This window comes from Nocardia iowensis, from assembly GCF_019222765.1.
GTDB lineage: Bacteria > Actinomycetota > Actinomycetes > Mycobacteriales > Mycobacteriaceae > Nocardia > Nocardia iowensis.
This window is the reverse complement of the sequence record NZ_CP078145.1, coordinates 6648103-6763445: the sequence shown is the minus strand read 5'-3', so window position 1 is coordinate 6763445 and position 115343 is coordinate 6648103. Positions and strand designations below refer to the sequence as shown.

Annotated in this window: 97 protein-coding genes (2 of these 97 only partly in view); 65 read left to right on the top strand and 32 right to left on the bottom strand. The window is 67.4% G+C overall.

Annotation, left to right across the window (positions count from 1 at the left end; genetic code table 11):
* The 4 genes from KV110_RS31180 to KV110_RS31165 all read right to left on the bottom strand — a co-directional run.
* A protein-coding gene (locus KV110_RS31180; protein WP_218470752.1) for a non-ribosomal peptide synthetase crosses the window boundary here: on the bottom strand, nucleotides 1-9040 show its 5' portion. Its footprint begins 4541 nt before the window's first position; only the first 9040 of its 13581 coding nucleotides appear in the window; the start codon lies at nucleotides 9038-9040; the stop codon falls past the left edge of the window.
* A 195-nt stretch (nucleotides 9041-9235) separates the two neighbouring features.
* The gene (locus KV110_RS31175; protein ID WP_218470751.1) at nucleotides 9236-9694 is read right to left on the bottom strand and encodes an AMP-binding protein; all 459 of its coding nucleotides are present in this window, start codon (nucleotides 9692-9694) and stop codon (nucleotides 9236-9238) included.
* A gap of 142 nt (nucleotides 9695-9836) precedes the next feature.
* On the bottom strand, nucleotides 9837-10934 hold the full coding sequence (locus KV110_RS31170) for an ABC transporter substrate-binding protein (protein ID WP_218470750.1): 1098 nt from the start codon (nucleotides 10932-10934) through the stop codon (nucleotides 9837-9839).
* Between the two features lie 142 nt (nucleotides 10935-11076).
* Entirely contained in the window at nucleotides 11077-11880 is an 804-nt protein-coding gene (locus KV110_RS31165) for a VOC family protein (RefSeq protein WP_218470748.1), read from the bottom strand.
* 250 nt (nucleotides 11881-12130) lie between these two features.
* Here KV110_RS31165 and ctaD point away from each other — a divergent pair, with 250 nt between their 5' ends.
* The 10 genes from ctaD (at nucleotide 12131) to KV110_RS31115 (ending at nucleotide 21804) form a co-directional block, all read left to right on the top strand.
* Entirely contained in the window at nucleotides 12131-13873 is a 1743-nt protein-coding gene (gene ctaD / locus KV110_RS31160) for an aa3-type cytochrome oxidase subunit I (protein ID WP_218470747.1), read from the top strand.
* Nucleotides 13874-14013: 140 nt separating this feature from the next.
* Nucleotides 14014-15231: a phosphoserine phosphatase SerB gene (gene serB / locus KV110_RS31155; protein ID WP_218470746.1), complete on the top strand. Its 1218-nt coding sequence runs from the start codon at nucleotides 14014-14016 to the stop codon at nucleotides 15229-15231.
* 92 nt (nucleotides 15232-15323) lie between these two features.
* Nucleotides 15324-15770, top strand: coding sequence for a protease inhibitor I42 family protein (locus KV110_RS31150; RefSeq protein ID WP_218470745.1), 447 nt, complete (start codon nucleotides 15324-15326; stop codon nucleotides 15768-15770).
* Nucleotides 15771-15823: 53 nt separating this feature from the next.
* Nucleotides 15824-16576, top strand: a complete 753-nt coding sequence (locus KV110_RS31145) for an aminoacyl-tRNA hydrolase (RefSeq protein ID WP_246634807.1) — start codon at nucleotides 15824-15826, stop codon at nucleotides 16574-16576.
* A 165-nt stretch (nucleotides 16577-16741) separates the two neighbouring features.
* Nucleotides 16742-16909, top strand: coding sequence for a transmembrane 9 family protein (locus tag KV110_RS31140; protein WP_218470743.1), 168 nt, complete (start codon nucleotides 16742-16744; stop codon nucleotides 16907-16909).
* A gap of 62 nt (nucleotides 16910-16971) precedes the next feature.
* Nucleotides 16972-17805 carry an ABC transporter ATP-binding protein gene (locus KV110_RS31135; RefSeq protein ID WP_218470742.1) on the top strand — a complete coding sequence of 278 codons (834 nt, stop codon included), beginning with the start codon at nucleotides 16972-16974 and terminating at the stop codon, nucleotides 17803-17805.
* Between the two features lie 118 nt (nucleotides 17806-17923).
* Nucleotides 17924-18694, top strand: coding sequence for an NUDIX hydrolase (locus KV110_RS31130; protein WP_246634806.1), 771 nt, complete (start codon nucleotides 17924-17926; stop codon nucleotides 18692-18694).
* Between the two features lie 58 nt (nucleotides 18695-18752).
* On the top strand, nucleotides 18753-19529 hold the full coding sequence (locus tag KV110_RS31125) for an enoyl-CoA hydratase-related protein (RefSeq protein WP_218470740.1): 777 nt from the start codon (nucleotides 18753-18755) through the stop codon (nucleotides 19527-19529).
* 119 nt (nucleotides 19530-19648) lie between these two features.
* On the top strand, nucleotides 19649-20626 hold the full coding sequence (locus KV110_RS31120) for a class I SAM-dependent methyltransferase (RefSeq protein ID WP_218470739.1): 978 nt from the start codon (nucleotides 19649-19651) through the stop codon (nucleotides 20624-20626).
* Nucleotides 20626-21804 carry a class I SAM-dependent methyltransferase gene (locus KV110_RS31115; protein WP_218470738.1) on the top strand — a complete coding sequence of 393 codons (1179 nt, stop codon included), beginning with the start codon at nucleotides 20626-20628 and terminating at the stop codon, nucleotides 21802-21804. The genes KV110_RS31120 and KV110_RS31115 overlap by 1 nt, the downstream gene beginning before the upstream one ends.
* 11 nt (nucleotides 21805-21815) lie before the next feature.
* Here the strand turns inward: KV110_RS31115 and KV110_RS31110 are convergent, their stop codons facing one another.
* Nucleotides 21816-23111 carry an outer membrane protein assembly factor BamB family protein gene (locus KV110_RS31110; RefSeq protein ID WP_218470737.1) on the bottom strand — a complete coding sequence of 432 codons (1296 nt, stop codon included), beginning with the start codon at nucleotides 23109-23111 and terminating at the stop codon, nucleotides 21816-21818.
* 377 nt (nucleotides 23112-23488) lie between these two features.
* Between KV110_RS31110 and KV110_RS31105 the strand changes: the two genes are divergently transcribed.
* Nucleotides 23489-24241, top strand: coding sequence for an acyltransferase (locus tag KV110_RS31105; RefSeq protein ID WP_218470736.1), 753 nt, complete (start codon nucleotides 23489-23491; stop codon nucleotides 24239-24241).
* Nucleotides 24238-24783, top strand: a complete 546-nt coding sequence (locus KV110_RS31100; RefSeq protein ID WP_218470735.1) for a DUF1697 domain-containing protein — start codon at nucleotides 24238-24240, stop codon at nucleotides 24781-24783. The genes KV110_RS31105 and KV110_RS31100 overlap by 4 nt, the downstream gene beginning before the upstream one ends.
* 7 nt (nucleotides 24784-24790) lie before the next feature.
* Here the strand turns inward: KV110_RS31100 and KV110_RS31095 are convergent, their stop codons facing one another.
* The 3 genes from KV110_RS31095 to KV110_RS31085 all read right to left on the bottom strand — a co-directional run bounded on the left by KV110_RS31095 (nucleotide 24791) and on the right by KV110_RS31085 (nucleotide 28608).
* Entirely contained in the window at nucleotides 24791-26044 is a 1254-nt protein-coding gene (locus tag KV110_RS31095) for a glycosyltransferase family 4 protein (protein WP_218470734.1), read from the bottom strand.
* Nucleotides 26041-27639, bottom strand: a complete 1599-nt coding sequence (locus tag KV110_RS31090) for a 1,4-alpha-glucan branching protein domain-containing protein (protein ID WP_218470733.1) — start codon at nucleotides 27637-27639, stop codon at nucleotides 26041-26043. Before KV110_RS31090 ends, KV110_RS31095 begins: the two co-directional genes overlap by 4 nt.
* A 150-nt stretch (nucleotides 27640-27789) precedes the next feature.
* The gene (locus tag KV110_RS31085) at nucleotides 27790-28608 is read right to left on the bottom strand and encodes a class I SAM-dependent methyltransferase (protein WP_218470732.1); all 819 of its coding nucleotides are present in this window, start codon (nucleotides 28606-28608) and stop codon (nucleotides 27790-27792) included.
* 279 nt (nucleotides 28609-28887) lie between these two features.
* Here KV110_RS31085 and KV110_RS31080 point away from each other — a divergent pair, with 279 nt between their 5' ends.
* Together KV110_RS31080 and KV110_RS31075 are read left to right on the top strand one after the other, a co-directional pair.
* Nucleotides 28888-29673, top strand: a complete 786-nt coding sequence (locus tag KV110_RS31080; RefSeq protein ID WP_218470731.1) for an electron transfer flavoprotein subunit beta/FixA family protein — start codon at nucleotides 28888-28890, stop codon at nucleotides 29671-29673.
* Nucleotides 29674-29709: 36 nt separating this feature from the next.
* The gene (locus KV110_RS31075; RefSeq protein WP_218470730.1) at nucleotides 29710-30666 is read left to right on the top strand and encodes an electron transfer flavoprotein subunit alpha/FixB family protein; all 957 of its coding nucleotides are present in this window, start codon (nucleotides 29710-29712) and stop codon (nucleotides 30664-30666) included.
* Between the two features lie 221 nt (nucleotides 30667-30887).
* Here KV110_RS31075 and KV110_RS31070 read toward each other — a convergent pair whose 3' ends face one another.
* Nucleotides 30888-31745 carry a LysR family transcriptional regulator gene (locus KV110_RS31070; RefSeq protein WP_218470729.1) on the bottom strand — a complete coding sequence of 286 codons (858 nt, stop codon included), beginning with the start codon at nucleotides 31743-31745 and terminating at the stop codon, nucleotides 30888-30890.
* Between the two features lie 111 nt (nucleotides 31746-31856).
* Between KV110_RS31070 and KV110_RS31065 the strand changes: the two genes are divergently transcribed.
* The 3 genes from KV110_RS31065 (at nucleotide 31857) to KV110_RS31055 (ending at nucleotide 35264) form a co-directional block, all read left to right on the top strand.
* Nucleotides 31857-33149, top strand: a complete 1293-nt coding sequence (locus KV110_RS31065; RefSeq protein WP_218470728.1) for an NAD(P)/FAD-dependent oxidoreductase — start codon at nucleotides 31857-31859, stop codon at nucleotides 33147-33149.
* A gap of 250 nt (nucleotides 33150-33399) precedes the next feature.
* Entirely contained in the window at nucleotides 33400-34227 is an 828-nt protein-coding gene (locus tag KV110_RS31060) for a GNAT family N-acetyltransferase (RefSeq protein ID WP_218470727.1), read from the top strand.
* Nucleotides 34224-35264 carry a lysophospholipid acyltransferase family protein gene (locus KV110_RS31055; RefSeq protein WP_393538031.1) on the top strand — a complete coding sequence of 347 codons (1041 nt, stop codon included), beginning with the start codon at nucleotides 34224-34226 and terminating at the stop codon, nucleotides 35262-35264. Before KV110_RS31060 ends, KV110_RS31055 begins: the two co-directional genes overlap by 4 nt.
* Nucleotides 35265-35386: 122 nt before the next feature.
* Here the strand turns inward: KV110_RS31055 and KV110_RS31050 are convergent, their stop codons facing one another.
* Nucleotides 35387-36919, bottom strand: coding sequence for an alpha/beta hydrolase (locus KV110_RS31050; protein WP_218470726.1), 1533 nt, complete (start codon nucleotides 36917-36919; stop codon nucleotides 35387-35389).
* A 139-nt stretch (nucleotides 36920-37058) separates the two neighbouring features.
* Nucleotides 37059-37544: a carboxymuconolactone decarboxylase family protein gene (locus tag KV110_RS31045; RefSeq protein WP_218470725.1), complete on the bottom strand. Its 486-nt coding sequence runs from the start codon at nucleotides 37542-37544 to the stop codon at nucleotides 37059-37061.
* Between the two features lie 171 nt (nucleotides 37545-37715).
* On the opposite strand from KV110_RS31045, the gene KV110_RS31040 reads away from it, so the two are divergent.
* The 7 genes from KV110_RS31040 to KV110_RS31010 all read left to right on the top strand — a co-directional run bounded on the left by KV110_RS31040 (nucleotide 37716) and on the right by KV110_RS31010 (nucleotide 46553).
* Nucleotides 37716-38606 (top strand): RNA polymerase sigma-70 factor, encoded by an 891-nt coding sequence (locus KV110_RS31040; RefSeq protein WP_218470724.1) that lies wholly within the window; start codon nucleotides 37716-37718, stop codon nucleotides 38604-38606.
* Between the two features lie 248 nt (nucleotides 38607-38854).
* Nucleotides 38855-40084, top strand: coding sequence for a cysteine desulfurase family protein (locus KV110_RS31035; protein WP_218470723.1), 1230 nt, complete (start codon nucleotides 38855-38857; stop codon nucleotides 40082-40084).
* Nucleotides 40084-41205 (top strand): tRNA 2-thiouridine(34) synthase MnmA, encoded by a 1122-nt coding sequence (mnmA, locus tag KV110_RS31030; protein ID WP_218470722.1) that lies wholly within the window; start codon nucleotides 40084-40086, stop codon nucleotides 41203-41205. The genes KV110_RS31035 and mnmA overlap by 1 nt, the downstream gene beginning before the upstream one ends.
* A 112-nt stretch (nucleotides 41206-41317) precedes the next feature.
* Entirely contained in the window at nucleotides 41318-42454 is a 1137-nt protein-coding gene (locus KV110_RS31025; RefSeq protein WP_218470721.1) for a methionine synthase, read from the top strand.
* Nucleotides 42455-42593: 139 nt separating this feature from the next.
* A complete protein-coding gene (ligA, locus tag KV110_RS31020; RefSeq protein WP_393538255.1) occupies nucleotides 42594-44708 on the top strand; it encodes an NAD-dependent DNA ligase LigA in 2115 nt (704 codons plus the stop codon).
* A 118-nt stretch (nucleotides 44709-44826) separates the two neighbouring features.
* Nucleotides 44827-45522 carry an SDR family oxidoreductase gene (locus KV110_RS31015; protein WP_218470719.1) on the top strand — a complete coding sequence of 232 codons (696 nt, stop codon included), beginning with the start codon at nucleotides 44827-44829 and terminating at the stop codon, nucleotides 45520-45522.
* Nucleotides 45519-46553 (top strand): S-adenosylmethionine:tRNA ribosyltransferase-isomerase, encoded by a 1035-nt coding sequence (locus tag KV110_RS31010; RefSeq protein ID WP_218470718.1) that lies wholly within the window; start codon nucleotides 45519-45521, stop codon nucleotides 46551-46553. Before KV110_RS31015 ends, KV110_RS31010 begins: the two co-directional genes overlap by 4 nt.
* A 45-nt stretch (nucleotides 46554-46598) precedes the next feature.
* Here KV110_RS31010 and KV110_RS31005 read toward each other — a convergent pair whose 3' ends face one another.
* A complete protein-coding gene (locus KV110_RS31005) occupies nucleotides 46599-46946 on the bottom strand; it encodes a hypothetical protein (RefSeq protein ID WP_218470717.1) in 348 nt (115 codons plus the stop codon).
* A gap of 262 nt (nucleotides 46947-47208) precedes the next feature.
* Here KV110_RS31005 and KV110_RS31000 point away from each other — a divergent pair, with 262 nt between their 5' ends.
* The 3 genes from KV110_RS31000 (at nucleotide 47209) to KV110_RS30990 (ending at nucleotide 49405) form a co-directional block, all read left to right on the top strand.
* Complete coding sequence (locus tag KV110_RS31000) at nucleotides 47209-48453, top strand: AAA family ATPase (protein ID WP_218470716.1); 1245 nt, start codon at nucleotides 47209-47211, stop codon at nucleotides 48451-48453.
* 33 nt (nucleotides 48454-48486) lie between these two features.
* Nucleotides 48487-48831: a hypothetical protein gene (locus tag KV110_RS30995; protein WP_218470715.1), complete on the top strand. Its 345-nt coding sequence runs from the start codon at nucleotides 48487-48489 to the stop codon at nucleotides 48829-48831.
* 64 nt (nucleotides 48832-48895) lie between these two features.
* Nucleotides 48896-49405, top strand: a complete 510-nt coding sequence (locus KV110_RS30990) for a GNAT family N-acetyltransferase (protein ID WP_393538037.1) — start codon at nucleotides 48896-48898, stop codon at nucleotides 49403-49405.
* A gap of 67 nt (nucleotides 49406-49472) precedes the next feature.
* Here KV110_RS30990 and KV110_RS30985 read toward each other — a convergent pair whose 3' ends face one another.
* Nucleotides 49473-50123: an ACT domain-containing protein gene (locus KV110_RS30985; RefSeq protein WP_218470713.1), complete on the bottom strand. Its 651-nt coding sequence runs from the start codon at nucleotides 50121-50123 to the stop codon at nucleotides 49473-49475.
* Between the two features lie 450 nt (nucleotides 50124-50573).
* Between KV110_RS30985 and gatC the strand changes: the two genes are divergently transcribed.
* Together gatC and gatA are read left to right on the top strand one after the other, a co-directional pair.
* Entirely contained in the window at nucleotides 50574-50873 is a 300-nt protein-coding gene (gene gatC, locus KV110_RS30980) for an Asp-tRNA(Asn)/Glu-tRNA(Gln) amidotransferase subunit GatC (protein ID WP_218470712.1), read from the top strand.
* On the top strand, nucleotides 50870-52342 hold the full coding sequence (gene gatA, locus KV110_RS30975) for an Asp-tRNA(Asn)/Glu-tRNA(Gln) amidotransferase subunit GatA (RefSeq protein ID WP_218470711.1): 1473 nt from the start codon (nucleotides 50870-50872) through the stop codon (nucleotides 52340-52342). Before gatC ends, gatA begins: the two co-directional genes overlap by 4 nt.
* Nucleotides 52343-52424: 82 nt before the next feature.
* On the opposite strand, the gene KV110_RS30970 is transcribed toward gatA, so the two are convergent.
* The gene (locus tag KV110_RS30970; protein WP_218470710.1) at nucleotides 52425-53270 is read right to left on the bottom strand and encodes an SDR family NAD(P)-dependent oxidoreductase; all 846 of its coding nucleotides are present in this window, start codon (nucleotides 53268-53270) and stop codon (nucleotides 52425-52427) included.
* Between the two features lie 108 nt (nucleotides 53271-53378).
* On the opposite strand from KV110_RS30970, the gene KV110_RS30965 reads away from it, so the two are divergent.
* Nucleotides 53379-53963: a TetR/AcrR family transcriptional regulator gene (locus KV110_RS30965; protein WP_218470709.1), complete on the top strand. Its 585-nt coding sequence runs from the start codon at nucleotides 53379-53381 to the stop codon at nucleotides 53961-53963.
* Nucleotides 53964-54055: 92 nt separating this feature from the next.
* Here the strand turns inward: KV110_RS30965 and KV110_RS30960 are convergent, their stop codons facing one another.
* The 3 genes from KV110_RS30960 to KV110_RS30950 are packed head-to-tail and all read right to left on the bottom strand — an operon-like array spanning nucleotide 54056 to nucleotide 56887.
* On the bottom strand, nucleotides 54056-54499 hold the full coding sequence (locus KV110_RS30960) for an SRPBCC domain-containing protein (protein ID WP_218470708.1): 444 nt from the start codon (nucleotides 54497-54499) through the stop codon (nucleotides 54056-54058).
* Between the two features lie 25 nt (nucleotides 54500-54524).
* Nucleotides 54525-56084, bottom strand: coding sequence for an alpha/beta-hydrolase family protein (locus KV110_RS30955; protein ID WP_246634097.1), 1560 nt, complete (start codon nucleotides 56082-56084; stop codon nucleotides 54525-54527).
* The gene (locus KV110_RS30950; protein WP_218470707.1) at nucleotides 56081-56887 is read right to left on the bottom strand and encodes a hypothetical protein; all 807 of its coding nucleotides are present in this window, start codon (nucleotides 56885-56887) and stop codon (nucleotides 56081-56083) included. Before KV110_RS30950 ends, KV110_RS30955 begins: the two co-directional genes overlap by 4 nt.
* A 167-nt stretch (nucleotides 56888-57054) precedes the next feature.
* Here KV110_RS30950 and KV110_RS30945 point away from each other — a divergent pair, with 167 nt between their 5' ends.
* Both KV110_RS30945 and KV110_RS30940 read left to right on the top strand, forming a co-directional pair.
* Nucleotides 57055-58263, top strand: coding sequence for a sensor histidine kinase (locus KV110_RS30945; protein WP_246634096.1), 1209 nt, complete (start codon nucleotides 57055-57057; stop codon nucleotides 58261-58263).
* Nucleotides 58264-58304: 41 nt separating this feature from the next.
* Nucleotides 58305-58970 (top strand): response regulator, encoded by a 666-nt coding sequence (locus tag KV110_RS30940; RefSeq protein ID WP_218470705.1) that lies wholly within the window; start codon nucleotides 58305-58307, stop codon nucleotides 58968-58970.
* Nucleotides 58971-58986: 16 nt separating this feature from the next.
* Here KV110_RS30940 and KV110_RS30935 read toward each other — a convergent pair whose 3' ends face one another.
* Complete coding sequence (locus KV110_RS30935; RefSeq protein WP_246634095.1) at nucleotides 58987-59859, bottom strand: serine hydrolase; 873 nt, start codon at nucleotides 59857-59859, stop codon at nucleotides 58987-58989.
* A 297-nt stretch (nucleotides 59860-60156) separates the two neighbouring features.
* Between KV110_RS30935 and KV110_RS30930 the strand changes: the two genes are divergently transcribed.
* Complete coding sequence (locus KV110_RS30930; RefSeq protein WP_246634094.1) at nucleotides 60157-62034, top strand: serine/threonine-protein kinase; 1878 nt, start codon at nucleotides 60157-60159, stop codon at nucleotides 62032-62034.
* A 10-nt stretch (nucleotides 62035-62044) separates the two neighbouring features.
* On the opposite strand, the gene KV110_RS30925 is transcribed toward KV110_RS30930, so the two are convergent.
* The 3 genes from KV110_RS30925 to KV110_RS30915 form a co-directional block, all read right to left on the bottom strand.
* Nucleotides 62045-64537, bottom strand: a complete 2493-nt coding sequence (locus tag KV110_RS30925; RefSeq protein ID WP_218470703.1) for an FtsX-like permease family protein — start codon at nucleotides 64535-64537, stop codon at nucleotides 62045-62047.
* Nucleotides 64534-65226 (bottom strand): ABC transporter ATP-binding protein, encoded by a 693-nt coding sequence (locus tag KV110_RS30920; protein ID WP_246634093.1) that lies wholly within the window; start codon nucleotides 65224-65226, stop codon nucleotides 64534-64536. The genes KV110_RS30925 and KV110_RS30920 overlap by 4 nt, the downstream gene beginning before the upstream one ends.
* A gap of 69 nt (nucleotides 65227-65295) precedes the next feature.
* A complete protein-coding gene (locus tag KV110_RS30915) occupies nucleotides 65296-65616 on the bottom strand; it encodes a hypothetical protein (protein ID WP_218470702.1) in 321 nt (106 codons plus the stop codon).
* A gap of 158 nt (nucleotides 65617-65774) precedes the next feature.
* On the opposite strand from KV110_RS30915, the gene KV110_RS30910 reads away from it, so the two are divergent.
* The 9 genes from KV110_RS30910 to gatB all read left to right on the top strand — a co-directional run bounded on the left by KV110_RS30910 (nucleotide 65775) and on the right by gatB (nucleotide 78153).
* Nucleotides 65775-67103, top strand: coding sequence for a sensor histidine kinase (locus KV110_RS30910; protein WP_218470701.1), 1329 nt, complete (start codon nucleotides 65775-65777; stop codon nucleotides 67101-67103).
* Nucleotides 67100-67795 (top strand): response regulator, encoded by a 696-nt coding sequence (locus tag KV110_RS30905; protein ID WP_218470700.1) that lies wholly within the window; start codon nucleotides 67100-67102, stop codon nucleotides 67793-67795. The genes KV110_RS30910 and KV110_RS30905 overlap by 4 nt, the downstream gene beginning before the upstream one ends.
* 136 nt (nucleotides 67796-67931) lie before the next feature.
* On the top strand, nucleotides 67932-70316 hold the full coding sequence (locus tag KV110_RS30900) for a serine/threonine-protein kinase (protein ID WP_423710056.1): 2385 nt from the start codon (nucleotides 67932-67934) through the stop codon (nucleotides 70314-70316).
* Complete coding sequence (locus KV110_RS30895; protein ID WP_246634092.1) at nucleotides 70306-71196, top strand: hypothetical protein; 891 nt, start codon at nucleotides 70306-70308, stop codon at nucleotides 71194-71196. The genes KV110_RS30900 and KV110_RS30895 overlap by 11 nt, the downstream gene beginning before the upstream one ends.
* 111 nt (nucleotides 71197-71307) lie before the next feature.
* Entirely contained in the window at nucleotides 71308-73164 is a 1857-nt protein-coding gene (locus tag KV110_RS30890) for a protein kinase domain-containing protein (RefSeq protein WP_218470698.1), read from the top strand.
* 71 nt (nucleotides 73165-73235) lie between these two features.
* Nucleotides 73236-74270: an ATP-dependent 6-phosphofructokinase gene (locus KV110_RS30885; protein WP_218470697.1), complete on the top strand. Its 1035-nt coding sequence runs from the start codon at nucleotides 73236-73238 to the stop codon at nucleotides 74268-74270.
* Nucleotides 74271-74345: 75 nt separating this feature from the next.
* Complete coding sequence (locus KV110_RS30880) at nucleotides 74346-74789, top strand: hypothetical protein (RefSeq protein WP_218470696.1); 444 nt, start codon at nucleotides 74346-74348, stop codon at nucleotides 74787-74789.
* Nucleotides 74790-75047: 258 nt separating this feature from the next.
* The gene (locus tag KV110_RS30875) at nucleotides 75048-76433 is read left to right on the top strand and encodes an alpha/beta hydrolase family protein (protein ID WP_218470695.1); all 1386 of its coding nucleotides are present in this window, start codon (nucleotides 75048-75050) and stop codon (nucleotides 76431-76433) included.
* A 214-nt stretch (nucleotides 76434-76647) separates the two neighbouring features.
* A complete protein-coding gene (gene gatB / locus KV110_RS30870) occupies nucleotides 76648-78153 on the top strand; it encodes an Asp-tRNA(Asn)/Glu-tRNA(Gln) amidotransferase subunit GatB (protein WP_218470694.1) in 1506 nt (501 codons plus the stop codon).
* A gap of 353 nt (nucleotides 78154-78506) precedes the next feature.
* Here gatB and KV110_RS30865 read toward each other — a convergent pair whose 3' ends face one another.
* Nucleotides 78507-79607 carry a PQQ-dependent sugar dehydrogenase gene (locus KV110_RS30865; RefSeq protein ID WP_218470693.1) on the bottom strand — a complete coding sequence of 367 codons (1101 nt, stop codon included), beginning with the start codon at nucleotides 79605-79607 and terminating at the stop codon, nucleotides 78507-78509.
* 197 nt (nucleotides 79608-79804) lie between these two features.
* Here KV110_RS30865 and KV110_RS30860 point away from each other — a divergent pair, with 197 nt between their 5' ends.
* Nucleotides 79805-80662, top strand: a complete 858-nt coding sequence (locus KV110_RS30860; protein ID WP_218470692.1) for a DoxX family protein — start codon at nucleotides 79805-79807, stop codon at nucleotides 80660-80662.
* A 275-nt stretch (nucleotides 80663-80937) separates the two neighbouring features.
* On the opposite strand, the gene ilvD is transcribed toward KV110_RS30860, so the two are convergent.
* Nucleotides 80938-82779 (bottom strand): dihydroxy-acid dehydratase, encoded by a 1842-nt coding sequence (gene ilvD / locus KV110_RS30855; RefSeq protein WP_218470691.1) that lies wholly within the window; start codon nucleotides 82777-82779, stop codon nucleotides 80938-80940.
* A 378-nt stretch (nucleotides 82780-83157) separates the two neighbouring features.
* Entirely contained in the window at nucleotides 83158-83859 is a 702-nt protein-coding gene (locus KV110_RS30850) for a PH domain-containing protein (RefSeq protein WP_246634091.1), read from the bottom strand.
* A 338-nt stretch (nucleotides 83860-84197) separates the two neighbouring features.
* Here KV110_RS30850 and KV110_RS30845 point away from each other — a divergent pair, with 338 nt between their 5' ends.
* From KV110_RS30845 to ilvC, 3 genes are all read left to right on the top strand, one after another.
* Complete coding sequence (locus tag KV110_RS30845) at nucleotides 84198-86129, top strand: acetolactate synthase large subunit (protein WP_218470690.1); 1932 nt, start codon at nucleotides 84198-84200, stop codon at nucleotides 86127-86129.
* On the top strand, nucleotides 86126-86629 hold the full coding sequence (gene ilvN, locus KV110_RS30840) for an acetolactate synthase small subunit (protein WP_107658505.1): 504 nt from the start codon (nucleotides 86126-86128) through the stop codon (nucleotides 86627-86629). The genes KV110_RS30845 and ilvN overlap by 4 nt, the downstream gene beginning before the upstream one ends.
* Before the next feature lie 145 nt (nucleotides 86630-86774).
* A complete protein-coding gene (gene ilvC / locus KV110_RS30835) occupies nucleotides 86775-87776 on the top strand; it encodes a ketol-acid reductoisomerase (RefSeq protein ID WP_218479118.1) in 1002 nt (333 codons plus the stop codon).
* A 98-nt stretch (nucleotides 87777-87874) separates the two neighbouring features.
* Here the strand turns inward: ilvC and KV110_RS30830 are convergent, their stop codons facing one another.
* Together KV110_RS30830 and KV110_RS30825 are read right to left on the bottom strand one after the other, a co-directional pair.
* Nucleotides 87875-88174: a hypothetical protein gene (locus KV110_RS30830; RefSeq protein ID WP_218470689.1), complete on the bottom strand. Its 300-nt coding sequence runs from the start codon at nucleotides 88172-88174 to the stop codon at nucleotides 87875-87877.
* Nucleotides 88175-88576: 402 nt separating this feature from the next.
* Nucleotides 88577-88750: a hypothetical protein gene (locus KV110_RS30825; RefSeq protein WP_218470688.1), complete on the bottom strand. Its 174-nt coding sequence runs from the start codon at nucleotides 88748-88750 to the stop codon at nucleotides 88577-88579.
* 384 nt (nucleotides 88751-89134) lie between these two features.
* Here KV110_RS30825 and KV110_RS30820 point away from each other — a divergent pair, with 384 nt between their 5' ends.
* Complete coding sequence (locus KV110_RS30820; protein ID WP_218470687.1) at nucleotides 89135-89587, top strand: SRPBCC family protein; 453 nt, start codon at nucleotides 89135-89137, stop codon at nucleotides 89585-89587.
* Between the two features lie 18 nt (nucleotides 89588-89605).
* On the opposite strand, the gene KV110_RS30815 is transcribed toward KV110_RS30820, so the two are convergent.
* Nucleotides 89606-90022, bottom strand: coding sequence for a PPOX class F420-dependent oxidoreductase (locus tag KV110_RS30815; protein WP_218470686.1), 417 nt, complete (start codon nucleotides 90020-90022; stop codon nucleotides 89606-89608).
* Between the two features lie 50 nt (nucleotides 90023-90072).
* On the opposite strand from KV110_RS30815, the gene KV110_RS30810 reads away from it, so the two are divergent.
* Nucleotides 90073-91020, top strand: coding sequence for an AAA family ATPase (locus KV110_RS30810; protein ID WP_218470685.1), 948 nt, complete (start codon nucleotides 90073-90075; stop codon nucleotides 91018-91020).
* 337 nt (nucleotides 91021-91357) lie between these two features.
* Nucleotides 91358-92782 (top strand): vWA domain-containing protein, encoded by a 1425-nt coding sequence (locus KV110_RS30805; RefSeq protein ID WP_218470684.1) that lies wholly within the window; start codon nucleotides 91358-91360, stop codon nucleotides 92780-92782.
* Nucleotides 92783-92935: 153 nt separating this feature from the next.
* Here KV110_RS30805 and KV110_RS30800 read toward each other — a convergent pair whose 3' ends face one another.
* Nucleotides 92936-94237 (bottom strand): DNA cytosine methyltransferase, encoded by a 1302-nt coding sequence (locus tag KV110_RS30800; protein WP_218470683.1) that lies wholly within the window; start codon nucleotides 94235-94237, stop codon nucleotides 92936-92938.
* Nucleotides 94238-94442: 205 nt separating this feature from the next.
* Here KV110_RS30800 and KV110_RS30795 point away from each other — a divergent pair, with 205 nt between their 5' ends.
* Both KV110_RS30795 and KV110_RS30790 read left to right on the top strand, forming a co-directional pair.
* The gene (locus KV110_RS30795) at nucleotides 94443-94946 is read left to right on the top strand and encodes a very short patch repair endonuclease (RefSeq protein WP_281427696.1); all 504 of its coding nucleotides are present in this window, start codon (nucleotides 94443-94445) and stop codon (nucleotides 94944-94946) included.
* A gap of 35 nt (nucleotides 94947-94981) precedes the next feature.
* A complete protein-coding gene (locus tag KV110_RS30790) occupies nucleotides 94982-95758 on the top strand; it encodes an NgoMIV family type II restriction endonuclease (RefSeq protein WP_218470681.1) in 777 nt (258 codons plus the stop codon).
* Between the two features lie 213 nt (nucleotides 95759-95971).
* Here KV110_RS30790 and KV110_RS30785 read toward each other — a convergent pair whose 3' ends face one another.
* Entirely contained in the window at nucleotides 95972-96754 is a 783-nt protein-coding gene (locus KV110_RS30785) for a hypothetical protein (RefSeq protein ID WP_218470680.1), read from the bottom strand.
* 309 nt (nucleotides 96755-97063) lie between these two features.
* Here KV110_RS30785 and KV110_RS30780 point away from each other — a divergent pair, with 309 nt between their 5' ends.
* From KV110_RS30780 to KV110_RS30770, 3 genes are all read left to right on the top strand, one after another.
* The gene (locus tag KV110_RS30780) at nucleotides 97064-97762 is read left to right on the top strand and encodes a hypothetical protein (RefSeq protein ID WP_246634089.1); all 699 of its coding nucleotides are present in this window, start codon (nucleotides 97064-97066) and stop codon (nucleotides 97760-97762) included.
* A 71-nt stretch (nucleotides 97763-97833) separates the two neighbouring features.
* Nucleotides 97834-99276: a ParB N-terminal domain-containing protein gene (locus KV110_RS30775; protein ID WP_218470679.1), complete on the top strand. Its 1443-nt coding sequence runs from the start codon at nucleotides 97834-97836 to the stop codon at nucleotides 99274-99276.
* A 56-nt stretch (nucleotides 99277-99332) separates the two neighbouring features.
* Complete coding sequence (locus KV110_RS30770) at nucleotides 99333-101114, top strand: DEAD/DEAH box helicase (protein WP_246634088.1); 1782 nt, start codon at nucleotides 99333-99335, stop codon at nucleotides 101112-101114.
* Nucleotides 101115-101913: 799 nt separating this feature from the next.
* On the opposite strand, the gene KV110_RS30765 is transcribed toward KV110_RS30770, so the two are convergent.
* From KV110_RS30765 to KV110_RS30755, 3 genes are all read right to left on the bottom strand, one after another.
* Nucleotides 101914-102732: a hypothetical protein gene (locus tag KV110_RS30765; RefSeq protein WP_218470677.1), complete on the bottom strand. Its 819-nt coding sequence runs from the start codon at nucleotides 102730-102732 to the stop codon at nucleotides 101914-101916.
* 332 nt (nucleotides 102733-103064) lie between these two features.
* Nucleotides 103065-104084 carry a Gfo/Idh/MocA family protein gene (locus KV110_RS30760; RefSeq protein WP_218470676.1) on the bottom strand — a complete coding sequence of 340 codons (1020 nt, stop codon included), beginning with the start codon at nucleotides 104082-104084 and terminating at the stop codon, nucleotides 103065-103067.
* 61 nt (nucleotides 104085-104145) lie between these two features.
* Nucleotides 104146-105150 (bottom strand): LacI family DNA-binding transcriptional regulator, encoded by a 1005-nt coding sequence (locus KV110_RS30755; RefSeq protein WP_218470675.1) that lies wholly within the window; start codon nucleotides 105148-105150, stop codon nucleotides 104146-104148.
* A 263-nt stretch (nucleotides 105151-105413) separates the two neighbouring features.
* Here KV110_RS30755 and KV110_RS30750 point away from each other — a divergent pair, with 263 nt between their 5' ends.
* The 11 genes from KV110_RS30750 to KV110_RS30700 all read left to right on the top strand — a co-directional run.
* Nucleotides 105414-106304 carry a TIM barrel protein gene (locus KV110_RS30750; protein WP_218470674.1) on the top strand — a complete coding sequence of 297 codons (891 nt, stop codon included), beginning with the start codon at nucleotides 105414-105416 and terminating at the stop codon, nucleotides 106302-106304.
* Between the two features lie 18 nt (nucleotides 106305-106322).
* Nucleotides 106323-107318 (top strand): sugar ABC transporter substrate-binding protein, encoded by a 996-nt coding sequence (locus KV110_RS30745; protein WP_218470673.1) that lies wholly within the window; start codon nucleotides 106323-106325, stop codon nucleotides 107316-107318.
* A 17-nt stretch (nucleotides 107319-107335) separates the two neighbouring features.
* Nucleotides 107336-108388, top strand: coding sequence for an ABC transporter permease (locus KV110_RS30740; RefSeq protein WP_218470672.1), 1053 nt, complete (start codon nucleotides 107336-107338; stop codon nucleotides 108386-108388).
* Complete coding sequence (locus KV110_RS30735) at nucleotides 108385-109215, top strand: ATP-binding cassette domain-containing protein (protein WP_246634087.1); 831 nt, start codon at nucleotides 108385-108387, stop codon at nucleotides 109213-109215. Before KV110_RS30740 ends, KV110_RS30735 begins: the two co-directional genes overlap by 4 nt.
* The gene (gene iolC, locus KV110_RS30730; RefSeq protein ID WP_218470671.1) at nucleotides 109212-110150 is read left to right on the top strand and encodes a 5-dehydro-2-deoxygluconokinase; all 939 of its coding nucleotides are present in this window, start codon (nucleotides 109212-109214) and stop codon (nucleotides 110148-110150) included. The genes KV110_RS30735 and iolC overlap by 4 nt, the downstream gene beginning before the upstream one ends.
* 19 nt (nucleotides 110151-110169) lie before the next feature.
* Complete coding sequence (locus tag KV110_RS30725) at nucleotides 110170-111078, top strand: Cgl0159 family (beta/alpha)8-fold protein (RefSeq protein ID WP_218470670.1); 909 nt, start codon at nucleotides 110170-110172, stop codon at nucleotides 111076-111078.
* A gap of 8 nt (nucleotides 111079-111086) precedes the next feature.
* Nucleotides 111087-111974, top strand: a complete 888-nt coding sequence (iolB, locus tag KV110_RS30720) for a 5-deoxy-glucuronate isomerase (RefSeq protein ID WP_218479111.1) — start codon at nucleotides 111087-111089, stop codon at nucleotides 111972-111974.
* The gene (gene iolD, locus KV110_RS30715; protein ID WP_218470669.1) at nucleotides 111971-113812 is read left to right on the top strand and encodes a 3D-(3,5/4)-trihydroxycyclohexane-1,2-dione acylhydrolase (decyclizing); all 1842 of its coding nucleotides are present in this window, start codon (nucleotides 111971-111973) and stop codon (nucleotides 113810-113812) included. Before iolB ends, iolD begins: the two co-directional genes overlap by 4 nt.
* Nucleotides 113813-113992: 180 nt before the next feature.
* Nucleotides 113993-114421 (top strand): putative immunity protein, encoded by a 429-nt coding sequence (locus KV110_RS30710; protein ID WP_218470668.1) that lies wholly within the window; start codon nucleotides 113993-113995, stop codon nucleotides 114419-114421.
* A gap of 144 nt (nucleotides 114422-114565) precedes the next feature.
* The gene (locus tag KV110_RS30705) at nucleotides 114566-114769 is read left to right on the top strand and encodes a cold-shock protein (protein ID WP_054814460.1); all 204 of its coding nucleotides are present in this window, start codon (nucleotides 114566-114568) and stop codon (nucleotides 114767-114769) included.
* A gap of 127 nt (nucleotides 114770-114896) precedes the next feature.
* A protein-coding gene (locus KV110_RS30700) for a winged helix-turn-helix transcriptional regulator (RefSeq protein WP_218470667.1) crosses the window boundary here: on the top strand, nucleotides 114897-115343 show its 5' portion. 48 nt of this gene lie beyond the right edge of the window; only the first 447 of its 495 coding nucleotides appear in the window; it begins with the start codon at nucleotides 114897-114899; its stop codon lies off the right edge, out of view.

The following is a 115343-nucleotide window of genomic DNA, read 5'->3' as shown; positions in this document are numbered from 1 at the left end:
CCGTCGACCGAGTCGGATTCAACACCTGCACCAGCCGTTCGAACGGCACATCGGCATGTGCGAACGCGTCCAGATCGGTCGAGCGCACTGCGGTCAGGAAGTCGCCGAACCCCGCGGCGGGGTCGACCGGTGTGCGCAAGGCCAGGGTATTGACGAACATGCCGACGAGTTCGTCCAGCGCCTGCTCGCCGCGCCCGGCCACCGGCGTCCCGATCACCACATCGTCGGTGCCGCCGAGCCGCGCCAGCAGCACCGCGAGCGCCGCGTGCACGACCATGAACAGGCTGACATTGTGCGCTGCCGCGAATTCCACCAGTGCACCGTGCAATTCGGCATCGACCGTGAAATCGACGTCGGCGCTGTGCATCGTCTGCACCGCGGGCCGAGGCCGGTCGGCGGGCAGTTCCAGTACGTCCGGCGCACCGTCGAGCGTGTCGCGCCAGTACCGAACCTGCTGCGCTGCGATCGATTCCGGATCGGATTCGCTGCCGAGCAATTCGCGATGCCACAGCGCGAAGTCGGCGTACTGCACGGCAAGCGGAACCCTGGCCGTGCCTGCACCGCTGACGTGCTCGGAGTACGCGGCGACCAGATCAGCGGCCAGCGGCGCCATGGACGCACCGTCCGCACTGATGTGATGCACCACGAGCACGACGACGTGTACAGCGGCGGAGTCGCTTTCGGTGGCGTGCGCCGCGGGTATCGGAGCCATCGCGGCAGAGTGGCCGGAGGACACCGATGGGGCGCCGACCGAAGGATTCGATGCGACCGGCGGAGCGCCCGCGAACGCACCGGAGGACACCGGGGCCGACGTCGCGACGTGGTCGGGGGGAACCGGCGCGGGCACCGCAGCAGACGCGGCTGTGGAGGCGGCCAGTTCGCGGCTGACCGGATCATGGTCCCGCGGCTCTCCGTTGGCAGCCGAGCCGGAAGTCGCGTCAGCGATGCGGAACAACCCGACCCGCAGCGGCGGCTCCTTGGCGATATCGAACCCCTCGCCCGCCAGGGCATTGATCCGATCGCGCAGTGCCGCACCGTCGTCGGTCCCCAGCACCGTGAGGGTGGGTGCGGCCGTCTCGGTGTCCATGACCACCTGACGGGGGCCCGCCGCGTCGGAAGGGTAGATCGTGCGCAGGCTCTCGTGCCGGTCGACGACGTCGGTGAGCGCCGAACGCATGGCGTCGACGTCGAGCTGGCCGGTCAGGCGCAGCGCGACGGCGATGTTGTAGGCCGACGAGGTCGGGTCGAGCCGGTTGAGCACCCACATCCGCTGCTGTGCCGGGGACAACGGGATGCGGTCCGGCCGAAGCCGCGGCGCGAGCGCGAACCGGCCCGGCTTGCCATCGGTCGCCGGGACCACCCGCGCGGACAACTGCGCGACGGTGGGCGCGTCGAACAGATCCCGCAGCGCGATGGTCGAGCCGAGCGCCGAATTGACCCGGGCGACCACCTTGGTCGCGCTGAGCGAGTTGCCGCCGAGTTCGAAGAACGATTGATCGACGCTGATCCGCTCGCGGCCGAGCACATCGCCGAACACCTCGGCCACCGCCTGCTCCACCGGCGTACGTGGCGCGAGGTAGGGCCGGTTGGTGTCCGAGAAGTCCGGCACCGGAAGGGCTTTGCGGTCCAGCTTGCCGACCGGCGTGAGCGGAATCGAGTCCAGCACAACGAGGTAGCCGGGCACCATATATCCGGGCAGCTCGGCGGCCACTCGCTCGCGCAGCCGCTCGGTATCCAGCTCGACGCCCGCGGCGGGCAGCACGTACGACACCAGCACGGTCGCACCGGCCGGACCGGCCCGGCCGATCGTGACCGCGTACTCGACCTGCTCGTCGCGCGACAACACCGCGTCGATCTCGCCGAGCTCGATGCGCAGTCCACGGATCTTTACCTGGAAGTCGCTGCGCCCCAGGTACTCCAGCTCGTAGCCGCCGTCGCGGCCGACGCCCCAGCGCACCATGTCGCCGGTCCGATACATTCGCTCGCCGGGTGCCCCGTATGGGTCGGCGACGAATCGACCGGCCGTCATCTCGAAGCGGTTGAAGTAGCCCCTGGCGAGTGCGGGCCCGGCCAGATACAACTCGCCGGCGACACCGACGGGCACCGGACGCAACCACGTGTCCAGCACCATGGTGGCCGCGCCGCGAATCGGCCCGCCGATCGTGATCGGTTCGCCCGCAACGAGTTCCGCCGGACCGGTGGCCCAAATGCTGAACTCCGTCGGCCCATAGAGGTTCACCATCCGCCGCCCGACGGACCAGCGTTCGATCAGCTCCGGTGTCGCCGCCTCACCGGCCACCGCGAGCACCCGCAAGTGGTCGAGATCGGTCGGCTCCATGGTGGCCAGCGCCGACGGTGTGATCACCGCATGGGTCACCCGTTCCGTGCGCAGCAGCTGTTCCAGTTCCGCGCCGCCGTAGACATCCGGCGGCGAGACCACCAACCTGCCGCCCGCACCGTGCGCGGTCAGCAGCTCGAACACCGAGGCGTCGAAGCTCGGCGACGCCACCTGCAACGCACTCGCCGTCGGATCCAAGTCGAGGGAATCGCGTTGGGTGGAAACCAGATTCGACACCCCGCGATGACTGAGCAGGACCGCCTTCGGCTTGCCGGTGGAGCCCGAGGTGTAGATCAGGTACGCCGTCTGGTCGAGATCGATCGGGCCGCCGCGTTCCTCGTCGGTGATGGGTGCGTCGGACACCGTCATGACCCGGCGGATCGTGTTGAGGTCGTCGAGCAGCAGCCAGTCGATACTGCCGGGCAATGTCTCGCCGGTGGCCGTGACCGTTACGCCAATCGGCGCCTTCGAGTCGGTGAGCATGTGCTCGATCCGCTCGACGGGATGGTGCGGATCCAAGGGCGCGAACGCCGCGCCGGACTTGGCCAGCGCCCACACCGCCACCACCGATTCCAGCGACCGGGTGAGGGCGAGCACGACGAACACCTCCCGCCCGACACCACGGCTCAGCAGCAGCCGCGCGAACCGGTTCGACCAGGCGTCGAGTTCGCCGTAGGACATGGTGAGCGTGCCCGCGCTGACCGCGATGGCGTCGCCGTCGATCGCCGCGCCGGCGGCGAGGATATCGGGCAGCGTGCGCATGGGCAGCGACTCCGGCCCCCGAACCGGCAGCAGCGCAGCACGTTCGGCGTCATCGCAGTACTGCAACTGGGAGACCAGGGCGCGCGGATGGTCGGCCAGCTGGGTGAGCAGCCGGACGAAGCGGTCCAGCAGCGGCCGGGCCGCGGCGGGATCGAGCTGATCGGCCATGAACTTCAAGCTCACCCGCAGGGAGTCGTGGCCGTCCGTGCCGCGCAGCGGAATGACCATGAGGTTCAACGGGTACGGCGTCGCGTCGGTGCCTTCGACGTCGAGCACCCGCATGCCCGCGATATCGAGCGCCTGCGACAGCGCGGCCCGATCGATCGGATAGGACTCGAAAACGGTGAGGGTGTCGAACAATTCGGCAAGCCCGACGGCCTGGTGAATCGCCGCGAGGCCGACATGCTGGTGATCCATCAGCCGCGCCTGCTCGGCCTGTAAACGGGCCAGCAGGTCCACCACCTTCTCCGCCGGATCGAGCCGAACCCGCACCGGCAGCGTGTTGATGAACAGGCCGACCATTTCTTCGACACCGGCCAACTCCGGCGGCCGACCGGAGACCGTGCCGCCGAACACCACATCGGTCCGGCCGGTGAGCATGGCGAGCAGCAGTGCCCAGCTCGCCTGCACCAAGGTATTGACTGTGGCGCCGGATTCGCGTGCCGCCGCTTCCAATCGGGCCACGGTATCGGGGGCCAGGTCGGTGGACAGCATGCCGGTCTCGGTCGACTCGATGCCAGCCAGCGTCGGGACGGCGCGGGTCGGGGTGTCGATGCCCGCCAGCGATTCCGCCCACGCGGCAATCGATTCGGCGTCGTCGCGTTCGGCCAACCAGGACAGGAATTCGCGATAGGAGTGCGCGGGCTGCAGCGCGGACGTGTCACCCGAGGTGAGGTACAGCGTCAGCAGTTCGCGCACCAGCAGCGGCGTCGACCAACCGTCCAGCACCAGATGGTGATTGGTGAGCACGAGCCGGTAGGTGTCGGCGGTCGTCCGGATCAGGGTGAAGCGAACCAACGGCGGCCGGGTGAGCTCGAAGCGGGTGCGGGCGTCCAGCGCGATCAAGCGGTCCAGCTCTCGCTGCCGCAGTTCAGTATCCGCGATGTCCGTGAGATCGACTTCCTGCCAGCTGATTTCGGCATCGGCCAGGACGAGTTGCCGGGGACCATCATCGGTCTCCACGAAGGCGACCCGCAGATTCTCGTGCCGAGCCAGCAATGCCTGTGCGGCGGCGCGCAACCGGGCCGCGTCGACGGTGCCTGCCAGGGTGAGCAGCGATTGCACGGTATAGCCGTCGGCAGTATCGGAGTCGTAGAGCGCGTGGAACAGCAAGCCGTACTGCAGCGGGGAGAGCGGCCACACATCGGCGAGGTTCGGATAGTCGCGTTCCCATGCGTCGATCTGCTGCTGGGTCACCGGGACGAGGACGAAGTCGGACGGTGTCCGCCCGCCCGAACCCACGGACTCGGCGTGCTCGGCAAGCGCCAACAGAGCTGCTGCCCAGAGCCGCGCGAGTTGGTCGACTTCCTCGGCGTCGAGCAGCCGGGAAGCGTAGGCCCAGGTCACTTCCAGGCCCGTATCGGTCAGGACGGCGTTGATATCGACGACGGCGGCCAGTGGCGCCCGATCGTCCTGCGTGGCCGCAAACCGTTGCGGCAGCCAGGGTTCCGTCTCCGCTCCGGTGCTCGCCCGGCCGAGGTAGTTGAAGCTGATCTGCGGTGTCGGTGCGTCGGCGAGCGCCGCCGCGGTCTCGGCGTCGAGGTAGCGCAGCACGCCGAAGCCGATACCCTTGTCCGGCACTGTCCGAAGCTGTTCCTTCGTGGTCTTGATGGCCGTGCCCGCCGCCACGCCACCGGCGAAGGCGTCGGCCAGATCGATCCCGGTCAGATCGACGGCGACCGGATACACGCTGGTGAACCAGCCCACCGTGCGTGCGACATCGGCACCGGGCAGGATCGCCTCCGTGCGGCCGTGCCCTTCCAGGGTGAACAGCGCCGAGGCCCGCTCCCGCCACCGGCCGACCGCCATGGTGAGCGCGGCGAGCAGGACATCGTCGGCGCTGCAATGGAATCGATCGGGTGCGGTGGTCAGCACGGTGTTCGCGATATCCGGTGCGATTACGGTCTGGCGGTGCGCCATGGTCGCGACCACATCGACGGCCGGATCGAGGGTGTCCGCTCCGAGCGCCGGGTCGGGCGTCGCCAGAATGCGTTGCCAGAGCGACAATTCGGGGACTCGCCCAGATACCTGCTCCGCTTGGCCGTGCGCCCAGCGCCGGAACGAGGTACCGACCGGCGCGAGGGTGCCGCCCATGGCTGCCGTCGCGAGATCCGGCAATAGGATCCGCCAGGAAACACCGTCGACCACGAGGTGATGCAACACCAGCCAGAGCGCCGGTTCGGCATCGTTGCGCTCGAGCAGGACGAAGCGCGCGACGACACCCGCCGCGGGGTCGAGCAGGTCGGCCGCTCGCTGCACTTCGTGTTCCCGGGTCTCGTCGCTGTCCGGCCCGACCGCGACGACGTCGACCAGGGCGCTCGCGTCGACCGACCCACGCTCGGCAACCAGCCACTCCCAGCCATCCGGGGAGGCGCGCAGTGAGGAACGAAGCAGATCATGGTGATCAACGAGCGCCTGCACCGCCGCAACGAGCCGACCCCGATCGAACCCGGCGGGCAGCCCGACGAGCACCGCCTGGCCGAACCGCTGCCAGCTGTCACCCTGCTCCAGCATGGCGTGCACGATCGGCGTGAGCTCGACAGCGCCGACCCCGCCACCGGGCAATTCGTGCACCACCTGCGCCCGTACCTCGGTGGCGACAGCGGCCAGTGCGGCAACGGTCTTGCGTTCGAACACATCCCGCGCGCTGATCCCGATGCCCGCCGCCTTCGCGCGGGATACCAGCTGGATGGACACGATGCTGTCGCCGCCGAGTGCGAAGAAGCTCTCATCTACACCGACCGTCTCGATTCCGAGCACCTCGGCGAAGAGCGCGGCCAGCGCCTCCTCGCGCGGCGTGGAAGGAGCGCGACCGGCGACTGCGCGGGCCCCGAAATCCGGTGCGGGCAGCGCCTTGCGGTCCACCTTGCCGAGCGGCGTGAGCGGGATACTGTCCAGCACCATCACCACGGTCGGCACCATGTAGGCCGGAAGGGTTTCCCCGGCTGCGGCTTTGAGTGCTTCCGGGTGCGCCTCGGCTCCTGGCTTCGGCAGCACGTACGACACCAGTGCGGTTGCGCCGGAACCGGTTTCGGCACCGAGGGTGATCGCGAAGTCGACGTCCGGATGCCGTTGCAGCGCCGCGTCGATCTCACCGAGCTCGACGCGGAAACCGCGGATCTTCACCTGGAAATCACTGCGGCCGTGATACTCCAGCTCGAGCCGGTCACCCCGCGAACTCCAGCGCACCAGGTCCCCGGTGCGATACATCCGCGTACCGGCGTCGTACGGGTTGGCGACGAATCGGCCCGCGGTGAGCCCGTTGCGCTGGTGATAGCCGCGCGCGAGCCCCGCACCCGCTAGATACAGCTCGCCGACGGTGCCGGGCGGAACCGGCCGCAGCCACGGGTCGAGCACCACCGCGGACACACCGCGGACGAGACCGCCGATGGTGACCGGCGCCGCAGGCACAAGCGGTTCGCTCAATGTCACGGTCACCGTGGTTTCGGTGGGGCCATACCCATTCAGCAGCGTGCGGCCGGACCACTTGGCGACCAGCTCGGGTGGGCAAGCGTCGCCGCCGACGATCACGGTGCGCAGGTCGGGCAGCGTCGCCGGATCGAGTGAGCCCACCACCGTCGGGGTGACATTGAGGTGCGTGACGCGGTGCGTGCGCAACACCTCGGCCAGCTCCTCGCCCGCGTATGCCGCGGGCGGCACGACGGCGAGGGTGGCACCGGCGGCGAGCGTCACCAAGATTTCCTCGACCGAAATGTCGAAGCTCGGCGACACCGCGTGTGCCACCACGGAATCGGCGGTCACGCCGAACCCGGCGCCGGAGCCGGTCGCGAGGTTCGCGAGTCCGCGATGCGAAACAAGGACACCCTTGGGCAATCCGGTCGATCCCGAGGTGTAGATGATGTAGGCCACCTGATCGAGGTGCATCGAGGCGGGTCGTTCCGCGGCGGTGACGGCCGCCGCATCCTGCTCCCGCACGCTCCGCTCGGTTGCCTCTTCGTCCAGGATCAGCCAGTTCACTCGGTCCGGCAACGACTTTCGGGCCGCCGCGGCGGTCACGCCCGCCACGACGCCGCTGTCGCCGACCATGTGCTCGATCCGGTCGGCGGGATAGGTGGGATCGATCGGTACGAACGCGGCGCCGGTTTTGGCCACCGCGATCATCGCCAGCACGGACTCGGCCGAACGGGGGATCGAGATCGCCACAGCGCGTTCCGGTCCGGCGCCCGCCGCGATGAGCACCCGGGCCAGGCGATTCGTGTACTCGTCGACTTGCCGATAGGTCAACTCGGTCGCCCCGGCCCGGATCGCTATCGCATCAGGATCGAGTGCCGCACCGACCGTGAGGATTTCGGGCAAGGTACGGGGCGGGACACCGGCGGGCCCGCGCGCGGGCACCAGCTCGGCTCGCTCGTCGTCGGACACCACCGGCACGGTCGACAACGCGGCATCTGGTCCCGCCGCGAGGAAGCTGTGCAGGAACAGCAGGAACCGGCGATGTTGCGCCGCCAAATCGGCGTCGCTGTAAAGGTTTCCGTTGCCCTGGAAATCGATGTGGGTGCTCTCGCCGCCCACCCCGGGATACACGTTGACGAACAGGTCGTCGATCAACCCGGACGTCAGTACATGCAGGCGGCCGGTCACCTCGCCGAGCTGAATCCTGGTGTCCACCATCATCAGGTTCACCGAAGGACCGAACGACGCGGCCTCGTCCATCGGTCGGCCCAGATCGCGGAAGATGTCCTCCTGCCGGTACCGCTGCCGCCGCAGCGCCCCGGTCAGCTCACCCTGCGCCGCCCGGATCACCTCGCCGACCGTGGTGGCCGGCGTCAGCGTCAACCGCAGCGGAACGACATTGGCGATCATGCCGCCGGAGCGGCGCAGGATTGCCGTGGTTCGCGCCGAAACCGGCAGGCTCAGGACAATTTCGGCAGCGCCGGTCATCGCGCCCAGATACGCACCGAAGGCCGCGACAACCGTCGGCGCGACACCCGACGAAGCCGCCTCGGCGACGGCATCGAGCAAATCCGCGGTGTCCCGCGGCAGTGCACCGGCGACGCGACTCGGGTGCGCATCGACATCGGCGGTGCGACCGGCGAGGCTCACCGGGTCGGCCATCCCGGCCAGATGTTCGAGCCAGTACTCCTGGTCGGCTCCGAAGCGATCCGAATTGCGGTACGCCAGATCGGCTTCGACGATTTTCCGCAAATCCTCGGCCTTCGCGGGCGGCGGCTGCTTGCCGTCGATCTCGGCGTTGTAGATCTCCCCGGTGCGCTGCACCATGGTCAGCGCGCCCATACCGTCCAGCACGATGTGATGGATCCGCGAGTACCAGTACCAGCGCTCGTCGGCGAGCCGCAGCATCGCCATCCGCACCAGCCGATCACGGGTCAGTTCCAGTGGCGCCTCGTACTCCGCGCGCATCCACGCGTGTGCGGCGGCCGCCGGGTCACGTTCGCCGCGGAGGTCCAGGGTGAGCAGGCTGTCGTCCAGGGTGGTGTCCACGAACTGGTACGGATGACCATCGACCTCGAGCAGTCGCAGATACCCGGTGCCGAACTCACGGCCCGCCTGCCGGGCGGCACGCGCCAGCAGGTCGAGGTCGATCGGTCCGCTCAACTCGACGTACTGCGCGATGGAGATCGGCGTATCGCCCGCGATGTGCTGGGCGAACCAGATTCCGCGTTGGGCCGCCGACAGCGCGAAGGCGCCCTCGGGCAGACCGCTGCCGGTCTCGACGGGCGAAGGGGGAGGCTGTTGCATGAAGAGTCCTACGTTCTTACCGCCCGGGGCCGGCGCGGATGTGACCGCCGCTGGCCACCGCGGTAGTGGTAGTACCTGCCGCACAGCTCGCGACAGGTTCATTTTGAACCGGTGACGTGTACACCGATGGGCGATTGCCGACATGGGTCGGACATGCCGAACGGCGCGCCCGAACGTGGTCGGGCGCGCCTGGGCTCAGGCCGATTTCGGCAGCTGCTGCTCGTCGTCGGTGAGCGGCGCGTCGGAGCCCGCGAGGTAGCGCTGCAGTGTCGAGCGGTCGTCCAGCACCAGCCAGTCGATCGCGTCGGTGAGCGCGGCGCGCTGCGCCTTGGTGGTCACGCCCAGCGTGGTGCCCAGGGTGAACGACCCGTCCGCGGCGACGGGTACCGGTGTGCCGCCGATCTTGACGATGGCCCGCTCCGCGACAACGGATTCGATCTCGTCGGTGATCGCGATGGCGACGCGCGGGTTGTCGTCCGCGCCGAGCTCGAGCAGCAGCCTGGCCAGCCGGTTCGACCAACGATCCAGCTCGGCGTAGGTGAGGGCGCAGTCGGCGGTGGACACCACGACCGCGTTCGGATCGACCTCGGCGACGGGCCGCGCCAGCGGCAGCCTGCGGAGGTTGTCGGCGAGCGAGTCGGTCAGCGTATGCATGGTGGTTGTCCCTCGAAGTCTCGGTGAAGAGGTTTCTTGCGTACCTCTAATCTCGTCCACGAGAAGAGACTTCGACAGCAACCCAAGCGCTGGTCGGCGCACCTCCCAGGGTGGGCAAAATGCCACCAAGGGGGTACCGGGGTCAGTCGGTGACGAACCCGTTGAGCGTGCCGTTCAGATCGGCGAGCAGCGCACGGGCGGCGGTGAGGCCGTTGCCGTGCCAGACGGTGTCCTCGACGGCGAAGACCCGCTTGTCGGTCGCGGCGCCGAGGTCCTTCCACGCATCGGTGCGCAGCACCGACTCGCCGTGGCGCTTGCCCTCCTCGCCCGCGAGGATCACATAGATCAGATCGCCTTCGACCTTGGTGGCGAACTGGTCGGGGGTGACGTCGAACGAGGGGCCGCGCTGCGCGGTGGGCCGCTGCACACCCACGTCACCGAGAACCTGGCCCGCGAAACTGTCGCTGCCCTGAATCCGATTGGTATCAGCGGTGAATCGGATGAGCGAGGCCTGCGTCTGATTGGCGGCGATCGCGTTGCCGATATCGGTGGCCTCGGTGCGGTAGTTGTCGAGTGCGTCGTCGGCGGCCGCGCGCCGACCCAGACCTGTTGCGAGCGCGGTGAATTCGGCCTGCCAGCTGTTGTCGGCGCCGACCAGGACGGTGGGGGCGATCGCCCGTAGCGCGTCGAAACTCGCTCCCGCGGTGGGGATATTGCCGAGAATGAGGTCGGGATGCAGACCGGCGATGAGCGCCGGATCCGGCTGTGCGGCCGAGCCGACGCCGGGGATCTTCAGCACACCGGTGCCGAGATAGTCGGGCTGTGGGCTCGGCCCGTCGAGGGTGACCGCGCCGACGACGCGTTCCCACAGGCCAACCGCGCACGCCGCGTCAAGCGCCGAGGTGGTGAGGACGACGATGCGCTGCGGGTCGGCGGGCACCTCCGAGACGCCGGCGGCGTGCGTGACGGTACGCGTGCTGCCGTTCGCCGGATCGGGTGCGCTCGGCAGCGCACAGGCCCGGGTGGTGTCACGCTCCAGCCCGACCACGCCCGCACCCGCGATATTGGTGGTGGTGCGCACGATGCTGCTGGCGTCGTCGGGTGTGCTGCTGCAGCCCGCCGCCACGGCGGTCGCGCATAACGCCGCGACAGCGACGATCCGGCGCCGTGCCACGCGGGCGGTGCCGGATCGGGGAGAAGCTGTGCGGTTTCGGGTGCGAACGAAGGCGCTCAGCGGCATGCGGGTGAGGGTACATGCGTGCGCGGCGCGGCCAGGGGAGAGGCCACCGCGCCCGCGTGCCGCGTCGCGCCCCTACTGCGACCGGCCGCGCGGAAACCGCCGTGGGGCAGGGTATTCCGCGCGACCCGCCGGTTCCGGCTGCTCAGGCGGTGTCGCCGCCGATGCTGAAGCGCGCCCCGGTGGCATCGGCGACCGCCGCCATCCGGCCGTACGGGGTGTCCTCGGGCGCGGACAGCACCGTGCCGCCCAGTTCGACCAACTTCGCGATCGTCTTGTCCACCTCGTCGGCGCCGAAATACACGGTCCAGCCAGCCGGTACGCCCTCCGGCATGAACGCGGCGGCGTCCATGACGCCACCGAGCATCGGGCTCTGCGCGTGAATGGTGGTGTAGCGGAATTCCGGAGTGTCGGAGATGGTGAAGGTGTCCTGCCAACCGAAAACGCTGCGGTAGAAGTCGAGCGAGGCGTCGTAGGCGCGGGTGTGCAACTCGAACCAGGACGGTGCGCCCGCATGGTCGCGCCACTGCCCGTCATTGACCAGCGCGCGGGTCTCGAAACCGCCGAAGGTCCCGGTCTGCCAGACGCCGATGCTCGCGCCACCCACGTCGCCGAGCACCGCCATGCTCCCCAGATCGCCGACGGCCATCGGTGCGACGAACACGGACCCACCGTGCGCAAGCGCCTTGTCGGCGGTGGCCTTGGCATCGGAGCTGGCCAGATAGATGGTCCACTGCTCGGGGCTTTCCTCACCCGCCATCCGTCCCATGGCACCGGCGACTGCAAGGCCGTCCTTGCGGAAGGTGACGTAGCCACCGAATTCTTCGCCCGCGCGATCGGCGGTCCAGCCGAACAGTTCGCCGTAGAAGGCGATGCTGCGGTCGAGATCGGAGGTGTAGAGATCGACCCAGCAGGGATCGCCGGGCTTGGGCTGGTTCTGGTCGGTCATGGTTGGTCTCCTGGCCTGGAGTGGAACACTGGACACCGATAGAGACGCCGACCATCCGGCAAACTCATCGGTGTCGTGTCGTTCCGGCCCGACCAACGAAATACGACACAGAGTAGGACCCGTGCGGATTGCTGCGGCAGCACGGTTTACGATTCCAGAAGCGCAAGCGAACTGTCGTCTGTTCCGACATGGGGATGGATGCAAGCAGCGGAGCCTGCGGAGCGACCTAAAGGCACCTTCAGGAGGATCAGTGACTGCGGTAGAGCCCCAGCCAGTCCAGCAGTTGGAAGCGACTCGGCCGTATCCGGCGCGGACCGGGCCGAAGGGTTCGTATCTCTACAAGATGGTCACCACCACCGACCCCAAGGTCCTCGGCACCATGTACCTGGTGACCGCGATGAGCTTCTTCCTCATCGGTGGTCTGATGGCGCTGATGATGCGGGCCGAGCTGGCGCGGCCGGGTCTGCAGTTCCTCTCGCCGGAACAGTTCAACCAGCTGTTCACCATGCACGGCACCATCATGCTGCTGTTCTACGCGACGGCCATCGTGTTCGGCTTCGCCAACATCGTGCTCCCGCTGCAGATCGGCGCCCCTGACGTCGCCTTCCCCCGACTGAACGCGTTCAGCTACTGGCTGTACCTGTTCGGCGGCACGATGGCGACCGCGGGCTTCATCACCCCGGGTGGCGCCGCCGACTTCGGCTGGACCGCCTACACCCCGCTCACCGACATCCTGCACTCGCCCGGCGTCGGCGCTGACCTGTGGATCCTCGGTCTCGCCGTCTCCGGTCTCGGCACCATCCTCGGTGGCGTCAACATGCTGACCACCGTCGTCTGCCTGCGCGCCCCCGGTATGACCATGTTCCGGATGCCGATTTTCACCTGGAACATCGCCGTCACCAGCGTGCTCGTGCTGCTGGCCTTCCCGCTGCTGACCGCAGCGCTGTTCGGCCTCGCCTACGACCGGCACCTCGGTGGCCACATCTACGACCCGGCGACCGGCGGCGTCCTGCTCTACCAGCACCTGTTCTGGTTCTTCGGGCATCCCGAGGTGTACATCATCGCGCTGCCGTTCTTCGGCATCGTGTCCGAGATCTTCCCGGTGTTCTCGCGCAAGCCGATCTTCGGTTACACCACGCTGGTCTACGCGACGCTCGGCATCGCCGCGCTGTCGATCGCGGTGTGGGCGCACCACATGTACGCGACCGGTGCCGTTCTGCTGCCGTACTTCTCGTTCATGACGTTCCTGATCGCCGTGCCGACCGGGGTGAAGTTCTTCAACTGGATCGGCACCATGTGGCGTGGTCAGCTGACGTTCGAGACGCCGATGCTGTGGTCGATCGGCTTCCTGGTGACCTTCCTCTTCGGTGGTCTGTCCGGTGTCATCCTGGCCAGCCCGCCGCTGGACTTCCACGTCACCGACTCGTACTTCGTTGTCGCGCACTTCCACTACGTGCTCTTCGGCACCATCGTGTTCGCCACCTTCGCCGGTATCTACTTCTGGTTTCCGAAGATCACCGGCCGGATGATGGACGAGCGCCTCGGCAAGTGGCACTTCTGGACCACGTTCGTCGGCTTCCACACCACCTTCCTGGTGCAGCACTGGCTCGGCGCCGAGGGCATGCCGCGCCGCTACGCCGACTACCTGCCCAGCGACGGCTTCACCGTGCTGAACACCATCTCCACCATCGGCGCGTTCATCCTCGGCGCCTCGATGCTGCCGTTCATCTGGAACGTCTTCAAGAGCTTCCGCTACGGCGAGGTCGTCACCGTGGACGATCCGTGGGGCTACGGCAACTCGCTGGAATGGGCCACCACCTGCCCGCCGCCGCGGCACAACTTCTACGAGCTGCCGCGCATCCGGTCCGAGCGTCCGGCGTTCGAGCTGCACTACCCGCACATGGTTGAGCGGATGCGGCAGGAGGCGCACGTGGGCTGGGGTTCGGGCAAGCACGCCACCGACGTCCACGAAGGCGCAGTGGCAACCAAGTAGGAATTATTACGACGACGAGTGTGCACCTGCTGGCCACCAGCGGGTGCACACTCGTTTGTGCAGCGAAGTAGTCGCCCGCAGCGATGTGACAACGAGGTCAAGCACAGCGACGGCAACCTTACGAAACTGGAGCAACTCAGTTGGCCGACACCACCGTTCTCGTCACCGTCACCGGACCCGACCGTCCCGGTGTGACGTCCGTGCTGCTCGCGGCGATGTCCCGGCACCACGTGAGCCTGCTGGATGTCGAGCAGGTCGTCATTCGCGGCCGACTGACCCTCGGTGTGCTGGTCACCTGTCCGAGTGACCCGGAGGCGCTGCAGGACGAGCTCGAAGAAGCGATGAACACCGTCGGCATGCATGTCGACGTCGAGGTCGACGCGGTGATCGGCAGGCAGCCGATGTCCACCCACGCGGTGGTGATCCTGGGCGCACCGGTCACCGCGCGCGCGTTCAGCTCGGTGTCGCGGCAACTGGCCGCGCTCGGCGCCAATATCGACAGCATTCGCGGCATCGCGGACTACCCGGTCACCGGGATGGAACTGCTGGTCACCGCGACCGACACCGGTGCCGACACCGACTCGCGACTGCGCACGGCACTGGCCGAGGCAGCGGTCGCCGAACAGGTCGACGTCGCGGTGGAGCGGGCCGGACTGGCTCGCCGGGCCAAGCGCCTCATCGTGTTCGACGTGGACTCGACCCTCATCCAGGGTGAGGTGATCGAAATGCTCGCCGCGCACGCCGGCGTCGAGGACGAAGTCCGCAAGGTCACCGAATCGGCCATGCGCGGCGAACTCGACTTCGCCGAATCGCTGCGTCAGCGGGTCGCGACCCTGGCCGGGCTGGACGAGTCGGTGATCGAGGAGGTCGCCGAGCGGATCGAGCTGACCCCAGGCGCGCGCACCACCATTCGCACGCTGCGTCGGCTCGGCTTCCGCTGCGGTGTGGTGTCGGGTGGGTTCCGTCAGGTGATCGAGCCGTTGGCGCACGAACTCGAACTGGACTTCGTGCAGGCCAACACGTTGGAGATCAAGGGCGGCAAGCTGACCGGGCGGGTCGTCGGCGAGATCGTCGACCGGGCCGCCAAGGCCACCGCGTTGCGCAAGTTCGCGGCCGAGGCGGGGGTGCCGATGGAGCAGACGGTCGCGGTCGGCGACGGCGCCAACGACATCGACATGCTCAATGCGGCCGGGCTCGGTGTCGCGTTCAATGCCAAACCCGCGCTCCGCGAGATCGCCGACGCGGCACTGTCGCACCCCTACCTGGACGCGGTGCTCTACGTCCTCGGTGTCACCCGGCACGAGGTCGAGGCCGCCGACGCCCGCGACGGACTGCTGCGCCGGGTGCCGCTGAGCTGACCACCGGGTACCCGGTGTCGATTGCGCGGTCCGGCCTGCCCCGTCGGTAGGCTGGCGCCGACCATGATCATCAGGGTGATTCGGAGGGTGCGTTGCGGAAATCTCTGCTTGTGCTGCTGCTCGGATTGACCGTCGTCGGGTGCGGCAACGACGATGCCGCCACGTCGGATCCGACCTCCTCGGTCGCCGCGACATCCGCTCCGCCGCCAGCCCCGGTGACGGCCACCGAGGTCGACAACGGCAAGGAGCGGCGGCTCACCGTCGGCCAGCCCCTGGTGGTGACGCTGCCCGCGAATCCGTCCACCGGTTACTCCTGGCAGATCGCCGAAGTGGACGCGAAGGTGGTTCGGGCGCAAGGGGAACCGGCCTTCACGCCGGATCCCAACGTGCCGGTCGCCCCCGGCTCCGGTGGCACGTCGGTGTGGACCTTCGTCGGCAACGCCCCGGGCATCAGCCGCCTGACGATGGACTACCTGCGGCCGTGGGAGCAGGGTATGGAACCGGCACAGACGTTTTCGTTGACGATCAAGGTGGAGTGATGTCGAGCATCCCGGAATGTGGTGCCGAAGTCCGGGATGCCCGGGAAAGTCCGATGGGGCCGGTCGAATTCGACGAGGCGGGATTCCGCGTCCGGCATGCGGAGTTGGCCCGCGGCTACGGCGGCGCGGGCGACCCCGACGATCCGGCCATGGTCCAGGCCATGCAGATCGTGCTGCACCTGCCCAAGGTGGACCCGCCGCCGCGCAGTGCGCTGCTGGCCGCCGCGGCGACCGCGTCGGTGGCGCTGTGCCTGGACGAGCGGGTCGGTCCGGACGGCGAATGGGCGCAGCGCTACCTGGCGTGGAAACGCTCACGCATCCGCAAGGTGACCCGGCGCGCGCGTGGCGCCCAGTGGCTCGCCGCGAACGAGGTGGACGGCGTCACGGTCGACATCGACGGCGCGCAGGCGCGGGCCTTCGTCCCCGGCCCGGTCGGCGAGGTCGACCCGCGCATCAAGCGCCTGCAGATCGGCGGCACCGACCTCGACCACGACGAGCCCGGCCCCGCCGATCCCGATCTGCCGGTGCTGTGGCTGAATTCGCGACTCGGCATGACCGTGGGCAAGGCCGCCGCGCAGGTCGGTCATGCCAGCATGTTGCTCGCCGGTGCGTCGACCGCCGAACACGCACTGCGCTGGGCCGAGCGCGGGTTCCGGTGCTCGGTACGGGAAGCCGATGCGCGACAATGGCAGACGCTGGCCGATGAGGTCGCCCGTGGCGCGGCGGTGGCCGTGCGCGACGCCGGGTTCACCGAGGTGGCGCCCGGCTCGATGACGGTGATCGCGGTACCCGCTCGATCCTGGTGAAGGCGCCGAAACCGGACGCGCGGAATGGGCGTTGCGCGACCCGAATCTGGGTATGCCTTAGCAACTCGCCGAGGACGTTGTGCTCTACCCGCGCCGAGCCCGCCAGACGGAGGCTCGTCGTATCGAGGCATCGCGGCCTTGCTCAACGGAAGGGAAGGACCAGCTATGACGACGCTGCTGGTGATTCTCGCTCTCTGGGTGCTTTTGTCGGTTCCCTTGGCCCTCATCGTGGCCCGGCTGCTCCACAAGTCGGACGGGGAGGACCATCCCGATCCGGATCACGGCGACGACCAGCAGCTACGTGACTACTTCGTGCTGGACCGCCGCCGCTGAGCCGAGCGACACGTTCCCCGCTCCCTGCCCGCGTTGGCGAGCAGCCTGCCGGGTGGTCCAAGATGGACCGCGTGCCACAACCGGATCCCGATCTGCTCATCGATTTCACCGACGTCACCGTTCGCCGCTCGGGCCACACGCTCGTCGGCCCGGTCAGCTGGCAGGTCGAGCTCGACGAACGCTGGGTCGTGCTCGGGCCCAACGGCGCGGGCAAGACCTCACTGCTGCGCATGGCCGCCGCCGAGATGCATCCGACCTCGGGCACCGCCCATCTGCTCGGCGAGGTGCTTGGCAAGGTCGATATCAGCGAGCTACGCCCGCGGATCGGCTTGTCGTCCGCCGCGGTGGCGGGGCGGGTGCCGCGCGATGAGAAGGTCAGCGATCTGGTGGTGTCGGCGGGGTACGCGGTGCTCGGCCGGTGGCGCGAACGCTACGACGACGTCGACACCGATCGCGCCGTCGACATGTTGGAAAGCCTTGGCGCCGAACATCTTTCGGATCGCACGTACGGCACCCTGTCCGAGGGGGAGCGCAAGCGGGTGCTCATTGCCCGCGCCCTGATGACCGACCCGGAGCTGTTGCTGCTCGACGAACCGGCCGCGGGCCTCGATCTCGGTGGCCGTGAGGAATTGGTGGAACGGCTCGGCGATCTGGCCGCCGACCCGGACTCGCCCGCCATCGTTCTGGTCACTCACCATGTGGAGGAGATCCCACCAGGCTTCACCCATGGACTCCTGCTCAACGAGGGTGCGGTGGTCGCGCAGGGCTTGCTTACCGATGTGCTGACGTCGGAAAACCTCAGCGATGCCTTCCGCCAGTCGATCGCCCTCGACCACGTGGACGGCCGCTACTTCGCGCGCCGCGCTCGTCGCGCGGGCAAGCACCGCACGCGCTGACCGTGCGGCCCGTGACGGCGCTCACGAAGCGCGCGTTATGGTGCAAGTTGTGAGTGAGATAAACGGGCAGGCTGACTCTCAGCCGCAGGCCTCGTCGCCCAAGGACGCGTCGACGGTGATGCTGGTGCGCGACGGTGCCGCCGGACCCGAGGTCTTCCTGCAGCGCCGGGTGGGCGCGATGGCGTTCGCCGCGGGGATGACCGTGTTCCCCGGTGGCGGTGTCGATCCCGCGGACGGGACCGCCGACATCGCCTGGGCGGGGCCGGAACCCGCTTGGTGGGCCGAGCGTTTCGCCACCACCGAGCCGAGGGCCAAGGCGCTGGTCTGTGCCGCCGTGCGCGAGACATTCGAGGAATGCGGTGTGCTGCTTGCCGGTCCGACCGCGGACAGCGTGGTCTCGGACACGACCAGGTATCACGACGCGCGCGGCAAGCTGGAACGACGCGAGCTGTCGCTGGCCGGTTTCCTCGCCGAGGAGAACTTGGTGCTGCGCGCGGATCTGCTTCGGCCGTGGGCGAATTGGATCACTCCGGTGGTCGAGCCGCGCCGCTACGACACCCGGTTCTTCGTCGCGGTGCTGCCTGCGGGGCAGCTGGCCGATGGCGCGACGTCGGAGGCGGCGGAGGTGCAGTGGCGTACACCGGCCGAGGCGCTGGACCGATGGCGGGCGGGCACCGACATCCTGCTGCCGCCGACCTGGTCGCAGCTGGACGCGCTCGCCGAATTCGGGTCCACCGCCGAAATCCTCGCCGCGGACATGGTCATCGAGCCGATCATGCCGGTGCTCCCCGGCGTCGCGGGGCAGGACGTGCTGGCGTTCCCGGACAGTAATCGGTACTTCGCCGATCTTCCGGATACCGGCAGGCTCAAGGGCTCCGTACGTAAGTGAGGCGGGGGGCGATACGCCCGACGGGGGAGTGGTCGGCCACCCGGTAGCGTTCCGTCCCATGGCCGAATTCGTGACCCTGGATCTGCCCGAGGGTGATGCCGCGCGTCGCGTGGCCGTCCTCCGGATCGCCCGCCCGCCGATGAACCTGCTGAACGCGCAGTTGGTGCGGGAGCTGGCCGATGCGGCCGAGGCGATCGCCGCGGACCAGGCCGTCGCGGCGGTCATGCTCTACGGCGACGAGCGGGTGTTCTCGGCGGGCGACGATCTGGCCGAGCTGGCCGGGCTGAGCGAAGACCAGGCGCGGGCGATGGCGGGCGATCTGCAGCGCGGGCTCGGCTGCCTGGCCCGGCTGCCGCAGCCGACGGTCGCGGCGATCAGTGGCTACTGCCTCGGCGGTGGGCTGGAGCTCGCGCTCGGCGCGGATCGGCGCATCATCGGCGACAACGTCAAGCTCGGGTTGCCGCAGATCAAGGCGGGGCTGATCCCGCTCGCCGGGATCCGGCGCCTTTCCCTGCTGATCGGACCGGGTCCGGCGAAGGACCTCGTCTACAGCGGCCGCTTCGTCGAACCCGATGAAGCGCGCTCGCTCGGCTTGGTCGACGAGGTGGTCCCGCCCGACGACGTGTACACCGCCGGGCTGCGCTGGGCGCGGCAGTTCACCGATGGCCCGGCGCGGGCGCTCGCCGCCGCGAAGGCGGTGTTCGAGGCGGGTCCGCATGGCCTGGATCGGGCGCAGACCGAATGGTCTGATTTGTTCGGTACGGAAGATCGCCGGATCGGGACCGAGTCATATGTGGCGGACGGGCCGGGGTCGGCGGCATTCGTCGGTCGTTGAGCCTCGGAACGGATGTGTGTTCCTGGCGTGGCGTCGGCCATGCGGGCCGGTGGAAAGGTTGAGTTGTACACACGACCGGCAAAATGCGCGGCGAGGCGGACAAGCTAGGCTTGGCCTCCATGACGGTACGCCCTGATGACCCCGCGCCGAACCCGCACGCCACCGAGGCCGAGGTCGAAGCCGCGCGCAAGGATACGAAGCTTGCCCAGGTCCTCTACCACGACTGGGAAGCCGAGACCTACGACGACAAATGGTCGATCTCCTATGACGAGCGCTGCATCGAATACGCCCGTGGCCGGTTCGACGCCGCCGTCGGCCCCGCCCCGCTGCCCTACGAGCGTGCCCTCGAACTCGGCTGCGGTACCGGCTTCTTTCTGCTGAACCTGATGCAGGGCGGGGTGGCCAAGTCCGGCTCGGTCACCGACCTGTCGCCGGGCATGGTCAAGGTCGCGCTGCGCAACGCGCAGAACCTCGGACTCGACGTGGACGGCAGGGTCGCCGACGCCGAGACCATCCCGTACGAGGACGACACCTTCGATCTGGTGTGCGGGCACGCGGTGCTGCACCACATCCCGGATGTCGAACTGGCGCTGAAGGAATGTCTGCGCGTGCTCAAGCCGGGCGGGCGCTTCGTCTTCGCGGGCGAGCCGACCACGGCGGGCAATTTCTACGCCCGCTGGCTCGGCCGGATCACCTGGAAGGCCACCACCACCGTCACCAAGCTGCCACAGCTGGCCGGTTGGCGGCGTCCGCAGACGGAGCTGGACGAGTCCTCGCGGGCCGCGGCGCTCGAGGCGGTCGTCGACCTGCACACGTTCGACCCGAGCGAACTGGAGCGGATGGCGAGCTCGGCCGGTGCCGTCGACGTCAAGGCGACCACCGAGGAGTTCGCGGCCGCGCTGTGGGGCTGGCCGGTGCGCACCTTCGAGGCGGCGGTGCCGGAGGAGAAGCTCACCATGGGCTACCGGATGGCCATGTACCAGGCGTGGCTGAAGCTGAGCTGGCTGGACGAGAACGTGATGCGCCGGGTGGTGCCGCGCCAGTTCTTCTACAACGCGATGATCACCGGCGTGAAGCCGGGCACGTCTGCCAAGTAGTGGGCTACGGCTTCAGTCGCGCGGATGTCGCCTTTCTCGGCAGTGCGGCCGGTAGTGCCGCACTGGCCGAGGTGGACCGGCTGGAGCTGACCCAGGCAACGCACCTGCGTGATCTGGAGCGGGTGCGCCGGGACCACGGCGGCTGGGCGGCGGCGCTCGTCGAAACGGTGCGCTTGCGGCGTAAAGCCGCAGCCAAGCTCGCCGACGCGGGGGACTGGTTGTTCACCGACGATGCCCTGCAACAGGCGACCCCGACGCTGGTCGCCCGGCGCCGGGCCGCTCGGTTGGCCGGGCGCGCGGTGCACGACGTGACCTGCTCGATCGGCGCGGAGCTGGCCGAGCTGGCGATGGTGTGCCCCGCCGTCATCGGCAGCGATTTGGACGCCGCGCGGTTGTCGATGGCCGCGCACAACCTCGCCGGACGCCGAAACGTGTTGCTGGCCAAGGCGGATGCCCTCGTGCCGGTGAGCAGGGACACCGTCGTCGTCGCAGATCCGGCACGACGGGCCGACGGTAGACGCACCCACGACCCGGCGAAGCTGCAACCGCCACTGCCGGACCTGCTCGCCGCCTACCCCGGCCGCGATCTCGCCGTGAAGTGCGCTCCCGGACTGGATTTCGACCGCCTCGACTGGACCGGCGAGATCGAAATCGTCTCCCTCGACGGCGCCGTCCGCGAAGCGTGCCTGTGGTCAGCGGGGCTGACCGACTCGGCGGTCACCCGCCGTGCGACCGTATTGTCGTCGGCCGGAACATCTTTCACCCTCACCGACACCGCCCCTGACGATATTCTCGAAAAGGACCCCGGTGAGTGGATCATCGACCCCGACGGCGCAATCGTCCGCGCTGGTCTGGTCCGCCACTACGCCGCGAAACACGGCCTGTGGCAACTGGATCCCCGCATCGCCTACCTGACAGGCAATACCGTCCCGCCGGGCACCAGAGGCTTCCGCATCATCGACCGCCTCGACTACCGCGAGAAGACCCTCCGCGCCGAACTCCGCCGCCACCACTGCGGCCCCCTGGAAATCCTGGTACGCGGCGTAGACGTAGACCCCGACAAACTCCGCCGCACCCTCAAACCCCAAGGCGCCCACCCCTTCACCTTGGTGATCACCCGAATAGGCCGCACCCCAACGGCCTTCCTGTGCACGGCCGTAGCGGCGACTACCAACTAACCGCTGCCGAATCAGTACTCGGGCTTGAAGGTGAAGACTTCGCCGATGCGGGTGGCGACCACGACTTCGCCCTTCGCGCCGACGGAGGTGCCGGTGGTGCTGCCCTGCGCGCCGGGGAGCACGTCGGAGTCGATGGTGGTGCCGGTTTTGGTGTCGAAGGTGATGAGGTTCAGGCCGTCGCCGATCGCCGCGGGGGTGTAGCCGGTGCCGCCCGCGGTTTGCACCGGCGTGCCGCGGAGGCCGAGGTCCTTACGCTCCCAAGCGATTTCCGCGGCGTCACCCTTGTCGCGCAGGGCGAGCAGGTAGCCGTCGTCGCCGGACGGGATGATCAAGCCGTCGCTGGATACCGAGATGCCGCCGCGCGGCGCCCAGGTCAGTGGCTGCACCCATTTCGTGCGCCCGTCGGCAGCATCGACGGCGATCAGCCGGTTGCTGTTGTCGCCCACGTAGACGGTCTTGCCGTCGGCGGCAAGCGCGGGGCTGGTGGCACTGCCGCCGAACAGCAGGTCGGCGCTCCAGTCCTGGTGGATCTTGTTGTCCGCGTACCGAAGTGCGACGAGCGCGGCGTTCGGCTTGCCCGGCTGCCATACCGTGACGAAGAAGCGCCCACTCGCGGTGTCGACGGCGGAGATGTTCGCGACCGGGCACTGCGGTTCGCCGATCCGGCAGTCGTCCAGGCCTTGCCCGGCGGCCGGCCAGGTGAGGTTCGGGTTTTCCAGGAAGTCGGGCTGGCCGAGCAGCTGCGTCGTGGCCACCAGGCGCTGGCCGGTCTGCCGGGAGAGCACGTCGACCTGCCCGGATTGGGTGACCGTCAACAGGTTTCCGTCGCCGGTGAACTGCATCGAGACCGGCGTTCCGGCAACCGGGGTGCGCCAGCGAGGCTGCCCCAGGTAGTTGAAGGACATGACCGCGCCGATGTTGTCGCGATCGTCGCCGACATAGACGTTGGTCATGCCGTCGACCACCGAAGGCGCGGAGACCGCGGTCTGGCCGAGCTCGGTGCAGAAACGTTTACGTCCGGTGGCCATCTGCAGGGAGAAGATCACGCAAGTGGGCGTGTTCGTGGTCAGGAACATCTGCCCGTCGGGGCCGATGGTGACCGGCTCGGCAATCGGCCCGCCGATCGGGCGCGACCAGCTCAACGCGATCTTCTTGGCGCCGACCACGGGGCTGCTGCCACCGTTGCGTCCGTCGTGATGCGCGGCGGGCCAGCCTTTACCCGGCCCGACCGTGATGTCGTCGACGTCGGTGCCGCATCCGGCCAACGCCAGCGCACCGACCGCGGCCAGCGACGCAACTACCCGCATCCGGGACCGTCGCCACCTGGAACTAGCCAGTACGCCGCTTCGCACCTGCTGCACTCCTGTCGTCGTTTCCGCTCGCACGAGACTAAAGCGTGCCGACCCACAGCTCTGGAGCGACCCGGTTCGGGTGTACGCGTGTGGATTCGGGGGGGCGCCGACCGCGGCGCAGCAGTCACTGTACGGGAGGGGTGCGCGCGGGTGTGTGAGTCCCGCCCCTGCGGTTCGCAGGTTGGCGTTCCCCGAACCGTCGAGGCAGATCAGGCGTCCGCCGCCGTCGGCGCGGCCACGCGCGAACCGCGTCCGGGAGCGCCCGTTATGCTCTATCCCGTCGCCGCAGGAGGTGGGCGGCGAGCCGTTGGACCACGACAGGAGATCCGTCAGTGACGAGCATGTGGGGCGCGCCGTTGCGCACGCGCTGGCGGGGATCGCGCCGCCGGGATCCGCAGCAGGCGCGTTTTCTGACCATGGCGTCGCTGCGCTGGGTGCTCGCGAACCGGGCCTACACGCCCTGGTACCTGGTCCGCTACTACCGGCTGCTCAAGTTCCGGCTGGCCAACCCGCACATCGTGTTGCGCGGCATGGTCTTCCTCGGCAAGCGGGTGGAGATCCACGCGACTCCCGAGCTGGGCCGGATGGAGATCGGCCGCTGGGTGCACATCGGCGACGGCAACGCCATCCGCTGCCACGAGGGTTCGCTGCGCATCGGCGACAAGGTGGTCTTCGGCAAGGACAACGTCGTCAACACCTACCTCGACATCGAGATCGGCGAATCCACCCTGGTCGCCGACTGGTGCTACATCTGCGACTTCGACCACAAGATGGACGACATCACGCTGCCGATCAAGGATCAGGGCATCGTGAAGAGCCCGGTCCGCATCGGACCCGATACCTGGATCGCCGCCAAGGTGACCGTGTTGCGGGAAACCCGAGTCGGCCGCGGCTGTGTCCTCGGCGCGCACGCCGTCGTCAAGGGCGAGATCCCGGACTACAGCATCGCTGTCGGCGCTCCCGCCAAGGTCGTCAAGAATCGCAAGGACGCCTGGGAGGCGAGCGCGGAGGAACGCGCGAAATACCTTGCGGCGCTGGCGGATATCGAGCGTAAGAAGAACGGCGCGGCGAAGACCGCGTCATGAAACGGTATGCCGCGCTGCTGCGCGGGATCGCCCCGAGCAATCCGAACATGAGCAACGAGAAGCTGCGCGGCGTGTTCGATGGCCTCGGCTTCGAGCAGGTCGCATCGGTGCTCGCCAGCGGCAATATCGTCTTCCGCAGCGCGGAAACCGACGTCAGCGACCTAGAGGACCGGATACAGCTGGCCCTGAATGCCGAACTCGGCATCCCCGGCGGAACGATCATTCGCAGTCACGAAGAGCTGCGAGCCCTGCTCGACACCGACCCGTTCCCCGGCCTCACCCACGGGCGCGGCACCTATCTGGTGGCCACGTTCCTCAAAGACGGCGCCAAGGCGCCAACCAAACTTCCCGACCAGCCCGACCCGCGGACCCGAATCGTCGGTTACGACAAGGCATGCCGCGCCTTCCTCGCCGTGATCGACAACAGCGAACCCGGCAAAACCCCGGACTTCATGAGCTGGCTGGAAAAGACCTACGGCAAGAACATCACCACCCGCACCTGGCTCACCGTCCAGCGCGTGGTCAAGAAGATGGAGGCGTAGCTCCGTCCTACTTGGGGTCGCGTTCGGGGAGGGGGCGTTCGATGATGGTGGGGCGGCCGAGTGGGTTGCGGACGCGGCGTTTTGCCGAGTGGTAGACCTGGGCGGTTTCGGCGGCTACGACGTCCCAGGCGAAATCGGCGGTGAGGCGTTCGCGGGCGGCGTAGGCGCGGTCTTGGGCGGCGGCGGGGTCGTCGAGGGTGGCGCGGGCGGCTTCGACGAGACCGTCGACGTCGGCGGGGGCGAAGGAGGCGCCGGTGACGCCGTCGATGACCGCTTCGCCGAGGCCACCGGCGGTGGAGGTGATCAGCGGGGTGCCAGCGGCGGCCGCCTCCAGTGCGACGATGCCGAAGGGCTCGTAGCGGCTCGGCAGCACGATGGCGTCTGCTCCGTGCAGCCAGCCGAGGAGTTCGGTGTGGTCGAGCTGTCCGGCGAAGGTCACCGCGCGGGCCACCCGATGCACCCGCGCACGCTCACGCAGCCAGTCGAACTGGGTGCCGACACCGGCGATGGTGAGCGTGGTGCCGGGGTGCGCGCGCCGGATGCGCGGCAGTGCGGCGATCGCGTCCTGCACGCCCTTCTCGTATTCGAGCCTGCCGACGTACAGCAGCCGCGGCGGGCCGGTGCGTGGCGAGCGCGGCCGAAATGTCCAGGCGCCCACGTCGATTCCGTTGCGGATCACCGTCATCGGCACCCGCTCCGGTCCGTAGAGCCGCTCCACTTCGTCCTGCATCGATGCTGAGCAGGTGATCAGCGCGTCGGATTCGTTGGCAAGCCACCACTCGACGGAATGCACCTGCCGGTTGACCTTGCCCGCGACCCAGCCGCTGTGCCGCCCGGCCTCGGTGGCGTGAATGGTCGACACCAGCGGCACGTCGTAGTACTCGGCCAGCGCGATGCCGGGGTGCGCGACCAGCCAGTCGTGCGCGTGCACCACGTCGGGCACCCAGCCGTCACCGATGCCGGGTTTGCCGAGCGCGATGCCGGCCCGCACCATCGCGTGCCCCATGGCCAGCGTCCAGGCCAGCATGTCCTCGCCGAAATCGAAGACCGGCGGGTCCTCCGCGACCGCGACCACCAGCACGCCCTCGGCGATGAAGGAGTGGGTGGGGTGGGTCGAGGAGTCGGTGCCGGAGGGACGGCGCGCCAGCACGACCACCTCGTGGCCCGCCACGGCCAACTCGGTAGCCAGGTGATGCACGTGCCTGCCCAACCCGCCGACCACAACCGGCGGGTACTCCCACGACACCATCAAAATCTTCATGCATGTCCTTCTGCGGTGGACCGTTCAGCGGGGCCCGATCCTGGGGCGGCGGCAGCCACGGCGAAGCTTTCTCCGGACCCGGCGCTGTCGAGTCGTCGCGCATCCACACCGGGGAAGAGTCCGTCACTCGCCCCCCATCCTGCCGCCAACTGCTGTGCTTTCGCGAGTTGGCCCGCGCCGACGGCGGCCGCGATCTCCCGCACGGCGTGCGCGTGTTGATGCGCGCGGTCGCGCGCGTAGCCCGCGGCGGAGTCCTTGCTGACCATGAACGCCCAGTCGCTGGACACGGTGAGAATCGCTTCCCGGAGCAACTGGTCGGCAACGTGGTCGCGCAAGGCGGGTCCACCGTCGGCGGCGCGCATCTTGTCGATCGTTTCCAGGGTGAGCCGCACGATGTCGTCATTGAGTTCGACCAGGTCGCTTACCTGATCCCCGGCCCAGACCCGCCAGTCCTTGCCCGAACCCCAGGACGAGTCGGCCAATGGCACAGGCGCACCGACGAATCCGCGTTCGCGCGCGTCGGCCAGCGTGCCGACGGTGACCCCGGCTTCGGGCAGGGCCCGCAACACCTGGGCCAACCACTGCGGCCCCTCGTGCCACCAGTGGCCGAACAGTTCGGTGTCGAACGCGGCCACCACCAGCGCGGGCTTGCCGATGCGGGCGGATTCGCTGATCAGTCGCTCGCGCACCGTCTGGACGAAGTCGTCGACATCGCGGACCACCGCCGCCGCCGCGAGCTCCGGGTCGTACGGCGCCTTGTCCGGGCCTGCCACGGTCTTGCCCGTGACGCGGGCCGGCTTGAGACCGGTGGCGTGGTCATAGTGATGAAAGTCACGGTAGGCGCTCTGGCCCGGGTAGCCCGATTTCGGTGACCACACCCGGTAGCTCACCTGGAGATCGCGCCCGAACGCGACCACATCGGACTCGCGCACCGGCCGTCCGAGCGACGTGTCGCCCCGCAATGCGGGCCCGTCGACCATGAAATGTGTCACACCGGCGGCGTCGTAGCCGATCTCCATGCCCGGCGTGTAGCCGCATTCCGGTGCCCAGATGCCGGTCGGTGTGTGGCCCCAGCGGTGTCGCGCGTCGTCCAGGCCCTCGTTGAGCTGGAACTGGCGCAGTCGCGGATCGAGCAGCGGCTGGAACGGATGGGCGAGCGGGCCGCCGAGCAGTTCGATCGCCTCGGCATCGATGAGCGCACGCCACACCGGTGCCGCGCCATGCCGCCAGCGTTCCTCGAAATCCGCCAAAGCCGCTGTGGCCAAACGATGTTCGTGCCTGCCCAGGGCGATGTTGCCCGCCATGGCCGCCTCGTCGGCGCGCAGCTGCCAATTGCCGAGCCAGTGGTGCATCCCCGCCAGGCAGTGCGGGTCGTCCAGCTGGGCCGCGAGCACCGGCGTGATGCCGAGGCTCAGCAGATGTGAACGTCCTTCGGCGGCAAGGGTTCTCAGGACTTCGGCGACCGGAAGGTAAGAGGAGGCCCAGGATTGATAGAGCCATTCCTCACCGACCGGCCAGCGGCCGTGATGGGCGAACCACGGTAGGTGCGAATGCAAGACCAGGGTGAACTGGCCGGGAACAGCCTCGCTGCTCACGACTGCGCCTCGCTAGCGCTCGGCTCCGTCGTTCCCAAGGGCGCTGTGCCGATGGTTCGTTCGCTTCGCTCACTCACGACTGCGCCTCGCTGAGCCTCGGCTCCGTCGTTCCCAAGAGCGCTGTGCCGATGGTTCGTTCGCTTCGCTCACTCACGGCTTCACCGCGATGGCGACCAGATCGAGACTCGCGTCGATGTCCTCGGCGACCAGCACGAAATCCTCGATGGTGACGGCCGCGACGTCGGCGGTGAGCTCGGCGGGCCATGGTTCACCGGCCAGTGCCCGCTCGATCTGCGCGTCGATGAACGAACCACCGTGCTTGGCGTCCAACGCTTTCAGGCTCGGGCCGTGGTGCACGCCGGTCATCTCGGCAACCTCGAATCCGGCGTCGACCAGCAGTTCGGTGAGCTCGGCGGCGTTCAGTTCGCGGGTGTGGAACGGGTTGAGCGGGGTATCGCGACCGGGGGAGAAGGTGATCCGGTTGGGCGTGCTGATCAGCAGTTCGCCGCCGGGACGCAGCACCCGGAAGCACTCCCGGAGGAACTGAGCTTGGTCCCAAAGATGTTCGATCACTTGGAAATTCACCACCACGTCGACCGAAGCGTCGTCGAGCGGCAGTTCGGCGAGGTTGCCCTGGATCATCTCCACCCGCGGGTAGCGGGCGCGCACGTGCTCGACCGCGCCGGTGTCGTAGTCGACGCCGATCACCTTGGTGGCTACCGAGGCGATCATGTCCGCGCCGTAGCCTTCACCGGATCCGGCCTCCAGCACGGTTTTTCCGGCGCAGCGGTCGAGCAGTTCGGCGTAGGCGATCTCGTGCCTGCGGAACCAGTAGTTCTCCTCGGCGATGCCGGGGACGGTCCGCTCGCCGGTCAACGGCAGCGGTTCGACGGCGCCGATGGTCGTCTCGGGGGCGCCGGTCGTGCCCGTCGGGTCGTCCACTGCGGCAGGGATCACAGCCTCGCTCATCGTTCCGACGTTACTGGCACCGACAGTTCGCGGGATACCCGCACCCGGTCACCGGGACCGCCCTACCCAGTGCTGATGCACTGCTACGCGGGGGTCGCGCTGCTGGCTTCCGCCCGGCACGATATCGCCCGGGCTGGCGTTGTGAGAGAGAAGCGGCTAAGTTACCCACGGGTAACTTAACGTAGGGTAGTGTCACGCCCTGAGCTACTCACACGGACGTACGGCCCGCTCGTGCGACCGCCCATACGTGTAACCAGAACAGGAGGTCGACGAAGACCGATGCCGAACATCGTCGTACTCATCAAGCAGGTTCCCGACACCTGGTCCGAGCGCAAGCTGACCGATGGTGACTACACCCTCGATCGCGAAGCCGCCGACGCCGTCCTCGACGAGATCAACGAGCGCGCCGTCGAAGAGGCGCTGCTGATCAAGGAGGCCCAGGGCGGCGAGGTCACCGTGCTGGCCGCCGGTCCGGACCGGGCCACCGAGGCCATCCGCAAGGCGCTGTCCATGGGCGCCGACAAGGCCATCCACATCAACGACCCGGCGATCCACGGCTCCGACGCCGTGCAGACCGCCTGGGTGCTGGCGAGCGCGCTCGGCCAGGTCGAAGGTGTCGAACTGGTCATCGCGGGCAACGAGGCGACCGACGGTCGCGCCGGTGCGGTGCCCGCCATCATCGCCGAGTACCTCGGCCTGCCGCAGCTGACTCACCTGCGCAAGCTCACCGTCGACGGCGACAAGATCACCGGCGAGCGGGAGACCGACGACGGCGTCTTCAAGCTGGAGGCCACCCTCCCGGCCATCGTCAGCGTCAACGAGAAGATCAACGAGCCGCGCTTCCCCTCCTTCAAGGGCATCATGGCCGCGAAGAAGAAGGAAGTGCAGACCTTCACGCTGGCCGACCTCGGCGTCGACCCGTCGACCGTCGGTGTCGCGAACGCGGGCACCACCGTCACCGGAGCCACCCCGAAGCCGCCGCGCACCGCGGGCGAGAAGATCGCGGACGAGGGCGATGGCGGCACCAAGATCGCCCAGTACCTCGTCGGTCAGAAGATCATCTGATCACGCCGATCTGAGACTGCTTAGGAGAGAACACAAATGGCTGAAGTACTTGTGCTCGTTGAGCACGCAGACGGTGCGATCAAGAAGGTCAGCACCGAGCTCCTGACCGCCGCCCGCAACCTGGGCGAGCCCGCCGCCGTCGTGCTCGGCACCGCGGGCACCGGCGAGAAGCTGGCCGACGCGCTCGCCGCGGCCGGCGCCGAGAAGATCTACATCGCCGAATCCGACGACGTGGAGAACTTCCTGGTGACCCCGAAGGTCGACGTGCTCGCCGCGCTGACCGAGCAGGTCTCCCCGGCCGCCGTCATCGTCGCCGCCTCGGCCGAAGGCAAGGAGGTGTCGGGCCGCCTCGCCGCCCGCATCGGCTCCGGCCTGCTGGTCGACGTCATCGACGTGAAGTCCGACGGCACCGCCGTGCACTCCATCTTCGGTGGCGCGTTCACCGTCGACGCCAAGTCGAACGGCGATGTGCCGGTCATCTCGGTGCGCCCCGGCGCGATCGAGGCGTCCGCGCAGGCCGGTGCCGGCGAGAAGGTCACCGTCGAGGTGCCTGCTCAGGAAGACGGCGTCGTCAAGGTGACCTCGCGCGAACCGGTCGTCGCCGGTGACCGTCCGGAACTCACCGAGGCGACCATCGTCGTCTCCGGTGGCCGTGGTGTCGGTTCCGCCGACAACTTCTCGGTGGTCGAGGCGCTGGCCGACTCGCTGGGTGCCGCCGTCGGCGCCTCGCGTGCCGCGGTCGACTCCGGCTACTACCCGGGCCAGTTCCAGGTCGGCCAGACCGGTAAGACGGTCTCGCCGCAGCTGTACATCGCCCTCGGCATCTCCGGCGCCATCCAGCACCGGGCAGGCATGCAGACCTCGAAGACCATCGTCGCGGTCAACAAGGACGAAGAGGCCCCGATCTTCGAGATCGCGGACTACGGCATCGTCGGCGACCTGTTCAACGTCGCCCCGCAGCTGACCGAAGCGGTCAAGTCGCACAAGGGTTAATACCCCTCAGCACCACCGAACGGCCCCGGGTATCCACCCGGGGCCGTTCGCATTTCGTCCGCCCACAGCAGATGTGGTTGCGCCCCATGAGTTTCCGGGCGGGACTCCCAGGGTTTTCATACGGCTCACAGGCGCAGCACGCCCTGTGAAAGGTATGGACACTCTGTGAGATCAACCCTGAGCCAGGCGTTAGAGGACGGTGCGTAGCCGGAGTGGGTTGGTCAGGTGCGGTGTAGGGCGGCGAGCAAGGTGGTCAGGATGGGGGAGCGGCGGGCGTCGCTGCGCAGGACCGCGGAGACGGGGATGCGTAGTTTGTGTTCGGCGAGCTTCAATACCACTAAACCCTCGGTTGGGCTCTCCGCGTAGAGCACCGTCCACGCGTCGGGGCGGTTGATCAGCTCCATGGTCGCGGTGTGGTCGGGTGGGATCGGGGGACCGTAGGTGGGGCCCGTGGGTAGTTCGGCGAATGCGGACCGAATGACGGTGTGCAGCAGCACTTGTTCCTGTTCCGGCGGGAGCAGCAGCGGATAGCGGCTCAGATCGGAGAGGGTCACCGTTTCCCGGGTGGCGAGTGGATGCGCGCTGGAGGTCGCGATCACCAGATCCTCGACCCACAGCTGCTCGACCTCCAGCCCGGGTTGATCGACGCTGCCGCGGATGAGTGCGAGATCGCAGTCGCCGTCGGCCACCGCGGTGATCCGCTGCCGGAACGGTTTGATCACGAACTCGATCTCCGCTTCGGGATGGGTGGCGCGGGCGCCCGCGATCGCCGACAGCGATCTGGTCGCGAAGGACATGTTCGCGGCGAGCCGGATCCGCGGGCCGACGGTCCGCACGGCCGCCCGGATCGCCGACTCGAGGCTCAGCATCTGTTTCGCAAGGGGAAGTAGCCGTGCGGTGGCGTCGGTGGGCACTACTGATCTTGTAGAGCGCTCGAACAGCTGCACGCCGAGATCACGCTCCAGCCGGGAGATCTGATGACTGATCGCCGACTGTGAGATAAAGCACCGTGCGGCCGCGCCGCTGAAACTGAGCTCCTCGCACACGGCGACGAAGTAGGTGAGCTGCCGAAGTTCCACAGCGCCTCCGATTGATGACGGATCGAGATAAGAGTCATCTGCATTATGCGCCCTAACACCTGAAATATCTCGGTTCCGGATGACGGTTGGTAATGAGAGAAGGAGGCTGTCATGCAGTACGTGGATGCGGGAATCGAAACCGCGGGTGTCGTCATCGTCGGATCGGGGTTCGGCGGGCTCTCCGCCGCCAAGCAACTTGCCAAGTCGGGTATCGATTACGTGCTGATCTCCAGCACGCCGGAGCACCTGTTCCAACCGTTGTTGTACCAGGTAGCGACCGGTGTGCTGGCATCGGAGGAGATCGCGCCGCCGATCGCCTCCATTCTGCGCCGTCACCGCGAGGCCGACGTGCGCCTGGGCAAAGTAGTCGCCATCGATCCGGATCAGGCGATCGTCACCTATGAGCACGACGGCGAGCGCCGCCGGATCCGGTACGGCTCGCTGATCGCCGCCACCGGCGCCAGCCAGTCCTACTTCGGCCGCGACGACTTCGCCGAGAAGACCTTCTCGCTCAAGACCATCGACGACGCGAAGCTGCTGCGCGCACAGATCCAGCGGGTCTTCGCCGAGGCCGCGGGCGCGGACGAGGAGACCAAGCGCAGGCTGCTGAGCTTCGTGGTCGTCGGGGCGGGCGCGACCGGCGTCGAGGTGGCCGGTCAGCTGAAGGAACTGGCGAAAAGGTATTACCACCAAGAAGTTTCGGTCACCCTGGTGGAGGGCGCGGGCGAGGTGCTTCCGCCGTTCGGCGGCGGGCTGTCGGAGTACGCGAAGAAGTCGTTGACCCGCAGCGGTGTCGACGTGCTGCTCGGCACCTTCGTCACCGATATCGAGCAGGGCAAGGTCACCGTCAAGGACAAGAGCGGTGTCGAACGCGGCATCGCGGCGGAGACGGTCGTCTGGTCGGCGGGCGTGCAGGCGGGCGGCTTCGCCAAGATCCTGGCCGAGGCCACCGGCGTGGAAACCGATCGGGCCGGACGGCTGCTGATCAACCCGGATCTCACCGTCGGCGGCTACGCCGACATCTACGCGATCGGCGACATGACCTCGCTCAACGGCTACCCCGGCCAGTCGCCGGTGGCCATGCAGGAGGGCAGGCACGCCGCCGACATCATCCGCCGGAAGAAGCAGCCGGGCACCGCGTTCAAGTACTGGGACAAGGGCAGCATGGCGGTGATCAGCCGGTTCAGCGCGGTCACCAAGTTGAACGACAAGATCACCTTCCGCGGCCTGATCGCCTGGGTCATGTGGCTCGCGGTGCACCTGTTCTACCTGGTCGGCTTCCGCAACCGGTTCGCCGCGGTCGCCTCGTGGCTGGTCGCGTTCATCGGCACCGGACGTCCCGGTTTCGCCGAGGTGGACAAGGCCGCCGAACCGCCGCGCGTATCGGAACGCACGGCCGCTTGACCTCGCTCCGACACTGAAAGGCCGCATCGCGATGACTTCACGATGCGGCCTTCTTGTTGCTGCTTCAGCCCTGAATGCGTTGGCGGCGAGCCGTTGAACAGGCAAAGAACGCGGCGACGACGCGAGGGCGCGAACAGGGCGCGACGGTCTGATGAACGCTCGGTGTGCGCCGACCTCGTTCACCGACTCGGCATCGACGAGACACTTCGAGGTTGCTCCGACGCAGTCTCGGGCTGGCTTCATCAGCGATATGACTATTACGTCCGTGTTGACAGCCCCGGCGCGCTCGACGGACTCCGGGGTGGAACGGTCACGGTACTCGCTGGTCGTCTCGTCCGACGCTGAACACCGCGCGGCGGCGCAGCGACTGCGCTACGGCGTGTTCGCGAGCGAGCCCGGATTCCACATCCCCGACAACGGTACCGGCCTCGACGCCGACCGATTCGACGACTACTGCGACCACCTGCTGGTCCGCGACGACCTGACCGAGGAGTTCGTCGGCTGCTACCGGATGCTGCCGCCGGACAAGGTCCCCGCGGCGGGCGGCTACTACACGGCCACGGAATTCGATCTGGCCCAATTGGATCCGGAAGGCAGGCGGATCGTGGAGATGGGCCGGGCCTGCGTCGTGCCCGACCACCGCAACGGCTCGGTACTCACCCTGATGTGGGCGGGCATCCTGCACTACATCCAACTCACCGGTTACGACTGGGTGATGGGCTGCGTCTCGGTGCCGATGCAGGACACCCCCGCCGACGAGCCCGGCGTGAATGTGCGCGGCGTGCGCGACATGCTGCTCGGCAGGCACGCGTCGGATCCGGAACAGCGGGTGCACCCGCTGCGGCCGGTGGTCGTCGACGGCAAGACCCTCGATGAGATGACGCCGCCGTCGCGGCCCAAGCTGCCGCCGCTGCTGCGCGGCTACCTGCGCCTTGGCGCGGAGATCTGCGGCGAGCCCGCACACGATCCGGACTTCGGGGTCGCCGACTTCGTCGCGATGCTCGGCCTCGACACCATCAACACTCGCTACCTGAACCGATTACAAGACGCCGCCGCGACCTTCGACGGGGGACGGTGAGGAACGTGGTCTTCGACGCACCGCCCGCACAGGGCACCGCACACGCGTGGATGCCGTCGAGCCCGTGCGGGCCCGGCTGCATCGAGTCGATCGATGAGGTCGGCACCGGCCGGGTGATCGGCAGACTGCTCGGCGTCGCCGGGCTGCTGATCAGCTTCCCGATGGTGAATCTGGTTACCCCGCAGAGCAAACGAGAAGCCGTGCAGCGCGGGTACGCGCGAACGTTGTTGAGTTGTCTAGGAATGGAATTGCGGGTCGTCGATCGCAGGATCGACCCGAACGGGCGCGGCGTTGTCGGTGAGGGCAACACCGCGCCCGCCGTTTATGGCGAGCCGGGTACCGGCGTCATGGTCGTCGTCGGGCACATCGGCTGGACCGATATCGTCGCGCTCGCCGCGGTGCAGCCGCTCGGCTTCGTCGCCAGGGCGGACATGGTCGACTGGCCGGTGCTGGGCAAGCTGGCGACGCTGATGCGGGTCATCCCGATCGAGCGGGAGAAGCTGCGCGCGCTGCCCGGTGTGGTGGCCCAGATCGGCGCCAGGCTTACCGCCGGCGATCGGATCGCGGTGTTCCCCGAGGGCACCACCTGGTGCGGTCGCGCGTACGGCAGCATGCGGCCCGCGCTGTTCCAGGCGGCGGTCGACACCGATACGCCCGTCCAGCCGGTGCGATTGCGCTATCTGGATCGGCACGGCGTCCAGTGCACGGTGCCGGGATTCGTCGGTGAAGACACCTTCGCCTCGTCGGCCCGTCGGGTGCTGCGTTCGCGCGGCATGGTCGCCGAGGTGGTGCTCGAGGCGGTGCAGCAACCGGGAACGGATCGACGAGATCTAGCGCGCCGCTGCGAGGCCGCGGTCCGTGGCACCGAGCTCTCGCGCCACGGTCTGCGCGACGCCACGGTGTGGATCGAGGCGGGCAACACTCGGGTACAGGACCCATCCATCGCGGCCGACACACCGGAGGTCCGCAGGCCACAACGCCGCCTTCGGCCCATGCTGCGCGGCCGAGGCCGCCGGGTCGACGCGGTCGGCGGCTGAGCCGAGGACCGGCCGCCTCTTGCCCGGCACGCTCGCGCCTGCGGCAATTGGAGCTCGGGAAGCACGGCCGAACCGAGAGGTCGCTCGGGACGGCCGTGACCGGGCCTCCTTGCTTGTCGCTATCAGCAGGTGACGTCCGACGCCGGGAGTGTCCCGTCTCGGAGGTATTCGTTGGTGGCATCCCGCACGCAGCGGAGGCGGGCGTCGTCGACGCTTCCGTTGTCGAACAGGTCGGTGATGACGGCGATCAGGAGTACGTGCGCACGCATGCCTTCTACGGTGAGCAGGCGTGCGCCGGTCATCGCGCGGCGCAGCGCCTCGGCGCCCGCCAGTGGCGTGCGGGGGTCACCGGTGGCCTGCACGATCAGCGCCGGGATCGCGTTGCGCACGACGGTGGGCGGCTCGGCAGGCGCGGGCCAGAATGCGCACGGTGAGATGTTGTTCGACAGTGCACCGAAGATCGGCTGGGTGACCCTGGCGCGTTCGATATTGGTCCAGTACCGGTGCGGATCGCGAGGTACCGCGGCGTCTCCGCACTCGATCACCGCCTCGGCGGAGGTGTTCACCTCGGTGTCGGCATTGTCGAAGTACGCGGTCAACCAATCGCCGGGATTGAGGGTGACCGGGCGGCCGTCGGCGGCGTCGAGCAATTGCCGGACCAGCACCGCATAGGCGTCGTTGACGTAGTAGCTGTGCAGTGGCAAGTACAGCAGTAGCGGAAGGCTGCTTCCGTCGACAACGTGACCGTTCACGTCGATGGGTCGTTCCGTCACCCGGTGGACAAGTCCCTCGACGCCTGAGCGCACCTCGGCGGCGGTCGTGCCGAGGTGATAGCGCGCATCCTGCCCGGCGGCCCAGGCGGCCCAGTCATCCAGCGCCGCCTCACTGCTCGCGCCCTGGGTGAGCGTTTCGCCGGAGCCGTAACTGTCGGGATCGACGGCACTGTCCAGCACCAACCGGCCGATTCGGTCCGGAAACATTTGCGCGAACACCGCACCCAGATATGTCCCGTAAGACATGCCGTAGTAATTGAGGGCGGGCTCGCCGAGTGCTGCCCGGATGACGTTCATATCGCGCGCGGTATTGCGGGTGGTGTACGCGGACATCGTGTCGCCGAGCGCCGCCGCGCACCTGGCCGCAAGGTCCGCCTGTAGTGCGACCTCCCTGGCGAACCCCGCCACCCCGGGTTCCGGCGCACGCAAGTAACGATCGACCGGCCAGCCGCAATCGACCGGTGTCGAGCGGCCGACGGCGCGCGGGTCCATGCCGATCAGGTCGTACTGGGCGAGGACGTCGGAAGCCAGCACAGCGCTGACTGCTAGTCCCTGGACCAGGCCGGTGCCGCCGGGACCGCCGGGATTTCCGAGCAGGACGCCACGTCGCCGGGCCGGATCGGTGGCCATCATCCGCGAGATCGCCACCGTGATCGTTCGGCCCTCGGGTCGCGAATAGTCCAGTGGCACGGTGATATCGGCGCACTGCACCCCACTGGCATCGAGCACTTCGACGCCGCATGTTCGCCATTCGACCGCCTGCCGTTCGAAACGCTCCAGCGGATCAGGTGCGGCGGCAGCGGTTCCGGTAACCGAGGTGGCACCAACCAGCGCCCCGGCAATACCGACTACGACCTGACGAAACAGATTGTTGCGCAACATATTTCCCCCTCATGACTACTGTATCGCAGCAGCACCGGAAGGCCGATCGATACCAGGGCCGCGAATCGAAGCCGCCTCTCGCACGGACATGCGCGGGCCCGGCCCGAATCATCTTGGGCCGGGCCGGGATTCGTGCCGATCAGTCGAGCATGGCGGCGAACATACCGGGCTGGTAGGAACCCGCCGGGTTGCGCACGATCACGTTCATCCGGTTGGCGGCGTTGATCAAGGCGACCAGGCAGACCAGCGCGACGGTCTGGTCGTCGTCGTAGTGCTTGCGCACTTCGGCCCAGGTCTCGTCGGACACGCCGTGGTGAGCGTCGGCGAGCCGGGTACCTTCCTCGGCGAGCGCCAGCGCGGCCCGCTCGGCCTCGGTGAACACGGTGGCCTCCCGCCAGGCCGCGACCAGGTGCAGCCGGACCGACGTTTCGCCCGCGGCCGCGGCATCCTTGGTGTGCATATCGGTGCAGAAGCCGCAGCCGTTGATCTGGCTGGCGCGCAGGCTCACCAACTCCTGGGTGGCCTTCGGCAGCGACGCTTGGTTGATCACCATGGCGGCGTTGGCGAACCGCTTGCCGAACTTGGCGGCGATCTCGTTGTCGAACATGTTCAGTCGGGCGTTCATGACTTCGTCCTCACTGGCGGTGTTGCGTACTGACGAACAAGAGATGCCGGCGACCCGATTCTTGTGACAGCACCGCGACGTGACGTGCGCCACCGATCGCGGGTGTCACAAAACGGTGGGGACCGGTGTCTTGTGGTGACACAGTCGACAGCGAACAGACAGGAGCCACCGATGAGCGAGCGCATGGACTCGGCCACCGCGGCGTTCGTCGCCCACCGCAACCTGCTCTTCACCGTCGCCTACGAGATGCTGGGTTCGGCCGCCGACGCGGAGGACGTACTCCAGGAGACCTGGCTGCGGTGGGTGGACGTCGATCTCGACGAGGTGCGGGACCAGCGGGCATACCTGGTCCGGATCACCACCCGCCAGGCGCTGAGCCGGCTGCGCACGCTCGGGCGCCGCAAGGAGTCCTACGTCGGTCCCTGGTTGCCCGAGCCGCTGCTGACCGCACCCGACGTGGCCGAGGATGTCGAGTTGGCCGACAGCGTTTCGATGGCGATGCTGCTGGTGCTGGAGACGCTGGCGCCGACCGAACGCGCGGTGTTCGTGCTGCGTGAGGTGTTCGATCTGGACTATGACGAGATCGCGGACGCCGTCGACAAGAGCCAGGCCGCGGTCCGCCAGATCGCGCACCGAGCCCGGGTACATGTCGCGGCCCGGCGACCGCGTGGCGACGTTTCTCCCGCCGAGTCCCGAGATGCGCTCGCGGCGTTCCAACGGGCGATCGAAACGGGCGATCTACAGAGCTTGTTCGACATGCTCGCACCCGACGTGGTCCTCCTCGGCGACGGTGGCGGGGTTGTGCAGGCCGTGCCGCGGCCGATCGTCGGGGCCGACCGGGTGGCCCGCCTGCTGGGCGCGGGCCTGCCGAAGTTCGGCGGCGAGGCCTCGGTCGAGCCGGTGCAGATCAATGGCTGGCCGGCACTGATCGTGCGGCTCAACGGAAAGATCGACGACGTCGTGGCGGTGCGAATCGACGACGGCTTGATCACCGGGCTCTACGTCGTGCGCAATCCCGAAAAGCTGTCCCGTGTCGAGCGGGAGACCACTGTGAGCCGCTGAATTTCCCTGCGAAGCGCTCGCCGGTCAATTCCCTGACGGCCGTATGGAACACACTGTGGTTCCAGTGGATTCACCGCAGCAGCCCCGCATGATCTGGTGGGCCCGGCGCACTCTGCCGACGGGGCCGCGGGAATACCGGATGGCGGTCAGCTGGTTGCAAATCGTGGGTGAAATCGTAGGAAATTCGTACCGGGCGGGGAGATACCCCCAAGAAGCGCAGGTCAATGGTGGGATAGGCTTTATCGGTCATGAAGGCGGCTATTGCGGGTTCGGTCCACGGTGCGACGGCCCATACGGTCTACCTCGATCATGCGGCCACCACACCGATGTTGCCTGCCGCCATCGAGGCGATGACCGCTGCGCTCGTGCTGGCGGGCAACGCGTCGTCGCTGCACGGGTCCGGCCGAGCCGCCCGGCGGACGCTGGAAGAGGCACGCGAGTCGATCGCCGCCGACCTCGGCGCCCGGCCCTCGGAGGTCATCTTCACCTCCGGTGGGACCGAGAGCGACAATCTGGCGGTCAAGGGCATCTACTGGGCGCGCCGCGATGCCGAGCCGCGCCGGACCAGAATCATCGCCAGCTCGATCGAGCATCACGCGGTGATCGACGCGGTCGAGTGGCTGGAGCGGCACGAGGGCGCGCGGGTGACCTGGCTGCCGGTGGACGCCGAGGGCGTCGTCTCGCCGCGCACGCTGCGAGCCGCGCTGTCCGCGAACCCCGACGACGTCGCCCTGGTGACCATCATGTGGGCCAACAACGAGGTCGGCACCATCCAGCCGATCGGTGAATTGGCCGCCGTGGCACAGGAATTCGGCGTACCCATGCACAGCGACGCGGTGCAGGCGGCGGCCCAGCTGCCGATCGACTTCGCCGCGACCGGTTTGTCGGCCGCGAGTTTCGCCGGGCACAAGGTCGGCGGGCCGCACGGTGTCGGCCTGCTGCTGCTCGGCAGGCAGGTGCCGTGTGTGCCGCTGCTGCACGGCGGCGGACACGAGCGCGACCTGCGTTCCGGCACATCGGACACCGCGGCCGCGGTCGGCCTGGCCACCGCGCTGCATCAGACGGTGATCGAATTGCCTACCCGCACAGCGGAATTGACCGCGCTGCGGGACGCACTGATCGACGGCATCCAGGCCATCGTGCCGGAGGCGGTGTTGAACGGCGCGCCCGGCGAGCGGCGACTGCCGGGCAACGTGCACTTCACCTTCCCCGGCTGCGAAGGAGATTCGCTGCTGATGCTGCTGGACGCGGCGGGGATCGAGTGCTCGACCGGCTCGGCCTGCACCGCCGGGGTGGCGTCGCCGAGTCACGTACTCATCGCGATGGGTGTCGAACCGTGGCAGGCGCGCGGGTCATTGCGATTTTCATTGGGACACACCTCCACTCGCGCCGATGTGGACGCGTTGCTGGATGTGCTGCCCCAGGTGGTGGAACGGGCCATGGCCGCGGGTCTGGCCGGTGCGAAGGGAGGTGTTTGATGCGGGTACTTGCCGCGATGAGCGGTGGTGTCGATTCGGCGGTAGCGGCGGCACGTGCTGTCGACTCTGGTCACGAGGTGGTCGGCGTGCACCTCGCACTGTCCGCGTCGCCCGGCACACTGCGCACCGGGTCGCGTGGCTGCTGCTCGAAGGAGGACGCGGGCGACGCCAGGCGCGCCGCCGACGTGCTCGGAATCCCGTTCTACGTCTGGGATTTCGCCGATCGTTTCAAGGAAGACGTGATCGACGATTTCGTCGCCGCCTACGCGGCGGGCGAGACGCCGAATCCGTGCCTGCGCTGCAACGAGAAGATCAAGTTCTCCGCACTGGCCGACCGCGCGCTCGCGCTCGGCTTCGACGCCGTGGTCACCGGTCACTACGCACGGCTCGACGACGGCGTGCTGCGCCGTGCCGTCGACGCCGACAAGGATCAGTCCTACGTGCTCGCCGTGCTGAACGCGCAGCAGCTCTCGCGCGCCATGTTCCCGGTCGGGGACACCCCGAAGCCGCGGATCCGCGAGGAGGCCGCCGAACGTGGGCTGGCCGTCGCGAACAAGCCGGACAGCCACGACATCTGCTTCATCCCGTCCGGGGACACCCGCGCCTTCCTCGGCGCGAAAATCGGCATCCGGCCGGGCGCCGTGGTCGACGCCGACGGCCAAGTGCTGGCGGAACACGAAGGCGTGCACGGGTTCACCATCGGCCAGCGCAAGGGGCTCGGGCTGCCCGGTCCGGCCGCCGACGGCAAGCCGCGCTACGTGACCGGTATCGATCCCGACTCCGGCACCGTCCGCGTCGGCTCGGCCGAGGACCTACAGGTATGGACCATCGAGGCGGAGCGCGCGATCTGGACGTCCGGCGCTACGCCGGACGGACCGATCGAGTGTGTGGCGCAGGTGCGTGCGCACGGCGGCACCGCCGCGGCGATTGCCGAGGCGGTCGGCGACGGACTGTCGGTTCGGCTGCGTGAGCCGCTGACCGGTGTCGCGCGCGGCCAGGCGGTCGTGCTGTATCGCCAGGACCCGTTGGGAGACCAGGTGATCGGCAGCGGAACCATCGCCGACACCGGCCGCGTGGACAGCGCGAGGGTCGGCAGTGACGCGGGTTCCGCAACGCGGTAACTCCGGGCGCGGCCCGCTTCGCCGAATCGTGATACCGGCCTGATGTCGGCGGATCGAGGAATCTGCCTGGCGCGCACAATGATCAAGCCGCATCGATAGCCGTGCGCGCACGATGATCGACCAACAGAATCGGACGACGGTGTATCAGGACGACAAAGACGTAGTGCGCGACAGCAATACCGACGTCAACAGGAAGGTCGGCGCAGCGCCCGCATTGCGCGGCGGGACGGCCACCGGCGTCGGCTCCTGGCCCGGCACCGACCCGCGGGAAGCCGCGACCACCATCCTCGGTGAACTGCCCGAGCTGCCGCACCTGGTCGAGTTGCCCGGCCGCGGCCCGGGCGCCGACCTGATCGGACGGATGTCGGCACTGCTGGTCGACATGCGATTCGACACCACCACCCGCGGATACCGCTTGGCGCCGCGTCCGGGTGCGCTGTCCCGACGTGCCCGCGATCTGCTCCGCGCCGACCTCGACGCACTCGAAGAGGCATGGGAGACCGCGGGTTCGGCCGGGTCGGGCCGTCCGATCAAGCTGCAGGTGGCCGGTCCGCTGACGCTCGCGGCACAGGTCGAACTGCCGAGCGGGCACCTGGCGCTCACCGATTCCGGTGCCCTGCGCGATCTTTCGGAATCCCTCGCCGAAGGCTTGGTGAATCACGTTGCCGAGGTACGCAAACGGCTCGGCGCGCAGGTGCTTCTGCAACTGGACGAACCGTCGCTCACCACGGTGCTCGAAGGCTCGCTGAACGGTGTCAGCATGCTCGACACCGTCCGCGCGCTGCCCGAACCCGAAGCGCTCGCCGTCCTGAACACGGTCATCGCGACCCAATCCGCGCCGGTGCTGATCCACAGCTGCGCCGAACCACCCGCCCTCGCCTTCCTGCGCGGCAGCGCCGCCGCCGCGATCGGCTTCGACATCACCACGATCGGCACCCGCGATCTCGACACGATCGGTGAAATCCTCGACTCCGGCAAACATCTGGTACTCGGGCTGGTCCCGACCACCGCCGCACCCACCCCGCCGACCTGGCGTGACATCGCCGAACCAGGCGTCCGCCTGATCGACCGCCTCGGCTTCCCCCGCACCATCCTGGCCAGCCAAGTCCTGGTCAGCCCCGCCTGCGGCCTGGGCAACGCCTCGCTCACCTGGGCCCGCAAAACGCTGAGCCTGGCCGCTGAGGTCGCCCGCGCGTACGCCGAGGACCCCGAATCGCTCACCTTCGAGGAGACATCCGGTATCGCTTGACCGTTTGATCGCACCTCGCCCCGTAGGCGTCGCCCCGGCTGCGGCCGAACCTCTCATCCAGTGCGGCGACGTGCGGTAACAGTGCCGTGAGATGTCGGTGGGCTCCGCTAATGTGCGTTGGGTGAGTGACAGCGGTGCGGTGGAGAATGACGCGAGCGCGGCGGCGCCGGCGACGGCCGAGCAGCGGGTGGAGTGGCAGCGACTGGCGGACGAGGTGCGCGAGCATCAGTTCCGCTACTACGTGCGCGACGCGCCGATCATTTCCGACGGCGAGTTCGACGCGCTGCTGCGCCGGTTGCAGGCGATGGAGGAAGAGCATCCCGATCTGCTCACCCCCGACTCGCCGACCCAGCTGGTCGGCGGTGGGTTCGCGACCGACTTCACCGCGGTCGACCATCTCGAGCGGATGCTGTCGCTGGACAACGTGTTCGACTTCGACGAGCTGCGCACCTGGGCCGGCCGGGTGGAGGCCGAGACCGGGTCCAACCTGCACTATCTGTGTGAGGTGAAGATCGACGGCGTCGCGCTGAACCTGGTCTACGAGAACGGGCGGCTGGTGCGCGGCGCCACCCGCGGCGACGGGCGCACCGGCGAGGACGTCACCCTGAACGCCCGCACCATCGACGACATCCCCGGTGAGCTCACGCCTTCCGCCGAATTTCCGATTCCGGCGCTGCTCGAGGTGCGCGGCGAGGCGTACATGCGGCTGGAAGATTTCGAGACGCTCAACGCGGCGATCGTGGCCGAAGGCAAACCGCCGTACGCCAACCCGCGCAACACCGCCGCGGGCTCGCTGCGGCAGAAGGACCCGTCGATCACCGCCCGGCGCAGGTTGCGGATGATCTGCCACGGTTTCGGCCGCATGGAGGGCTACACGCCGTCCTCGCAGCACGAGGCCTACCGCGCGCTCGCCGCCTGGGGTCTGCCGGTCTCCGAACACACCAAACTCGTGCAGGGCATCGACGCCGTCATCGAACGCGTCGAATACTGGGGTGAGCACCGCCACGATATCGAGCACGAGATCGACGGCCAGGTGATCAAGGTCGACGAGATGGCGCTGCAGCGCAGGCTCGGCTCCACCTCGCGGGCCCCGCGCTGGGCGATCGCCTACAAGTACCCGCCGGAGGAGGCGACCACCAAGCTGCTGAATATCGAGGTGAACGTCGGCCGCACCGGCCGGGTCACCCCGTTCGCGGTGATGGAACCGGTCTCCATCGCGGGTTCCACGGTCTCGATGGCCACGCTGCACAATGCCTCGGAGGTCAAACGCAAGGGCGTGCTGATCGGCGACACGGTCACCATCCGCAAGGCGGGCGACGTGATCCCGGAGGTGCTCGGCCCGGTGGTCGACGCACGCACCGGCGCCGAGCGCGAATTCGTGATGCCGACGCACTGCCCGGAATGCGGCACCGAATTGGCGCCGCAGAAGGAGGGCGACGCCGATATCCGCTGCCCCAACTCGCAGTTCTGCCCGGCCCAGCTGCGGGAGCGGGTGTTCCATGTGGCCGGTCGCGGCGCCTTCGACATCGAATCGCTCGGCTACGAGGCGGCGAACGATCTGCTGAAGTCGGGCGCGATCACCGACGAGGGCGATCTGTTCGACCTCGACGAGCCGACCTTGCTCACCACCACGCTGTTCGCCAACAAGGACGGCGGACTGTCCGCCAATGGCAAACGGCTGCTGGAAAACCTGCGTGCGGCGAAGAATCGACCGCTGTGGCGGGTGCTGGTCGGCCTGTCCATCCGGCACGTCGGCCCCACCGCCGCCCGAGTGCTGGCGCGCGAATTCGGCAGCCTCGACCGGATCCAGGATGCCTCGGCCGAGGAATTGGCCGCCGCCGACGGTGTCGGGCCCACCATCGCCGCGGCGGTCGCGGAATGGTTCACCGTCGACTGGCACCGCGCGATCGTCGACAAATGGCGCGCCGCGGGCGTGCGGATGGCCGATGAACGCGACGAATCCATCCAGCGCACCCTGGAAGGCCTGTCGATCGTGGTGACCGGCTCGCTGGAAGGGTTCTCCCGCGACGGCGCCAAGGAGGCGATCCTGGTGCGCGGCGGAAAGGCCGCGGGTTCGGTCTCGAAGAAGACCGCGTTCGTAGTGGTCGGTGATTCGCCGGGGACGAAGGCCGCCAAGGCCGAGGAACTCGGTGTGCCGATCCTCGACGAAGACGGGTTCCGATTGTTGCTGGAGTCCGGGCCGGAAGCAGTGTCACCGGCAGCGGCGAGCGAGGATTCCGAAGCGGAAGAGTAAGCGAGCCAACGGAATTCTGTGCGGGTCCCGCGAACGCGCGCTGACGGCGAACAACCCTTGACCTGAACTAGACTTCAGGTATGAGGATTGAGCGGTAGGCAACTACCAGGAGGTCCTCATGGCTCGTCGCACCGCGCTGATCACCGGCGCATCCGCCGGATTCGGGCTGGCGCTGGCTCGCGCACTCGTCCAACGGGATTGGCGGGTGATCGGAACCGCCCGGCGCGCCGAGCGGCTCGCACGGGTATCCGAGCAGCTCGGCACGGCATTCATCGCCGTTCCCGGCGATGTGACCGATCCAGCCCATCGGGCGCTGCTGGCCGAAACGGCAAACAGCGCCGGAGAACTCGCGCTGATCGTGAACAACGCGAGTCGGCTCGGACCGAGTCCGCTCGTCCGGCTCGCCGACTATCCGCTCGACGAGCTCGAATTGGTCTATCGGACTAACGTTTTCGGCCCGCTGGCGATTCTGCAATTCGCACTGCCGCTGCTACCGGTCGGCGGGAGCGTGGTGAACATCAGTTCCGACGCCGCGGTCGAGCCGTATCCGGAATGGGGCGGCTACGGTTCGTCGAAGGCCGCCCTCGACCAGCTCACCGCGATTCTCGGTGCCGAGCATCCGGACCTGTCCATCTACGCGTTCGACCCCGGCGACATGCGAACCGAGATGCACCAAGCGGCGTTTCCCGGCGACGACATCTCCGACCGGCCCGAACCCGATACCGTCGTACCCGCGCTGCTGCGGATGCTGAACGAGAAACCCAAGAATGGGCGTTATGCCGCCGCCGATTTCGCGGTGGGGCACGCGTCATGACGGTCGTGCCTGCCCAGCGTTCCTTCGTCCTGCCACCCGAACGCAATGCCGTCGCCCCGCCGGAGGCGCGTGGACTGGCGCGAGACGAAGTCCGTCTGCTCGTCGCCGGGGATCGCCTCACGCACGCGCGATTCCGCGAACTGCCACCGCAGCTGAGCCCGGGTGACCTTGTGGTGGTGAACAATTCGGCAACGCTGGCCGCGGCCGTCGACGGGAGAATGGATGGCGGGCCGATCGCCCTGCACTTCGCGACCTGGCTGGACGACGGGCGCTGGGTGGTCGAGGTCCGCACCACCGCGCGCACTCCTTTTCCCGCAGCGGAGCTTTCGATGGGAAAGGCCATCCAGTTGCCCGACGGGGCGCGAGCGACACTTCGCGAACCTTGGCTGGCCGGTGCGCGTCGCCTGTGGGTCGCCGAGGTCACCACCGATCCGCGCCACCTGATGGACGTGTACGGCTACCCGATCACCTATTCCTATGTGCCGCAGCGATGGTCCGCGTCCTATTACTCGACGGTCTTCGGGCGTATTCCGGGCAGCGCGGAAATGCCCAGCGCGGCACGGCCGTTCACTGAGCGCCTGGTCCTGGACCTGGTTGCCGCCGGCATCGGGATCGCGCCGATCACCTTGCATACCGGAGTGTCCTCACCGGAAACGGGTGAACCACCCAGCCCGGAGCGTTTCGCCGTGTCGGATTCGACTGCCCGCATGGTGAACGACACGAAGGCGGCAGGCGGTCGCGTCATCGCCGTCGGCACCACGGTGACCCGAGCCCTGGAAACCGTCGCGGACCCGTCGGGCCGCGTCCATCCGGCGCAAGGCTGGACCGAGCTGGTCCTAGGCGACGGTCGCCGGGCTCGCGTGGTCGACGGGTTGATCACTGGCTGGCACGCACCCGGCGCGTCCCACCTGGACCTGCTCGTCGCCGTAGTGGGCGAGCGCACCGTCCACGAGGCTTACTCGGCGGCCCTGGCTACCGGATACCTGTGGCACGAATTCGGCGACAGCGCTTTGCTGCTCGGCGCCCGGTGACCCATCCTGGCCAAGACCGATGTGCCCGTGGCGAAAGGGCCGTGGTCAGTGCACGGTGACGGTGGCGCTGGTCTGGCCCGGGATGACGAATCGCCCGCAGGTGCCGTTGCGCAGGTCCAGCTGGTCGGTGATGGTCTTCTTTCTGCGGTCCAGGTAGGTGGCCTCGGCAGTGACCTCGACCGGTCCCACCGAGCACACTTTGGAGACCGTCCGCTCGCCGTAGCTCACGGTGCCGCGGCCCTGGCACACCGGCTCGCTGCCGACCAGGAAAACGGTCGCGGAGCCGTCGTCACACAGGCCCTCGGCGACCGCCTGCGGCGCGACCGCCACAATCGATCCCAGGGTGATGGCGGCGGCGACGGAGCTTCGGACTACAAGACGACGAACCGTCATACTCATCGTTACCCATCAGTTTCTAGCGTTTCCAGCAATAACGGCACACGAATAAGTCGTGGCGCTCAGCATGCTAACCCGTAACCAGCGGCTTTGTCGGAGGATCGACGCCACCCAAATGCGGGGCCCGATGCTCGCCACCCGCGTGCGCTCGCGCTATGCGTATTCGCTATGGAAGATTTGCCCTTTCGTCGTGCACAGCGCCGGCCTGCGAGCAAGCCCTGGTGTCGTGACGCGGCGGCCGGGGCGAAAGGATGGCGGGATGCTGCGCAGTTTTCAGGTGACGAATCACAGATCGCTGGCCGAGGGGCAGGAGTTGCGGTTGACCAAGGGGAGCGGGCCGGTGGCGGTGCCGGTGACCGCGATCCACGGGGCCGCCGCGGCGGGAAAGACGAACCTGATCGATGCGCTCGGTCAGATGCGTGACGCGGTGCTGCATTCGGTCACCGGATGGGATCCCTACGCCGGACCTGCCCGCGCGCCGCATCTCGGATTCCCGGACCGCCCTTCGGAATTCGTGGCCAGCTTCGTCGCGGAGGGCGTGCCCTACACCTATGGCTTCCGGCTCGACAACGCCGACGTGACCGCCGAGTGGCTGTATACGCAACCGCGCTCGCGCAAGCGAATCGTGTTCGAGCGCAACGGAGCACAGATCAAGATCGGCCCGATGTTCGAGGCGGCACGCTACGGGATCACCGCGCTGGTGCCGCTGGTGCGGCCGAATGCGTTGCTGCTCAGCCTCGCCGGGCAGATGTATGCCGACGCGCTCGTGCCCGCCTATCGCTGGTTCGAGTCGATGCTCGAGGTGCAGCTTGGTCCGGCGAACCCGGCCGCCGTCGCGCACCGGCTCGGCGGGCACATCTCCCGGTCGCCGGAGAATGCCGCGCGCCTGCTCCTGCTGCTGCGCACCGCCGACCTCGGCATCACCGATCTGCTCATTGCCGAGAACGACCCGATGTACGCCGACTACCTGCGCGACCTGGACGCCGACATCGCCGGGATCGGCAAGCAGATCGAACTGTGCGCCACCTCGCCCGATCACGCCGACCGGCTGCTGCAGGAGAACGGCGTCACCGTCGTGCTGCTCGAACGCGAGCTGACCAACCTGAAAGCCGCCAGGGACGCGCTGTACGCGCGGATGGTGGCCCGGCGCGGTGTCGGCCTCCGGCTGGTCCACGACGGCATCGACAACCCGTTCGACATCACCGACGAATCCACCGCGACACTGTCGCTGCTGCGCGTCCTGCCGACCATGCTGGACGCCCTCGACTCCGGCCGGGTCCTCGCGGTCGACGATATCGGCGCGCACCTGCCCGCCGAGGAGACCGACCGCTTGATCCAGCTGTTCCAGAATCCGGAAACCAATTCCCATGGCGCCCAACTGATCTACACCACCAACAACCGCGCCCTGATCGACCGGAGCAATGGCCGCTCGGCGCGCACCCGCAGCGTGGTCTGGCAGGTCCGCCGCACCGAACACGGCACCAGCGAGCTCGCCACGGTGTGAGCCCGCTGGCCCGCGGCGCAATACCATGGGGGCATGCTCGAATTCGGAATGCTGCTGATCATGACCCTCGCCGTGGTCGGGATGGTCATGATCTATCTGCGTGGCCGCGGCAAGATCGCGCCCGCACAGGCCGAAACCGGCACGCTCTACGTCACGGGCGTGAGCCCGCGGCCGGACGCCACGGGCGAGCAGTATGTGACCATCACCGGCAAGCTGACCGGTCCCACGGAGCCGGGCACCGTCGTCTACGGCCGTTTCGCTTGGGACGTCGACGCGTGGCCGTCGATCGGTGATCTGATCACCGTCGTGTACCCGTCGGGCAAGCCGGAACGCTGGCAGATCGCTCATCCCGGCGCTCGCCCGAGTCTCGGCTCCTGACCGCCCGCGCCGCGGAGGCATGTGTGACGTAGACCGTTCTACGGCGAATGGCACGATGCCGGGTATGGATTCGAAGGACACGGGATTGGTCATCCGGACGGCTCGGCCGGACGAATACGAGGCCATCGGCGCGCTGACCGTGGACGTCTACGTCGGCGAAGGCTATGTCCAAGAGGGCAGTCCGTACGTGACCGAGCTGGCCGACACCGCCCACCGCGGGGCCTCGTCGCAGATTCTGGTGGCGACGCACAACGACCGCATTGTCGGATCGCTCACCGTCGCCCGTCCCGGCACCCCGTACGCGGAGATCGCCCGCCCCGGCGAACTCGAATTCCGCATGCTCGCCGTCGCCAAGTCCGCCCGCGGTCTCGGCGCGGGAACCGCGTTGGTACGCAAGGTAATCGAGATGGCGAAGGACGAAGGCTTCCACGCCGTGGCCATCACCACGATGCCCGCCATGGCCGACGCCCGCCGCGTCTACAACCGCTTCGGCTTCGTCCCCGCCCCCGACCGCGACTGGTACACCGAATCAGGCGAACTCCTGACCGTCCTCCACCTGAACCTCCAGGCGTAGCGACGAACGGGACCTCACCGAGCCGCCACTCGTACTTTCTCGCAGCCACGTCCCCTTCGCGCGCGAGCTAACCCAGGACGGTGGCGACGATTCCGGCGAGGTAGCCGAGGCGGGCTACTTCGGAGGGGCGGAAGTCGGGACCGCCGGGGCGGCCGAGGAGCAGGACCTTGCCGGTGTTGCCGAGGGGCGCGGCGGCGAGTTTGGTGTCCATGTCGCGCCAGATCTCGGGGACCCATTCGGCGTCGGGGTCGAGGGTGGCGGGCTTCTCCAGCGGCATCCACGGAGCCGAACCCGCTTGTGTCTCCGGCGCACTCGGGCTGCCGACCACGCGGTAGGCGCCCTGCGGGCCCACGTCGATGATGGTGCTCCAGCCGACGCGCAGCACCCGGGGCACGCCGTCGACGAGCACCTGTAATCGGTCGTCGCGGGCGCTGGCGACCTGGTCGATGAGTTCGAGTTCGCGGTGGGTGTCCAGCACGCCGGAGTAGGGGCGGATGGAGTCCACCCGCACATCGCCGATCGACTCGGCGGCGGTGATCAGGGTGTCGGGTAGTGCGCCCTGCGGCACCTCGACGACGAGGTCGTCGACGGCGAAACCGGCGCCGCGTTCGACCACGTCCAGCGAGAGAATGTCGGCGCCGACGGAGCCGAGTGCGAGCGCGAGTGCGCCGAGGCTTCCCGGTCGATCCGGAAGTTGCACGCGGAGCAGATACGACACGTGCGTTCCTTTCCTAGGGCGGCCGAGGCTCTCAACGGATACCCGGGTCCCGCAATACTTACACCCCAGGGCCCCGGTTATCGACTCGAAGTAGGACCAGTGATGTACGCCACGCGGCGATTTCGTGACAATACGGCGTGTCGAGCTAGTTGGGAAACCGTGTCGCCGAAGTTTGCCCGCCGAGTCGGACATTCGGGCGCGTTGTCGCCCGTGTCGCCCGGCCGAGCCTGGGGCCGCCGGTCCCCGTGGCCAGGCATACCTCCCACCGCTCGGCCCGCCCGTGGACGCCGTCCGGCAGCGCCCGTTCCGCGTACCTCCCGCCTTCGCTCCGGCCGTGCGCGGACTGCGGGCGGACTCCGTTCGGCGGCGCCCTCTAAGCTGTATAGGTTGCGCCGGCCGACGTGTGCGGCGATGTGAACTGTTGAAACCGAAGCCGAAAGGGGTCCCGCGGTGCCCGCCATCTCCCGTGACGAGGTAGCACACCTCGCCCGGCTGTCCCGGCTCGCGCTGTCCGAAGCCGAACTGGATCAGTTCGCCGGTCAGCTGGATTCGATCCTGAGCCACGTGCGGACCATTTCCGAGGTCGCCGCCGCCGATGTCCCGGCCACCGCGTCGCCGAACCCGACGACCAATGTGACCCGCCCCGACGAGGTCGTGCCCTGCCTGACCCCGGAGCAGGCGCTGTCCGGCGCCCCGGCGGCGGAGGAGCAGAAGTTCGTGGTTCCGCAGATTCTGGGAGAGGCCGAATGAGCGATTTGACCACCTTGTCGGCGGCCGAACTGGCCGACAAGATCCACGGCGGCGAGGTGTCCTCGGTGGCGGTCACCAAGGCACACCTGGATCGGATCGCCGAGGTCGACGGCGAGTACCACGCGTTCCTGCACGTGTCGGGGGAGCAGGCGCTCGAGGCGGCCGCCGCGGTGGATGCCGCGCTCGGCTCCGGCGCCGCGCCCGCGTCGCCGCTGGCCGGAGTTCCGTTGGCGCTCAAGGACGTATTCACCACCACCGATATGCCGACCACCTGCGGGTCGAAGATCCTCGACGGCTGGGTCTCGCCGTACGACGCGACGCTGACCACACGGCTGCGCGCGGCGGGCATCCCGATCCTCGGCAAGACCAACATGGACGAGTTCGCGATGGGTTCGTCCACCGAGAACTCCGCCTACGGCCCGACCCGCAACCCGTGGGACACCACCCGGATTCCAGGCGGCTCCGGCGGCGGGTCCGCCGCCGCGCTCGCCTCGAACCAGGCGCCGCTGGCCATCGGCACCGACACCGGCGGTTCCATCCGCCAGCCCGCCGCGGTGACGGCGACCGTCGGGACCAAGCCGACCTACGGCACCGTGTCGCGCTACGGCCTGGTCGCCTGCGCGTCCTCGCTGGATCAGGGCGGCCCGTGCGGGCGCACGGTGCTGGACACCGCGCTGCTGCACGAGGTGATCGCCGGTTACGACCCGCGCGACTCCACCTCGCGCAACGTGCCGGTGCCGCCGGTCGTCGCCGCGGCCCGCGAAGGCGCCAAGGGTGACCTGAGCGGCGTGAAAGTCGGTGTGGTGAAGGAACTTCACTCCGACAGCTACCAGCCGGGTGTGCTGGAATCCTTCGACGCCGCGGTCGCGGTGCTGAAGGAGCTCGGCGCCGAGGTGATCGAAGTGTCTTGTCCACACTTCGAATACGGGCTGCCCGCCTACTACTTGGTGATGCCGTCGGAGGTGTCGTCGAACCTGGCGCGCTTCGACGCGATGCGCTACGGCCTGCGCGTCGGCGACGACGGGCAGCACAGTGCCGAGCAGGTCATGGCGGCCACCCGTGCTGCCGGGTTCGGCCCGGAAGTCAAGCGCCGCATCATGATCGGCACCTACGCGCTGTCGGCCGGTTACTACGACGAGTACTACGGGCAAGCGCTCAAGGTCCGCACGCTCATCGCGCGCGACTTCGACAAGGCCTACGAGCAGGTTGACGTGCTCGTCTCGCCGACCAGCCCGTTCACGCCATGGAAGCTCGGCGAAAAGGTCGACGACCCGCTGGCCATGTACCTGTCCGACCTGTGCACCCTGCCCACCAACCTGGCAGGCCACCCGGCCATGTCTGTCCCGTCCGGTCTGAGCAAGGACGACGGCCTGCCGGTCGGCCTCCAGATCATGGCCCCCGCCCTCGCCGACGACCGGCTGTACCGCGTCGGCGCGGCCTACGAGGCAGCGCGCGGCGACATCGCCTGACAGCTCTCTCCTGAAACCTGTTGGCCCCCTAGCCTGTTCGACCCGCCGTGCACCAGGTGCACGGCGGGCCGAGTGCGCTGGCTTAAACCGGCCAGGTGAATTCCGGGTCGGTCAGGTAGTCCTGGCGGCGCTGGTCCAGGGCCATCGAGACCATCTGGTGGGCACCGGGACCGATGACCTTGCGGACCGGTGGGTTGGGCATGTTCACCAGGGCGATGAGCCCTGCCGCGCCGACTTCCGGTGCGGCCTCCCGCCATTCGGACTCGTAATCGGTCGCTGGTGGCGGTGCGCTCGGGTCCGGGTAGTTCGGCATGCCGAGGATCGTGCTGCGCAGCCCTTCGTAGGCGGGCTGTCCGGTGCCGAACTTCATGCTCGTCTTGGCCCAGTCGGTGTCGAATCCGCCCATCTGGGCGAGGGTGACGGCGATGCCGAACGGCCGCAACTCGTCGGCGAGTGAGGCGCTGAATCCTTCCAATGCCCACTTGCTGGCGTTGTACATGCCGAACAGCGGGAGGCTGCCGACCGCGCCGACGGTGGAGATCTGCACGATGTGACCGGAGCCCTGCGCGCGCAGATGTGGCACGGCCGCCTGGGAAACCCACAGGGCACCATAGAAATTGGTGTCCATCTGGTCCCGGATCTGCGCCTCGGTGAGTTCCTCGATCGCGCCGACGAGTCCGTAGCCCGCGTTGTTCACGATGACGTCGATGGTGCCCATCAGTGCGAAAGCCTTGTCCACGGTGGCGATTGCGCCATCGCGGTCCCGAACGTCCAACGGCAGCACGGTGAGTCGGTCCTGGGCGAGGTCGGCCATGGTGCGCGGGTCGCGAGCGGTCGCGACGACGCGGTCACCCTCGGCGAGCGCGGCCACGGTGAAGGCCCGGCCGAGGCCGCGGTTGGCGCCGGTGATGAACCAAGTTCTGGTCATGTCGATCCTTTCGTCGCGAGACGCTCCGTCTCGTTTGAAGAGGATGCCAAGCGAATCGCTTCATGTCAAGACGAGACGTTTCGTCTCGTTTAATGCTATCCTGGCCGCATGCCCGACGCCCCCAGCGCCACCCGCCGCAGCGAACGCGCCCGCGCCGCGATCCTCGCCGCCGCTGGCGAGCTCACCCGCGAACTGCCCTACGCGAAGCTGAGTATCGAGGCGATCGCCGCCCGAGCCGGTGTCGGCAAACAGACCATCTACCGCTGGTGGCCGTCCAAGGGCGCGGTGGTGTTCGACGCGATGCTCGAACTCGATTCGGGCCCAGACGGTCTCGCGCTCCCGAACACCGGCGATATCGCCGCCGACCTGCGCGAGCTGTTGCGCGGATCGGTCGCCGCCCTTACCGACCCCGGCTTCGAGTCCTTCCTCCGCGCGATGTACATCGAGATCCAGCAGGACCCCGAAATCGGCGCCGCCTACCGCGAACGCCTCCTGTTGCAGCGGGCCGCCATCGCCGACCGCTTGGCCGCCGGAGTGCAATCCGGTGAGCTCCGCCCCGACTTGGATTTCGAACTGGCGACAGATCTCCTACTCGGCCCCATCCAAAGCCGCTGGTCCCTCGGCCTCGGTGGCCTGACCGAGGCATACGCCGACGCCGCGCTAACCGCCGCCCTCACCTACCTCAAGGCCTGAGCGGTGCCACGATCAACGGGACATGGTGGTGGCCGCTCTCGCGCAATTCCGCCACCATGTCCCGTTGATCATGTGGCCATGCACCGGGTGGGTCAGCTGGCGGGCAGGGATTCGGCTTGCTCCTTGATGCCCGCGGTCATGCTCGCGAATCCGCGCTGGAGGCGCTTGCCGAGTAGGGCCACTACCACCGGGCTCAGCCAACCGGCCAGTTCGAAGTGGGATTCGTAGCGGGCGCGACCGTCTTCGAGGGGGGTAACCGTGTGCGAGCGCAGGCTGTGCAGGGCGCCGAGGGGGACCGGCTTCATCGCGTAGCTGAGCTCGCGGCCCGGTGTGTGCGAGCGAATCCATTCGCGCTGGCGGCGCGGGCGGGGGCCGAGGTGCACCAGCATGTCGATCGGCTCACCGGGCACCAGCGAGCTGCGGCATTCGCTGACGAAGGGATTCCATTCGCCGTAGCGCGGGAAGTCGATGATCACCTGCCACACGAGTTCGGCGGGCGCGTCGATCTCCACGGTGGCGTCGATGACAAAGGCCATGTCGGCAATTAGAACATGTTCTACGTCAGCAGGTGCCCATCGCGGTGCCCTGGTCGGTGCCGTAGCGGTGGCCGTGCCCGGCGGGTGCGTTCAGGGCGGCGAGCAGGTCGGCCGTCGTCTGCACGAAACTGACCACCGGAAGCCACTGCGGCAGTGGCGCATCCAGGCGGGCACCGGTCAGGTCGGGTGCGCGCCACAGCAGGGCGGGGGACCAGTGGATCACCGGGTCGGAGCTGTTGGCCAGCACGGTCGCGCCTGCGCGGTGCACCTGTCCGGCGGGTGGTCCGGCCCATAGCGCGCCGCAGGTGCGGCGGTCCTGGTCCGCGTCGTCGGCGAAGACCGAACTGCCGCCGAGGGCGCCGAGACTCTGACCATAGAGGTAGAGGTTGGGCTTGTGGTCGAGCGTGCGGATCCGAGCTTCGACGGCGGTGAACAGTGCCCGTGCGGCATCGGCCGCTTCGTCGCGGCCGAAGACGAAGGTCACCCAGCTGGGTGCGTACGAGTACTGCAAGCCGACGAGGGCGACATCGCCGCCGAACCGTTGGTCGAAGCCACGCACCGCATTGCCGTCGATCCAGCCCGAACCGGTCGGCACCATCACCACCAGGTTCGACCGATCGAAGGCGCCGGAGCGTTCCAGCTCCCGAACGGCCAGCGCGACACGCGATTCCAGATTCGGCGCCGATTCGACGCCGACGTAGACCCGGATCGGGCCTGCCGGAGCGCCACTGACGAACTTGCGTCCCTCCGCACCGAGCGAGGACCAGCTCACCGCCGACTCCGCACTACCCGACCTGGTCTCCGAGACCGGCTGCACCAGAGCTGGATCCAGTACCGCGTTGGCACCGGCATACGAGGACTGCCGCCAGCCCACCACGGTCGGCGCCGCCACGAAGTACATCAGCGCCGCCGCGGCCGCACCCAGCGAAACTCCACGCGCCCAACCCAATTTGCGCAGCACCCAGCCCACCGCCCGGGTGATTCCCACTAGCACACCGACGATCAGCACCGCCTCGATCGCCCATCGCACCCAATAGTCCGCCCCGATCGGTGGGGTGCTCATGGCCTCGCGCAGCCGGTTCTGCCAATGCTCGGCCAGCACCGCCGCACCGGCAATCACCGTCGAGGTCGCGATCAGCAACGGCAGCCGGACCCGCGGCAGGCGGCGATTGATGTCGAAGTCCCAGCGCCGCACCGCGAATCGAACGATTCCCGCGATCCCCAATGCGAGGGCGACGAGCAACCCGGTCAGTATCGCTTGCGCACCCGGCGTCCGCGGCAATAGTCCTGGGGCAAGCGACATCAGGGTGCCCGCTCCGATCGCCAGCGTCGTCCCGATGCGTGGACGCGAGAGACCCTGCACCGCAGTCGATGTCGCGGTGACTAGTCGGCGCCCGCGGCGTCGCAACGGAATTCGGTTCCGCGTGCGATCGGTGTCGAAGGCTGTGTCCATCGAACGCGCTGGCGCCAGCGCGTGGGACGAGAGTGTTGCTTGCCGACCGGATGTCAGCCGAGGGACAACCGCGTCGGCCCGAGTCTCGTCGGCGCGCGAGGACTTGCTCGATCTCGGCAGTGTGCTGGTCATCCCTGAACCCCCAGTACCGCAGTGCTGTTCATCGTCCGTGTCGAACCGGCGACCGGCTGCGCCACCCGCCGCTTGTTCCGCATCGTGAGCGCCGCACCGAGTCCGGCCACCCCCGCACCGAGGACCCCCAGCAACTGCCAACTGGTGGCCGAATCGGTTTCGGCCGCACCGAGCACCGATTCGGCGACCGGCGCACCGTAGCCCTGGCGGCGCGAATTCAGATCCACGAAGGTGCTCGCGATGGCGGCCATGGCGTTGCATCGAGCCCGGGAGAACGGATCGGTCCGCGTGTCGCAGGATTCGTGCATGTGCCGATCGAGGGTGCTGTCGAGTGCCTGTCGTGCCCACGGGCCGAGCGGTTCGCCGCGCTGCTCGGCGTAGCGCAGTAGGTCGTAGCCAAGGTCGTGCGCCTTGCACGCGGTCTCGAACTCCACGGGCAGCGTCACCGGGGACGAGCAGTCACCCCGCGGATTCACCACAAGTCCGCCGACGGTGCTCGGCCGGTAGCCGAACTGGGCGGAGAAGTCGTCCGGAATGGCGGTGAGCGAACCGGGTCCGCCCGAGGTCAGCTCCGTGACCGCCGCCCTTGCCTCGGCACTCTCGACCGGCGCGGACGCACTCGCGGCGACGGCATGCGGCGCGGGCGCGAGGAACACGGTGGCCGCCATGGTGGTCAATGCCGCCGCGGTGAGTGCGGCGGCCCGCCGCGTCGCGGAACCGGTCGTGGCGGAAGGAGAAGGGGAGGCGCCTGCGGCCTGTGCGGGCCGCGCCGTTGCGGGCCCTGCGTTGGTCGGTGTGCTCATGATCTAGACGCTAGGAACGCACCCCGCTCGCGGGCCTCACGCCGGGGACCGGTTTCCGGGGCGGTGCCGCCGGGTGAGCTCGGTCGCCGCCTCGCACCTGGGTACGGGGTGCGAAATCACCCGGGGGTATGACGTGGCAGCACGCTGGACTTTCTAGTGTCGTAGGTATGAAGCAGCAGATCCGTGCCCGGACCAAACAGTTCAGCGGGCGGATGTGGTTCGACGCCGTCACGGTGCTCGTCGCCCTCATCTTCTACGCGGTGGCGTGGCCGACGCTGCATCTCACCCATACGGTGCCGATCGCCGTGCAGCCGTTCATCGCGGCACTGGCCGCGTTCCCGATCCTGCTCATCCGGATCAATCCTTCGCTCGGCTGGGCGATCTCGGCGGGTTCCGGGATGCTCATCTCGCTGGCGATTCCGAACCAGCCGAACAACGAGTTGCCGATCCAGGTCGTGCACATCCTGTGCCTGTTCGCGCTGCTGTTCGCGGTGGCGGTGCGGGCGACGGTGCCGATCATCGGCGTGGCCTGGGTAGCGACATCGCTGCTGCTCGGCACCACGATGTCCAGCGGCGACCTGGGGAGTTCGGCATGGGGCTGGCCGATCGCACTCGGTGCGGTGGTGCTGTTCGGGCTGCTTGTGCGGTGGCTCGTGCTGTCGCGCCAGCAGTTGGTGCGCCAGGAAGAGGAGAACGAGGTCGAGCGGGCGCGCCGGGCCATTCTGGAGGAGAAGGCCCGCATCGCGCGCGACCTGCACGACGTGGTGGCGCATCACATGTCGCTGGTGGTGGTGCAGGCCCAGACCGCGCCCTACCGGGTCGCGGACGTAACCCCGGCCGCCAGGGCCGAATTCGAATCCATCGGTGCCACCGCCCGCGAGGCGCTGAACGAAATCCGCGGCATGCTCGGCGTGCTGCGCAGCGACGGGCAGGCCCCCGAGCACACGCCACAGCCCAAGGCTACGGATGTGCCGGCCCTGTTCGAGGGCGCATTGCGGGCGGGCGTGCGGATCGCCTGGACGATCGACGGCTTGCTGGAGACCGTCCCCGACACCGCGGGGCTCGCGTTGTATCGGATCACCCAGGAGTCGCTGTCCAATGCGTCCCGGCATGCCCCGGAAGCGGCCGTCCAGGTGCATCTGCGGGTCGGCCCGTTGGTGGAGCTCATTGTTCGTAACGGCCCCACCGCCACCGTCGCCCGCCCGGTCGGCAACGGCGGCCACGGCATCGCGGGCATGCAGGCCCGCGCCCTCGCCGCGGGCGGCGACCTCACCGCAGGTCCACATCCCGACGGCGGTTTCGAAGTACACGCCAGGCTCCCGCTGAGCCAGACGACGACACTCGACCCGGTCCTGCTCGGTCAAGCCGCTAACTGAGCCGTCTGGCCCCCAAGTGCTCGTCCCACTAGGGTATGGCGGTGCCGATAACCGTGTTGATCGCCGATGACCAGGCAATGGTGCGGCAGGGTTTCGGTGCCCTGCTCGCCGCCCAGCCCGACATCAGCGTGGTGGGCGACGCTCCGGACGGAAAGATCGCGGTGGCCGAGGCCAAGCGGCTGCGTCCCGACGTGGTCCTGATGGACGTGCGGATGCCGGAAATGAACGGACTCGACGCGGCCCGCCACATCCTGGCCGCCGGGTTCGAGCCGCCGGTGCGGGTGCTGATGCTCACCACCTTCGACATCGACGACTACGTCTACGAAGCGCTGAGCCTCGGCGCGAGCGGCTTCCTGCTCAAGGACGCACCCGCCGAAGAACTCGTCCGCGCGGTCCGCGTGGTCGCCGACGGCCAGGCCCTGCTGGCGCCGACGGTCACCCGCCGGCTCATCGCCGACGTCACCCGCCGCCGCTCCGCCACCCGCGCGAAGCCGACGCCCGCGTTGGCCTCGCTGACGCCGCGGGAGCGGGAAGTGCTGGAATTGATCGCCAAGGGCATGTCCAACACCGAGATCGCCGAATCCCTGTTCGTCGCCGAGCAGACCGTGAAAACGCATGTCTCCAAGGTCTTCTCGAAGCTGAACCTGCGCGACCGCGCGCAAGCGGTGGTGCTGGCCTACGAATCCGGGCTGGTCACTCCCGGCTGATTCAGCCGACCGGCGCTCAGTGCGTGCAGGTCCCGCCGCGCAACTCGGTCAGATGCCTGCCGAGCAGCCCGGCCAGGCGGCTCAGGATGGCGGTGGCGTCGTCGTAGGTCCCCGAATCGGCCTGCGCCGCAAGGGCGACGGCGACCATCCCGGATTGGGTCGGCACCACACCGAACTGGCGCACCGTGTAGATGCCGGTGTCGTCGTCCGGGCCCCAGCCGCCCTTGAATGCCGCACCCGGCAAGGTGCCGAGCCCCCATGCCTGGTCGGGGATGATCTCGGACATGAGCTCGGTCACCCGGAAGGTGTCCGGCAGGCACGGCAGCCGCGAGGCGAACCGCACCTGATTGGCCAGCGTCCATTCGGTCTGCCCGAAGGCCGTGTAGTCCAACCTGGTTCGCGGTCCGGCGACGCCGGTGGTGGAGTCACCGCCCTCGTCGAGTACGTCCTGCACCGCCTGGGCGGCTTCCAGGCCGTCGCCGAGCGATTCCCACAGCGTCTCGGCCGCGCCGTTGTCGGAGACGGTGATGGCGGCCTCGGCGACATCGAAGATGCCGGGGTCCTGGTCGTGCCGCAGCGCCGCGATCGCCAGCGGGACCTTGATGGTCGACCAGGCGATGCCGCTGGTCCAGTCGCCGAAAATGGTCATCCGGCCGCCGCCGACCGGCATCACCGCCAAGCCGACTTGACCGCCGAGTTTGGGCTGCAACTGGGTGAAATCGGCGGCCAGCGAATCGGGGATGGACACCGAAAGTCCCGGACGGAAAGATCCTGCGGTGTCGACGATGACGGCAGGCCGCTCGGCGGGGTGCCGGTCGCCGGGGAGCAGCGAGCAGGAGGTGAGCCCGATCAATGTGACCACGGCGGTGCCGCGTAGTACCGAGCGCAACGCAGCACCTCTTCCCGTCGACTTCACCACGCGTCCTCCCCACCACCATGCGTGTGATCGCTGTTTGTCGGCGGTGCAAAATTTAGCTTGTTGGATCGACCCGATCGGTAATCGGGCGTGAGGACATCATGAACGCGCCATGGAACGTTGACGTGACGGTGATGTCTCCTCCATAGTTTTGCCGATCTTCCCGAAGAATTCGAAACCGCGTGGCTACGGGGTTACCGGTTATGCTCCAAGCTCTGTATGACGCGCTCGGAGGTGACATCCGGACGCCGCGGTCTACCTGAAGGGGACGTGTTGCTGACCAGCGGTGAGGTATTCGCCGGGTTCACCATCGAGAAGTTGCTCGGGCAAGGTGGCATGGGATCGGTATACCTGGCCCGCCATCCCAGATTGCCACGGCAAACCGCGCTCAAGCTACTCAACCGCGAGCTGTTCACCGATACCGAGGTACGGGCACGGTTCGAGCGGGAGGCCGATCTGGCCGCGCAACTCGATCATCCCAATATCGTCGCGGTGTACGACCGCGGCACCGAGGACGATCAGCTGTGGATTTCCATGCAGTACGTCGATGGTGTCGACGCGGCGGCGGTGAACCCGCAGAACATGCCACCGGAGCGGGCTGTGCAGATCATCGAAGGCGTCGCCGCGGCATTGGATTACGCGCACGGCATGGGGGTGCTGCATCGTGATGTGAAACCCGCGAACATCATGCTGGCCCGCGCCAGCGGCGGCCAACGCGAGCGGGTCTTTCTCACCGACTTCGGAATCGCCAGGCTGCGTGAGGATTCCACGCATCTGACGCAGACCGGCATGTTCACCGCGACGCTTGCCTATGCCTCGCCGGAACAGATGACCGGCGCGCATCTCGATCACCGCTCCGATCAGTACTCGCTGGCCTGCGCGCTGTATTGGCTGCTGACCGGGATGGCGCCGTTCGACGCGCCCGCCCCGGCCGACATCATCCGCGGCCACCTGCAACTGCAACCGCCGTCGGCGGCCGCGCGGCGGGCCGGTCTGGCACCCGCGATGGACGCGGTGATCGCGGTGGCGATGGCGAAGCGGCCCGACCAGCGGTTCTCGTCCTGCGTCGAATTCGCCAGCGCCGCACGGCAAGCGCTCACCGGACAGCTGCCACCGTTGCCCGTCGTGCCGCAGTACACCCCGCAGCCCGCCCCGACGGTGCTCGCCCAACCGCCGATGGCGCAGGGTGCGTACCCGGGGTCGGCGCCCGCGTACGCGACGCCGCTCGCCGCCGCCGGATACGCGACGCCACCGCAGTACGAGTCGAACGCCGCTGTCGGGCAACAGTTCCCGTCTTCCGGCGGCGGCTACCCGGCTCCGGCGAACTCGGTCGGCGGACAGTCGTTCCCCTCGAACAATCAGGTCGGTGGCTACTCGTCGCCGAACTCCGGTGCTGGACAGGCCTTCCCGCCGCAGGGTCCGCCTAGGATGGGTTACGGACAGCAGCCGGGGCCGGGCTACCCGGTCCAGCCCGGTCCTGCCCGGCGCTCGAACACCGGCTTGATCGTGGTGCTCAGCCTGATCGTCGTGATCGTGCTCGTCGTCGTGGGGGTCGTGCTGGCGACGGCGGACGGTTCGGATGCGTCGTCACCGGCGGATTCGGGCAAGACCTCGGCCGCGAGCACCGGCACACCCGAGGACCCGACGACCCTCGCCAAGGCGTTCCCGAAGGTGCTCCCGCAGGGCGTCGACACCACCTACGGAATCGGGAGCGGCGAGGGCTATCACGACAAAACCTGCTTCCTGGACACCGTCAAGGCGGGCGACAAGATCTCCAGCGACAACGACGTGCCCGCCTTCCCGAAGTGGCAGACGGCCTGGAACTGCTGGGGCGTGCCGATCAACGAACCCGACTTCATCGCGGTCGCCTTCAAGTCGCCCGAGGACGCCAAGGCGGCGGTGCGCGACCTGCCGCCGAACACCAAGGCGACCGAGCGCAACGGCGGCAAGTCGTACACCACCCATCGGTGGGAACAGGCGGGCGGCGGTTTCCCGGACGGCTTCCTGGTGGTGAGCTTCGAATCCGATCCGGCGCGCGCGAATTACCTGTTCTTCGCCAAGGTGACACTCACCGACAGTCAGCCCGACTCCGGCTTCGGGCTGACCCAGCAGAAGTTCAAGGCCTGGTTCACCGACTTGCCGTTGTAGGCAGCGCGATTCAGTCGACGGCCAGCGCCTCCACGATCGGCATCCGGCCCGCGCGCAGTGCGGGCGGGATCGAGCCGAGCAATGCCAACCCGAGCGCGACCGAGCCGTAGACCAGCAGCATCGGGCTCGGCTGGTAGACGACATCGATGGTCAGCGCGTGCGCGATGGCGACGGTGGCCAGGTACTGCACGGCGATGCCGACGACCAGACCCAGTGCCGCGCCGGTCAATCCGATCCCGGCCGCTTCGGCGAGCACCGACCGCATCAGGAACTTGCGGCTGGTTCCCATGGCCCGCAACACGCCGAGCTCTCTGCGGCGTTCGAGCACCGACAGCATCAAGGTGTTCAACAGCGCCACGGTGGCCACCAACACCACGATCCAGAGGATGGCGTTGCTCATCGCCGACCCCTGCCGAATGCTGGAGGCGGCCGAGACGACGGTGTTCGGTCCGGTGTCCACGTGGATCTCCGGCGGAACGAGTTGCCGGATCGCCGCCAGCACGGCGGCGTGGTCCGCGCCGTCCTCGATATTGACCGAGACGATCGTTTCGCCGGGTCGTTCGTACCAGTGACGCATCAGGTCGAGGTCCATCATGACGACGCCCGCGATGGCGGAGAAGTACGGAATCACTTGCAGCACAGTCACGGTGTGCTCGCCGGTCGGGGTCGGCAAGGTCAACTGGGCGCCGACGTCCACGTTGAGGGACCGGGCCACATCTCGCGAGATCGCCACCCCCTGACCGGCGGACAATCGCGCGACCACCGTGTCGTCCAGCATCCGCATCCGGGTTTCGCGCGCGTTGGGCGGAAAGCCCTGCAGCATCACCCGTCCGCTGCCGAGGGTGGAGAACGCCATCTGCGCCGGACTCGTCTCGGCGACCCCCGGCATTTCGGCTATCCGGTCGGCCAGCCCGGCGGGCAGTAGCGGACCGGTCGGGAACTGCGCCAGCGAGGCGGGGCTGATGTAGACATCGCTCCTGGCGAGGTCTTTGAAGGTCATGGTGGCGGAATCGACCATATTGCGCGACGCTCCGCTCATGGCGACCGTCGCGGCCACGCCGATCATCACCGTCATCGCGGTCGCCCACACCCGGCGCGGCGCCCGTTCGAGGGTGGTCGCGCCGAGGGCGCCCGGCGCACCGAATAGGCGTGCGGTCGCCGCGGCGACCCGGACGAGTGGCCCGGTCGCGGCGAAACAGATCATCACGGCCGCGACGAACGAGGTGGAAATGGCGGCCAGCGAATAGCGGCCGAGGTCGAGCTCGGCGATCGCGATCGATAGCGCGGCAAGCCCGAGGCCCGCCACGATCGCGGCCCACCGCAGCAGCGGGCTCGCCGTGTCGACCCGGCCGACGCCGACCGGGACCAGCGCCTCGATGGGCTCCACCCGGTACACCTGGCGCGCGGCGAGCCCCGCGGCGGTCACGCTGGCGACCACACAGGCGAAGATCGCGGCCGGGATCGCGTAACCGGGCACCATATATTCCGTGCGGGCCTCCACGGACGACATGACGGCGGCGGGCAGTTGACCGATCGCGATGCGCCCCATGAAGATCCCGATCACCGCGCCCACCGCGCCGCCGAGCACGCCGAGCAGCGCCGCCTCGGCCAGCAGGTCACGCACCATCGGTCCGCGCTTGCCGCCGATGGCGCGCAGCAGCGAAAGCATGGGCCTGCGTTGAGCGATCGCCATGCTCATCGCGTTGTAGATGAGGAACGCCGAAACGATCAGTGCCGCTGCCGAAGCCATTGTTGTCGAATAGCGCACGAGCTGGATCGCGCTACCGGCTTGCGCGGTGCGCAGACTGGGCTCGGCGACCACCGCGCGACCGTCGACGACTCTGGTCAGGTCGGCACGCAACGTCTCGACCGCAGTGCCTTGCGCGGGGATCACCTGAATGGAATCCAGCCGGCCGATCCGCCCGGTGACCTTCTGGGCCAGCCCGAGCGGCGCCGCGATGAGGTGGCCGTCGTTGAGCTGTTTCGAGGTGTCCTTGTCGAGAACGCCCGCGACGGTGACGGTTCCGGAACCGAGGGGGAACTGCTCGCCCTCCGCGTAGCCCATGCCCGCGCCGACCAGGACGCCGTTGGGCACCGTGAGCAGCTTGCCCGCCTGCGCGGTGACCGGCCCGGCCAGCGCGCTGCCCAGCGCGCTGATATTCGCGTCGGCGCCGATCAGCAGCGCCCGGTCGGCGCCGACGCCGATCTGCGAACGCAGCATCGGCACGGCCTTGTCGACGCCCGGTGTGGTCGCGATCCGTTGCAGCAGTTGCTGATCGAAACCCGCGTCGGTGACGCCGGTGACCTCGAGCGCGGCACGTCCGCCCAAGCTCTGCGTAAGCCGGTCCACCGATCCGGTGACCGAGCCGGAGATGCTCAACACCGCCACCAGCAGGCCCGCCGACACTCCCATCACCACCAGGGACATCATGGTCCGCGCGCGGTGCACGAGCAGTTCGCCGATATTGAACAGCCGCAGCCGATCCCAGGCGGCGCCGATCATGCGTTGACCGATCGCTCGACCGAGTCGTTGGAGCCGATCCGGCCGTCGCGCAAGGTAACCGCCCGGTCGCAGTAGGCCACCGCGCCCATGTCATGGGTCACCATCACCACCGAGTTGCCGGATCCGGCTATCTCGCCGAGCAATTCGAGGATGGATGCCCCGGTCTTGGAATCCAGGTTGCCGGTGGGCTCGTCGGCCAGGATCAGCGGCGGATCCATGATCATCGCCCTTGCCACCGCGACCCGCTGCATCTGGCCGCCGGACAGCTCGGCCGGACGATGGTTCGCCCGATCGCTCAGCCCGACCCGGTCGAGCAGTTCCAGCGCGTGCGGCTTGGCCTTGCGTAACCCGGTGCCGTCCAGCAACTTCGGGATCGCGACATTCTCCCACGCCGACAGGGTGGGCAGCAGGTTGAAGAACTGGAAGATGAACCCCACGCGATGCCGCCGGAACTCGGACTGGCTCTCGTCGTCCAGGGTGGCGATCTCGTTGCCCTGGAATCGGATCGATCCCGAATCCGGGGTGTCCAGCGCGCCGAGCAGGTGGAGCAGTGTGCTCTTACCGGAACCGGAAGGCCCGATGATGGAGGTGAATTCGCCCGGTTCGATGCGCAGACTGATGTCGTCGAGCGCGCGTACCGTCTGCCCACCGACCCGATATTCCTTGGTCACACCGGTTAATTCGAGCATTGCCGGATTGGACATCGTTGGCCCCCACTCTGTTCGATCAGTCACCAGTTGTTCGTCTCTCGTAGCGCGCTACCGCGCCATGACTTCCGGCGCGTGGTGGCGGCGACGATACTGGGCATCGAGCACCGCGCGCAGCACCGGCTGCTCGGCGGCCAGCTCGAGATACGCCTCGAGCACCGACTGTCCTTGGGCCAGCGCCTGATCCAGCTTCGCGTCGAGGTGAATATTCCAGCGATAGCGCAAGGCGAGCAACAGCCCGTCCGCGTCACCGAACAGCCGCTCCAGCCCCGGGAGGTCGGTGAACAGGTGCGGATCTGCCGGGTCGACGGCGGCGCGGGCGAGGACAGTGTGCACAACTTCGGTACGGGCGTGCTGTTCTTCCCAGGACATGACCCTTGCCTTTCGTGTGACGCTACGACTCACGTTACGGACGGTCCGGTCGGGCTGTCGTCGTGCCAGGGACCCGAATTGATCTCCACCCACGGTAGGAGAAGCAGACCGCTTCCGGAACGATGCACGGGCCGGTATCGGGCGGTTAGCCTTACGCCATGGGTGTGATCGGCGTCTCCGCCCCGGCCGGCGGGCCGGTGACCCGCGGGTTCCGGCGCGTGCTGGTCTACCTGCGGCAGTCGCGGGATCGCATCGTCGAATTCGCGCGGCAGCCGGTGGTCTCGTTCCAGCGCCGGGTCGAGGAACTGCCCTTCGATTACCCGCCGTCGGTGATCATCACGGTGGATCTGGCACTGCTCATCGTCGCCATCGCGGCGGCGGTCCAGCGGCACAGCTACTTTCCGACCGCCCTTCCGATCTTCGCCGTGCTGTTGACCTCCGCCTTCGGACCGATGTACGCCTTCCTTGGCGTGATGCCAAGGCCGGTGACGCTCGGGCTGTTCGCGATGGCGGCCGAGGCGCTGTTCCTCGCCCAGCCCGTCTCGCCGGACCTCGCGCCGTTCATTTTGGTGGCCGCGGCCGGTGAGGTGTCGGCGATCGCGCCGAAGCGGATCAGCGTGCCGACCGCCGTCGCGATGATGGTGGAACTGGTGGTCTTCGAGGCGAACGGGCATCTGCAAGGCCTGCCGAGCTATCTGGTCAGCGTCGCATTCGGCTGGATGGCCGGGGTGATGCTGCAATACCAGCGCCGATTCCTGTATCAGGAGCGCGGGTTCCAGAACATCAGGGCGGCACAGGCGGCCGACGAGGAGCGCAGGCGGATCGCCCGCGAGGTGCACGACGTGATCGCGCATTCGCTGAGCATCACCCTGCTGCATCTGACCGCGGCGCGGCGCGCGCTGCAAACCGATCGCGAAGTCGACGAGGCGGTGGACGCGCTCACCGAGGCCGAGCAGCTCGGCCGCCAGGCGATGGCCGATATCCGGCGCACCGTCGGCCTGCTCGACGCGCGGCCGTCCAAACAGGCGCCGGAACCGGGCGTCGAGGACATCGCGGGCCTGGTCGGCGATTTCGTGCGGGCCGGACTCGATGTGCGTTATGTGTGCCCCGACGACCTGCGCGCGGTCTCGCCCGCGGTCGGGCTCGCGCTGTATCGAATAGGTCAGGAGTCGCTGGCCAACGTCGTCAAACACGCGCCGGGTGCATCCGCGTCCGTCCGGGTGGCGGTGGATGCCGCGGCGGTGACGTTGACCGTCGACAACACGTTGCCCGCCGGTGTGCCCGCGCAGCCGGGCAAGGGGATGGGGATCTCGGGGATGACGCAGCGCGCCGAACTGCTCGGCGGCCGACTGCTCGCGGGCCAGCACGACGGTGGCTGGTCGGTCCGCGCGTCCATTCCGCTGGCTCCGGTCCGCGGCGGATTCGCTTGCACGTCTTGGCCCGGTGTGCCGCACGGCGGTGCGTCGACGACACGGGAGGCTCTGTGACAGCCGCATCGCCCGCGGGCGCCGAGGACGCGGTCACCGTCCTGGTGGTCGACGATCAGGAGCTGGTGCGCGGTGGGCTACGCCGCATCCTGCGCCGCCGCGACGGGTTCGTCGTCAGCGAATGCGCCGACGGCGACGAGGTGCTCGACGCGGTGGCGGCCGACCGGCCCGACGTGGTGCTGATGGATCTGCGGATGAAACGGGTCGGCGGCATCGACGCCACCCGCATCCTGCGCGCCCGCGAAGGAGCACCACCGGTGCTGGTGCTGACCACCTTCGATGACGACCAGTTGCTGTCCGGTGCGCTGCGAGCCGGTGCGGCCGGGTTCATCCTCAAGGATTCGCCCGCCGAGGACCTCATTCGCGCGGTGCGGATGGTCGCGGGCGGCGGCGCCTGGCTGGACCCGTCGGTCACCGAACGCGTGCTGACGGCCTATCGCACCGTGCGGCCGAGCCCGATCCGGACCAACGCCAGGCTCTCCGACCTGACCGCGCGCGAGTACGAAGTGCTCGAATTGATCGGCCGCGGCCGGGTTAACGCGGAGATCGCTCGCGAACTGGGGATCTCGGAAGTGACCGTGAAAAGCCATGTCGGACACATATTCGGCAAGCTGGAGCTGCGCGATCGGGCCGCGGCGATCGTGTTTGCGTTTGACCACGGGGTGGTGACACCCGGAGAATCCACTCTTTGACGGGCAGGCGTCGCGAGAGTTATGCGTGCATTCCTGGCCCGGGATGTGGAGGATTGACGGGGTGGAGGCACCTGGGCCGAGAACCGGTACACGGTTCGGGCCGTACGAATTGCGATCGCTGCTGGGCAAGGGGGGCATGGGCGAGGTCTACGAGGCCTATGACACGGTGAAGGGCCGGGTGGTGGCGGTCAAGCTGCTGCACGAGGAACTCGCCGGTGACCCGACCTACCAGTTGCGGTTCCGACGGGAATCGCAAGCGGCCGCGCGCGTTGCCGAACCGCACATCATCCCCATCCACGACTGGGGCGTCATCGACGGTGTGCTGTTCATCGACATGATGCTGGTGCCCGGCGTCGATCTGCGCACCCTGCTACGCAAGGAAGGGCCGCTGAGTCCCGTTCGCGCGGTGGGCATCATCGAACAGATCGCCTCGGCATTGGACGCCGCGCACGCGGGCGGGCTGATCCATCGCGACGTCAAACCGGCGAATATCCTGGTCACGGCAGCGGATTTCGCCTACCTCGCCGACTTCGGCATCGCACACACCGAGGGCGACAGCGCCGTCACGGTGGTCGGCATGGCCGTCGGCTCCTACATCTACATGGCGCCAGAACGATTCGACGTCGCCCAGGTCACCGGACGCGCGGATATCTATTCGCTGTCCTGCGTGCTGCACGAGTGCCTGACCGGAGCGTCTCCCTTCCCGGCGGCCAGCATGAATGTGCTGATCAAGTCGCACCTCTCCGATCCGCCACCGCGGCCGAGCGCGCAGCAGGCAGGCATTCCGGCCGGGCTGGACGCGGTGATCAGCCGGGGCATGGCCAAGGACCCGGCCGATCGATGGCCGACCGCGGCCGCGTTGGCGATGGCCGCGCGCGACGCGCTGTCGAGTGCGCCCTCGACCAATCTGCCGCCGGTGGGTGCGGCACCGGCAGGCGTGCCAGCGGCCAACGTGCCGCCGCAGACCGGACCGATGCTGGTGGTCCGTGCGCCCGCATCCGCCGGGTCGGGGGTGGTGCCGCCGGAGTCGACGGGGGAGATCTCCGCGGTGATCCTGCCCAGCGGGCCGACCGTGGTTCGGCCGACCGAAACCCAGTTCACGCCGCTGTCATCGCAGCAGGAGCCGGTGCCGCCGTTGGCGCCGCCCGCCCGGTGGACACCGGACCAAGCGCTGCCGCCGGTACGGCCGTTTCCTGATGCGCATCTGTACTCGGAGCAATCTGGAGGACAGGCGTACTCGGAACAGGCTGGGGGACCGCCGTATTCGGAGAGCGGTGCGCAGCCGTACTCGGATCAGTTCGAGACGCAGGTTTATTCGGAGCAGTCTGGGAGTCAGCCGTACCCGGAGCAGTATGGGGCGCAGGCTTATTCGGATCGGCCAGGGGCTGAGGCGTACCCCGAGCAGTCCGGGGGTCAGTCGTATCCGGAGGAGTCCGGAGCACAGTCGTACTCGGAGGAGACCCGCGCACAGTCGTACCCGGACCAGCCAGGGGCGCAAGCGTACTCCGAAGGGTTCGAGGCACAGCCGCACGCGGAGCACCCCAAGGCGGAGGCGTACTCGGACCAGCCCGGGGCCTACGGTTATCCAGAATCTCCCCAGGCGTATTCGGAGCACCCGCCGAATCAGGGTTATCCGGAACATCCCGGCGCGCAGGCGTATTCGGCGGAGCAGCCCTACCCGGACGGGCAAGCGTATTTCGACGCTCAGGAGTACGAGACCCGGCGATTCCCGGATGCGCAGGGTTACCAGCCGCCCCCGGTCCACGACGACTATCCAGCCGATTACTCGGCCACCCAGGCCTATTCGGCCCCCGCCGCATACTCTCCGCCACAAGCGTATTCCGCGCCTGACGAGTATTCCGGCCCCGCAGCGTATTCCGACCACGGCGGCCATGCGCGTCCCGACTATCCGCCGCAGAGCAACTACGCGAACCGAGGCGAGTACCAGGGCCAGGGCTACGCGGACGACTACGCGGACTACGGACCCGAGGAAGACCCGTACGACGACACGGGCAAGCGGCGATCCATCGTGCTGCCCATTCTGGTCGCGGTCGCCACGATCGTCGTGATCGCGGTAGTCGGTGCGGTCGGCTGGCAGGTATTCGGCTCCACGAAGGTCGCGCCGACGTCCGACCAGCATGCGGGCGCTCCCGCGCCGACTGCTGCCCCGCAGGCCACGACACCGGGCACGTCATCGGCACCGCCGGTCACCTCCACCCCGGCCAAGCCGACCACGGTCACTCTGCCCGCCGGTGCGAAGCCGTGCAGCCAAGGCGATTCGGCATCCGGCGGGTTCAGCAAGTCCGCCACCGGCTCCGCCGCGACGACCTGCGCGTTCGCCGAGGAAGTCCGCCGGGTGTACGCCCAGACCAGTACCTCGCAGAATGTTTCGCGAGAGGCGCCGCGCACAGTGGTGGCCACCAGCCCGGTCACCGGCCGGACCTACACGATGAATTGCCTCAGCGAAGGCCAGCTCGTCACGTGCAGTGGCGGCGAAAACGCGGTGGTGTATGTATATTGATCGATTCCGTGCGGCTCGGGTGCGAAAAGCATTGAGCTGTGCGGCATTAGCCGTATTCCTGGTGGCCGGATGCGGTTCCGGTACCGACCATTCGACGTCGGATGAGACCAGCATTACCGAGGCCGCGTCGCACGCGGACCAAAAGGGTCTGTCCATCACCGTCCCCGGCACCCTGGCGGCGAGCGTCGCCGAGTTGCAGGCCGGTGTGCGCGGACATCTCGGCATGGCGATCATGCCGGTCGGCGGCGACCAGGTGGTCAGCTTCGGTGACTGGACCACCGGCCCCGCTTGGTCGACGATGAAGGTGCCGTTGACGATTGCCGCACTGCGCCGCAACGCGGGCACCTCCACCTATGCCGCGACGGCGGCGATCACCGCGTCCGACAATGCCGCCGCCGAGACGTTGTGGCAATCACTGGGCACCGGTCAGGAGGCGGCCCAGGCCGTGCAGTCGGTGCTCCGCGAGGGCGGCGACACCAAAACCACCGTGCCCGCCAGCCGAACCAGGCCCGACCATTCGGCGTTCGGTCAGGCGGAATGGTCACTCGCCGAACAGGTCCGGTTCGCCTCACGGCTGCCTTGCCTGCCGCAGTCCGACGCCGTCATCGACCTGATGGAACAGGTCCAGCCTGCCCAGCGCTGGGGGCTCGGCGCCTTCACCGGCGCCGAATTCAAGGGCGGCTGGGGCCCGAACGCCGCGGGCGCGTACCTGGTCCGGCAGTTCGGGTTGCTCTCGACACCGTCGGGACAGATCGCGATCGCGTTCGCCGCACAGGCGGATTCCGGCGCGTTCTCCGACGGGATGACGATGCTGGACAAGCTGGCCACCGCTGTCTCCCAGCACCTGGACGAGCTGCCCGGCGGTCGGTGCCCCGCCTGATCCGCCGCGATTTGACCGGGTAACGGCTACCCCTGACAATCCCGACGTATCGGATGTAGGCCACCTGGCCTGCGGTGCGCCGGGTCGCGCACGTGAGGTGGAGGTGACGGGGTGGACGGACCGCGGACGAGGATCGGGACTCGATTCGGTCCATACGAGCTGCGCTCGCTGCTCGGTCGCGGTGGCATGGGCGAGGTCTACGAGGCCTACGACACCGTGAAGGACCGAGTCGTCGCGGTCAAACTGTTGCCGACCGACCTCGCGAAAGACCCGATATTCCAGCAGCGTTTCCGGCGGGAATCGCAGGCGGCCGCGCGGCTGGCCGAACCGCACGTCATCCCGATCCACGACTGGGGCGAGATCGACGGCGTGCTCTACATCGATATGCGGCTGGTCCGCGGCCACGATCTGCGCTCGGTGCTGCGCGGCGACGGCCCGCTGACACCGGCCAGGGCGATCGGCATCATCGAGCAGATCGCCGCCGCGCTGGACGCCGCGCACGCGGAGGGACTGGTGCACCGCGACGTCAAGCCCGCCAACATCCTCGTCACCGCGTCGGACTTCGCCTACCTGGCCGACTTCGGCATCGCCAGGTCGGCGCAGGATCCCGACATGACCGCCACCGGTGCCGCCGCGGTCGGTTCCTACAGCTACATCGCGCCGGAACGGTTCGAGAACGGTCCGGTCACCGGCACGACCGATGTCTACTCGCTGGCCTGCGTGCTGTACGAATGCCTCACCGGCACCCAGCCTTTCCGGGCGGACGCGATGAGTGCGCTCATCCACGCGCATATTTCGACGCCGCCGCCGCGACCCAGCGCCGTCCGGCCAGGCGTGCCCGCCGCCCTGGACGAGGTGATCGCGCGGGGGATGGCGAAGCGACCCACGGACCGCTACTCGACCGCGGGTGGGCTGGCATCGGCGGCGAAATCGGCGCTCACCGGCCGCGCGATCGTCGCGGTCACCGAATTGCCGACCGACCGCATGGGTGCCGTGCCGCCCAAAGCGCCACCCACGGTGGTGTTTCCGAACGTCGGGCCCGCGTTGCTCGCGAATGCTCTTCCGACGGACGCGATTCCGCGGCAGTCGGCACCGGAACAGAGACAGCGTGGGTCGAGCCGGATCGTGCGGCCGGAGTCGAGTCGTGGGCCGGGCCAGCAGTCGGAACCAAGTCGCGGACCGGGCCAGTGGTCGGAGTCGAGTCGTGAGCCTGACTGGCGAGCGGAACCGAGTCGTGAGCCGGACTGGCGGCCGGAGTCGAACCGCGTGCCGGGCCGGGAGTCGGGACCGAGTCGCGGGCCGGGCCAGTGGCTGGAGTCGAGTCGCGTGCCGGAGCGACGGCCGGAGTCGAGCCGCGTGCCGGAGCGACAATCGGAGTCGAACCGCAGGCCGGGCGAGCGGCTGGAGTCGAGCCGTGAGCCGGACGAGCAGTCGGACCATCGGAGCGAACCGGCTCGCCGGGAGCCGCACCGAGTCCAGGCGCCGAGCCATGATCGCGTCGAACGCGCGGAAGCTGACCGAACACCGGTGGCCGCAGAATCGGAAAGCCTGTCCGCTCCGGCCACATCCAAGCGTCGGTCCCGAGCCGACCGGTTCCGAATGGTCGGTGCGCTCTTCGTCGTCGCGATTGCACTCGCGGGCGTCCTCGGCTGGCTGAATCGGGACGCGTTCACCAATCGGCCCGCCGCTCCGACGCTCGCGCCGGTGCCCGCCACCGCCACCGGATGCGCCACCAAGTACCCGCCCGCCGGCCGTTTCACCTATTCCGCGATCGGCAGCGGCGTCACCTCATGCGAATTCGCCGAGGAACTCCGCAAGGCCTATAGCGCGGGACCCGATACCGACGGCACCCGCCAGATCACCGCGTTCAGCCCCACCACGCAGCGGGAATACACCATGGACTGCACCACCCGCGACGGCCTGGTCACCTGCACCGGCGGCGAGAACGCGATCGTCTACATCTACTGAAAGATTGTTGATATCCAGGCTTCACGGGGGTCGGCCTGCCAAGCGCGGCCGGGCGGGGCAAGATAGCGGCCATGCGCATCGGAGTCTTGACCGGAGGCGGAGACTGCCCTGGACTGAACGCGGTGATCCGTGCCGTCGTTCGCACCGCGAACGGCCGCTACGGCGACGCGATCGTCGGGTTCGAGGACGGCTGGCGCGGTCTATTGGAGGATCGCAAGATCCACCTCCACAACGATGACCGCACCGACCGGCTGCTCGCCAAGGGCGGCACCATCCTCGGCACCGCACGCACCAACCCCGACGTGCTGCGCGCCGGGCTCGGCCGGATCAAACGGACCCTGGACGACAACGGCATCGACGCACTGATCCCGATCGGCGGCGAGGGCACGCTCACCGCGGCGAGCTGGCTGTCCGACGAAGGTGTTCCGGTGGTCGGCGTGCCGAAGACCATCGACAACGACATCGACTGCACCGACGTCACTTTCGGCCACGACACGGCGCTGAGCATTGCCAGCGAGGCGATCGACCGGCTGCACACCACCGCGGAATCGCATCAGCGGGTGATGCTGGTCGAGGTGATGGGGCGGCACGCGGGCTGGATCGCGGTGAACGCGGGCATGGCGTCGGGTGCGCACCTGACCCTGGTGCCCGAGGTGCCCTTCGACGTGGACGAGGTGTGCGCCATGATCAAGCGCCGCTTCCAGCGCGGCGACAAGCACTTCATCTGCGTCGTCGCCGAAGGTTCGCATCCGGCGGAGAATTCCGGATTCGCCTTGCGCGCGGGCGGTATCGACGAATTCGGGCACGAGCGGTTCACCGGTGTCGCCCAGCAGCTCGGCGCGGAGATCGAACGCCGCATCGGCAAGGAGGTGCGCACCACGGTGCTCGGTCACGTGCAGCGCGGTGGCAGTCCCACGCCGTACGACCGCGTCCTGGCCACCCGCTTCGGACTGCACGCCGCCGAGGCGGTGCATGCCGGTCAGTTCGGGCAGATGGTCGCGCTGCACGGCAGCAATATCGATCTCGTGCCGCTGGCGGAGGCTACCAAGCAGCTCAAGCGGGTTCCGGACGAGCGCTACCGGGAGGCCGAGGCGTTCTTCGGCTGATCGAATTCCGCAGCGGCGCAGTCGATCGGCGCATGGCCGGTCGCAGGCTCCGGCCGCCGGGTTACGCTGGCGGCTATGGCCGACTTACCCGTGAACGACCTGCCGGACGCCGACGTCGCCGTGCTGCGCCGTCGGGCCGCCGCCGCCGGGCTCCCGCTGCTGAGGTACGTGCGCGAAGAGCTGGTCGCGATGGCCCGCCGCCGCACCGCCGACGACACGGTCGTGGAATTCCTGGAGTCCGAGGGTCGCGATCTCATCCCGGATATCGAGATGGACGCCGTAGCCCTCATCGACACCTATGACCTGCCCGCCGACGCACTCGGCGCCTTCAGCCGCCGCGCCTACGCCACCGGCGTACCCCTCGGCGACTACGTCCGCCAGGCCCTGATCACCTCGGCCCGCCGCAGCACCTTCGACGACGTGATGCTGGAATTCCACGAAGCCCAGCAACGGGATCCGAGCCTGAACATCGACATGGAAGCCGTCGCCGCCTCGGCCCGTTACGCGCGCGGGGAGTAGCAACTCCAGCTGCCGCGGCGGGTGCCGCGAACATTCCTGACCGCGCAGGATTTCGATACCGAACTGCGGCAATTGCTGGACTCGGCCCGCGTCTGGCCGACTGCCCGCGATAACGCGTGCGGAACCGCTTCCCGGCCCACGGTGAACTCGGTCGCATGCTGAAATCTGGGGTACCTCGCAGGGGCTGCCGATTGTGATGTTGGTCCGACGTCCAGCTGCGCGGCTGGTGGACGAGGGCTCGTCTGTACTGTGGATTTCATGCGCACTGGTAGAGCGATTGCGTTGGCTCTGTTCATGATTGCCGTGTTGGTTGCGGGATGTTCGTCGGGGTCGGACTCGAATCCGCCCGAGCCGACCACCGGTGATTGGCACGGGGCGATCGAGGTGCCAGGGCGGCCGACCGAGGTCGGAGTGACGTTCACCGACAAGGGCACGGCCACCATCGACATCCCCACCCAGGGCGTGACGGCGGTGGAATTGAAGGACGTGAAGTCCGACCGGAACGAGGTGTCCTTCGCGATCGCCGACATCCCGGGCGACCCGAAGTTCCGCGGCGCCTACGACCAGGGCAGCGACCGCATCACCGGCGACTTCGTGCAGGGCGGGCAGACGTTCAAACTCGCACTGCAGCGCGGCAAGATCGCCCCGCTCGCCCGCCCGCAGGAACCGAAGCCGCCGTTCCCGTACCAGTCCGAGGACGTCACCTACCGCAATGGCGATCTGCCCATCGCGGGCACCCTGACCAAACCCGAGGGCAACGGGCCGTTCCCGGCGGTCCTGTTGATTACCGGCAGTGGCCCGCAGGACCGCGACGAAGGTTTGATGGGCCATAAGCCCTTCCTGTTGATCGCGGACACGCTGACCAAGGCCGGTTACGCGGTCCTGCGCACCGACGACCGCGGCGTCGGCGGCACCGGCGGCAAGCTGGACGACGCGAACTACACCGACCTGTCCAATGATGTCGCGGCCGGTGTCGGCTTCCTGCGCGGACGCCCGGACATCGATCCGACCCGCGTCGGCCTGCTCGGGCACAGCGAAGGTGGCTACCTCGCGCCACTGGTCGCCGCGCGTCCCGATAGCGGTGTCGCCTTCTTGATCCTGATGGCCGGACCGGGCGTGTCCGGCCACGATGTGCTCGTCGAGCAGACCCGGCTGATTGCCGCGGCAGGCGGCGCCCCCGCCGACGTCATCGACACCCGAGTGCGGCAGACGGCCGAGCTCGCGGCACTGCTGAAGGCGGGTGACCTGGCGGGCGCGAAGGAACTGGTGCGCAAGCAGAACGAGGCCAAGCCCGCCGAGGAGCGCGCCCCGGAATCCGAGGTCACGGCGGGGATCACGCCGTACCTGGCCGCCCTCGTCGCCTACGAACCGGGGCCGGCCCTGTCCGCCCTCCGTGTTCCGGTGCTGGCGTTCTTCGGGGAAAAGGATCTCCAGGTGCCGCCGAGTCAGAGCGAACCCGCGATGCGCAGTGCCCTCGCCGCGAACCCTGATGCCACGATCCACGTCTTCCCCGGCCTCAACCATCTGATGCAGCCCACCGAAACCGGGTTTCCCGGCGAATACAGCACGATCGAGACGACCGTCTCGCCGGACGTGCTCAGCTATGTGACGGGGTGGTTGACGCAGCGGGTCCCGCCGAAGTAGGTGGGGGTGTGAGCGAGCGTCAGCGAGCGAACCAGAGATACAGCGCGCCTGGGCGCACGACGGAGCCGAGCGCCAGCGAGGTGGAGTCGTGAGCGAGCGTCAGCGAGCGAACCAGAGATACAGCGCGCCTGGGCGCACGACGGAGCCGAGCGCCAGCGAGGTGGAGTCGTGAGCCCCTGCGTTCCCGCTCGAGGGCTTACATAGACTGTTGGCCATGAGTGCACCCACAGTCGACTTGATGGATTATTCGGATGTCATCGCCCGGTTCGAGCCGGTGCTTGGCATGGAGGTCCACGTCGAGCTGTCCACCGCAACCAAGATGTTCTGCGGTTGCCCGACCGAGTTCGGCGCCGACGCCAACACCCAGGTGTGCCCGGTGTGCCTCGGCCTGCCTGGCTCGCTGCCGGTGGTGAACGAGAAGGCCGTGGAATCGGCGATCCGCATCGGCCTCGCGCTGAACTGTTCGATCACCCCGTGGGGCCGGTTCGCGCGCAAGAACTACTTCTACCCGGATCAGCCGAAGAACTACCAGATCAGCCAGTACGACGAGCCGATCGCCACTAACGGCTACCTCGACGTGCTGCTCGACGACGGCAGCACCTTCCGGGTGGAGATCGAGCGCGCGCACATGGAGGAGGACACCGGCAAGTCGACCCACGTCGGCGGTGCGACCGGCCGCATCCACGGCGCCAGCCACTCGCTGCTCGACTACAACCGGGCTGGTGTGCCGCTGGTCGAGATCGTCACCAAGCCGATCACCGGTGCGGGCGAGCGGGCCCCCGAGGTCGCTCGCGCGTACGTGACCGCATTGCGTGAGGTGCTCAAGTCGCTCGGTGTGTCCGACGTCAAGATGGAGCAGGGTTCGCTGCGCTGCGACGCCAACGTGTCGCTGATGCCGCTCGGCGCAAGGGAATTCGGCACCCGCACCGAGACCAAGAACGTGAACTCGCTCAGGAGCGTCGAGGTCGCCGTCCGCTTCGAGATGCGCCGCCAGGCCGCGGTGCTGGCGAACGGCGGCACCATCGTGCAGGAGACCAGGCACTTCCACGAGACCGACGGCACCACCTCGCCCGGCCGCGTCAAGGAGACCTCCGAGGACTACCGCTACTTCCCCGAGCCGGACCTGGAACCCGTTGCGCCCGAGCCGGAATGGGTGGACGAGTTGCGCGGCACGATTCCGGAATACCCGTGGCTGCGCCGCTCGCGCATCCAGTCCGACTGGGGCCTGTCCGACGAGGTGATGCGCGACCTCGTCAACGCGGGCGCACTCGACCTCATCATCGCCACCGTCGACGCGGGCGCCCCCGCGAACGAGGCCCGCTCCTGGTGGGTCGCCTACCTCACCGAAAAGGCCAAGGAGCGCGAGGTTTCGCTGGAGGATCTGCCGATCACCCCCGCCCAGGTCGCCGAGGTGATCAACCTGGTCGAGGCGAAGACGGTGAACAACAAGGTCGCCAAGCAGGTCGTCGACTTCGTGCTCGCGGGCGAAGGTGAACCCGCGCAGATCGTCGAAGCCAAGGGCCTCGGCATGGTCAGCGACGACAGCGCCCTCCAAGCCGAGGTCGAAAAGGCGCTCGCCGCAAACCCGGACATCGCCGAGAAGATCCGCTCCGGCAAGGTCCAGGCCGCAGGCAAGATCGTCGGCGACGTCATGAAGGCGACCCGCGGACAAGCCGACGCGGCACGCGTGCGCGAGTTGGTCATCGCCGCTTGTAGCTGAGAGTCACTGCGCGCAGCGGGTTTTCGTGGTGCGCGCCGGGCTCGCTCGGTAGGTGATCGGCCATGCTTGTCCCAGGGTTTCGGTTTGCTGAGACGTGCTCGGCGGCGGTCGGTGCTTGCCCGAAGCCGGTCGGCCCGCACCTGCTCAGTTGGTGAGTGATGGGCGTGGCGGCCCCAGGTTCGGCTGGTCTGCGGCGAGCTCGGTGGGCATGCGTGCCCACCGGGCCTCGGTTGTTGAGACACGGTGGCTCGGTGGGTAATCGACCGTGGTTGCCGGTGATGGGTTCGGTTGAGTTGATACTGCGACGCAAAAGGGCCGACTCCGTAGAGTCGGCCCTTTGACGTTCGCGCGGCCTAGTCGGGACCGTTTCCACCAGCCTGGGGTGGCGGAATGCGCACTACCCGATCGTCATACGGTCCGGGCTGGCCGTCGGTCTTGTTGACGGTGCCCACCCAGATGGAGCCGTCCGCGCCGACCGCAGCACCGCCGAGTTGCCCGTACTTGTCCTGCGCGAGCAGGGTCGGGGCCGAGGTGACGGCGTGGGTGTTCTGGTCGGCCGCCGCGATGGCGAGGGCCTTCGCCTTGGTCAGTGCGATCGCCACGCCGTCGGTCGCGGCGGCGCAGCCCGCGACGCCGGGGCGGTCGGGCCAGGTCCACGCGGTGGTGACGACACCGTCGCCGCCGAGCCGTTGCAGCCGGTCCTCGACGGCGGTGCGGTCGGTGATCCAGATGCTGTCCTTGCTGTCCCGGCAGACATCACCCGCGATGCCGATGCCCGACACCGCCACCTCCGCGGTGGCGCCGGGCGCAGGGGAGTTCACTCGCAGCAGTTTGCCCGCCAGCGAGGACGGGTTGTTCGCGGCGCCGGGATTGCCCGCGTCGCCGGTCAGCACCAACATCTGGGTGGGTGTGGCGAAGTCGATGGCACCGTGATTTCCGCTGGCGCCCTTCGGGATTCCGGTCAGGATGTCCTTGGGCGGGCCGCCGCCCTCGGCGATGCGCACCACCCGGTTGTCGCTGGCCGTGGTGATGTAGGCGTACATCAGCCCGTCTTCGTGGAAGGTCGGGGAGAGCACGATGTCGCTGAGGCCGCCGTCGCTCGAGCCGTCCACGTCCACCCGGGCCACCTCAGTGGGCGGGGTCTCCGGCGCCACTTTGAGAATGCGCCCGGTGCGCCGCTCGGCAACCAGCGCGCCGTCACCCAGCGCGACAAGACCGCCGGTGGTGTCCAGACAGGTAGCCACCACAGCCGGGTCCGGGTCGATGCAGGGCCCGCTCGGGCGGGTGGTCGACGTCGGCGGCTGCGACGGCTTCTTGGGGTCGATGTTCGCTCCATGCAGCGTCGGCTCCGGCGTGAACGGGCTCGACGCCGAATCATCGAACCGCGCGCATCCGCCCACCAGCACGGACCCGAGCACCAAGCTCACCGCAACCCGACCAACAACCAACCTCATAGCTCAGACGTTACGGAAAACCGTCCCGCAGCGCCCCTCCGGCCCACCGATGAGCCGCACAAGTTTTCCCGCGCCATGCAGAGTTTCCACTCGAACCGCACGAGTTCGGCGAACTGGCTGGGGTCGGCAAAACACCGTGGACCCCCCTCGACGTGTTTGCGGCCCGCTGTCGCGTGGCGCAGCATAGGGTATTGGCCGTGACCGAGAAGCCGAAAGACACATCCGACCCCTCGGCGGCCCAGAGTTCGGTGCCGTCCACGGCCGAGCAGTCGGCGGTGTCGTCCACCGGTCGAGGCGTGACCAGTCCGTACGATTCGCCGACCGAGCAGTTCCCCAAGCTGACCAAGGACGTCCCGCGCACGGACGATGAACTCGGCCTCGACCCCGACGTCCCCCCGGTCGGTGCCAGCGGCACGTCGCCGGACGCGACCCCCGCCTATGCCTACGCGAGCATCCCGCCTGCCGCGAACGCGCCGACCGACACGGGCAGGCTGCGCCGCCGCAACGGCGACGATCGCCGCGGCACACTGGATTTCGGCCTGTTCCTGCTGCGTCTGATCGTCGGCGGAACCTTCATCTACCACGGCCTGCAGAAATTGACCGGCTGGTTCCACGGCCCCGGCCTCGACGGCACCCGCGACTTCATGGAGAAAGGCGGCTGGGATCACCCGACGCTGTCGGCCATCCTGGTCACCGTCGGCGAAGTCGGTGGCGGCGCACTCCTCGTCCTCGGCCTGGCCACCCCGCTAGCCGCGGGCGCAGTCCTCGCGGTCATCCTCGACGCCTGGGCCTGGAAGCAAGGCATGAATCCCGGCTTCCAGTACAAGGCGTCCGTACCGAGTGGCGTCGAACTCGAGAGCATCCTCGCAGGCACCGCCGCCGTCATAATCCTCACCGGCCCCGGCCGCTGGGCCCTCGACCGCAACCGCGGCTGGGCCACCCGCCCCTTCGCCGGCTCCTTCGCCGTCCTCCTCCTAGCCATAGCCGCCGCCGTCCTCGCCTACTGGTACCTCCACGGCGGCAACCCCTTAACCGGCATAGGCCCCTTCAACTAACCACCCCCAACCCACCGGCGCCCCTCGCACCCCGAGGGGCGCCGTTCGTTCACCACCCACCGAGAACCAACCGAAGCGGCGCGAGCGGGACCTGACTGAGCCAAACGTCGAGTGCAGGCTCCGCCATGTCCCGTCGCAACCAGACCTGGGGTGGGGTGGATGGGACTTGGGTGCAGGAGTTGCTGAGTGGGGGCTTGGTGATGTCCCGTTCGAGGGGCGCCACCCGGTTTGCGGGGGGAGGGCAGCGGCGCACCTTGGGGGAGGGGCGCCGGGGGTTAGGGGACGTGGCGGACGGCGCCCTTGTCGGCGGAGGTGGCGAGGGCGGCGTAGGCGCGGAGGGCGGTGGTGACGGGGCGGTCGCGGTTGATGGGTTGCCAGGGGCGTTCGGAGGCTTCCATTTTGGCGCGGCGGTCGGCGAGGACGGGTTCGTCGACGAGGACCTCGAGGGTTCGGGTGCCGACGTCGATGCGGATCTGGTCGCCGTTTTCGATGAGGCCGATGGTGCCGCCGCTGGCTGCTTCGGGGGAGATGTGGCCGATGGACAGGCCCGAGGTACCGCCCGAGAAGCGGCCGTCGGTGATCAGTGCGCACTGCTTGCCGAGACCCGCGCCCTTCAGGAAGGCGGTGGGGTGCAGCATTTCCTGCATGCCGGGGCCGCCAGCAGGGCCCTCGTAGCGGACGACGAGCACGTCGCCGGGCTTGATCTGCTTGTTGAGGATGGCCGAGACCGCTTCCTCCTGGGATTCCACGACGAGCGCGGGTCCCTGGAAGGTGAACAGCTCTTCATCGATGCCCGCGGTCTTGAGCACGGCGCCGTCGGGGGCGATGTTGCCGCGCAACACGACCAGCCCGCCCTCCCGGGTGTAGGCGTGCTCGACATCGCGGATGCAACCGCCCTCGGCATCGGTGTCGAGCGAGGACCAGCGGTTCTCGGTGGAGAACGGCTCGACCGTGCGCACCCCGCCCGGCGCGGCGTGGAACAACTCGATGGCTTCCTCGGATGCCTTGCCGGAGCGGATATCCCAGGTGTCGAGCCACTCGTCGAAGCTGCGCGTGTGCACGGTGCTCACCTCGGTCTCCAGCAGACCGGCCCGGCGCAACTCGCCGAGGATGGCGGGGATGCCACCGGCCCGGTGCACGTCTTCCATGTGGTAGTCGGAGTTGGGTGACACCTTCGACAGGGTCGGCACCCGACGACTGGTCTCCTCGATGGTGTGCAGATCGAAGTCGACCTCACCCTCCCGCGCGGCGGCCAGCGTGTGCAGCACGGTGTTGGTCGAGCCGCCCATTGCCACATCCAGGGCCATAGCGTTGCGGAAAGCCTTGGCGTTGGCGACATTTCGCGGCAGCACGGACGCGTCGTCCGCGCGGTACCAGCGGTTGGCAATGTCGACGACCACGGTGCCCGCCCGCTCGAACAGCGCACGGCGCGCGGCATGGGTGGCCAGCGTGGAACCATTGCCCGGCAACGCGAGTCCCAGCGCCTCGGTGAGGCAGTTCATCGAGTTCGCGGTGAACATGCCGGAGCACGATCCACAGGTCGGGCAGGCGGATCGCTCGATCTCGCTCAAACCCTCGTCGGACACAGCCTGATTCGCGCTCGCCGAGATCGCGGTCACCAGGTCGGTCGGTGCCTGCGCGACACCACCGACGACCACGGCCTTACCGGCCTCCATCGGCCCGCCGGAAACGAACACCGTCGGAATGTTCAGCCGCATAGCGGCATTCAGCATGCCGGGGGTGATCTTGTCGCAGTTCGAGATGCACACCAGCGCGTCGGCGGTGTGCGCGTTCACCATGTATTCGACTGAGTCGGCGATGATTTCGCGCGACGGCAGCGAATAGAGCATGCCACCATGACCCATCGCGATGCCGTCGTCGACGGCGATGGTGTGGAATTCCCGTGGCACACCGCCCGCCGCGCGCACCGCCTCGGCAACGATGTCGCCGACATTCTTCAAGTGCACGTGGCCCGGCACGAACTGCGTGTAGGAGTTCGAGATGGCGACGATCGGCTTGCCGAAGTCGGAATCGGTCATGCCGGTGGCGCGCCAGAGTGCGCGGGCGCCTGCGGCATTGCGGCCGATGGTGGTGGTGCGTGAACGAAGCGGTGGCATTGATGGTCCTCGGTCGGGTCGCGGGGCTGGGGTGCGACTGCGCAGAGTTGGCTCGGCGGCCGCTCCACGGTACTCCCGCGTGGGTAGGGGACTACATGCCGGTCAGAGCGGCTCGTGGCCGTCGTCCTTGACCGTTCTCGCTGTCAGTCCGTGCTGCGTAATGGTGTCGCCGCGAGTGGTGTTCGTCGACGCTGACGGTGTCTCCGGGGGTACCCGACCGTCGGGCTGCGGTGTGCGAGCCGAGGATCGGTTCCGCCCGCCACGCTGACCGCATAGCCGACAACAGCTTACCGTCGGTAATTGTTCCGGATGGCGACAGTGCCCTGCGCCGTTCAGGAGATGTCGGCACCGCCTCAGTTCGCGTGCGGTGCGTGGCCGCTACTGCGCGCCGTCTTTGCCGCGGGTGTCGTCACCGGCTTCAGCCTTGCCGCCGTCGACATCAGCATTGCCGTCGTCGCCCTCGGATTCGCCGAGTCCAAATCGTCCGCTGTCGACTCCGGCCTCGCCACTCTCGGCTCCGGCCGTGCCGCTGACGACTCCAGCCTTGCTATCAGCACCCTCGCCAACAGCGGAAACTGTGTCGCCATCACCACCGTCCACCACCGCGCCCCCACCATCCGACGCCGGCGGCACCGCATACGGATCTGGAATCCTTCCCCGCGACGCCGCCGCCAGATCACGCACCCGGTCATAACTCACCGCGGGCAACTTCACCTCGGTGCCGTCGACCAAATCGGCGCGCACGTATCCACGCTTCGGGATACGCACCCCCTTCAGCTGGGACCAGTCCAGATGCCGAGACCCGAACATCGTCCGCAAATCCAGTCCCGCTTCGGAGACCGTCGTCTGCGTCCGCCATACCCAGACACCCACCACCACCGGGATGAACAACAACCACCACAGCCCGGCGGGCCAGCCGACGAACATGAAGAACACGCACATCAGCAGGATGAACACGCCGAGGAAGGCCAGGCGTGGGATGCGGATCACACGGGCGGCCGAGGCGCTACCCGTATCCGATCCCGCGGCAGCGGTGTGGGACGATTTACCCGGTGGCACGGACTGATGCGGTGATGACACACCACCATCCTCGCATCCTGGTGAAGGACACAAGCAACCGCACTGTCCCACATAATGGGACGCCACGAGTCAGCTGTTTGACTCATGAGTTCACGCCCGCTTAACGTCGTGCGCGTGAATCGAAACGAGATGCTCGTAATCGGCCGGCGCGTCCAGCGTTGAGCCTGACTACCTGAGTCGAATACGTCAGCTCGCGTTGCGACGCGCCACCCTCGAACAGCCATGCGCTGTCGGGGGCTTTTTTGTGTTCGGACGATGTCCGGCATGGCGAGTCGCAAGACACCGCATGTCAGACACAAATCCGGGGTCAGAACGACAAGCAGTTAGGAACGAAGACGGTGAGTGCACCAACCGCACGGCCCGGGCCATCGGCCCGCAGGCCAGCGCCCTCGGCTAATCAGCCGACCGCGCCCGCTGGCAGTTCGACGACGTCGGCCAACCGCCGCCAGGTCCCGCCCGAGCGGGTCACCGGCGCGCAGTCGGTTGTCCGGTCACTCGAAGAGCTCGGCGTCGACACCGTATTCGGCATTCCCGGTGGCGCGATTCTTCCGGTGTACGACCCGCTGTTCGACTCGACCAAGGTGCGCCATGTGCTGGTCCGCCACGAGCAGGGCGCGGGTCACGCCGCGACCGGCTACGCGCAGGCAACCGGCAAGGTCGGCGTCTGCATGGCGACGTCGGGTCCCGGCGCGACCAACCTGGTCACCCCGATCGCCGACGCGCAGATGGACTCGGTGCCGATCGTCGCCATCACCGGCCAGGTCGGCCGCGGCCTGATCGGCACGGACGCCTTCCAAGAGGCGGATATCTCCGGCATCACCATGCCGATCACCAAGCACAACTTCCTCATCACCGAGGGCATCGACATCCCGCGCATCATCGCCGAGGCCTTCTACCTGGCCGCCAGCGGTCGCCCGGGCGCGGTGCTCGTCGACATCCCGAAGGACGTCCTGCAGATGCAGACGACCTTCAGCTGGCCGCCGGAAATGCGCCTGCCCGGCTACCGTCCGGTGACCAAGCCGCACGGCAAGCAGGTGCGCGAGGCCGCGCGAATGATCTTGGAAGCCAAGTCGCCGGTGCTCTACGTCGGCGGCGGCGTGATCAAGGCCGACGCTTCACCCGAGCTGCTCGAGCTGGCCGAGATGACCGGCATCCCCGTGGTCACCACGCTGATGGCGCGCGGCGCCTTCCCGGACAGCCACCAGCTCAACATGGGCATGCCCGGCATGCACGGCACCGTGGGAGCCGTTGCGGCACTGCAACGGTCGGATCTGCTGATCACCCTCGGCGCCCGTTTCGACGACCGGGTGACCGGCCAGCTCGATTCGTTCGCGCCGGACGCCAAGGTGATCCACGCCGACATCGACCCGGCCGAGATCGGCAAGAACCGGCACGCGGACGTGCCGATCGTCGGCGACTGCCGCGAGGTGATCATCGAACTGATCGAAACCCTCAAGGCCGATCCGGCAGCCAAGTCCCCCCTGCTCGACCTCACCGACTGGTGGAAATACCTCGACGGCGTCCGCAAGAGCTACCCGCTCGGCTGGACCGCGCCGAGTGACGGTTCGCTGTCGCCCGAGTTCGTCATCGACGCGCTCGGCCGCCTGGCCGGACCGGATGCCATCTACTGTGCCGGCGTCGGCCAGCACCAGATGTGGGCCGCCCAGTTCATCAAGTACGAAAAGCCGCGCACCTGGCTGAATTCCGGCGGTCTCGGCACCATGGGCTACGCCGTCCCGGCCGCCATGGGCGCCAAGATGGGCGCGCCGGACAAAGAGGTGTGGGCGGTCGACGGCGACGGCTGCTTCCAGATGACCAACCAGGAGCTGGCCACCTGCGCCGTCGAGGGCGTGCCGATCAAGGTCGCGCTGATCAACAACGGCAACCTGGGCATGGTCCGCCAGTGGCAGACGCTGTTCTACCAGGAGCGTTACTCCAACACCGATCTCGGCACGCACACCCTGCGCATCCCCGACTTCGTGAAGCTCGCGGAAGCCCTTGGCTGCCACGGCATCCGGGTCGAGCGCGAGGAGGACGTGGAGGCCGCGATCCGCGAGGCGCAGGCCATCAACGACCGCCCCGTGGTGATCGACTTCATCGTCGGCAAGGACGCTCAGGTGTGGCCGATGGTCGCCGCAGGCACCAGCAACGACGAGATCATGGCCGCCCACGGCATCCGCCCGCTGTTCGACGACGACGAGCAGGCGGCGGAACCCGCGGTCATCCACGAGGCCATGTCGCACGAGAAGAACAAGGTGAACGAAGGATGAGTACCACTCATACCCTCAGCGTGCTCGTCGAGGACAAACCGGGCGTGCTGGCGCGGGTCGCGGCGCTGTTCTCCCGCCGCGGCTTCAATATCGAGTCGCTCGCCGTCGGTGGCACCGAGATCCCGGAGATCTCCCGGATGACCATCGTCGTCACCGTCGAGGACCTGCCGCTCGAGCAGGTCACCAAGCAGCTCAACAAGCTGGTCAACGTCATCAAGATCGTGGAGCAGGATTCCGACACCTCGGTGGCCCGCGAACTGATCCTGGTGAAGGTCCGCGCCGACGCCAGCGTGCGGACCCAGGTGATCGAGGCGGTTACGCTCTTCCGGGCGAAAGTGATCGACGTCTCCCCGGATGCCCTCACCGTCGAGGCGACCGGAACCCGGTCCAAGCTCGACGCGCTGTTGCGCATGCTGGAACCGTACGGAATTCGGGAGATCGTGCAGTCCGGTGTGGTGGCGGTGGGCCGTGGTCCCAAGTCGATCACCGCGACTCGCTGACAACACTTGAATAGCGTGCTCCCACAACCGATGTGGGCCCGACGCGCACAGTGCGCCAGGTAGCTTCGGCGAAAGCCGGGACCGGGACGCAACTTTCAGACCTATACAGAAGAATCCAGAAGGGAACCAACCAGTGGCAGTCGAGATGTTCTACGACGACGACGCCGACCTGTCGATCATCCAGGGCCGCAAGGTCGCTGTCATCGGCTACGGCAGCCAGGGCCACGCGCACTCGCTGAGCCTGCGCGACTCCGGTGTCGAGGTCCGGGTCGGCCTCGCGGAGGGTTCGAAGTCGCGGCCGAAGGCCGAAGAGGCGGGCCTGACCGTCGGCACCCCGGCCGAGGTTTCGGCATGGGCCGACGTGATCATGGTGCTCGCCCCCGACACCGCGCAGGCGTCGATCTTCACCAACGACATCGAGCCCAACCTGAAGGACGGCGACGCGCTGTTCTTCGGCCACGGCCTCAACATCCACTTCGGCCTGATCAAGGCGCCGGAGTTCATCACCGTCGCGATGGTCGCCCCGAAGGGCCCCGGCCACCTGGTGCGCCGCCAGTTCGTCGACGGCAAGGGCGTGCCCGCCCTGATCGCCGTCGATCAGGACCCGAAGGGTGAGGGTCAGGCGCTGGCGCTGTCCTACGCGAAGGCGATCGGTGGCGCCCGCGCCGGCGTCATCAAGACCACCTTCAAGGAAGAGACCGAGACCGACCTGTTCGGTGAGCAGGCCGTGCTCTGTGGTGGTACCGAAGAGCTGGTCAAGACCGGTTTCGAGGTCATGGTCGAGGCCGGCTACGCGCCCGAGATGGCGTACTTCGAGGTGCTGCACGAGCTCAAGCTCATCGTCGACCTGATGTACGAGGGTGGCATCGCCAGGATGAACTACTCGGTCTCCGACACCGCCGAATTCGGTGGCTACCTGTCGGGTCCGCGGGTCATCGACGCCGACACCAAGAAGCGCATGCAGGACATCCTGAAGGACATCCAGGACGGTTCCTTCGTCAAGCGTCTCGTCGCGAACGTCGAGGGTGGCAACAAGGAGCTCGAGGCGCTGCGCAAGGCCAACGCCGAGCACCCGATCGAGGTCACCGGCGCCAAGCTGCGTGGGCTGATGAGCTGGGTTGATCGGCCGATCACCGAAACTGCCTGAGTTTCAGTAGAACCAACGGCCCGGCACCTCGTGGTGCCGGGCCGTTGTGGTCTTCGGAGCAGCGGCTCGGCATCTGTGTAGTGCCGCGCCGCTGTGTCCTAGCTGCTGCCGAACAGGCCGCGCGGCCGGTTGTCGCGGAAGTGCCAGAACGGGTCGTGATCGTGGTGGCCTCGGTCGGAGAACGGGCCGTTGTTGCAGCTCCAGTTCTTGAACGGGCCGAAGTCGCAGTTGCGATCGTGGTGCGGGTGCCGAACATCGGCGACGCCTGGCACGCCGAGGTTCACGTCGGCCGAGGCGGGAATGGCCAACGCGGTCAACGGAACCGCGACGATCGCACCGGCGACAGCCACTCGGGCCAGCATGCGGCGCGAAGAAGTGGACTTGGTTGTGGAGAACAACGTGGATCCTTTCACTCTGCGGTGAACTGTTCGTTCACCATCCCCCGGCTACGGTCTTCCCACGTCGTGGCGCACAGCGATGGCTGGTGCGCACCCCGCGGGAGGTCGGGATCGATTGTGTGGCCGATGCTTTGCGAGCGCCCCCGGTATACCCAGCACAGCATCGACTGCACGGCTACACTCTCGCGCATTTCGCCGGAAAGGTCACGGGTGTTGGCACGGTAGTGGAATATTTCAATCCTTAGTACTAGGGGTAAACCCTCACTGCCGCAACGGGCCCCGAATATTGGTGGCAAAGGATTTCGGGGGTACGAGTCGGCTCGAACTCGGCGTCGACTGGCACATTACGGTGAGGCGTTCTCGACGTTTGCCACAGCCATGTGCCACTCCTGGGGAATGCGGCTAGGTATCGCCTATGGCTTTGTCGCGTCGTCGTTTTCCAAGCTGTTCCGCGACGACGGGCGCTCCGATTCCGCGCAGGACGACGCTGCCGATGCCCACCACCAAGGTCACGCCGATCACGAGGTAGGCGTCGTCGTCCTTGTGCAATCCGTTGAAGGCGAGTAGCGCGAACACGATCGAAGCCACACCGTGCGGCCGAGCAAGCCGAGCATGAGCCGTTCACGCTGCGTGAAGGGGGAGCCGAGCAACGAGATAGTACTGCGAACCGACGGTTCGTGAACGGGCACCCATGCCCAAATTCCGCTGCTTCGGAGCTAACAGCCAACGTGGGGCTTACTCGAATCATCGCCGGGGGGTCACGATTTCCTTTCGATGTGGGCCGTCGACTAATCGTCCGCTCACATCAAGCGTTCCGTATGTGTGCCGGTTCACACCGGGGAACTGTCACGCTCCGGCCGTGCGGCCTGTCTTGATGGTGTCGGGACCGCTGCGGCATCCGCAATTCCGACAAGCTGCACCGCGCCGAGTCGGCGCAGCCAACTTTAGGAGGGCAATCCCATGGAGACCATGACAGTCGAACGCGTGGTGCACGCGCCGATCGACGACGTATTCGAGTGGCTCACCACGACCACCAACTACACCAAGTCCCGGATGGTGCTGCGCTGTCGGCTCGATCGGCCGGGCTCAGGCGCTGCCTATGGCGTCGGGGCGGTGCGTGTCCATCTGTGGCTGATCGGGTGGTTCCGCGAGCGGATCACCCACTACGACCCGCCGCACGCGACCGAGTACGTCGTCGAGCGCGCATTCCCGCCTGCCCGGCACGAGCTCGGCCGCATGACGTTCACGAAGGTCGGCGACGGCACGCGCGTGGAGTGGACGACGCGCGCTGGAATCCAGATCCCACTTGTCGGAGCGTTCCTGACCCGCAGAGTCGCGCGCCCGATAATCTCCTACACCTTTGGGACCATCCTGGACGCCGCCGAAACCGCACTCGCCAAGTCGCCGTCCTGACCGATCGCGGCTGCCTGTCTACTCGACGTTGCGGGCGCCGCCATCGGGGTCCGCCGGGTCGATGTGCCAGCTCTTCACGCGGCGGGGGTGGATGCGCAGGACGTCATTGGAGAACCATTCCGCGATCGGCGGTTCGTCCACCGTCATGGCCTCCGCCTCGCCACGGATCTCGATGCCGCGTCCCCAGCCCGGTTTGACCGCGCCGGGTTCGTCCGGGGTCATGTCGTCGATCAGCAGGCTGACCCGCGGGTTGGCGAGGACGTTCCGATAGCGCTGTGTCGCAGCGTGATTCGGTCCGCCTATGTCGATCGTGTCGTCTGGGTTCAGCCGGAAGGCCAGCGGGCTGACCTGTGGGGCGCCGTTCGGTGAGACCGTGGCGAGGCGGGCGAGTCGCTGGGTGGCGAGGTATGCGCGTTCGGCGTCGGTGAAGATCATGCTGTGACCGTAGAACCTCGAGTGCTGTTCAGATCAAGCGCGCGCCACGAGTGGCAGATGATCTCGAAGTCGCAGGGTCCGGACGTTCTAGACTGCTACCGATGAGTAAGTTCTTCGGCTCCGTCGACGAGGTGACCCGGCGGCTCACCGATGCCGGGTACCTCCCGTCCATCGACATCGCTACCGCCGTCTTCCTCGCCGACCACCTCGGCAAGCCCCTCCTGATCGAGGGGCCAGCAGGTGTGGGCAAGACCGAACTGGCCAAGGCCGTCGCCACCGCGTCGACCGCCGATCTCGTCCGCCTGCAGTGCTACGAAGGCATCGACGAAGCCCGCGCCCTCTACGAGTGGAACCACGCCAAACAGCTGCTCCGCATCACCGCCACCGACAACGAGGCATGGGACAGCACCCGCGACCACGTCTTCACCGAGGAGTTCCTGCTCGCCCGCCCGCTGCTGGCCGCCATCCGCAACCCGCGCCCCACCGTGCTGCTCATCGACGAACTCGACAAGGCCGACGTGGAGCTCGAAGGTTTGTTGCTCGAGGTGCTCGGCGACTACCAAGTGAGCATCCCCGAACTGGGCACCATCACCGCGGTGCGCAAACCGTTCGTCGTTGTCACCTCTAACGCCAACCGCGACCTTTCCGAAGCGTTGAAGCGGCGGTGCCTCTACCTCCATATCGACTATCCCACAGCCGAATTGGAGCGAGCGATCGTCCGCATGAAGGTTCCTGAACTCGATGAAGCTCTGGGTGAACCGGTAGTGCGCGTCGTTGGTGCGTTGCGTGAACTGTCTCTTCGTAAACCGCCGTCCATCGCCGAAACTGTCGACTGGGCAAGAACTCTTGTAGCGCTCGGCACCCGCAGTCTGACTGGGGGCGTCGTCCGTTCCACCCTTGGTGTGCTGCTGAAATATCAAGCGGACCACCGTATTGCGGCTGATCGGCTGTCGTTACAGGAGCCGGGTGCCGGGACCGGTGACGAGGTGCCGCGATGAATGGGCGTCGTATTGGGTTGCGGCAGTCCAGGTCTGGTCGTAGTGATACTGGAAGTTACTGCCTGCTCGCTGCTGTCCATCGTGCTTCGCCAATGCAGATCGACCCGACTGCTCCGCGTTCAACCCTTGGCGGCCGGGCGGCGACCTATGTCACGGCCGCCCAATTCGCGCCGTTGTACACCGGGGACCGGCCACTGGGCCGAGCGACGGACGCCTTCCGCTTACTCAGCGCCAAGTCCGTACGTCGCGCATCCAGTTGGCGCTTCGCGCATCTGGACGCCGGGCATCGCGCGTCTGAGGAATCGAGCAAGTCCGCAATACGTGGAGCAGAGGCAGCATGACGCCCGCGTCTCGTCGCGACCGGCGGAGTGCGGACCAGCCCGCCGAGGCGATGACCGACCGCCTCGTCGAGTTCGTCGGACTGCTACGCGACCACGGAATCACCGCAGGCCCCAGCGAAACCATCGACGCCGCAGAAGCAATGCTCGCCCTCGGCTTATCCGACCGAAACCGGCTGCGCTCCGGAATGGCCGCCTGTCTGCTGCGCCGAAACGGCCAACGCGCCGTCTTCGATCAACTCTTCGACCTCTACTTCCTGACAACCGAACAGCCAGAGCAGACATCGCCCGCAACACCGGAATCCATTGACTCGCTTCGTGATCGATTGGCGGCGGTGCTCGCCGAGGACCATCCAGACGCAGCGGCAGACCTCGCTCGCCAAGCCCTCACCGAACTCGGCGCCTACGGAGGAGCGGGCACCGGCCAAACCTCCACTCCCGTCACCACCGCCTCCGGGGCGGGCTGGTCCTCCTACCTGACCATGAGAGCCCTACGCCCAGAAGACCTTATGGACCGCATCGTCGCAGGCATGAGCGACGCGACTCAGCTCGACACCGCCGTCCGCACCATCGAAGCCAATCGCCGCCTCACCGAATTCCGCACCGCCGTCCAAACGGAAGCCCGCCTGCGCTCCGCCCAACTCCGCGGCACCGAATACATCGCCCGCCGCGGCGTCGAATCCAGCTCCGATCAGGTCGACTTCCTCGGCGCCCGCGAACAAGACCTCGCCGAAATGCGCCGCCTGGTCCAGCCTTTGGCCCGCAAACTCGCCACCCGCCTAGCCGCCCGCCGCCGCAAATCCGTCCGCGGCCACATCGATATGCGCCGCACCCTCCGCCGCTCCATGTCCACCGGCGGCGTCCCCATCGACCCCGTCCTCCGAGCCCGCAAACACGGCCGCCCCGACCTCGTAGTCCTGGCCGACCTCTCCGGCTCGGTAACCGGCTTCGCCGAATTCACCCTCCACCTGATCCAAGCCCTCCAAGACCAATTCACCAAGGTCCGCAGCTTCGGCTTCATAGACACCTGCGACGAAATAACCGCCTTCTTCACCCCCGGCGAACCCCCCTCCCCAGGCACCGCCGCCCGAATCGTCCGCGACTCCAACGTCGCCCGCTACGGCAGCTCCAACTACGGCGAAGCCCTCCAAGGCTTCACCGACAACTACCTCGACGCCCTAGGCCCCCGAACCTCCCTCCTGATCCTCGGCGACGCCCGCACCAACCGCACCGCCCCCAATCTCCCTGCCCTGCAAGCCATGTGCGCCAAAGCCAAACACGCCTACTGGCTGAACCCAGAACCCTCCCGTTCCTGGTCCACCGGCGACTCCGCCGCCGCCGTCTACGCCGAACACATCACCATGCACGAGTGTCGGAATGTCAAACAGTTGGCCGAGGTAGTCGGTCGACTTCTTCCTGCTTGATGTGCCACCTGGCTTGTCGATGCATCGCGTCTCAGCGTCTGTCTAGAGATGCCTTGGAGTCGCGTACATGTAAAGATGCGCTGCTATATGGAGTGGCGGCGGGCTCGGTCAGCGGGACAACTTTCGTGCCGCCGAATCGTCTGTACCCATAGCTTAAATTGGCAGCTCATATTGGCCCTGACTGGCCCTGTCAGACGCGGCCGTGCTCTTCATCCGGTGCTTGGGTCGCGCCGGGGTGGAAGATTTGCGATTACGGTCGCGTGTCGCTGCATCAAGCTGCTGACTACCACTCTGGTCGCGCTCTTTTGCCGCCTTCAGTACATCAATGATCGACTTACCCACGGCCCTGGCTACGGGCGGTGGAAATGCATTCCCCACTTGGCGGTACTGGGCCGTCTTTCCGCCTGAGAAGTCCCATTCGAGCGGGAAGCCTTGAATAATGGCAGCCTGTCGTACCGTGAGCATCGGACCATCAGGGCCGAACAGATCTCGGTCTTCGGTCTGCTTCTCGGCGCAGGTCTTGATGTCATTGGCGACACCCATACCCGAGATACCCAGTTGCTTCCATGCGGTTTTCGCTCGGCTCGGTCCGAGATCCGCGCCACCGTGCTTCTTCGAACCACCAACGAGGGTGGGTGCGATGCCTCCACCTTTGCCTTTGAGCTCGGCATCGCGAGCGCGTGCCTTCTTGCGCCACTGGTCGAAAGCTGTGCGAGCTCGCTCCGAGTGAACACCTTCAAAGTACGGTTCGAACCGCTCGCGCATAGAGGGTTCGAGGCTTTTCAGAACGCTAACCGGGTCCGCATGTGTTGCCGTGGGCCATTCGTAGTCAAGGCCTCTGAGGATGTCATTGCGAAACGCAACTAAGATGGCGCGAGGTCGAAGCTGCGGTACGCCGAAGTCGGCGGCCTCCAATATGCCCCATGCCCGTACGGTGTAGCCGAGGCGTTTCAACTCCCTCTTGATCCAAGCGCGATAGTCCGAGAATTTTGGATCCATGAGACCGCGGACGTTCTCGATCATTACTGCTCGCGGTTCAAGAATCTCGACTAGTTCCAGCATTCGTGGGAATAGGTCTCGCTCATCGTGTTTGCCGAGCTGTTTTCCTGCATGCGAGAACGGTGGGCATGGCACCCCACCAGCCAGCAGATCTAGCCCGCGCTGCCGTAGCAGCCCGGCGCTCTTCGTCATGACCTCGGCGTCGAACGGATCGAACTCGTTAACGTCAGCTCCGAGGATGTCGCAGTGCTCCCTCTCCCACGCCCACAGCTGGTGGTCCTTGATGTTGAGCTCGAGGGTTTTGACCGCATACGGGTCGATCTCCACCAGCGCTAAGTGGCCGAAGCCTGCCTGATGAAGACCGACGGCTTGGCCGCCCGCGCCGGCGCAGATCTCGATTGACGTGAACTCGGGTTCCCTTGGCGCCTTGCTGCGCTTCGATACATCGCGGGTCATGCCCTGGGCCCGTCGCCGCAAGTCGGGAGGCTCAGCATGTACTCCACCATCACTCCGCATCCGAAGACCTGTTTACTGGCGTAACTCTCTATGACGCGAAGGTCGGTCACGCTGATGCCTTTCGATGCGAGGACCAAGGTCGAGCGGTGGTGTGTGCGGGAGTATCTTTCCGTACGACACCAGCTTGCCTCGAACTGGGACAGATGTGACTGAGGAACGATCGGAAGAAGCTCGGAGGAAGGCCCACGACCGTGGCCTCTATCCTGCCCCCCTCAACGAGGGGCGTTCCCGGAACATGCGAGCTAACCGCCGATCCGACACCAAGCCGGAGATTGCGTTGCGGAGCGCACTGCATCGGCTGGGGTATCGGTATCGCAAAGATCTCAGACTCGACCTCGGATCGGTAAAGGTCCGGCCCGACATCGTCTTCACGGCTCGAAAGGTCGCGGTCTTCGTCGACGGCTGCTTCTGGCATGTTTGCCCAGAGCATGGCCGCAATCCGACGACCAACGAATGGTATTGGGCGCCAAAGCTTCGCCGGAACATCGAACGTGACCGTGCCGCGGATGTTGCTCTCGCAGAGGCTGGTTGGCAGGTGGTCCGCCTGTGGGAGCACGAGACGCTGGAGAGGGCTGTGACCGCAGTCACCAGCGTCTTGGAGGGCGGACCCGAACATGTGAGCGATCATATGGGATCGACGGGAAGTTGATCGACGGACGCTCCGGACACGCTAGATTGCCAGTTGTGGGCGCACCCTTCAGGACAGAGTTGCTGGGCTGGAAGCCGAGCAGGAAGAACAAACTCGGTTGGAAGTGGGTACCGAACTCTGCTGACACCGACAACGCGACGAGCTTGCGGCTCGCAGCGCATGTCCTCGACCAGCTTGGTGAGCCGAACCCGAACTTGACCGAGTCGGAACCTGTTGTGCCGCCGGCGAACCCGGGTGCGTTACTTGAGGTGCAAGTGCTCGGGGACTTGGCCAATCAAATGCCGGTCATGGATCCACGCCGGAAGTGGGAGTTTGCTCGTGGGCAAAGCATCGTCAGGTACGCGCAATACCAGCACTTAGCTGGCATTGACGCGGCGATCGCCAAGGATCCGAATCTCCGGGTAACGCTGGGTACCGACTATCTGATCAAGCCCGACGTACTGGTTGGGCTGGCGGGAACGCCAACCAGCACTGGGCATCTGTGGCTGCACGCTGCGATCGCGTGCAAGTGGACAATTCGCTCGGACCGAGTTCAGAACATTCGCCACGAGAACAGCAACATGATCAGGCACAGACGCGGGCGTTTGCCCCACCTGGTGACTGTGACGGCCGAACCATTGCCCACGCGGCTTGCCTCGATCGCACGAGGAACGGGTGAGGTCGACGCGACGTACCACATCTCCTACGATGAGCTGGCCGATGCTGTTGCCGCATACGGTAGTTCGGAACAGCAGTCAGCGTGGGAAGAAGTTACCAAGCAGGGACGGTTGCTGGACTATCGGAACCTGGCCAAATCATTGGTGGACTGGTAGACCCTGTTGCGCAGCCTTCAATATCGCTCCGGAGCGATGACGCCACAGCGCAGGGTGAGCACCCAGCCGTGTTACGTCGCAGACCGCTCGGTCATTGACCCGCGAAAGTCGCGGCGAAACGCTGTCGACGAGATCATGCTCGGCCAAGGCCGGTTATTCGTGACTAGGAGCGTCGGTCGTCACATCAAGTCAATAGCGTGCTCAGAGAAGCCGTCAGCTGGCTCGGGGAAGCGTGCCGTCTCCCCTCGGGCGGGTGAGCGCACGGTCCAGCAGGGCGTCGGCATCGGCACGCCTGCCTCGCTGTTTAAGTGAGTGAAGGATGTGCAGCACGTCGCGTTCAGGCCGGTTTCCGGCATAGTCGATGATGGCTCGGGTCGCCTCGGGCATGCCCAAGTCACGGCAGGAGATGACGGCATCGGCCGTCTCAGCTGGATCTGCTTCACTGCCGACATGGCGGATGAGACCGTTAGCGCGTTCGAGGTTGCCGACGGAAATGTATGTGGCCAGGTCTTTAGCGGGCCGCCATGCGATCTCCAGGATCGCGATGTTGCGCCGGTCCCCCTCAGACCGGGGGACCGGCGCAACAGTCGCCTCGCTGGCGGGAGCGATTTCAGCCGGCTTGGTCGCGACGTTGTGCCAAAGCCTCTCGAGGTCATCCCAAGAGATGACCTCGTCCGCGGCGCCAGCGCTAGCCAGCGCCAGGTTGTGCAGTTCCTTGAGCTGCACAATCTTGGGTGCGCGCTTGCGGTTGCCGTGGGCCCAGTCCCATAGAACCGACTTGGTCAGATACCCGTACTTGAGTCTCAGCTTGTACTCGTCCGCCCTTGCCTCTTTCCGCAGTTCGTCCAGCTTCTCCCTGATGGCGCTCTCGATTGCCCGGAGCGAGCGGCCAGTCTGACGGATCAGGACACGGACCGCCTCCGCCAGGTCTCGCCATGCAGGGGACAGTTTGTCGAGATCCAGGTCAGCAAACGCTTTTCGTCTCTTTACCAGCATGATTCGCTCCATCAACGTTGTCGGTACGAACCAAGACATTGTCCTTCCTGGAACGTTCCTGGCCAATAGGTTCCACACACTGTCGCTGTCCTGGTTTCGGGATAGCAGAACTCGGGACACGGGCTGAATTGCCCCGTCGTCAGGGCATCAGGTCGTCAGTGCATCAGCTGTCCTGTTTCGGTTTGGGACACAGCTACGCTCCCGATCCAGGGGCCGATGCTGTTCAGTAATTGGGGAAGCGACACCGGCGAGCAGCCACTATCGGCGCTGCACCGAGGTCGGCTCGTCCTATCTGAAAGGTGGGTTCACATGGCTGTGCCGTCGTGGGAAGATCCGAAGCTCGGTGCCATGAAGCGCGTGGCGCTGTGGCTGGTGCAGAATGTCGGCGTCGGCGAGCTGTTCACCAAATCTCAGCTTCGCGAGGCATTCCCCGGGACATCGCAGATCGATCGTCGTATGCGTGACCTGCGTGACTTCGGCTGGCGCATCGACACAAACCGGGAAGATCCTGCCCTGGGCTCACACGAGCACCGGTTCGTCAAACAGGGCGCCCCTGTGTGGGAGCCGGGCATGGCAACGCGGAAGGTCGGCGTCACAGTCACTGCCGCTGAGCGACATGCGCTGATGATGCGTGATGGTCACAAGTGTCGTTCGTGTGGGATCGGCCCTGGTGAGCAGTATGCCGGCACTTATGTAGCCTCGCAGCTCGATGTTGCTCGCCGGTCAGTCCGGATGCCTACCGGTGAGATCAGCGTGCAACTGGTTATCGAGTGCAACCGGTGCCGCGTCGGAGGCCGCGATTTGACTGCGGACCTGGGCGATGTTTTGACACGCATCGACCGCTTGCCTGTCTACGAGCGGAAGATGCTGGCTGGTTGGGTTGAGCAGGACGCCCGCAGCTTCAGCGACGCGGAAGCCCTGTGGGCGGCCTACCGGACGTTGCCGGCGGACTCCAGGGACAAGGTCCGCGCGGCTCTGATGCAGACAGTGCCCGATGTCTCTGCATAAGCCAGTTTCAGTCGGCCGTTGCCACGCGGCGCGCTCCCACTTTATTTCCTATCGCTGAGGAGAATTGAGATATGTTCACTGACTTCGGGAGCCCGCCGAACGCTGCCAGCACGCGCTCGCTGGTCGAGCAGCGGGTGAAGGAGCAGCGCGAGAACAACGGGGTTGCGGAGACTTTGACTGTGGAGTGGCGCGGTAGGCCCTTGCATGTCGAGGTCATCGACATGCCGCTGGACACTCTGTTCTATAACCCCGGCACCCACCGTATCCGCGCGCAGCGCAGCCTCGATTCGGGTCGCGATGCTGTCCTCACAGCGGATCCATGGGGTTCGGGAGGTCAGGACTACTTGCAGCATCTGCTGACGATCCGGCCCGCGGAACCCGATCACCGCGACCCTGCCTTCGACAGTCTGATAGAGAGCCTGGAACAACACCAGCAGATTGAGCCTGGCCTGATTACCCGCGACGGGATTCTCGTCAACGGAAACACCCGTTGCGCAGCCCTTCGCGAACTCAAAGCCACTACCGGCATTACAAGCATGCGGGTGGGTGTGCTGCCCGAGTCCTGCACGTGGGAGGACATCAACGATGTTGAGCTGTCCCTGCAGTTGCGCCCAGACCAGCGACGCGACTATTCCTACATCAACCGTCTGCTCGCAATTGAGGAGCAGCGAGTCCAACTAAGCCGTGACCTGTCGGTAATCGCAAAGGCCTTCCACACCACCACGAAGTCCTGCGAGCGCGACATCTGGGTTCTCGCACAGCTGCAGGACCTGATCCGGCGCAGCGCCACCGCCGACGGAGTGTCACTCCGACTGATGGACTTTGAGGGAGCCAAAGAAAGGCTGGCTGAGCTCTACCGCGCGTATGACAACGAGCACGGTGTAAGTAAAGAACGCGCCGACCTTCTCAAGGAGGCCAGGCTTACCGCCATCGTGCTCGAATTCTCAAAAACCGACGTCCGGAATATTGGTGCGGACTTTCATAGCCGCTACCTGGACAAGACTCTGCCCGCCGAGTTCAAGGCAACTGAGGTGACTACTCCGACTACTGTCGAAATTCCTGGGCTGAACAGATCCGTCAAGGCGGCTGGAGCGGACGTCGCCGCCGCGCGAATGATCACTGACGGGCTGCTTCGCGCGAAGGTCATCGAAGCGATCGGCGGAAGTGCTTCGCCTGCTGAGCAGTCTGCCGCCTCGTCGGTTATCGACTCTTATCGGAACGCTTTCGACAAGGCCATCGACAGTGCGGGCCGGGACATCCGCCTTCGGAGAAAGCGTCTCGCCGCGCCGGACCGGATCAACGAAGCGTGCAAAGACCTGGAGCAGTCGATCACGGACTTGGTGCTGTCGAGGGGCAATGCCAGTCTCGATGAGGGGGCGTTCGACGATGCTCTCGAGCAGCTCCGCATCGTTCTCGACAAGCTGGCGGTCGAGGCACAGCGCAGTATCGACCTGCCCGGGGATGGCCTGGCCTGGCTCATCGCTGCGGTGGACGTGAAGCAGCCGCAGTCGTGAGTGCTCCGGAGAGTACGCCCTCGCTGAGGTTGGGCTTCGACGTAACACGAACGCGCGTGGAGCTTCGAACCTTGCCAGCCTTCAAAGGCGACTTCGCTCAGCTGGCCGCGCGGATTGCGACAGGTGGCCAGCGTGGCCCGTTGTCCGCGGAAGTGAACCTTGATGATTTCCTGGTCAACCTCAGTGAGCTGGCTACCTGGACTCATGCAGGCGTTGACTGGGACCAAGATCTCGTGGCGCTTGTCAATGGTGTACTCGACGACGCCGACACGGTGGCGCGCAGTCTTGATAATGAGCTCGCCGGAAGCACTGCCTACGCCGTTCATCCCTCCGATGTCGCCAGGCTGCTGGGCGCGGAGTGGGTCGCTGATCTGACGTCGTTTCAGCAGCGGGACATCGCCAGGCTATTGTCCCTGCGCCACGGCGCCAACTTTAGCGTCCCAGGTGCCGGCAAGACCCGTGTCGCGCTCGCGGTCTATGCCGCGATGCGCGAGCGGGGAGAAGCGCAGCGACTTTTGGTCGTTGGGCCGAAGTCGGCCTACGAAACATGGGAGTTCGAGAGCTCCACCTGCTTCAAGGAACCGCTGCGCACCGCGATGACAGGGGGTTCGGATGACCCCCTCGCGGAACTTCGCATCGTGAACTACGAGCGGCTCGACCGTTCACTGGGCAGCTTGGCGGACTGGTTACGGTCGCGGCCCTCGATGGTCGTGTTGGACGAGGCTCACCGGATGAAACTCGGCGCCAGCGGTGCTTACGGCTCCGCGTGTCTGGCACTCGGGCCACTGGCAGACAGGAGACTGATCCTGACCGGCACGCCGGCCCCCAACGGAGCGAGGGACCTGGAGAATTTGCTGTCGTTCGTATGGCCGGGCCACGGCAAACGTGTCGTGACAGAGGCCGTCGGCGGCGGGGATTTGGCTTATGCCAGCTCGGTGCTCCGCCCGCTGTTCACCCGAACGACTAAGCACGAGCTCGGTCTGCCACCGTTCGAACCCAAGGTCCGTTACGTGGAAATGCCTCCGCTCCACGCGGAGGTCTACGAGGCATTGAAGGGCAACTTCTCTGCCCGCGCAGAAGGATCACGCGGCGGAATCGAGGCACTGGGCCGGGCGATGCTACGGCTGCTGATGGCTGCCATCAGCCCAGCTCTGCTTTTGGAGGGGGCCAGCCAGTACGAACCGCTCGAGTACCAGCTCCCGCCGCTGGAACCATCTTCCAGCGATTCTCTGTTCGAGCTTCTGCAGCACCTGCCGAGCTACGAGCTCTCCCCGAAGTATCAGGAGACTCTGCAAATCGTCGCAGACAACGCCGCTCATGGCCGTAAGACACTGGTCTGGACGACGTTCGTACGCAGTTTGACCACTCTCGAGAAGCTGCTCGAGGGTTACAACCCGGCCGTCGTTTACGGCGGCACCCTCGACCGTGACGAACAGCTACGTCGCTTCCGTCAAAATCCTGACTGCCACGTTCTGATCTCGAACCCGGCCACACTCGGCGAGGGTATTAGCCTCCACCACGTTTGCCACGATGCCGTTTACGTGGACCGGGACTTCATGGCCGGACGCTTCCTGCAGAGCCTGGACCGCATCCACCGCCTTGGCTTGGCCCCCGGCACCGAGACGAGGGTGACGATTCTAGCTACCCGCAACACGGTAGATGAAGTGGTGAAGCTGCGGCTTGACGAAAAGCTCGAGTTCATGGGCCGCATTCTGGACGACCCCGGAGTCCAGCAACTTGCTGACCTACACGAGGAACCAGCAGCCGGCGCCGGGATGGATGCCGCCGACGTACGCGCGCTGCTACGGCATCTTGACGTGCCTGTCGCTCGCGCCTAGTTCCAGCCCATCCTTGAATGTTCGTGGAACTCGCGGGTGGTCGCGATCCGTACAAAGCGATGTTCCTCAGCACGAGCAGTACCGACCGCCAAGATCTTCCGTGCCTGCACGGACTTGGCGAAATGGTGCTGTCCCCACCCGGGCAAGGGGTGGGGACAGCCATGGAAACCCCGGCCTACCTCCATAGACGAACTAGAACGGAGCCCACATGAATAGCGTAACCACATCGGTTGGCGAGGTAGTCGCCGCGCATACGCCAGGTACTCAACCACTTGACTATCTCACGCGCGAGGAGGCGGCAGCCCTCAGCAATCCAAGCGATTCTTATGGGCTCATCTCAACGGCTCTCGCAGCGAGCAGCATCGAGGCTAGGTCGGTTGACGAAGCTCCGATTCTGGTGCTGTCCCTGTGCCTTACCTTCGCCGTGGCGGTCATCGTCGGCCTGGTGACCGGAATACTGAGCCGTATAGATGCTGCTAGCCACGCTAGGGCGGCTCTGTGCGGTGGCGCCGCTTTCGGTACGACGCTACTGGTTGGAATTGCACTGATTGCATTGCTCTAGCAGTTCGCGACTTAGCGGGTGATGATCAATCTGCTGGCCTCCGCGATACCACGAGCCCGATCGCTGGGGACTCTTCGCCTGGACAGGGCAGCGGAAATGGCAACGTCAACGGCTACACCACTCCAGCGATCAAGAATCGTGGCCCTCGGCGAGGTGATGTCGGCAGTCTCGGCGATGTCGTCGGGGCCGGGTGTCCACTATCTGGTGGTCCTCGGCGGTCATCGGTAGAGATTCTTGCTAGGCATGAAGGTTCGCCCGCAGCGTGTTGGCGCAGATCTGCATCTCTTCATCGGTGGGCAACGCGACGGTACCGAATTTTCCGGGCTTGGCCATTCGCAGGTCAACGAAGTCGAAGTGGCATTGATCTCCAAGGTAGTGCTGCGCCGGATGTTTGCGACCTTGGATGCCGCTTCGGTAGTGGGGGTTCTCGATGTAGATGCTGACAACGGCAGTGCTGCACCACAAATCAGCGCGGAAGAGTGCATCGGCGAGCGGATGGGAAAGTGCGGGCAGGCCTTGCCTACGAAGCCAGCTCAATGCGTAGGCTTCGCGCAGGAATGAGTAGTAGAAGGCTCCGATGCGCCACTGCAACGCGGCCCGCGCGGCAGCCAGCGCCCTGTCCTCAGCGAAGCCCTTTCGTTCCACGAGGAAATTTGCGGCCCGACGTTGCATCGCATTGGCAGGGTCCCGCAGCCACGGGCGCCTAGTCGGCATTGCGCTCCAGTCGTCGCGGAACTCTTGCCAGCTGAAGACCCTGCCCAGGTCTTCCAGACAGAAGTGAAACAGATGTGAGAACGCGAAGTCTGGGCGCCAGTCTCTGATGAGAGGGACTGTGCTGTCGAAATCTTCGCGCAAGTCACCGAGCGGATGCTCGGTTTCGAGCTGCTGGATCGCTTCAGGTTCGATGTCGAAGATGGCAGAGCTGACATGACCAAGGACCTCATCAGCCACGTACTCGCGTCCCGGCAGTGTCTTCCACCGCTGCAGCCTGCTGCGAGCCTTCCCTGTTGAACCGAAGAGCCGCGCGACGTCACCACCGCTAATCTGTACTGACATGTCAACCACCTCGAGCCCACGAGCCCGCTCAACTCATTCGTGCCTACTCATTCGCCTGCATCGCCCAAGTTATGTCATGGCACCGACAGATGGCACTCGAATCTCTGTCCGCGAACCACCTTCGGTAGCCAGCAGCATGGACTAACCCCTAGGCTGGTGAGCCTTTAAGCAGCTCTATCATGTCGGCTACCTGCGTATTTATGTAGAGATGAGACGGAGGTGCGAGTGTTAGCGGGGGTCTGCTGTCCGGTGAGCGGGTGTGGTTGCCGCCGTCCGCCGATGCTGTCGGTTCTGCGGCGCCTAGTGGAGCACCAAGTGTCGGTTGTGGTGACTCAACGTCGAACTTCGGGGGTGCGTACGGGTCGCCCTTCTTTATGAGACAGTTCACAGGCCTCAGCCACGTAAAAGGCTTCGAGGGCATCGGCTGGGCTGCAGGGGTTTTCGAGTTCTCCAGTGACTACTGAGATGAAGGCGGCGAGTTCGTCGGTGTAGGCGCGGCGGAAGCGGTCCATGAAGCCTGGGTAGGCGGGGTAGGGGGAGGCGGGGTAGTCGGGTTCGACGGAGGTGAGGGGGGAGCGGTCGTCTAGGCCGACGATGGCGTTTCCCTTGGAGCCGAGGGCTTCTAGGCGGACGTCGTAGCCTGCTCCGTTGTAGCGGGTTAGGGAGACGGTGGCCAGGGTGTCGTTGTCGAGGCGCAAGAGGACGGCGGCGGTGTCGACGTCGCCTGCTTCGGTGAAGAAGGAGTCGCCCTGGTTGGATCCGGTGGCGTAGACCTCGACGATCTCTCGGCCGGTTACCCAGCGGATGATGTCGAAGTCGTGGACGCCGCAGTCGCGGAAGATGCCGCCGGAGCGGGGGATGTAGTCGGCGGGGGGTGGGGTGGGGTCGAGGGTGGTGGCTCGGAGGGTGTGCAGCCAGCCCAGGGAGCCGGAGGTGATGGCGGCTCGGGCGGCTCGGTAGCCGGCGTCGAAGCGGCGTTGGAAGCCGATTTGTACTGGGACGGTGGAGTTTTGGATGTGGGACAGGACGGCCAGGGTGCCTTCGATGTCGGCGGCTACTGGTTTTTCGCAGAAGACGGGGATGCCTGCGTCTACCGCGCGGGTGATCAACTCGGGGTGGGAGTCGGTGGCGGTGGCGATGATGAGGCCGTCGAGGTCGGCGGCGAAGAGGGTGTCGAGGTCGGGGGTGAATTCGACGCCTAGTTTGGTGGCGGTGGTGCGGGCTCGGGCGGGGTCGGCGTCGGCGACGAGGACGTTGGCCACGTTGGGCAGGTTTTTGAGGGTTTCGGCGTGGGAGGTGCCGATGCGGCCGGTGCCTGCGAGGCCGAGGGTGACGGCTTTGTGGGATGTCATCGACTTTCCTCCTGGTGAAATTCGGACGTGCGGTGGGGACCTGCTCGAAAGCAGGTGCAGCTCAATTGCTCGGGGTACTCGTAGTCGAGCGGACGACAAGGGAAGGTTGTAGGCGGCGACGGACCGGGGCGGTGCGGTCGGCGTGGAGGCGTTCGACGAGTGCTTCGATGGCGAGGCGGCCCATTTGGACGCGTGGCTGGTCGATGGTCGTCAGAGAGACGTGGCGGAGTGCGGCGAGGGAGGTGTTGTCGTAGCCGACGATGGAGACGTCGTCGGGGACTCGTAGACCAGCCTCTTCCAGTGCTGACATGGCGCCGACGGCGTTGAAGTCGTTGCCGCAGACCAGGGCGGTGGGGAAGTTGTCGCGAGAGAAGAGGTTCAGCAGCTTCTGCACTGCGGCCATACCCGCGGAGTCGGTGTGTTCGCTCGGTATGACCATCGGCTCGAGTCCGTGCCGCTCCATGGCGGCGCGGTAACCCTTGCGGCGGGGCGGAGCGGTGAACGCGCTGCCGCCGTCGAGGTGCACGATGCGTCGATGCCCAAGGGACGCAAGGTGATCCACGGCCAGTCCGGCACCCGTTTCGCCGTCGTCGTTGACCGTATCGACCTCGGCGATGGCCGAGCCACGGGACACGAGAACGATCGGAGCCTGTTGCGCCGCATCGCGAATGGCGGCGGCGGGCAGGATCGGGGAGAGCAGGATGATGCCGCCGGGGCGGAATGCGAGCAGGCTCTCCAACGCGGTGCGCTCGCGGGCCGCGCTGCGGCGGCCGGTATTGAGGATCAGCTCGAGGCCGGATTCCTGGGCGGCCGTGTCCATTCCCTCGACGACGTCGGCGAAGAAGGCGTTGCGTAGGTCGGAGACCATGACGCCGACGATGTTCGAGGTCCGGCTGGCCAGCGAGCGCGCCATGATGTGCGGCTGATAGCCGAGTTCTTTGGCGGCTTCCAGCACGGCGCGGCGCCGATGCTCGCTCACCTTCGGTGAGTTGCGCATGACGAGCGAGACGAGGGCGCGGGAGACGCCGGCGCGCTCGGCGACGTCTTCCATGGTCGGGCGCGCCATGTCGCCTCCGTTCCGGGTTCGGTGATCCGTGCCGTGTCGGACGTTACAAGGTCGGCGAGTGCTAATCAATAGAGCGCTCTAACCGGACATTCTTCGGCTCCGAGTTTCCTGGCGTTTCTCATGGAAGCCAGGATATTACCTGGTAGTAGCGATATTCTGGACAACGGTGAACCTCTTGACACACTATGACCCACGTTACATAGTTGGAGCGCTCCAATCGCTTGGAGCGCTCCAACTCGACATCGAAGGTCGGAGAAGTCCTGATGACCGAACCGCTCTACCCGCTGCGCATCGCGGCCGCGCCAATCTCCTGGGGAGTCTGCGAAGTTCCCGGTTGGGGGCACGTGCTCGACGCGCGCACTGTCCTCGCGGAAATGGCCGCGCTCGGCCTGTCCGCGACCGAACTCGGCCCACCGGGCTACCTCCCGCGCGACCCGGACGAGTTACGGTCGCTGCTCGGCACCTTCGGCATCTCCTCGGTGGGCGGGTTCCTCGCGCTGGTCCTGCACGACGAACCGGAGCGCGCGCTCGCGGAGGCGAAGGACACCGCCGCGTTGTTCGCCGCGACCGGAGCCGATGTGCTCGTGCTCGCCGCGGCGACCGGTCTCGGCGGGTACGACGCTCGCCCGCGGCTGAGCGAAACCGAGTGGCGCACGCTCATCGACACCGCCGCCGCGATCCGCGACATCGCCGCCGAGCACGGCCTGCGCACGGTGCTGCACCCACACGTCGGCACGCATGTGGAGACCGAACCGGAAGTCGAACGCTTCCTCGCCGATTCCGACCTCGACATCTGTCTCGATACCGGCCACCTGCTGATCGGCGGCACCGACCCGGTGCTGCTCGCGCGGCGACATGCCGGGCGCATCGGGCACATTCACCTGAAGGATGTCCGCAGCGCGGTGGCCGACGAAGTACGCGGTGGCGCAATGGAATACAGCGAGGCCGTCCGGCGTGGCCTCTATGTTCCGCTTGGCGAGGGTGATGTCGACATCGCCGCCCTGGTGCACGGCATGCAGGCAGCCGGTTACCGAGGCTGGTACGTGATGGAGCAGGACACCGCCCTGCAGCCGACCGACTCGGCAGCGTTGCCGAGTCGGGATACCGAACGCAGCCTGCGCCACCTCGCGGGCCTCGCCACCGCACGAATCTAGTGGGAAGTGATGACAACGATGTCTCTTCGAGTTCGCCGAGGGTGGCAGCGCTCGCGCCGCCTACTGCCCTGGCTCGCCGCCGCGACGGTACTCGCCGCCTGCAGCGGACCCGGCGCCGACGTGCCCGCACCGACCCAATCCCCGGTGGCCGCAGGCAAATTGAACTCCGTAGCGGTGGTCACGCACGGCAGTCCGGGTGACGCCTTCTGGAACGTCGTCAAGAACGGCGCGGAGGCGGCGGGCAAAGATCTCGGCGTCCGTGTCGAATACAACTCCGCAGGTGACCCTGGCCAGCAGGCGAAGCTCATAGACAACGCGGTCGCGCAGGGAGTCGACGGGCTCGTCGTCTCGATGGCCAACCCCGACGCGCTGCGGCCCTCGCTCGAAAAGGCGGTAGCCGCGGGCATCCCGGTGGTGACCATCAACTCGGGCGAGAGCGAGAGCAGCAAGTACGGCGCCATCGGCCATGTGGGGCAAAGCGAGTCGCTGGCCGGGCAGGCGGCGGGCAAACGCCTCGCCGACTCCGGGCGCAAGAAGCTGCTCTGCGTGATCCACGAGGCGGGCAATATCGGCGCCAACCAGCGGTGCGAGGGTGCGACCAAGGCCTTCGGCAACGGCACGACGTTGCAGGTGGACATCAACAACCCGACCGACGCCCAGTCCCGCATCAAGGGCGCACTGGAGGCCGACCGGTCCATCGACGCCGTACTGACGCTGAATTCGCAGGTCGCCGCCCGTGCGGTGGACGGGGTGAAGGAGTCACAGTCCGGCGCGACGGTCGCGACGTTCGACCTCAACACCGATGTGGTCGAGGCCATTCGCGCGGGCAAGCTGTTGTTCGCCGTCGACCAGCAGCAGTACGAGCAGGGCTATCTGCCCGTGGTGTTGCTGCAGGCCTACCGGACGAACCTGAACACCGTCGGTGGTGGCGCACCGGTGCAGACGGGTCCGGCCTTCGTCGACAAGAACAACGTCGATGCCGTCGCCGCGCTCGTGGCACAGGGCACGCGCTGAGGTCAGGAGTGGATGAAATGACTGTTGCCACAAAAACATCCGAGGCCGCGCCGGGCTCGCAACCGAAGGGGCCGACGCTGATGCAGCGGCTGGTCGTCCGGCCGGAGATCGGTGCCGCGCTCGGCGCGCTGCTCGTGTTCGTGTTCTTCTCGATCATCACCGATCGCTTCCTGAGTCCGCTGGGCATCGCGACCTGGCTGGACGATTCGTCGACGCTCGGCATCATGGCGGTCGCGGTGGCGCTGTTGATGATCGGTGGGGAGTTCGACCTGTCGGCGGGCGTGATGACCGCGTCGACCGCGCTGGTTACCGCGTTGCTCGCGGTGCACGCGGGCTGGAACGTCTGGTTCGCCCTGCTGGCCTCGCTGGTACTGGCGCTGCTCGTCGGCGCGTTCAACGGCTGGCTCGTGATGCGCACGGGTTTGCCGAGTTTCATCGTCACGCTCGGCACTTTCCTTGCGCTGCAGGGTCTGAACCTCGGCGTCACGCGGCTGGTCACCGGAACCGTTCAGGTGTCCGGGATTCGGAGCGCGGACGGCTACAACTCGGCAGGCTGGGTGTTCGCCTCGACGTTGAACATCGGTGATGCTCGCATCCAGGCCTCGGTCGTCTGGTGGATCGTGTTGACCGCCATCGCCGCGATCGTGCTGGTGCGCACCAAGTTCGGCAACTGGATCTTCGCGGTGGGCGGCTCATTGACGAACGCGCGTGCCGTCGGTGTGCCGGCGGATCGGACGAAGATCGTGCTCTTCATGACCACCGCGTTCGCCGGTTGGGTGGTCGGCTCCTGCAGCATCCTGCGTTTCACCAGTGTGCAGGCCAATCAGGGAGTCGGGCTCGAACTGCACTACATCATTGCCGCGGTTGTCGGCGGCTGTCTGCTGACCGGCGGTTTCGGTTCGGCCATCGGCGCCGCGATCGGTGCGCTGATCTTTGGCATGGCGCGGCAGGGAATTGTGTTCGCGCGCTGGGACAGTGACTGGTTCATGCTGTTCCTCGGCGTGCTGCTGCTGGCGGCGGTGTTGGTCAACAACAGATTCCAGAAGCGAGCCGAAAGGGTACGCCGATGAGTGAAGCATCGCGCAGCGATTCGATGAGCGGCGGCGGCCGGGCGACGGGTGGGCCAACTCCACTGATCGAGGCCGTTGATATCGGCAAGAGCTACGGTGGCGTCGTAGCGCTGCAGGACGTGTCCACCGTGGTGAACGCGGGCGAGGTCACCTGCATCCTCGGTGACAACGGCGCGGGCAAGTCGACGCTCATCAAGATCCTGGCGGGCGTGCACCAGCACGACCGCGGCGAGCTGCGGATCGACGGACAGCCGGTCCGATTGTCCTCGCCGCGTGCGGCATTGGATCACGGCATCGCCACCGTCTATCAGGACCTGGCGGTGGTGCCGTTGATGAGCGTCTGGCGCAACTTCGTGCTCGGCTCGGAGCCGACCAGCGGCCCCTTCCGCCTGCTCGACCGCAAGAAGGGGCGGGAGATTGCGCGACAAGGGTTGGCGGACATGGGTATCGAGCTCCGCGACATGGAGCAGCCGGTCGGCACGCTGTCCGGTGGACAGCGCCAGTGCGTCGCCATCGCGCGAGCCGTGCATTACGGCGCCAAGGTGCTGATCCTCGACGAGCCCACCGCCGCACTCGGCGTGAAGCAGGCCGGGGTGGTGCTGAAGTACGTTGTCCAGGCGCGCGATCGGGGGCTCGGGGTCATCCTGATCACCCACAACCCGCACCACGCCTTCCCGGTCGGCGACCGGTTCCTGCTGCTGAAACGCGGCACGATGCTCGGCTCGTACGAGAAAACCGAGATAGATCTGTCGGAGTTGACGCGGCAGATGGCGGGCGGGGCCGAGCTGGACGCGTTGCAGCACGAACTGCAGCGGGTTGTCTCGTGACCGGCCTGGAGATCTTGACGATCGGCCGGGTCGGCGTCGATCTCTACCCGCAGCAGAGCGGCGTCGGGCTCGCCGAGGTCGAGTCCTTCGCGAAGTTCCTGGGCGGCACCGCGACCAACGTCGCGGTGGCCGCCGCGCGACTGGGCCGCCGCAGCGCGGTGCTGACGAAGGTGGGCCCGGACGGCTTCGGCGACTACGTCCGAACAGCGTTGGCGGATTTCGGCGTATCGGCCGACTACGTGACGACCGCGCCGGATCTGTTGACACCGGTGGTCTTTTGCGAGCTGAAACCGCCCGCCGATCCGCCGCTGCTGTTCTATCGGGCGCCCATCGCCCCGGATCTCACCCTCACCGAGGACGAGGTGCCGTGGCAGGTGGTGGATTCGGTTCCGCTGCTGTGGGTTACCGGCACCGGGGTGAGCGCGGAGCCGGGCCGCACCACTCAGCGCCGGATTCTCGAACGCCGGGCCCGCCACGGGCACACCGTGCTGGATCTCGACTACCGGCCGATGTTCTGGCCGGATATCGACACCGCTCGGGCCGAGATCGGCTGGCTGGTCGATCACGTGAACGTCGTTGTCGGCAACCGCACCGAGGTCCAAGTGGCCGTCGGGACAGCCGATCCCGACGAGGCCGCCGACCGACTGCTGGCTCGCGGCGTCCGCCTCGCGGTGATCAAGCGTGGCGCCGAGGGCGTGCTCGTCGCCACCGAATACGAACGCTGGACGGTGCCGCCGTGCCGCGTCGAGGTGGTCTGCGGACTCGGCGCGGGCGATGGATTCGGCGGCGCGCTGATCCACGGCCTGCTCTCGGACTGGGACCCGCACCGCATCGCCACCTACGCCAACGCCGCGGGCGCCCTGGTGGCGTCCCGGCTGGCGTGCGCGGATGCCATGCCGACGAACTCGGAAATCGAGGAACTGTTATGCCGCTGAGGCATACCGCAAAGACAGAATGGGAGAACCTACCGTGCAGTTGACCGACGAACGCTGGCGTGAACTGCTGCGCGTCCGCGCGACGGACCCGGCGGCGGTCGAACGGGCTTATGCGAAACGGGTCCGCCGCCCGAACCTGTTGGCGGGCAAGGAGACCCTGTTCCTGATCGCCGCGGACCACCCGGCCCGCGGTGCGCTCGGCGTCGGCTCGGACCTGACCGCCATGGCGGACCGGCGCGCGCTGCTGGGGCGGCTGCTGATCGCGCTGGCCCACCCGGACGTCGACGGCGTGCTCGGCTCGCCGGACGTGGTGGAGGAACTGCTGCTGTTGGGTGCGTTGGACGACAAGGTCGTCATCGGCTCGATGAACCGTGGCGGTCTGGCCGGTGCCGAGTGGGAAATCGACGACCGCTTCACCGGATACGACGCCGACTCGCTGGCGCGGTTCCGTCTGGACGGCGGCAAAATGCTGCTCCGCCTGGTCGATTCCGACGCGGGCACGGTGCCGACATTGCAGGCGTGCGCGCAGGCGGTCTCCGAACTCGCGGCGAACGGCCTCATGGCCATGGTCGAGCCGCTGCCGTACCACCGCGACGATTCCGGTGCCCTGGTGATGAGCAAGGACGCGCCCTCGCTGTCCCGAGCCATCACCGTGGCATCCGGCCTCGGCGTCACCTCCGCGTACACCTGGCTGAAGATCCCTGCGCCACAGGATGTTTCCGTTCTGGACGCGACCACCTTGCCGGTGGTCGTCCTGGGCGGCGCCCCCTCCGGCGACCCGGTGGCCGACCTCGCGTTCTGGGACGGTGCCCTCGGTCACGACGTGGTGCGTGGGCTTGTCGTCGGCCGCACCCTGCTCTATCCGCCCGACGGCGACGTCGGCGCAGCCGTCGACGTGGCGGCCAAGATGTTGAAGGAGGCTCGATGAAGCCTGCGATGACACTGCACCGGCCCGCTGGAACGCTCAGCGAGGGTGGCGATCCCATCCTGCTCACCCCCGAGGAAGCCGGGTGGACCTATACCGGCTTGCGAGTGCTGAAGCTGCGTGCCGGTGCGACGCGGAGAATCGAGACGGGCGAGTACGAAGCGTTCGTCCTGCCGCTTGCCGGATCGTGCACCGTGCGCGTGGACGGCATGAGGTTCCAATTGTCCGGCCGGGCTTCGGTATTCACCCGGGTGACGGACTTCGCCTACCTCCCGCGCGACGCCGAGGTCGAGCTCACCGCCGACGGTGACGTCGAGCTCGCCCTCCCCATGGCGCGTTGCACCAACCGCCTGGAACCCAAATACGGCCCGGCCGAGGAAGTCCCGGTCGATATCCGCGGCGCGGGCCGAGCCACCCGCCAGGTCACCAAGTTCGGCGTCCCCGGCGCGTGGGACCACGCCGACAAGCTCAATGCCTGCGAGCTGATCACCCCGGACGGCAACTGGTCCTCCTATCCGCCGCACAAGCACGACGAGGCGAGCGACTGCGAGGTCGTCAACGAGGAGATCTACTACTTCCGCATTGCCGGACGCGACGGAACCACGCCGTCGCGTGAGGGATTCGGGATCCACCGCACCTACACCGCCGACGGCGCGATCGACGAAAACGTCACCGTGCGCGACGGTGATGTCTTCCTGGTCCCGCGCGGCTATCACGGACCGTGCATCGCCGCACCGGGCTATCCGATGTACTACCTCAACGTGCTGGCGGGCCCCGCCGAGGATCGTTCGATGGCCTTCTGCGACGACCCGGCACACAGCTGGGTACGTGGCAGCTGGGACGAACAGTCTCGGGATTCCCGCTGCCCGGTCACCAATCACGAAGGACGGATCGGATGAAACTGACCGCGGCACAGGCAGTGGTGGCCTGGTTGGTCGCCCAACGTTCGGAAACCCTCGACGGCCGCGAAGTGCCGTTGTTTCCCGCCGTTTTCGGCATCTTCGGCCACGGCAATGTGCTCGGCCTCGGCACCGCTTTGCAGGAGCGGCGGGACGAAATCCCGGTCTGGCGTGGGCACACCGAGCAGGGCATGGCTCTGGCCGCCGTCGGTTACGCCAAGGCGACCCATCGACGGCAGATCGGCGTTGCCACCTCCTCGATCGGCCCCGGCGCGTTGAACATGGTGACCGCCGCGGGTGTCGCGCACGCGAATCGCCTTCCGCTGCTGTTGCTCCCGGGTGACACCTTCACTACCCGCGCACCCGATCCCGTGCTCCAGCAGGTCGAGCACTTCGGCGACGCGACCGCGACGGTGAACGACGCCTTCCGTGCGGTGAGCCGCTATTTCGATCGGATCACCCGCCCGGAGCAGCTGATTTCCACTCTGCCCCAAGCGGTCCGGGTGCTCACCGACCCGGCCGAGGCAGGCCCGGTGACCCTCGCGCTGCCCCAAGACGTGCAAGCCGAGACCTACGACTTCCCGGACGCACTGTTCGAGCCGGTCGTTCATCGCGTCCTACGTCCTCGGCCAGACGAGCGTGCAGCGGCCGATGCCGCCGAGGCTCTGCGCAACTCGGCAAGGCCGCTGCTGGTGCTCGGCGGCGGTGTCCGCTATTCGGGTGCGGCCCGCACCGTCCTCGAATTCGCTGAGCGCCACGGCATTCCGGTCGTCGAGACGACAGCCGGGCGCACGCTGGTGCCGCACGAGCATCCGCTCTACGCCGGTCCGCTCGGTGTCACCGGCTCGACATCGGCGAACACCATGGCGTCCGAAGCCGACCTGGTCCTCGCCATCGGCACCCGGTTGCAGGACTTCACCACGGCCTCGTGGACGGTCTTCGCGCGAGAAGTCCGCCTCGTCACCATCAATACGGCACGGTTCGACGCGGTCAAGCACGGTGCCCTCGCCATAGTCGGTGACGCCGAGGCGACGGTCCGCGACCTGGCCGGGCACTTGCGCGAATGGCGCGTCGACCCGACGTGGACCGCCCGCGCCGCAGCTCAGCGCGGTAGCTGGGACGCCAACATCGACAAGTTGCGCGCCCACACGCCGGGCACGCCGAGCTACGCCCAGGTGGTGGGCGTCGTCAACGAACTCAGCGAACCCAACGACTACGTCATGACCGCCTCGGGCGGCCTGCCCGGCGAACTCATCGGCGGTTGGCGCGCCCCGGGCGGCGCCCCGACCATGGACGTCGAATACGGCTTTTCCTGCATGGGCTACGAGCTCGCCGGTGCCTGGGGCGCGGCCATGGCACACACCGACGGCCTGGTCACCACCATGCTCGGCGACGGTTCTTACCTGATGCTGAACTCCGAACTGTTCTCGGCGGCGTTCGCGGGCCACCCGTTCGTCGCGGTCGTCTGCGACAACGATGGCTACGCGGTGATCGCCCGCCTGCAGGAGGGGCAAGGCGGCGCGGCGTTCAACAACTTCTACGCCGACTGCCGCACCACTCACGACGAGCCGCCGCGGGTGGACTTCGCCGCGCACGCCCGTGCGCTGGGCTGCGCCGTCTTCACCGCCACCGACCTGAACGAATTCCGCGACGCCTACGCCGATGCGCGGAAGACCGCCGTCCGCGAGTCCCGCCCGGCCGTCCTCGTGATCCGCACCCAGCCGTCGAGCTGGACCGAAGCGGGTGCGTGGTGGGAGGTCGGCGTCCCCGAACACCTGTCCGGACGCACCGCCTATACCGAAGCCAAGCCGCGCCAGGTGCGTTACCTGCGCCCGTGAACAGCCGGAAATCGTGGGCTGCGCGACGCGGTAGAAAGTCGTAGGATGACTTAGCGGCGCGATGGTGCGCCGAGAGCGATGGCCTTTGCGGCACAACGGAACTAGACGTTGCCGAGCATCGGCGAGCCAGTGCGTCGAGAAGGAGAAGGCCGTGCGGACCGAGGCGATCAGAGCGGGTCGGTGACCCTCGACAGCGGCGACCACGCGGCGTTGGCGCTGTGGGCCGCGGCTTGCGCCGAGCGCGTGCTGCCGCTGTTCGCGCGCGATCGACCGGATGACGGGCGACCGGCCGCGGCCGTCGCCGCCGCCAGGGCGTGGGCGCGTGGCGAGCTGACGATGCCCGAGGCCCGCGAGGCCGCCTTCGCCGCGCACGACGCGGCCCGAGAAACCAACGACGCGGCCGCCTATGCGGCGCGGTCGGCCGGACACGCGGCGGCCACCGCCCATGTCGCCGGCCACGCCAGGCACGCGGCGAACTATGCGGTGAAGGCGGTACAGGTCGATTCGTCGGAGGGGAGCGACGAACGCGCCTGGCAAGAAGCGCAGGTACCTGGACGACTGATCCGGGTGGTGTTCCCGGATCGGGGCCTGTCAGAGCGTGGGAGGTGAAGGCAACAGCCCGTCGGCAAGCGTTGTTTTGCTCACAATCGGCCGGGCAACATGTGGAGAAATTCGTCGGATCATGGCATCGTTGATCTACGAGACCAGGGCATTCCATTTGCCAGAATCTGGCTCGTCTACAGAAAGTATGAAATGGCTCAGGGCATTGTGAAGTGGTTCAACAGCGAGAAGGGCTTCGGCTTCATCGCGCAAGACGGCGGAGGCCCCGACGTCTTCGTGCATTACTCGGCCGTTAGCGGCGCGGGTTTCCGGTCCCTCGATGAGGGGCAGCGCGTGGAGTTCGAGATCGGCCAGGGCCAGAAGGGCCCGCAGGCGCAGGACGTTCGCGTTCTCTGATCTGATCGCTCCTAAGCTTTCTTGAAAGGCCCCACACCGGCATGGTGCGGGGCCTTTCCCCGTTTGCGCCGCTTACCGGTTGTATATTGCAATCGGTAGTTGGCGGCGATCGGAGAAGGAGCGGCGGATGCGCGACGAGGGACGCTCGGGGTGCCCGATCAACGCGACGGTCGAGGTGATCGGTGATCGGTGGACCCTGCTGGTGCTGCGTGACGTGATGTTCGGCAACCGGCGCTATTTCCGCGAGCTGCTCGCCGGATCGGAGGAGGGCATCGCCTCGAACATCCTGTCCGATCGCCTCAAGCGGCTGGTCGCGGCGGGCATGCTCAGCCGCGCGGACAGCAGGCCTGGTCAGAAGGCGGAATACCGGCTGACCGAGCCTGCCATCCAGCTGGTGCCGGTGATGGCGCAACTCGGTGCGTGGGGATTACGGCACCGGCCGACCACCAAGCAGCTGCGGGTGCGGGCCGAGCTGCTGGAGTCGGGCGGTCCCGAACTGTGGGCGGAGTTCATGGACGAACTACGAGAGGCCCACCTCGGAATTCCGCGCCCGGACCAGAAGCGGCCTACCGCC

Coding starts and splice junctions, on each gene's coding strand:
- KV110_RS31085 (WP_218470732.1), bottom strand. CDS start 28,608: ATGAGCGAGGCTGTGATCCCTGCCGCAGTGGACGACCCGACGGGCACG.
- ilvD (WP_218470691.1), bottom strand. CDS start 82,779: ATGCCACCGCTTCGTTCACGCACCACCACCATCGGCCGCAATGCCGCA.
- KV110_RS31120 (WP_218470739.1), top strand. CDS start 19,649: ATGACGGTACGCCCTGATGACCCCGCGCCGAACCCGCACGCCACCGAG.
- KV110_RS31065 (WP_218470728.1), top strand. CDS start 31,857: ATGCAGTACGTGGATGCGGGAATCGAAACCGCGGGTGTCGTCATCGTC.
- KV110_RS30995 (WP_218470715.1), top strand. CDS start 48,487: ATGCTCGAATTCGGAATGCTGCTGATCATGACCCTCGCCGTGGTCGGG.
- KV110_RS30800 (WP_218470683.1), bottom strand. CDS start 94,237: ATGACCCGCGATGTATCGAAGCGCAGCAAGGCGCCAAGGGAACCCGAG.
- KV110_RS30960 (WP_218470708.1), bottom strand. CDS start 54,499: ATGGCCTTTGTCATCGACGCCACCGTGGAGATCGACGCGCCCGCCGAA.
- KV110_RS31050 (WP_218470726.1), bottom strand. CDS start 36,919: ATGTTGCGCAACAATCTGTTTCGTCAGGTCGTAGTCGGTATTGCCGGG.
- KV110_RS30865 (WP_218470693.1), bottom strand. CDS start 79,607: ATGAGGTTGGTTGTTGGTCGGGTTGCGGTGAGCTTGGTGCTCGGGTCC.
- KV110_RS31125 (WP_218470740.1), top strand. CDS start 18,753: ATGGCCGAATTCGTGACCCTGGATCTGCCCGAGGGTGATGCCGCGCGT.
- KV110_RS30945 (WP_246634096.1), top strand. CDS start 57,055: ATGAAGCAGCAGATCCGTGCCCGGACCAAACAGTTCAGCGGGCGGATG.
- iolD (WP_218470669.1), top strand. CDS start 111,971: ATGAAACTGACCGCGGCACAGGCAGTGGTGGCCTGGTTGGTCGCCCAA.
- KV110_RS31130 (WP_246634806.1), top strand. CDS start 17,924: ATGCTGGTGCGCGACGGTGCCGCCGGACCCGAGGTCTTCCTGCAGCGC.
- gatA (WP_218470711.1), top strand. CDS start 50,870: ATGAGCGATTTGACCACCTTGTCGGCGGCCGAACTGGCCGACAAGATC.
- KV110_RS31140 (WP_218470743.1), top strand. CDS start 16,742: ATGACGACGCTGCTGGTGATTCTCGCTCTCTGGGTGCTTTTGTCGGTT.
- KV110_RS31035 (WP_218470723.1), top strand. CDS start 38,855: ATGAAGGCGGCTATTGCGGGTTCGGTCCACGGTGCGACGGCCCATACG.
- KV110_RS30745 (WP_218470673.1), top strand. CDS start 106,323: ATGTCTCTTCGAGTTCGCCGAGGGTGGCAGCGCTCGCGCCGCCTACTG.
- ilvC (WP_218479118.1), top strand. CDS start 86,775: ATGTTCTACGACGACGACGCCGACCTGTCGATCATCCAGGGCCGCAAG.
- KV110_RS31015 (WP_218470719.1), top strand. CDS start 44,827: ATGGCTCGTCGCACCGCGCTGATCACCGGCGCATCCGCCGGATTCGGG.
- KV110_RS30750 (WP_218470674.1), top strand. CDS start 105,414: ATGACCGAACCGCTCTACCCGCTGCGCATCGCGGCCGCGCCAATCTCC.
- KV110_RS30740 (WP_218470672.1), top strand. CDS start 107,336: ATGACTGTTGCCACAAAAACATCCGAGGCCGCGCCGGGCTCGCAACCG.
- KV110_RS30875 (WP_218470695.1), top strand. CDS start 75,048: ATGCGCACTGGTAGAGCGATTGCGTTGGCTCTGTTCATGATTGCCGTG.
- KV110_RS31170 (WP_218470750.1), bottom strand. CDS start 10,934: ATGCCGCTGAGCGCCTTCGTTCGCACCCGAAACCGCACAGCTTCTCCC.
- KV110_RS30785 (WP_218470680.1), bottom strand. CDS start 96,754: ATGCTGGTAAAGAGACGAAAAGCGTTTGCTGACCTGGATCTCGACAAA.
- KV110_RS30735 (WP_246634087.1), top strand. CDS start 108,385: ATGAGTGAAGCATCGCGCAGCGATTCGATGAGCGGCGGCGGCCGGGCG.
- KV110_RS30900 (WP_423710056.1), top strand. CDS start 67,932: ATGGGCGAGGTCTACGAGGCCTATGACACGGTGAAGGGCCGGGTGGTG.
- KV110_RS30765 (WP_218470677.1), bottom strand. CDS start 102,732: ATGTCAGTACAGATTAGCGGTGGTGACGTCGCGCGGCTCTTCGGTTCA.
- ilvN (WP_107658505.1), top strand. CDS start 86,126: ATGAGTACCACTCATACCCTCAGCGTGCTCGTCGAGGACAAACCGGGC.
- KV110_RS31040 (WP_218470724.1), top strand. CDS start 37,716: ATGAGCGAGCGCATGGACTCGGCCACCGCGGCGTTCGTCGCCCACCGC.
- KV110_RS30955 (WP_246634097.1), bottom strand. CDS start 56,084: ATGACCAGCACACTGCCGAGATCGAGCAAGTCCTCGCGCGCCGACGAG.
- KV110_RS31005 (WP_218470717.1), bottom strand. CDS start 46,946: ATGACGGTTCGTCGTCTTGTAGTCCGAAGCTCCGTCGCCGCCGCCATC.
- KV110_RS31175 (WP_218470751.1), bottom strand. CDS start 9,694: ATGCATACGCTGACCGACTCGCTCGCCGACAACCTCCGCAGGCTGCCG.
- KV110_RS30910 (WP_218470701.1), top strand. CDS start 65,775: ATGGGTGTGATCGGCGTCTCCGCCCCGGCCGGCGGGCCGGTGACCCGC.
- KV110_RS30920 (WP_246634093.1), bottom strand. CDS start 65,226: ATGCTCGAATTAACCGGTGTGACCAAGGAATATCGGGTCGGTGGGCAG.
- KV110_RS31100 (WP_218470735.1), top strand. CDS start 24,238: ATGAAACGGTATGCCGCGCTGCTGCGCGGGATCGCCCCGAGCAATCCG.
- mnmA (WP_218470722.1), top strand. CDS start 40,084: ATGCGGGTACTTGCCGCGATGAGCGGTGGTGTCGATTCGGCGGTAGCG.
- KV110_RS30760 (WP_218470676.1), bottom strand. CDS start 104,084: ATGACATCCCACAAAGCCGTCACCCTCGGCCTCGCAGGCACCGGCCGC.
- gatB (WP_218470694.1), top strand. CDS start 76,648: ATGAGTGCACCCACAGTCGACTTGATGGATTATTCGGATGTCATCGCC.
- KV110_RS30970 (WP_218470710.1), bottom strand. CDS start 53,270: ATGACCAGAACTTGGTTCATCACCGGCGCCAACCGCGGCCTCGGCCGG.
- KV110_RS31000 (WP_218470716.1), top strand. CDS start 47,209: ATGCTGCGCAGTTTTCAGGTGACGAATCACAGATCGCTGGCCGAGGGG.
- KV110_RS31075 (WP_218470730.1), top strand. CDS start 29,710: ATGGCTGAAGTACTTGTGCTCGTTGAGCACGCAGACGGTGCGATCAAG.
- KV110_RS30950 (WP_218470707.1), bottom strand. CDS start 56,887: ATGAGCACACCGACCAACGCAGGGCCCGCAACGGCGCGGCCCGCACAG.
- KV110_RS30925 (WP_218470703.1), bottom strand. CDS start 64,537: ATGATCGGCGCCGCCTGGGATCGGCTGCGGCTGTTCAATATCGGCGAA.
- KV110_RS30725 (WP_218470670.1), top strand. CDS start 110,170: ATGGGAGAACCTACCGTGCAGTTGACCGACGAACGCTGGCGTGAACTG.
- KV110_RS30990 (WP_393538037.1), top strand. CDS start 48,896: ATGGATTCGAAGGACACGGGATTGGTCATCCGGACGGCTCGGCCGGAC.
- KV110_RS30755 (WP_218470675.1), bottom strand. CDS start 105,150: ATGGCGCGCCCGACCATGGAAGACGTCGCCGAGCGCGCCGGCGTCTCC.
- KV110_RS30805 (WP_218470684.1), top strand. CDS start 91,358: ATGACGCCCGCGTCTCGTCGCGACCGGCGGAGTGCGGACCAGCCCGCC.
- KV110_RS31025 (WP_218470721.1), top strand. CDS start 41,318: ATGATCGACCAACAGAATCGGACGACGGTGTATCAGGACGACAAAGAC.
- KV110_RS30915 (WP_218470702.1), bottom strand. CDS start 65,616: ATGTCCTGGGAAGAACAGCACGCCCGTACCGAAGTTGTGCACACTGTC.
- KV110_RS31095 (WP_218470734.1), bottom strand. CDS start 26,044: ATGAAGATTTTGATGGTGTCGTGGGAGTACCCGCCGGTTGTGGTCGGC.
- KV110_RS31080 (WP_218470731.1), top strand. CDS start 28,888: ATGCCGAACATCGTCGTACTCATCAAGCAGGTTCCCGACACCTGGTCC.
- KV110_RS30775 (WP_218470679.1), top strand. CDS start 97,834: ATGTTCACTGACTTCGGGAGCCCGCCGAACGCTGCCAGCACGCGCTCG.
- KV110_RS31135 (WP_218470742.1), top strand. CDS start 16,972: ATGGACCGCGTGCCACAACCGGATCCCGATCTGCTCATCGATTTCACC.
- KV110_RS31045 (WP_218470725.1), bottom strand. CDS start 37,544: ATGAACGCCCGACTGAACATGTTCGACAACGAGATCGCCGCCAAGTTC.
- KV110_RS30895 (WP_246634092.1), top strand. CDS start 70,306: ATGTATATTGATCGATTCCGTGCGGCTCGGGTGCGAAAAGCATTGAGC.
- KV110_RS30880 (WP_218470696.1), top strand. CDS start 74,346: ATGGCCGACTTACCCGTGAACGACCTGCCGGACGCCGACGTCGCCGTG.
- KV110_RS30965 (WP_218470709.1), top strand. CDS start 53,379: ATGCCCGACGCCCCCAGCGCCACCCGCCGCAGCGAACGCGCCCGCGCC.
- KV110_RS31010 (WP_218470718.1), top strand. CDS start 45,519: ATGACGGTCGTGCCTGCCCAGCGTTCCTTCGTCCTGCCACCCGAACGC.
- KV110_RS31110 (WP_218470737.1), bottom strand. CDS start 23,111: ATGCGGGTAGTTGCGTCGCTGGCCGCGGTCGGTGCGCTGGCGTTGGCC.
- KV110_RS31145 (WP_246634807.1), top strand. CDS start 15,824: ATGGGGCCGGTCGAATTCGACGAGGCGGGATTCCGCGTCCGGCATGCG.
- KV110_RS31165 (WP_218470748.1), bottom strand. CDS start 11,880: ATGACCGACCAGAACCAGCCCAAGCCCGGCGATCCCTGCTGGGTCGAT.
- iolB (WP_218479111.1), top strand. CDS start 111,087: ATGACACTGCACCGGCCCGCTGGAACGCTCAGCGAGGGTGGCGATCCC.
- KV110_RS30885 (WP_218470697.1), top strand. CDS start 73,236: ATGCGCATCGGAGTCTTGACCGGAGGCGGAGACTGCCCTGGACTGAAC.
- KV110_RS30780 (WP_246634089.1), top strand. CDS start 97,064: ATGGCTGTGCCGTCGTGGGAAGATCCGAAGCTCGGTGCCATGAAGCGC.
- KV110_RS30815 (WP_218470686.1), bottom strand. CDS start 90,022: ATGATCTTCACCGACGCCGAACGCGCATACCTCGCCACCCAGCGACTC.
- KV110_RS30820 (WP_218470687.1), top strand. CDS start 89,135: ATGGAGACCATGACAGTCGAACGCGTGGTGCACGCGCCGATCGACGAC.
- KV110_RS30705 (WP_054814460.1), top strand. CDS start 114,566: ATGGCTCAGGGCATTGTGAAGTGGTTCAACAGCGAGAAGGGCTTCGGC.
- KV110_RS31060 (WP_218470727.1), top strand. CDS start 33,400: ATGACTATTACGTCCGTGTTGACAGCCCCGGCGCGCTCGACGGACTCC.